This is a genomic window from Vibrio sp. 1562 (genome assembly GCF_033340155.1).
Lineage (GTDB): Bacteria > Pseudomonadota > Gammaproteobacteria > Enterobacterales > Vibrionaceae > Vibrio > Vibrio alginolyticus.
The window spans coordinates 1-93545 of record NZ_JAWOVY010000020.1; the positions used below are offsets into that span (position 1 = coordinate 1).

Genomic DNA, 93545 nt, shown 5'->3' on the forward strand with positions numbered 1-93545 from the left:
TGGCGCTGGACTAAACAAAGGCCCCCTTTTAGGGGGCTCACACAAAGCCACCTTCTTTAGAAGGTGGTAATTTACTGGGGATCACACTCTAATATAAGCGTACTCCAAACAAAATAATAAAGGACATGTTATGGACCTCTTTGCCTTACTCGATATTAATAATACTCTCGTTAACATTCCGATCGGCGACGGCTACGCAATGAGTTGGGTCGAAGCTTTCGGTACCGTTTTTGGACTGCTTTGCATTTGGTTTGCCAGCCAAGAAAAAACCATCAACTACTTATTCGGTTTGCTGAATGTCACGCTTTTTGCCGTTATCTTTTTTCAAATTCAGTTATACGGATTATTGCTTCTTCAATTGTTTTTCTTCTGTGCGAACATTTACGGCTGGTATGCGTGGACCCGTCCAAACGCACAAGGTGAAACGCTGGAAGTTCGCTGGTTAAATAAACAGAAACTTATTACTACTGCCTCTATTAGCGTTGCATGTATCGCATTATTAACGATCTATATCGACCCATTTTTCTTTGCGCTAGCAAACATTGCTGTTGATAGCTTGAATCTCTTTGGTGCTGGCTTGGCTGAACCGGTGCTTGAACCTGACGCGTTTCCGTTCTGGGATGCGACCATGACAGTACTTTCTGTTGTTGCACAAATTCTGATGACACGTAAATACGTCGAAAACTGGATTCTATGGGTCGTGATTAATATTATCAGTGTGGGTATCTACGCGACGCAAGGTGTTTACGCAATGTCTGTTCAGTACGCGATTCTTATGTTCATCGCTGCCAATGGCACGCGTGAGTGGGCTCGTAGCGCTAAGCGCAATGGCGATAAAACCTTAGCGCACGCTGCTGCGTAAGGAACGAAAAATGGCCAAACAACCTCATATCGGAGTGGATGAAACACAAATCGCTCCCCTCGTTATTGTATGCGGCGAGCCAGATCGAGCGAATCGTATCGCGGCATTATTTGATGATGCAGAAATGGTGTCGGAAAACCGCGAGTACCGTGTGTTTACCGGCAACTACAAAGGCAAGCCTGTTTCAGTGTGTAGTACAGGTATAGGTGCGCCATCGATGATCATCGCAGTGGAAGAGCTAAAACAGTGCGGTGTGACTCATGTGGTACGCGTTGGATCGGCGGGGGCAATGCAATCAGGCATTCATCTTGGCGAGTTGATCATTGCCGAAGGCGCGGTAAGAGATGAGGGCGGCTCTAAAGCGTATGTCGATTCGTCTTATCCAGCCTACGCAAGCTTTTCACTGTTAAAGGAAGTTGAGCGTTACTTGTCGATGCAAAAAGTGCATTATCATTTTGGTGTGGTGCGTTCTCACGACAGTTTCTATACCGATGACGAGGATGCAATATGCCAACATTGGAACAAGAAAGGCATCTTAGGTGCAGATATGGAAACCTCTGCGCTGTTTACGGTCGGTCGACTACGAGGCCTTCATGTGGCTTCGATATTAAACAACGTGGTGCTGTATCAACAAGATGTGAAAGAAGGTGTTGGTCAGTACGTTGATGAGGCCAAAGTAATGATGCAAGGTGAGAAGAGTGCCGCGATTACGGCATTAGAAGCCTTGGTTGCTCAGCGTTAGCCAGTCTCTATCTCAGTAAGTCACATAAACAGAATAGATGTAAAGCGACAGGTCACTGTCGCTTTTTTATTTGGAGTTACGGGGTACAATCCACCTTAAATAGTTGTCCGTAACTTTTTCTGAGAGAGCAGAAAATGAAAATCAGCCCTTATCCGACTGGTCGCTTCAAAACATACCTTGAAGAAAAGAGTGCCACCTTTCGCGATTTGATTTATCAATGCCAAATAAATTCGCGTTACTTTGATGCTGGGGAAGCAATTCTCCGCCAAGGTGAGCAACTTCAGTACTTGTATGTTGTGCCAGTAGGTCGAGTCTCGATGAACATATTGGCCGCAAATGGACGACGTTTTCAATTAGGGGAAGCTAACTGCGACTATCATATTTATGGTGAAATGGAGTTCTTCACTCAGACTCCTTGTCAATGGAATGTGATAGCAGATGAACATATGCAGGTTGATGTTATCTGTATCCAAAAACTAACCGAAGCACTGCAAAATCATCCCCAAATGATGGTGTTCTTCGCTTCAGCATTGGCTGAGGATTATCAAGACTCCATGGATATCTACACTAATCGTTTGTTGCATCCCATTACTTACAACATTGCCTATGATCTTCTCGTCCGTAATCAGACGGATAAGTTGCTTGGTGGTTTTGATAAAGTGAACCAAGAGGCTGAGCGGTTTGGCACCTCAGGCCGAGTCTATCGACGTGCAGTTAAGGACTTGATTGAAAAGGGATTGATTACCAAAACAGACAACGGTTTGGAGATTATTGATGAGCTGGCACTCAAAGCGTTTATTGATGCGCATGAATGATACGCCCAGGTATTGAAATTGATGAGTTTTATAAGTCTTTGATATATCTAAGTCTTGAGTAAACGTAACTAATGTAAAGTACCTTAAATTTTGTTGAATGCATTAAAGAGTAGCGTTATATTGCGAACGCGTATGATAATAGATCTCATTAAGGCTTAACAAAATGAAAAAATTCGTCGGTGCGGCTATGCTGTCGTTATTTACTGTTTCTCCTTCTTTTGCTGCTAAAGTTGTGATTGACCACTACATGGGTCAAACAGAGCTAGAACAATCCCCAGAGCGTGTGGTTGTGATTGGCTTTGGCCCGCTAGATGCGCTGGACAACTTTGGTATCGATCCTGTTGCAGTATCTAACTCTTCTAATCTTCCTAGTTACCTTTCAAAATACAGCAAAGATAACTACACCTCTGCGGGTAGTTTGTTTGAACCTGATTTTGAAACCATCTACATGCAAAAACCGGATTTGATTTTGGTTGGTCCGCGAGCGTCTGCGAAATATGAAGAGCTGAGTGAAATTGCCCCTACAGTTGTTTTTGCGGCGAAAGAGAACCAAGGCTATTGGGAAGGCACGCAAGCGCAATGGCGCAATATTGGTAAGATCTTCAATATCGAAGAAAAAGTAGAGCAGAAAATTGAAGCGCTAGATGCTCAATTTAAAGCAATCCGTGACTACAACCAATCGAACAAAAATGATGCATTAACGATTTTGAGCATGGGTGACAACATCAGCGCGTTTGGTGCCCAGTCGCGATTTGGCGTCATTTATAACGACTTTGGCTTCTTGGAAACGGTTGAGCACGTGAAAACGGGCACTCACGGAGATGTCATTTCTTATGAGTTTATTCGTGAAGCTAACCCGAAAAATATTCTCGTGGTTGACCGAAATTCTCTGACAGGTACGCCGGATAACGATATTCGTAAATCCATGGATAACGACTTAGTCAAAGCGACTGCGGCATATAAAAATCATAAAATCACTTATTTAGATGTGGACGCGTGGTACTTGTCGATGTCTGGTGTGACAGCAACAGAAAAAATGGTCAGTGAGATAAAGCAAACCGTTGAACTGTAATCCAAGATAGCAGAGGTTAACTTTGAAGAAGTTATTGCTAACCCTTGTGGTTTTAAGCACGGTTTCGTTATTTGTTGGGGTGGCAAACATGACGCCCCAACAACTCTTTTCAGGTGATGAGAAAGCATTAGAACTTTTCTTTACCAGCCGTATACCACGTTTATTTGCCATATTGCTTGCTGGTGCTGGCTTGAGTATTGCGGGTCTTGTCATGCAGCAAATCAGCCAGAACCGATTTGCGGCACCTTCTACAACTGGTACGATCGAATGTGCCATGCTGGGCTATGTACTGAGCGTGGTTTTCTTTGGTAATGATAATCACCTTTGGCTCGTGTTCGGCATCTCGGTATTTGGGACGCTGGCGTTTGTTTTCTTTATTCAGCGCATTCAATTTAAGAGCGTGGTTTTTGTGCCACTTGTCGGGATTATTTTCGGCAATGTCATCCAATCCATGACTACGTTTATCGCTTACAAATATGATGCACTTCAAAGTCTGAATGCTTGGACAGTCGCAAACTTCGCCAACATCTTGCGTGGTGATTTTGAACTGCTGTACATCGCGGTACCAATGGTTATCCTCAGCTATCTTTTTGCCGCAAGGATCTCTGCCGTAGGTATCGGAAAAGATTTCGCGATTAACTTGGGTTTGAATTATCAGCAGGTTGTGACGATTGGCGTGCTATTGGTGTCCATCATGTCAGCAAGTGTCGTGATGATTGTTGGCCAGTTGCCATTCTTAGGGCTGATTGTACCGAATCTCGTGAGTCACTTTTATGGCGATAACCTCAAAAAGAACATTCCGCTTACGGCCATGTATGGGGCCATTTTAGTGTTGTGTTGCGATTTGGTGAGTCGTTTAATTATTTTCCCTCATGAAATGCCAATCTCTATCGTGATTAGCATATTGGGTGGCGTGGTATTCATCGCAATGTTGTTGCGAGGTAAGCAACATGCGTGATTCAACGAAAATCCTGCTGCTAGGTGGCATTGCGATTCTTTTCGCGTGTCTGTTTATTGGTATTGGGCTAACGGCTGACAACTACCAATATTTTTTGTCTCGTAGAGTTCCTAAAGTATTGGCGATAGTGCTAGCGGGTGTGGCCATTGCTCAGTCTTCACTTGTATTTCAAACCATTACGCACAACCGAATTTTAACGCCAAGTATCATGGGTTTTGATGCGCTGTATGTGTTAACCCAAATTTTGATCGTGTTGATTTTTGGTGGGTTGAGTACCTTAGTTCTTAACTTGTACGTCAATTTCGCGATTGCAGTAATTGTAATGGTGTCGTTTTCGCTACTGCTGTTTGGGTTTTACTTTTCAAAAGGCAGCAAGAACTTGATTACGTTGCTATTGGTCGGCTTGATCTTTGGTCAGCTATTTTCCAATGCGGCGTCATTCTTTTCTTTGCTGATGGACCCAAACACATATGCAATTGTTCAGTCGAAACTGTACGCCAGTTTCAATAATGTCAAAGTGAACTTGGTTTACTTTAGTGCTCCGGCTTTGATGTTTGCATGTTGGTTGTTGTTTAGGATGCATCGCACTTTAGATGTGTTTTGGCTCGACCAAGACAATGCGAAAAGTTTGGGTGTTGATGTACCTAAAGTGACGAGAAATGTGTTTATTATCTCGGCGGTTTTGATTGCTATTTCTACGGCTTTGGTAGGGCCAATCATGTTCTTTGGTTTACTAGTGACCAACTTAAGCCGAGAAATGTTCCGAAGTTACCAACATAAAACGCTATTGGTCGGATGTTCGTTTCTATCCATCAGTTCATTACTTGCTGGGCAATGGATAATCGAAAACGTGTTCAGTTTTGAGACGACGTTGAGTGTCGTAATTAACTTTATCGGCGGTGCGTATTTCTTATACCTGCTGCTGAAAAACAAAGTTGTATAAATATGATAGTAATAGACAAATTAACGAAGGCTTTCGGTTCAAACAAAGTCGTAGACGAGGCCAATACTCAGTTTGAAAAGGGCAAGGTAACATCGATTATCGGTCCAAATGGCGCGGGAAAGAGCACGCTGTTATCTATGGCCTCGCGCTTAACGGAGCGAGATGGCGGTAGTGTTATCATTGATTGCAAGGAAATCGCGGAATGGGACACAAAAGAGCTAGCGAAAAAACTGGCAGTACTTCGCCAAGCTAACTCGATTACAATGCGGTTTACCGTAAAAGAGTTAGTCTCTTTTGGTCGTTTCCCATACTCTAAAGGAAATCTGACTAAAGAAGATCATGAGGTCATAGAACAAGCGATCGACTACTTAGATTTGCAAGATATTCAAGACAAATACTTGGATGAATTAAGTGGTGGTCAGCGACAGCTTGCATTTATTGCTATGGTGATTGCACAAGATACAGATTATGTCTTTCTTGATGAACCTCTTAATAACTTAGATATCAAACACTCTCTTCAGATCATGAAAGTTGTGCAGCAGTTAGCCCATGACATGAATAAAGCCATGGTGGTCGTGATTCATGATATTAATTTCGCGGCGTGTTACTCAGATGTCATATTGGCGCTTAAGAAAGGTAAAGTTGTGGCGAGTGGTGCGGTTGAAGATGTTATTCAAGCGTCTACGCTAGAGGACATCTATGAAACGCCATTTAACATCATAGAGTTAAACGGTAAGCGCATGTGTACTTATCATTAAGCGAGCTAGTTCGTTTTTAACGAGATCAATAGATAGGCGGGCTTACTTGGTGAGCTCGTCTATGATTGGGCATCGGCTCTCTGCATCTCCAGGACAAGAAGAAACCCAACCTTCAAGTTGCGTTTTGATCTCCATGAGGTGTGCAATTTTTTCTTCAACCTCTCTCAGTTTGTCCATGGTTCTTGCTTTTACTTCGCTACTTTTGCGATTGGGGTTATGAGCAAGTTGTACGAACTCTTTGCATTCTTGCAACGAAAAGCCTGCGCTTTTTGCGCGTGATACCAAGTTAAGCTCTTGAATATGATTATCTGAATATTCGCGATAGCCAGAGTCGCTACGCGCTGGTGGAGATATGATCCCTTTGTCTTCATATAATCGAATCGACTTAGATGAAAGCCCAGTGAGCTTCGCGACGGCACCAATATTCATGTTTAACCTCCATAACGTTTAAGGCGAGTATATACCGATGTTGTGGATAAGACACTCCTAAATAACAGTCAGTTACCTAGAGTCCCCTTACTCTTTAATCACTTCATGTGGTGGCACACCAAATGCCTTTTTAAAGGCATAAGTGAAGTTAGAAGGGTGGTGGTATCCGGCTTCATAGGCGGCTTCTGTTATCGTCACTAGGCCACGTTCCAAATGTTGCCTAGCAATCTCAAGACGTCGAAAACGAATGTAGCCGTTTATGGTCATATTAAGTGATTGTTTAAATCGACGCTGCAGGTTTGAAACACTCATTGAGAATTGGCTCGCCAACTTTTCCAAGCGTAGTTCTTGATCAAGGTGAGTTTCAATATAGCTGACAATATCCTCAATTCGACCATCAATGTGTCGTTCAATACTGCTGTTTTTAGCACTGAAATTCTTAGGAATTTGCTTGGTGGCTTGATGTAATATTTGATAGATCAAGCTTTCGACCTCTAGCTTTTCTTGGAACTCTTGCGGTGTTTCTCTATTTGTTAACGTTTCGGCCAACTCGCATAGCGTCTGGTTAGGCTCCAACTGTTGAAACGCCTGATGAGAGTTAAAAAAGGCTCGATGACTACAATTTTGCTCAAGGCGGGCCTCTAGCCATTGGGGCTTAACCAATATGTTGATCTTATTAATGAGGTTATCTTTGAGCAGTGAACGACGAAAATTTGCAGGTTTGAGTAAGTTCACCACTACACCCTTAGGGCCGTCGCTCGCGTCTAAATCAAATTGCAAATCGTCGTAGCCAAACGAGAGTCTACCTTCTAAAAGAATAGTGACCAGCAGTGAGGCGTGTGCAGTAGAAACAATATTCGAATCAATAAGTTCTAGACAACGCCCGCCATGAACAAAAATTTGATCATTATACTGATATGATAGGAACTTACCTTCGGCCAGTTGAGTTTGACAAGGTTGGCCTTGCGTGACAATCCATTGTTTCTCTGTCGCCTTTAGTCTTTGGGTTAAAGCTATCTTGGCAATTTTAGTTCGTTTTGTTGTGACTTCCTGCATTTGACACTTCCTCATAACACTTGTGCGATTTCGCATAACCAAATCGCCTTTGTATTTATAAAACTCATGCTTATTATACCTGAGAATTATTATCATTAATATTTAGGAATGAAGTTATGGAAAGCCCTGCTTGTTCACCTATCAAGCTTTCAAGCCTTTGCCTTGCAGTGGGAATGGCGCTATCAACCCCTGTTTTAGCTCAAGATACTGAGTCACATTTTGAAGAGGTCGTTGTATGGGGAACGAAAGTTTCCAGCAACACTGAGTCGATGTTTGCGGACGACATGTCACTGAAGCAAGCGGATCATATGTCTGATTTACTGCGCGATATTCCCGGTGTAGATGTTGGTGGAACACACTCTGTGAATCAACGTATTACGATTCGTGGTTTGAGCGAAACCGATTTGGACATTCGTCTTGACGGTGCTTCTCAGCATGCGAGCATGTTCCATCATATTGGTAACTTGACGTTGAACCCTGACATTCTCAAATCTGCGGACATTCAGGTAGGTAATAACTCTGTGACTCAAAACGGGTTAGGCGGTTCGGTCTACTTTGAAACGAAAGACGCTCGTGACTTACTTCGTTACGATGAAAAGTTTGGTGCGCGTGTTTATGGCGGCTATGCATCCAACGACAACCAACAAGGTTCGTTGACACTGTACGGACTTTTGTCCGAAAACATTGATGCGATGGTCTATGGCCATTACGTTACGCGTGATGATTTTGAAGATGGTGATGGCAATAAAACCTATGGTGCTGCAGGTGATGTTTACAACATTCTGGCTAAGCTGGGGTATGAACTAAATGACATCCATCGTTTTGAGCTCTCTTATGACATGTACCGAGACAGTGGAGATTACAGTCCGCGTCCTGATATGTCTGGTAGTGCAAATAATAGCCTGTCGAGCAAGTTACTTATCCCTACGGATTATGACCGCGATACCGTTACCTTGAGTTACGAGTTGCGAGGCGAACAACACCAAGGAAACGTCACTCTTTATAATACCGAGACAGAAATTAAACGTGACGAAACGGTGATGGCCCCTCGTTGGCCCTCGAACCGTTTATCAAAGAACACCGCCAAAAACCAAAACTTTGGTTTGAATGGCAAATTCCAGTCAGATGTTATGTTAGGTGAGTTTGATAATCGAGTCACTTATGGCTTCGACTACATGGATAAAACGTCTTCGAGTTACTACGGTAGTCGTAAGTTTATGGACGAATCGGCGATTTCAACCGCACTGTTTGTAGAAGATCAGTTCTTCTTCTCTGATGCCTTCTTTATTACTGCAGGTATGCGCTTTGATGATTACAAACGCAAAGCTGAGACAGGAACCAGTAATTATGATGATGTAACTTGGGCTCTAGCAGCAGAATGGGCGGTGACGCAAGATTGGACGTTGTTTGCGAGTGCACGCTCTCTATTTAAAGGTCCAGAGCTAATGGAAACCTTTATTGCTTACCAAGACGTTGCATTTTTAGAGGATGGGTTAAAGCCAGAAACGGGATTGAACACGCAGGGTGGTGTTCGTTTTGATAAAACCTTTGATAAGCATTTCTTTGGGGCGAATATTACGATATTCCAAACGGAAATTGATGATTACATTGCAGACCAGTACCAAAACGCGACTCAAACTTACCTGATTTACAACTTAGGTGATGTTGAGATTAAAGGCTTTGAGGCAAGTGCTTCTTATGGTTACGACAAGTTTAACAGCAAACTTTCTTACTCTAAGTCGGACACCAAAAACAAGAATACTGGTGGTCCTGTTGCTGGGGGCAATGGGCGTAGCATTGATATGGGTGATAGCATTGCTCTAACTTTGGATTACCAGTCAGACGCTTTAGAAACGATCTTCGGGTGGAACTCAATGTTTGTTCTAGAGGAAGACAACGTCTTTGATGGTCAGCCAAAGAAAGCAAGTTATGATGTGCATAATCTATACGCTCAATGGGTGCCGTCTGATATTGATGGACTGTCGGTGACCTTTGGTATTGATAATGTATTTGACGAGTTGTACAGCTCTCATGCGTCTCGTTCGGGTACTGCACGTGGCTTCACGCTTGATGACTACGAGCCGGGTCGCAACTTCAAACTCTCTGCAGCTTATCAATTCTAACAAGGTTCTTCATAGGACGTTTCAAAGTAACGAGTAAGTTCATGATTAAAGAAAGCACCCGAATAGATAGTGAACACGCTGACAAATACTTAGTGACGCTTTGTCGGCATTTTGGACGAAAGGTTCCTGCTACTTGGAATGAAAATAGCGGTTTGGTGACATTTCCGACGGGAAAAGCGGAGTTTAACCTTTGTGCATCTAGCCTAACTATAACCTGTGAGGCGGATTCAGAAGAGAAACTGAATACGGTTAAGGCGATCATTTCATCGCATGTGGACATGTTTTCTCGTCGAGAAACATTAGCACTTAGCTGGGTTCGTTAGCGCTCGTTTAGGGATGCTGTGATAGAAGTGGAATATTAAAAGCAAAAGCCCGCAATCTTATGATTTGCGGGCTTTTATTGTTTGAATGCTATTGCGCTTTCTCAGGCTCTAGGCTTTTTTTTTCCTGCTGCATTTTTGCTAGGAAGTAGATGTTAACGCAAGCAATAAAACCGTTAGTTAATACTACAGGCCAAGAATCAATCATTAGTCCGTAAGCGGTAAATAGCGCACAACCAATAAAGTTAAGGATACGAAGCTTAACAATATCTTTCATAGTTAGCGAAATAGCGACCATGATTGAAGCTGCATAACCTAAAATCTCAACCATATTCATGTCCATTTTTTGACCCTCTTAAAATCTGCCGAATTTTGTCGGTACCAATTCTTCTCATCTTGAGATTAATGAGGAAGCTCCATGCCTCGAATGGTCTTTTTTTGTTGTATGGACGCACTATATCAATGGAAAAACCGTGATAAAAGCCTCAAATCAAGGTTAAGAGAAGGTTAGCGATTACGCAAACGTTTAGGACTGGAATTACTGATAATTTTACTTATTGTGTTGATTGATAATAACGATGACATTAATAGCTCAAACACCATTGAAAGTAAGGGAATATTTACATATCATTGAAAATGATAATTATTTTCAAGTGCTGTGTTTATGTATTTTATTATTAGCTTGCTCGTGTTTTTTTTGCTGTATATCAGAACAAAACCGAACTCGTGGTGTGCGGGGATTCATATCGTAAGCCACTTTTTTATCGTTGCATTTTGTCCTGCAATTTATGTTGTTCAATATTTAATCGTTACGTTTTTTTCGTCACCGATATTGATTAAGCTGTCATCACGCTCCGGTGTATACAACATTCTCATTGCTTTTCTTCCATTATTGATCGCAACCGGCAGTCTGGCGTTTAGCTGAATGATTTCATCTCTCTTCTTTTCTTAAAACAACTACACTTAATCAGAATAAGGTATCAATTTCATATAATTATTCGATATCTACGCGTCAGCACATGTGTCACATTTCTGTGACTACGAGTAAGTTTTACTTATGTTGCTTGGTAGTAGGGTATTTATCGATTGTTTAATGATTCAATACTTAGTTTAATCGTATAAAGGTGTGCAGTATGCCGCACTAAATTAATAAGAAATTATCTAAAAAGGTTAATGGGAAACGTAAGCCATTAGCGGAGGTCAGATGAGTACGCACACGGTACCGCAGAGCGCGATTGTAAATGCTGTCAAAGGTGAAGTTTTGGTTTTGGGCCTGGATGGAAACGTTAAGGTCATAAAAGCGGGGGATGAGTTAAGACCTGGCGAGATTATTATCACAGAAAATAATGCTTCTCTCGACGTACAGATAAATAATGAGCTTTATCTGGTCGATGCAAATTGTGTTGCTTGTCTTCCTGTGCCTTCTTCTGAACCGTTAGAACCAGTATTGGTACAATCTCCAGTTAATGGCTTGGTGACTTTTGACCCAACGGCTATTGGAAGTGCTGACTTCGACGCCAACGATATTGCCGCTATCCAGCAAGCTATTTTAGACGGAGCTGACCCTACCGCTATCTTAGAAGCAACAGCTGCTGGCGCAGGTGCTGAAGGCTCGGCTAATGCTGGCTACGTGACGGTTGAATATAATAACCCGGAAGTACTCGCTTCTACTTTTTTTGAAACGTCTGCGACTCGCAGCGGAGAAGATGATCGCGACGAAGATGACGGTTTGAATGTCACGATTTTTGCTGATGGTGGGCAGTCACTGCAATCTAGCGTAACAGAAGGCTCAATTTCTCTATCAAGCTACCCGCAAACCATTTCGTCTAGTGTGCTGGTTGAAGCAGGGGATCTCGCACTTGATACTGCTTCATTTGTACCCGAAACGTCTTCTTTAGAGTCTTTGTTGACTGAGCTTAACAGTGATATTACCTCTGGTGGTCAGCCAGTGGCGTTCGTTTATGACGAAGCGCAAAATGCCATTATCGGTACTCAAGAAGGTAACGAAGTGCTTCGTATCGAGATCGAAGCGACATCTGTAGGCCGTGATTTAGAGTTAGAAGTCGTTACCACGATTAGCCAGGGCGTTGACCATGTTGCGTCTGTTGCTGATGGCCAAGTATCGATCGTCGGTGATCAAATCAATATTGCTTTTGATATTACAGGTGCAGATATTGGTGGTAACAGCATTCAAGCGCCTATCGATTTTACGACAACCGTTATTGATGGCGATGATCCTGCGCCGCAAAACGTTACTTTTTAAAACGTTGAATCTTCTTCTACACCAATTACTGGCACCTTTGTTGATATTGGTAGTGATCAATTGGCAACGGTCACGTTTAATCAAGAAGGACTTAGTCAGTTCGATGGCCTACTGAGTGATAATCAGGCGACAGAAGCGGTACTCTCTGAAGACGGCAGTACTATCACCTTGTCCATTGCTGGCTCGAATGAAACCGTCTTAACCATCAGTCTGAATACTGATGGTACCTACCAATTTGAGCAATTTAAGCCGTTAGAACAAACAAACGGTGAAGATACGATTGAGCTCTCTTTACCAACCACAATCGTCGACTATGACCAAGATACGGCAAGCAACACCTTTACGATGACCATCCTCGATGGCGATAACCCAGTGATTGAGAACGTGACGGGCTTGTCTTTAGATGAGGCGGGGGTTGACCAAGGTTCACAGGAAGGCGCGGCAGTAACAAGTGGTACTGGGTCGATCACGACAGCGGTCGGAAGTGACATCATTGATCACTATGAGTTGGAACCTACAGAGTTCAATGTTGGTGGAGAACTCCAATCTCAAGGGCAGGTTGTTCAACTAGAACTAGCGTCCGAGAGTAACGGCGTACGTACTTACGAAGGCTTCATCGAGCTGGATGGTGTGCGTATTACCGTATTTGATGTGGCGATTGATGCACCTGCATTGGGCGAATACCAATTCAACTTGTATGAACAACTTGACCATACGGGTGCTAACGATGACTCGCTCACTTTCTCACTGCCAGTTTACGCGGTAGATGCGGATGGTGACCGCTCCTCTATTACCGAAGGTTCGAACACACCAGAAGCTGCGCAAATTGTCATTCAAGTTCAAGATGACGTTCCTTCGATTGATGGCGTTGATGCGCTAGCCGTCGATGAAGACGATTTATCAAGCATTGGCTCCGATCAAAGCGACTCTGTGTTCGCGCAAGGTAGCTTCACGACGACTCAGGGCTCAGACCGTGTTGTAAGTTATCAATTAGAGAGCGGCACTGATCCACTCAATGGGTTGGAATCGCAGGGGCGATCTATCTCTCTGACGGAAACAACCAATTCAGATGGCAGCTTTACCTATTCTGCAACGGCAGAAGGGGACGCTATCTTCACCTTACAAGTGAACCCTGACGGTTCTTATTCATTTACCCTTGAAGGTCCAATCGATCATGCTGTGGGTAGCGATAGCTTAACTCGAGACTTCACTATTGTCGCAACGGACTTTGACGGTGACACCAGTTCACTTGTTCTACCGGTAACCATTGCCGATGATGTGCCAACCATTAATGACGTTGTCGCTCTTACCGTCGATGAAGATGACTTAAGTTTGGTAGGCTCTGACCAATCACAGTCAACGCTGGTCGAAGGTCAGTTTACGACAACTCAAGGTTCTGATGGCGTCGTACAGTATCAGTTGGATGTAAACGCTGATTCTTTAAATGGCCTGCAATCTCAAGGTCAAACCGTTTCCATTGCCGAAACGCAAAATGCAGATGGCAGTTACACCTACAGCGCAACGGCAAATGGCAGTGCAGTTTTCACATTAATTTTGAATACCGACGGCTCGTACAGTTTTGAGCTGCAAGGTCCAATTGACCATGCGGCAAATAGCGACAGCTTAACCCTTGATTTTAGCGTTATTGCTACAGACTTCGATGGTGACACAAGCCAAATCGTATTGCCTGTTACCATCGTGGATGATAAGCCAACTATTACCGATGTTGATGCGATTACTGTTGATGAAGATGATTTAGGCACGATTGGTTCGGACCAGACTGACCCGATTTCTATTGATGGTAGCTTCACCACCACACAAGGCTCTGACCGAGTGGTAAGTTATCAGCTTGATGCTTCTGCAACACCAGTTGACGGCCTTACATCACAAGGCGTGGCAGTTACGCTGACTGAAACCGCAAACGCTGATGGCAGCTTTACTTACGAGGCGACAGCGGGTAGTGAAGCGGTCTTTACGCTGACGGTGAATACTGATGGTAGCTATAACTTCACGCTTGAAGGTCCAATCGACCACGCGGTAGATAGCGATGAGCTGACACTCAACTTCCCAATCATCGCAACAGACTTTGATGGCGACACCACAAATGCCACTATCCCAGTGACAATCGTGGACGATAAGCCTGTTATTACCGACGTCGACACCATTACGGTTGATGAAGATGATCTAGCGTCAATTGGCTCAGACCAAAGCAATCCAATTTCTATTGATGGCAACTTTACTACCACACAAGGCTCTGACCGAGTGGTGAGCTACCAACTCGATGCTTCAGCAACACCAGTGGACGGTTTAACCTCGCAAGGTTTAGCGGTCACGCTAACAGAAACCGCAAATGGTGATGGTAGTTTCACTTATGAAGCGACTGCGGGTGGCAACCCAGTATTTACTCTGACAGTAGATACTGATGGCTCTTACAACTTCACGCTAGAAGGGCCAATTGATCACGCGGTGGATAGTGATGAGCTGACACTCAACTTCCCAATTATCGCAACCGACTTCGATGGCGACACCGTTACTGAAACCATTCCAGTCACGATTGTTGATGATGTACCGACCATCACAGCGGTGGATGCGTTGAGTGTCGATGAAGATGACCTTAGCGGCGTGGGCTCAGACCAAACTGACGCTGTGTTCGTTGAAGGCGCGTTTACCACTATTCAAGGCTCTGACCGAGTGGTGAGCTATCAACTGGATTCAACGGCTGATCCTGTTGCGGGGCTAACGTCTCAAGGTGAGGCGATTACCTTGGTGGAAACCGCCAACGGTGATGGCAGCTTTACTTATGTGGCGACCGCAGACGGCAATCCGGTATTCACGTTAAACGTAGCAACAGATGGCACTTACGATTTTACGCTGCAAGGCCCGATTGACCATGCAGCTAACAGTGACAGCCTGACGATTGATTTCCCAATTATTGCCACCGATTTTGATGGTGATACGACTTCGGCAACCATTCCAGTCACGATTACGGATGATGCACCAATCATCGATAATGTTTTGCCTCTGGCTGTAGACGAAGATGATTTGTCAGGTATTGGCTCAGACCAAACTGACGCTGTGTTTGTTGAAGGCGCGTTCACCACTACCCAAGGTTCAGACCGTGTGGTGAGCTACCAACTTGATTCAACTTCTGATCCTGTTTCGGGGCTAACCTCCCAAGGTGAGCCAGTTACTCTGGTAGAGACTGCGAATGCTGATGGCAGCTTTACTTACGTGGCTACCGCGGATGGCAATCCGGTTTTCACCATGAACGTGAATGCTGATGGCACATACAATTTCCGTCTGGAAGGGCCGGTCGATCACGCGTTAAACAGCGATGAATTAGTACTGAACTTCCCAATCATTGCAACAGACTTTGACGGCGATACGACGACCGCGACCATTCCCGTCACGATTACTGATGACGTTCCAACTATCGACAACGTTGTTCCACTCACGGTGGACGAAGATGATCTCGCCTCAATTGGCTCAGACCAAAACGATGATGCGTTTATGTCGGGTTCTTTCACCACAACTGAAGGCTCAGACAGCGTTGTTAAATACCAGCTTGATGCAACAGCAGATCCAGTATCTGGGTTGACCTCTCATGGTGAGCCTGTCGTGCTTGCTGAAACTGCTAACGGCGACGGTAGTTTTACTTACACAGCCACGGCAGATGGCAATGCCGTATTTGAATTGATTGTGAAGCCAGATGGCAGCTACAACTTTACACTGCAAGGTCCACTAGACCATGCGGTGAATAGCGACAGTCTGCAAATCGACTTCCCGATTATCGCAACAGACTTTGATGGCGACACCTCATCGGAGACGTTACCTGTCACTATCGTTGATGATAAACCAACCATCACTGACGTAGACGCAATCCGTGTGGATGAAGATGACCTAGCGACGATTGGCTCTGACGGCTCAGATCCAATTTCAATCGATGGCAACTTCACTACAACGCAAGGTTCTGATGGGGTAGTAAGCTACCAATTAGATACTGCTGCAACGCCAGTTGATGGCCTAACATCGCAAGGTGTGGCAGTGACGCTGACGGAAACTGCAAACGGCGACGGTAGCTACACTTATGAAGCGACAGCAGGAACTGAAGCCGTATTTACGCTGACCGTGAATACGGATGGTTCATACAACTTCACGCTTCAGGGGCCAATTGACCATGCGACAGACAGTGATGAGCTGACACTGAACTTCCCAATCATCGCGACGGATTTTGATGGTGATACCACCACAGAAACGATCCCAGTCACCATCGTGGATGATAAGCCGACCATTACCGATGTCGATGCGATTACCGTTGATGAAGATGATTTAGGCACGATTGGCTCAGATCAAACTGACCCGATTTCAATCGATGGCAACTTCACCACCACACAAGGCTCGGACCGAGTGGTGAGCTATCAGCTTGATGCTTCTGCAACACCAGTTGACGGCCTTACATCACAAGGCGTGGCCGTCACGCTGACTGAAACCGCAAACGGTGATGGCAGCTTTACTTACGAGGCGACAGCGGGTACTGAAGCGGTCTTTACGCTGACAGTGAATACTGATGGTAGCTATAACTTCACGCTTGAAGGTCCAATCGACCACGCAGTAGATAGTGATGAGTTGATACTGAACTTCCCAATCATCGCGACCGACTTTGATGGCGACACCACAAATGCCACTATCCCAGTGACGATCGTAGACGATAAGCCAGTTATTACTGACGTGGATTCCATTACGGTTGATGAAGATGATCTAGCGTCAATTGGCTCAGACCAAAGCAACCCGATTTCTATTGATGGTAACTTCACCACCACGCAAGGTTCAGACCGAGTGGTGAGCTACCAACTCGATGGCACATCAACACCAGTTGACGGTTTAACCTCGCAAGGTGTGGCTGTCACGCTAACAGAAACTGCAAATGGTGATGGCAGTTTTACCTACGAAGCAACAGCGGGCTCTGAAGCGGTCTTTACGCTGACTGTGAATACTGATGGCTCTTATAACTTCACGCTAGAAGGGCCGATTGATCACGCGGTTGATAGTGACGAGTTGACACTAAACTTCCCAATTATCGCAACCGACTTTGATGGCGACACTGTCACTGAAACCATTCCAGTCACGATTGTTGATGATGTACCGACCATCACAGCGGTGGATGCGTTAAGTGTCGATGAAGACGACCTTAGCGGTGTGGGTTCCGACCCTGGCGGCGATCTGTTCGTTGAAGGCGCGTTTACGACCACTCAAGGCTCTGACCGAGTGGTGAGCTATCAACTGGATTCAACGGCTGATCCTGTTGCGGGGCTAACGTCTCAAGGTGAGGCGATTACCTTGGTGGAAACCGCCAACGGTGATGGCAGCTTTACTTATGTGGCGACCGCAGACGGCAATCCGGTATTCACGTTAAACGTAGCAACAGATGGCACTTACGATTTTACGCTGCAAGGCCCGATTGACCATGCAGCTAACAGTGACAGCCTGACGATTGATTTCCCAATTATTGCCACCGATTTTGATGGTGATACGACTTCGGCAACCATTCCAGTCACGATCACGGATGATGCACCAATCATAGATAATGTTGTGCCTCTTGCAGTAGACGAAGATGATTTATCAGGTATTGGCTCAGACCAAACTGACGCTGTTTATGTTGAAGGCGCGTTCACGACCACTCAAGGTTCAGACCGTGTGGTGAGCTACCAACTTGATTCAACGGCTGATCCTGTTTCAGGTTTAACTTCTCAAGGTGAGCCTGTTACTTTGGTAGAGACTGCGAATGCCGATGGCAGCTTCACTTACGTGGCTACCGCGGATGGCAATCCGGTTTTCACCATGAATGTGAATGCAGACGGCACATACAACTTCCGTCTAGAAGGGCCAATCGATCACGCGTTAAACAACGATGAGCTAGTACTGAACTTCCTAATCATTGCAACAGACTTTGATGGCGATACGACGACCGCGACCATTCCAGTTACGATTACTGATGACGTTCCAACCATTGACAACGTTGTTCCACTCACGGTGGACGAAGATGATCTCGCTTCAATTGGCTCAGACCAAAACGATGATGCGTTTATGTCGGGGTCTTTCAGCACAACTGAAGGCTCGGACAGCGTTGTTAAATACCAGCTTGATGCAACAGCAGATCCAGTAGCAGGGTTAACCTCTCATGGTGAGCCTGTCGTACTTGCTGAGACAACAAATGGTGATGGCAGCTTTACTTACACTGCCACAGCAGATGGCAATGCCGTATTTGAACTGGTGGTGAAGCCAGATGGCAGCTACACCTTTACTCTGCAGGGCCCACTAGACCATGCGGTGAATAGCGACAGTCTGCAAATCGACTTCCCGATTATCGCAACAGACTTTGATGGCGACACCTCATCGAAGACGTTACCTGTCACCATCGTTGATGATAAACCAACCATCACTGACGTAGACGCAATCCGCGTGGATGAAGATGACTTAGCGACGATTGGCTCCGACGGCTCAGATCCAATTTCAATCGATGGCAACTTCACTACAACGCAAGGCTCTGATGGGGTAGTAAGCTACCAATTGGATGCTGCTGCAACGCCTGTTGACGGTCTAACATCACAAGGTGTGGCCGTCACGCTGACTGAAACCGCAAACGGCGACGGTAGCTACACTTATGAAGCGACAGCAGGAACTGAAGCCGTATTTACGCTAACAGTAAACACGGATGGCTCATACAACTTCACGCTGCAAGGGCCAATCGACCATGCGGTAGACAGTGATGAGCTGACGCTGAACTTCCCAATCATCGCAACGGATTTTGATGGTGATACCACCACAGAAACGATCCCAGTCACCATCGTGGATGATAAACCGACCATTACTGATGTCGATGCAATTACCGTTGATGAAGATGACTTAAGTACGATTGGCTCAGACCAAACTGACCCGATTTCAATCGATGGTAACTTTACCACCACACAAGGCTCGGACCGAGTGGTGAGCTATCAGCTCGATGCTTCTGCAACACCTGTAGCTGGACTCACATCACAAGGCGTGGCAGTCACACTGACGGAAACCGCAAACGGCGATGGTAGCTTTACTTACCAAGCGGCAGCGGGGACTGAAGCGGTCTTTACGCTGACAGTGAATACCGATGGCTCTTATAACTTCACGCTAGAAGGTCCAATCGACCACGCGGTAGATAGTGACGAGCTGACACTGAACTTCCCAATCATCGCAACCGACTTTGATGGCGACACGTCTGCTGAGACAATTCCTGTCAAGATCGTTGATGACAAACCGACACTTGGTGGCATCGAAGCAACAAGTGTGCAAACGGTTGACGAGGACGATATCCCAACAGTCGGATCTGATGGTACGCAGTCGAACAGCATTGCAGGTAACTTCATCGCGACTGATGGCTCTGATGGCATTGTGGAGTACAGCGTTTCTGACCTAACCACGCCAGTACAAGGCCTGACCTCTGGTGGTCAATCTCTGGTTATGGTTGAAGTATCAAACGCAGGTGGCGTTTCAGTTTACGAAGCTCGTATTGATGGCACGACGACACCAGTATTCCGTGTGACTCTCGATGCTTCTGATGATAGCTACACGTTCGATTTGCTTGCTCCTCTCGATCATCCAAATGCTGATGGCCAAAATGAACTGGTCATCAATTTACCGATAAACGCGACTGACTTTGATGGAGACGTGTCGAACAACATCACCTTACCAATTACGGTTGTGGATGATGTTCCGACCATTGACGGTTTACTAGCAGGCAGCGAACAAACCGTTGATGAAGATGACCTACCAGCAGGTACGGATGCTGCAAGTGCAGAAGATACTGTTATTTCAGGTACTTTTGATATCACCGAAGGTGCTGACCAAGTTGCTTCTATTCAGCTGAGTGACCTGACCACGCCTGTTGCGTCACTGACTTCAGATGGTGAAGCTATCACCTTAGTTCTGTCTTCTAGCGCAAACGGCGTGAACGTATACCAAGGTGTCGCAGGCAATCCTGCTGAAGTGGTGTTCGAACTGACGTTGGATGCAACGAACAACACCTACGAGTTCGATTTACAGAAGCCGCTTGATCATCCCGATGGTAATCAGCAAAACGAGATTGTTATTAACCTCCCTGTGACGGCGACAGATAATGATGGTGATACTTCACCAGCCTTCACATTGCCAATTACCGTTGTGGACGATGTTCCAGTTGTTACCAATATTGAAAGTCTACGTGTCGACGAAGATGACTTACCTCTTGGTTCTGATGGAACGAAAGAGCCATTAACGGTATCAGGTGAGTTCGAAGTCACTAGCGCAGATGGTATTGATGCTTTCGAATTGGATCTAAGCTCAAATCCTATCCCGAATCTGAAATCGGGTGGAGAAGAGGTAACACTTTCTCAAGACGTTGGCGCTTCAACTGCTGACGCGCTTGTTTACGTGGGACAAACACCGGGTGGAGTGACGGTCTTCACGTTGACACTTCATCAAGATGGTAAATACGACTTTGAGTTATCTGGTCAGTTAGATCACGCGGTTAACTCTGATGAGATTTTGTTGAATCTACCTGTGAAGATCACGGATGGCGACAACGATACCATCACTGCGACCTTGCCAGTTACGATCGTAGATGACAAACCAACCATTGATGCTATTAGCTCTGGTAGTACCTTGTCTGTGGATGAGGATGATATTCCAAGCCAAGGTTCGGACGACACGCCAGAATCCAATATCATTGGTGGCAACTTTGACGTTACTGATGGTGCCGACTCTATCGTTAGCTTCCAGTTGGATAGTTTAACATCGCCTGTTTCTGGCCTTACCTCAGGTGGTCAACCGCTTGAGTTGGTTGAGTTTTCAAATTCAAACGGTGTGATTGAGTACCGAGCTTATGTACAAGGTACGACGGACACCGTCTTTAAACTGACGCTAAATGGTTCAGCAGACAGTTATGAATTTGAACTGTTGGGTGCACTTGATCATCCTGCGGGTAACGATGAAAACTCGTTGGTCATTAACTTCCCAGTCAACGCGACTGATTTTGATGGCGATGTGTCCAATAACATCACCTTGCCGATCACCGTGGTGGACGATGTCCCAGCTATTGTGAAAGTGACAGACTCTAGCCAACAAACCGTTGATGAAGATGATCTTTCCGGTGGCTCTGACACGACAAGTAGTGATTCAACGGTATTGAACGGCGGATTTGAGGTCGTTGCTGGTGCAGACAAGATTGTCAGCTACCAAGTTTCAGACCTCGATGCAGTCGTGTCTGGTTTAACGTCGAACGGCAGCAGCATCGAGTTGAATCTAGTAAGCACGAATGGTGGAGTAACCAGTTACGAAGCGGTTATTACTGGCACATCAACTAAGATCTTCACGCTGTCTCTTGATGCGAATAATGACAGCTACCAATTTGAGCTGTTGGGACCAATCGACCATGACGCTGTTCAAGGTGAAAACAACCTTGTCATTGATATTCCAATTACAGTAACAGACTTTGATGGTGACACGTCATCATCACTGAATCTTCCAATTACCGTAGTTGATGACATTCCCGAAATTAAATCAGCAGATGCTTTGGCTGTTGATGAGGATGACCTTGCCAACGGCTCTCAGGCAACCAACAAAGACAGCCTAGAAGCAACGGGCAATTTCGATACGGTGGAAGGGGCAGATACCGTTGTCTCTTATCAGCTGGATCTTACTTCTAACCCGATACCAGGAGTAACTTCAGGTGGTTTTGCGGTGACGTTAGTTCAAACCGCGGTAAGCAACAACAACTTTACTTATCAAGGTCAAACACCTGATGGTAACTCAGTGTTCACACTAGTTTTGAACGCTGACGGCTCTTACAAGTTTACGCTTGAGGGTGCGCTAGATCACTCAACTCAAGGCGAAGATACACTCATACTTGATCTCCCAGTCTTTGCGACCGATGTCGATGGTGATACGGCAGGTATTAACTTACCAGTGACGATTACCGATGATGTTCCAACCTTGCACGATGCATCTATTTCGCGTGTTGAGGGGCAAGGCAGCCGCACGGTTCGTTTATTCCGAGACCCTGTAGAGGGGGATGATGACCTTGGTGCTGACGGCGCACAAGTGACTTCATTCTCGGCTGATGATTCAGGCATTTACTTTAAGCAAAATGGTGTTGATTCTGATTCTGTCGATTTGAACGGCAGCGACCAAGTCGTATTTGTTCACAAGGTTCTTGACGGAGTGGATACTGAAATCGGTCGTTTGGTTGTTCGAACCGATGGCAGTGTGTCATTCCGTCCGAATGACGACCTTGACCATACCGAAACCGACTCGATTGATTTCACCATCAACGTTGTTGCAACCGATGGTGATGGCGATATCGCAGATGCCGATGTGGATATCTCGATAAGAGACCGCAATGCGCAAATTGACACGTCTACCGTTACTGCGTTCGAAGACCAAGGGCGTGATGGTGTCGTTGTGGGCGTTGACTCTGCAAATACTCAGGACAACTTGTCGACGCTGGATGTTAGCCCTGCGAAAGTCGACTTGGTTATCAATTTACACGATATCGACCGTAACGAGAGCTTAGGTGACATCACTATTCGAGATGCTGATACTCACAACGGTACGTTCTACTACAGAGACGGCAGTGGCAACTACATTGAATTAACATCTGTAGGCAATACGGTTGTTCTCGACGCATCAAATGTTGAGCAGTCATTCAATGGTGAGCTTGTCTCGTTAGATAACTTGTACTTCGTACCAGATCGTCATACATCAACCGATGCTTCTGGTATCGATCCTCGTATCCGCGTGGAAATTCTTAACAATGGTACGCCAGATCATACGATTAATGGTCGTTTAGACATTGAAGTTGCTGCCGTCGCAGATATTGCAACGTGGACGGCAAGCAGCGAATTTAACTACTCGGTTGATGAAGATGGAAACAATGTCGCACTTAACATCACGGCTGAAACCCAAGACACTAGTAACCCAGAAGGCATTGTGTACGAGCTTGTCTTTACACAAGGAGAAGGTAACGCAGAGTTAGTCTATTCAGATGGTAGTGCGATACCAAAATCCGGTGGTGTTTATCTGGTGGATGCAAGCCGAATTGATGAAGTTCAAGTTGATCCGATAGATAACTTCTCGGGCGAAATCAGAATTGATGTCACCGCTATTACGACGGAAAACAACAATCCACTGCTTGGGAAAGATACCGCTCGCTCAGAAACCGAAACCATCATTATTGATGTAAACCCAGTTGCGGATAAAGGTAGTTTTACTGTAAACCGAATTAATGTGTTTGAGGATAATGCTCGAACTCAAAATACGGTAGACCCTGTCACTGATCACGACCCACTCCAATTAAGTGAAGTGATCACCATGAAACCATCAGCGGACTTAGATGGTTCTGAAGCGTTATTTGTGCGCATTTCTAACTTCTCAATTGATGGGGTTACTTTGGTGTGGCTGGACTCAGCAAACCCAAGTCAGATAGTAGAAGTGACCGATTCAGGCGGCAATGTACTTTATTACGAAGTGCCAGAGTCTGAATTAGCGAACGTCGAAGTTCTTCCTCCTTTGCACAGCAATGATGACTTTACTTTCAATGTCGAAGGAATTGTGAAAGACACAGCATCATTGTCTACCGGTACGACAGAAGATGTGTTGTCACTGGGCAGTAAGACCGTCATCGTTGGTGTAAAAGGTGTTGCTGACATACCAGACACGGTATTAATTGACGCGGGGAACGTTTGGAACCGATTCGTAGACGGAGATGTGGCCGGGATAGAGACGACTATTGAAGAGAATGGTGTTGTAAACCTCAACTTCTCGGTTGTATCAGGTGAAGTTGCCGATAGACCACAGGATGATTCAGAAGCCATTACTGTTATCCTGTCCAACATCCCCGACGGTGTTCGTGTCGTAGATTCAGACGGTTCAAGCGTTGACCTCACCTTTGTTGGCTATGATGGTAACGGTCAACCGATTTACGAAGCAAACATCACTGGGCTGAATTTTAATTCCGGTATTCAAATTATTCCGGAAGCCTCTTCAACTGAAAACATTGCGATTACAGGGACGATCATTGTTACCGAGAATGATGGTCATAGTCGTGTGATTGAAAGAGAGGTAAGGATCAAGGTCGAACCCGTTATTGACGCTCAAGATAACTACGTTGTCCGATCGGAGGGAGATGAAGATACGCGCTTTGACATCGATTGGAAACCGACGCTCGTACAAAGCCCTGATACCGATGAATTCTTTAGTGATGTAACCATCTCTGGATTTCCTCCAGGCAGCACGGTCTATGTAGATGGTGTGGCACAAACGCTTGTTTCTGGAACACTAACGCTTTCACCGCAAGCCGGTGAATCAGAACAAGATTTTTCCGCTAAAATCTCTCAAAGTGGCTATGTTCAAGTTCAGTTGGAGCAGGATTCAAGTACTGACTTTGACTTGACCACAACCGTCACTGTGAAAGAGATTGACCATGAATATGTTGACGCTTCGAATCCCGGTGAAGGTATCGCTGAGAAAACCATCAATGGTACGGTGAATGTCCAAGTTAATCCAATCGTTGAGCCAGAGGATAAGACGGGGGCAATAGACGACCAAACCCGTCTGCTTGTCACTGAAAGTGGTGGTGGTGCTACCGATATCGTGAAGTCAGACGATCAAGGTAACATTGACTTTACGATCAACACTTCTATGGGGGGCGAATCTGGCGCTCATATCATTAAATACCAAGAGTTTGATGCGTCTTCAGATGAAGTGGTGACTCAACTTGTTGTTCAATTTCACAATGTGGACCCTGAGATCCTCAACCAATTGGTTATCGTCGGTGCACTAAATGAAGGTGGAGGTCGTTGGACAGTAACTAATGAAGACAACTTCTCAATTAAAGCGCCGTCTGGACTTGATTTAACACCAAACGATGACAGCGACGATGGCGATAACGGTGGTCTCTCTCAAATTGGCTTAACCATTTACGCAGAAGTGAATGATTTGGGCGAAGATTTGGGCAACGAAAAAGATGCGACGGTCGTGCGTCAAACGGATGTGACACTAGAGTTTCCAACCGTCCTCACACCGAAAATGAGTGTAGCGGCAGAGATTCAGGTGGCTGATGATGTTCAAATTCAAGCGTTGGAAGACAATTCTATTAACCTTGGTGCTCAGTTGACGTCGAAAGTCGATGCGATTAATGCAGATGGTGTGGAGGATGTCTTGACTATTATCGTCGACCCGACAGCTCCTGGCATTCCTCCTGGTTTGGTGATCACGGGGACGGATGTTGATTTTGTCAATGGTAAATACGTGTTCCAAGCCCATATCGATGCGAGTGGAAATATTACTGGCCTTGATGGTTTGACGATGCACTTGGCAGAAGATTACGCAGGTGATTTCGAATTGCCAATTCGGTTTGTCACTAAAGACACTGAGTCCGGTGATGAAAAAGAAAATAATGTCCAGTTTCCAGTTCAGGTTTTACCGGTTGCAGACGTTCCGAGTTCAGCCGGGGATCAGCCGTTGGATAGCGATGTCACACCAAATGTAAGAGTAGATATCGTCGGTACTTTCGGCTTGGATGCAAACAAACAACCTGTGACTGATCTAAATAACGACGTTCCCACGGCGGATGGTGTTGGTTACGAAGATGGCTTAATCCAACTTAACTTGAGTGTTGATTTTGCCGATCAATTTAACAACACTCAAGGTGGTCGAGAAACACTAACGAACATCAAGTTAGAGCTTGATGACACAACATTAGGTGAGTTTGTTGATGCCAATGGTAACAGCTTAGGAACCAGTATTGAGTTTAATGAAGCTGAGATTTTAGCTGGTGCGCTTGACAATGTTCTGTTTAAGCCAAAAGAAAATTACCCCGTAGGTGGTGGCCAAAATACCGTCAAGATTAATATCGAGGGAGAAATTACTGATGAAGCTGTGTTTGATCAGTCTATCTTGAATAACTCTGGCGATAATATAGATGTAAGAACCTTCACTGACGATGTCACATTTGAAGTTACGCCAGTCGTTGATGACATTACCATTACAGGTGCCGATCCGACGCAGCCAATCACGGTGATTGGTGACGAAGATACTTTAATTTCGCTGAATCAATCGGGCTCTGGTGTTTCGATCAGCCTGAACGATAATGACGGTTCTGAGAGTTTCGTTTCACTCAAGTTAACGGGGCTTCCTGATGACTTTATCGTTAAATCCAATTCCTCTGATTATGTTGTTAAGAATAACGGTGGGGGCGAATGGAGTATTCAACTAAAAGATCTCACTCAGACGTCCATTGACCTGAGTGACATCCAAATTAAACCGCCAAAACACTTTAGTGGCGAGGCTGAGATAGGTATTACGGTCTTCATTCAAGAGGAGTTGCTACAAGTACCAACGGAACGAAACAATAACTTTACGCTTATTGTCAATCCTATTGGTGATGATGTTGATGTGAACCCCGACACTTCGGCTGCAGGTAATGAGGGCGAAGACATTGTTATTAATGTAAATGCGTTAGTGGTTGATAACAAAGAGTCCATCGGAGATGGTGCAAACTACCAGGAAAATGATCCAGAGACGCTGAGAGTTGAGGTCTCAAATGTCCCTGATGGGGCGAGCGTTTCATTACCTGATGGGACAGTATTTACTGACCAAGGCGGCGGCGTTTTTGTCTTAGAAATCAATGCTCAAGACTTGGATCAAGTGGTGTTTAATTCTGGTGATCGCAACGATAACTCATGGGATGGTTCGCTGCATTTCAAAGTGCAAGCCGTTGATACTGGGCTCGATGGCAGTCAAAGCTTGGGCTCCGCAGAGGAGTTTGATGTCACTGTTGATGTTGAAGCAGTGAACGATCGTCCAGAGTTCGTCAATACCGTGGATGTGGAAACACCAGAAGATACGCCAATGCTGCTTGATGGTTTCAGCATTACCGATATTGATGCCGTACTCGATGATCCGAATGCTGAATATGTACTCAATGTGAACGTCGACAGCGGTATCTTGGAGCTTAATCCAACGCTCATCGCTACTTACAACCTAACAGTGAGCGGTGATGGTACGGACTCCGTTGAACTGAAAGGTACAGTGGCCGATCTAAACAATGCCATTGCAGACGGTCTGATTGAGTTTAATCCAGAGCTGAACTTCTTTGGTGACGTTCAGGTGGACGTGACAGTCGATGACCAAGGTAATGAAGGTATCGTAATTGGTGGGGTAGATGACACCCTAAATACCAACAGCAGCAGCTTCAATATTGAAGTGACAGCGGTGAATGATACCCCAGAAACTACGCCAGTGACGCTACCGGATATTGAAGAAGATAGTGGTGTGTTCTCCATCTCTGAAGCGGATCTTATTGCGAATGCGACAGACGTAGAGAACGATAATCTCACGGTTAGCAATGTTCAGTTAACGGATCCGAATTCGGGCAGCATTATTTTCAACAGTGGCACGGGAGAGTGGGAATTTACCCCAGCACCAGATTACAACGGTCCAGTTGAAATCACGTACACCATTACAGATGATGGCACGACAAATGGTGCATCCGATCCTAAATCGGTTAACGGCAGCGCATCGTTCAACGTAACGGAAGTCAATGATGCTCCAACGACGTCTGAAGTGACACTTTCTGATATCGCAGAAGACAGTACGGCGGTTGATATTACCCAAGCTGATTTGTTGGCGAATGCGTCTGATATTGAAAACGACACCTTGATGGTGAGCAATGTCCAGTTGGTTGATCCAAGCAGCGGCACATTGGATTTCGACAACGTAACAGGTACATGGTCATTTACTCCTGCGCCTGGCTACAACGGCAAGGTCGATCTGACCTACAACATTACCGACAACGGTACAACGAACGGTGTTTCAGATCCTCAAACGGTGTCAGGAACGGCGACCTTCGAAGTCACTGAGGTGAACGATGCACCGGTAACATCAGAGGTAACGTTGAGTAGTACCGAAGAAGATGGTGGTTCGGTAACTATTACGGCTACTGAGTTGCTGAGCAACGCAAGTGATCCTGAGTCAGACAACTTGACCGTCGATAATGTTGCGTTAGTGGACCCAGCTTCCGGCACGTTGACTCAAGTGAGTGCGACAGAGTGGACGTTTGAACCCGCAGCAGATTTCTTTGGTGACGTTAATTTCACTTATGAAATCACAGATGACGGAACCACTAACGGCGCTCCAGACCCAATTACAATCGCGGGCACAGCAGTGTTGAATGTTGAAGCGACCAATGACGCACCTGAAATCACTGCAGCATCGGTAACGGATACGATCAACGAAGCCGATGGCCAGAAAATAACGGGTATTAGTGTAAGTGACATCGACTTCACTGGTGCGCAGGCGAATGAAATCATGACGGTGACTCTTACAGTTACCGAGGGCGACCTTCGTGTCGAGCCGCCAGCAGGTAGTGGTGTGACTGTTGGGGCGGGGATGGCTGGTGAAATAACCCTAATGGGCACACCAGATAATATTAACTCCGTTCTTGGAGCAACAGACGCTTCTGAGGGTGTATTTGTGGATGCAGGAGATGTCAACGCAGCTTCAATCACTTTATCGGTGAAAGTCGAAGACAACGGCGTGTACTTCGAAAATGCGGGTACCGCATTGGAAGCGAATCAAGATTTCACTATCAATGTGACACCTGTAGCTGATGCACCTACATTGAGTATAAATCCTCAGTTTAATTACATTCGTCAAATTGCGGCTAGCCAAACCGCGAGCAGTCAAGGTTTAGCGATTGTCGGAATCATGGCGGCGCTTACTGATATTGACGAGGTGCTGTCTTTGGAGCTAACGGGCGTACCAGCTAGTGCTGAGGTAACAAGTGGCGTTTCTCCATCAGGCATTAGCTTCGATGGTACCACTTGGACAGTACCAAGCGATGAAATTGATACGCTAGAAATTGTCGCAACAGATACTAACAGTGGTATTGATGTCGGTTCTTACGATATTTCGCTTACGGCGATATCAACGGAATCTAATGGCGATGAAGCGCAGTCTTCACCTGTCCAAATTAGTTTGGATGTGAGTAGTGATAGCGACGATATTGACCAGTCAACCGCAGTGGACGACAGCTATTTAGTCGGTGGAGACACAGGTATCAACTTGATTGGTGGCGACGGTGACGACGTTATTCTGGGTGGCGATGGCGATGACGTGCTTATCGGTGGCTTAGGTTCAGATATCTTAACGGGTGGAGACGGCAGCGATATCTTCAAGTGGACGGTAGATTCCGTTGATGAAGGGGCAGTGGATACCATTACTGACTTCACTGTTAACGAAGACAGTATCGATTTACGTGAAGTTATCTCTGATCTCAATAACTCAATGATCGACATGGATGATCTGCTTGGTCACATTTCGGCAGACTACGATGCATCGACGGAAAGTGTTTCTCTGAACATTACGACGGATGCAAATGTTCAACAGACTATTGTCGTGGAAAACTTAGGTACTTCAATCGACTTCAACGGTCTCAGCTCCAACGAGATTGTAGAGTCATTGCTCAACAACGGTGTTATTGATAACGGATAAACCTGTATGCAACATAAAAATGGGCGGTTCTGATAAGCCGCCCATTTTTTTCGGGAAAGCTTGATTTTAAACAGGAGATATTTGAATCGAAATAGAAAGCAAGAACGAAGCAAAGGGGTTATCTTGTTACGACGTTATAGTGATAGTTGGAAATTAAAATAGCGATAATTTGACGTTAAATCGCCTAAACGTGGATGTCTAGCAAGCTGCCAATGATTTCATTGTTTTTCTCTATGACAGACGCGCCAACTCGGTTATAACCAGCGGCTTGTGCTAGGTTGATGAGAGATTCAACTTTTTGAGAGGGAAGGCTAGGTGTTGAGGCTGTTATTGCGACATCCGCAACCGCAGCTAAATCGATGTTGTGATCAGAAAGCTCTTCTTTAACCTTACTTACATTATTGCTAATGCCATGTGCAGCTTTCTCGGCTATTTGTTGTGACATCTGAACGATGTGGTGTCCAGATTGAATTCCCGATACAGGCATATCACTACTCCCAACATTATGATAGTGAGAGCATAGGTGGACTTTATAAAACGTTCAAGTGTTTTATATCAATGACTTGATTAGGCAAACAGTTTGGCAAGCATTTCTCTTTCTTCACCAGATAGAACCGGTTTTTGCGCTTTATTTAGTTTCACGCTGATCTCACCTTGTAATGACTTTAACTGACTTGCCGTTAAATCACTGAGCTTTTGTTTAAGTTCATTAAATTGTTGTGCGTTCATCTCAATACCTTCGTCGTGATTCGGTTTATCCGTCGTTGCCCGAAATTCTTCATCCTTTGGATACAACATATTTATTCAACCAAAATAGATTAGAATTTGATCGATTGCTTTTTGTCCGAATATTGTCAAGGTGTGTTAAGTGATACGTCAGATTTTTCCTAAGAAGGTACATAATTACCCACTTTGGGGTAGGTGGAAACGTAAAAATAAAAAGGGAAGCGATATAGCGCTTCCCTCTTACATATGGTTTGAATGTTACTAACTTACTCTGACGGCAAACTTGCTAGCAAGTGAATGAAGCTCTGGGAGCATGCGATAGATAAGATGGAGTTGTTGCAATACCATGCGGGCAGAGCTGTCGTCTTCATCGCGCCATTCATTTAAGCGTTGCTCGAGTCCAGCATCATCAATATTAGATAGGTCACACTCCTCACAATGCTGGTGAAGCTGTTTATGAAGTACATCCAGATGTTGATGAATACAACGGTGAGCATCTAAAACGAGTTTATGAATTGACTCATCTTCGATGCGAGTTCTGTGCGCGCCTAATGCAGAAATATAGTTCAACATTGCGTGATTTAACGTTAGGAAGCGAAAACTTTCATCAACAGCTGCGCGATATTTGCCAGGCTCCGCCAGCATCGTACTAATCGCAGAAGAGAGTGAGGCATCATTATTGTGGGCCTGGCGGCGAGCGATACGGTAGCTCAAATTGTCTTTCTTGCCGATTCTATACTGACCAATGATCTGATCGAGATACTGCTTGTTCGCCTCTATCGCATCCGACATAACTTTGTGAAGCCTTCTCGACTGCCAGTCGGGCAAAATAACTAATACAGCTCCTACTGCAAGCACACACCCGATGAGGGTATCTGCTAGTCGAGGAAGGACAACTGCGTAACCTTCACCTAGTTGATTAAATAAGAAGAGGACGAGCAGTGTAATAAAACCAGTCGCGTACCCATAGTTGTTCATCCGGAAGGCGAAAAACATCACTCCAGAGATAACGATAAATACTAACTGGCTTTCTTGAGAAGGGAAAAAAGTCAGCAATGGTACACCAATCAACAAACCAGCTAATGTACCTATTACTCGCGCCGTCAATTTTTGGCGAGTGGCACTGTAGTTCGGTTGGCATACGAATAAAGTGGTTAAGAGTATCCAGTAACCTCGGTCGATGTTGAATATTTGAATGATTCCATAGCCAATCGTTAAGGCAATTGACATACGTAATGCATGCCGAAACAGCATCGAATCTTTGTGTAAATTTGCTGATATACGCTGCCACATCGCCTTTAGCGTGTGTGGGTTGGTATCGGCGAGGGTATCTTCTTCGAGGCCTTCAACATCTGGGTTGTTAATGTTATTAAGTTGTTTTTCTACCGTCGCTAAGTTATTGAATAAATATGTTAACTGCATCAGCAGACGTTTCCAGTGCCCTTGCTTTTGTTCTTCTAGATAAGCAAGAGAGTTTTGTACTTCAGCTAATGCCAGAATAGATTGATCGGTATGGGAGTATTCATTTCCTAGCTGAATGGCTAGTGCAATATCACGACACGCTTGGGCTTGAGACTCCAAAAGATATTTAAAACGAAACAGCACATCAGAACGTTCAAATTCGGTCGCTAAATCCTGATAGCGATAATGGCTAGAACTGACGCGTTCGTGAATGTCTTGAGCGATGAAATAAATATTTAAAAATCGGTCACTAGGCCCATCAATGTGACCCCGTTTCGATCGGTTAAGTAATGTGGTTTTACAAGCGTTTAGTGCCGTAACCGTGGCAGCATTGCATTTTGCAGCTTCAATCCGTAGCGGTTGTGGCGTCAAGTTGGTCACAGGGTGAAAAAGCTTGGCTTTCGCATCAAGATAATTCGCCATTTGGAAGAACACATTGGCTAAGCTTTGTTGCACCGGTTGAAGAGGCCAAAATATCTGCCAAATCATGGACATGAAGTAATACCATGCGGCACCAGTCAAAAGCAGTAGTGGCTGAAACCAAATGTTGGTGCTTTCATGTGCGCCAAGCATAGTATAAATAGCGATCAGCAACGAACCAAAAGCAATACTCGCGTACTTAGGACCTATCGCTCCAAGAATGATGAAGCCGAAGGTTGAGATAAATAATCCCAACGCAAAAGCCCAAGGGGTATCGAACAAGATTTCAATTGAAAAAGCAGCAAGCGCAAAACAGAGAAAGGTGAGAATCAGAGCCTTGATGCGTCCAGTGAAACTGTCATCACTTTCAGCCAAAGCAGCAGCAATAACGCCTAATATTAATGGCGTTATCAGCGTGTTTTGCTCGAAGTACCAAGTTGGGATAACCACACCCAGTAAGGTAATAAGGATAAGAACGCTGTAATTTATCGTCTTGTTTGCCCAATAGAGCCGAAATTTAGAAGTTGCTTGCACAATGCGCCTTATGTTTCCGATGAAGAACAGGGGGAATACTACCAGACCCACTATAGCGCGTTTATGATTTACTTTAAGAAAAATTCGTGGTTGCTGATAAAATCAGCAGGGATGTCATTGACTTATATTAAAACTGCCAGGTCATGTATTGAGGATTGTAAAGCCAGCTTCAAATAACCTCAGCTTTAGGTTATTAAATCGACAGTAATGTGAATTTTATTAAAGAATAGAAGAAGAAGCTTACTTAGGTGCTCGCCGTTGCTACAATTTAGCGCCTTAAAATGATATAAATCGACAACTTCTAAACTAAAAGGCGCACGTTTCATGCAGCTTACTGCCACTAGCAAAGCACAGTTTTTTATTCAAAATGAGTACCATCACGTCGAAATAAAAGAGAACAGTGTTTTATTAAGCTCGATAGGCAGTGAAGAACATATTCCTTTTACGATCTGGAATGGCAAAGTTAGCGTAAAGCGTGGGTTATTATGGAGCTCTTTACAGTTTTTTGCTCATGAACACGAAGGCAAACAACAAAGCTGGCTAGTCCAAGGTTTACCGTGGCCGCAATGCCGAAAGTTTGCGCTTGAGGCCGTTCGTCAATATCAAGAGTGGCACAACACTCAGTGCCGAAAACTGGCTGAGTATCTACCTAAGTGGGAAGAAGAGCTTTACAAACTAAAGCACTTGCCTGCTTACTTATCGCATTCTCAAGTGGTCTCCTGGGTTGAAAGCCTTAACCAAGAGTTAAGCGAGATGAAAACCACCCTAGAAGAAGCCAAAATGCGAATGCCGAATCGTATGTCGCAAATAGAGCCTTGGCTCATTGATACCTCTGAGGCGCTTGGTGAGCGTAATCGCGATTGGCTAGAAGCAGAACGTCCAAATTGGGAAGTGCTGTTTAATCAAATTGAATCCTCTCCTTTGAATTTATCCCAGCAATATGCGGTATTGCTCAACGACGACCACAACTTAGTTCTTGCTGGGGCCGGCTCGGGCAAAACCAGCGTTTTAACCGCACGAGTTGCCTATTTGTTGCAAAGCCATCAAGCTCAAGCAGAAGAGCTTCTCATGTTAGCGTTCGGTCGTGATGCGGCGACTGAAATGAAAGAACGCTTAGTAGATAAAGTGGGCATGGCGGCAGACGGTGTGCGCGTCAACACATTCCATCAGTTGGGCTTGTATATTCTTAAACAAGTCGAACAGCAACCTGTCGAAATTAGTCCTTTAGCGTTGGACGAAAATCAACGAACAGCATGGTGTGTAGACTGGTTGAAAAAACATTGGATGACACCCACCAACTTTAAACGTTGGCAAAAACATTTAGACAAATGGCCGATTGCGTACCTAAAAGGGGATGATGAGTTAGGAAGCCATTCAGAAAATCCAAAACTGATCGCTTGGCTAGATTCGCAGCTGTCTCATTTAGCGGCGGTGGGCTTGACCAAAAAGCAAGTACAAGAAAAGCTCGTAAACCACCAAGACTATACGCGTTTAAATAGTGAACTCGCCTTATGCTGGCCATGTTTTACAGCGTGGCAGAAAATGCTTAAAGAAAGCAACCAAGTGGATTTCCCAACCATGATCAGTCGTGCGACAGATTATGTGAATAAAGGGAAGTTTGTCTCGCCATGGCACTTTATTATGGTCGATGAGTATCAAGATATCTCTCCAGATCGTCTGGCATTGATTGAAGCACTGTGTGAATCCACTCAGAAACAAGCAGGTGCCACGTTATTTGCTGTTGGCGACGATTGGCAAGCGATCTATCAGTTTGCAGGAGCGGATGTCGATCTTATCACTGGTTTTAAAGAACGCTTTGCTCACTCAACCGTTCATCACTTAGATACAACTTATCGTTTCAACAATCAGATTGGTGATGTAGCGAATACATTCGTGCAGCAAAACCCATCGCAGTTGCCGAAAACACTAAACAGCCACAAACAACGCAAGCAGAAGAGCGTACATACCGCGCCGAGCAATCAAGTGGAAAAGATCTTGGACCACTTGAATCAACAAGCCAAGCAAACCAAGTCAGTTTTATTGCTAGGACGTAACCATTATCATAAGCCCGATTTGTTCGACGATTGGTTGCGACGTTTCCCTAATCTCGATATTCGCTTTATGACTTGCCATGCGAGTAAAGGACGCGAAGCTGACTTTGTGATTATTCTTTCTGTGGATGAGGGGCAATTCCCCGCTAAGAAGAAGCAAATTCACATTGATGGTGCGTTGACGGAGTCCAAAGACAAATTCCCTTACGCAGAAGAGCGCAGGCTATTTTACGTGGCGATTACACGTGCGAAAGAGAAGGTTTGGATTACGCATACTGGTGCGGGATCTGCATTCGTTCAAGAGCTCGTTAATGGTGACTATCCCATCGTGACTTCTCGTTAAATGCAACGTTTAGAATGTTAAAAACAGTAAAGGCGATACTTGGTATCGCCTTTGCTTTATTTGGTTAGCATCAAAGCTTACATGCGCTCAGCAAGATAGGCTTCGTAATCCGGCACTTCGATGTCTACTTCTTGCTCAAGAAGAGGGGAGTTAAACAGGAACTTAGCGGTGGCTCGGTTCGTTGCTACAGGAATATTCCAAACACTAGCAATACGAAGAAGCGCTTTAACGTCTGGGTCGTGAGGTACGGCATTCAGTGGATCCCAAAAGAAAACGAGAACGTCGATTTTGCCTTCTGAAATAAGAGCGCCTAGTTGTTGATCACCGCCCATCGGACCACTGATCATGCTCTTGATCGCAAGTCCAGTTTCTTTACTTAGCATGTGTCCTGTCGTGCCAGTTGCGTAAAGGAAGTGACTCTGTAGCTTTTCTTTGTTTTCTTTTACCCAGCGAAGTAGCTCAGGTTTGCAGTTGTCGTGAGCAACCAAAGCCACATGTTTATGGGTTGGCATGGTACGAATGGTTTTTTGCATCAAGATGTTTCCGTTTGTATGATTTTAAAATTGTTGTGACTCAATAGAACACGTTTTTGGTCTTTCAATCAACAGCCTTAACACGGAATGTCGGCCTATATTCTGACGGAGATAACGATTCTTCGATCGTGTCGTCATGAAGCGTCTTCGGAGTCAGTGGTTTGATGGTTGGTGAGGCATGTTTGTCATAAGCTTCACCCCTTAAGTAATGCGTTGCTTGCATCACGGAAAGCCGACCTTGCTGCACCATTTTATCTGTTGGTGCGAAGAGCACTTTGTTACGTAACAGGCCTCGATATACACCATGACTTAAGTACACAGAAACTAAACCGATCTCCTCAGCTTTGCCGGCACTGCGCAGCTCACTGATGGCCGCTTCAATCGCCACTGCACTGCCAACAATGTAATCTATATTTCCCATATCGATCACACGTTGAACTAGGTTACGTTGTAACTCCTTGTCGTTGTCTGCCCAAAATGAGTCAACAATGTTGATATCACTTCCTTGTATCGGTTCATAAAATCCGGCAGTAACGGGTTTCGTACCACCACGAGTTCGCGGCCCCAAAAGTAAGGCAATGTTGGTCTTTCCTGACCCCTTTGGATGACGAGCTGCCAAATATTGACCCGCTTCGTATCCCATCCAATGCCAGTCAACACCGACAGTCCCTTTTAGCAACTCACTTTGTTCTTCATCCAAGTCGAGTTGGTTCACAGTAGCAAAAACGGGAGTATTCCCTACCCAATTTTTAAGTGAATGCTCGTAAGCCTGTGGGTCCACGGTCCCAAGGATAACTGCATCTGCTCCCCATTGGTTACACAGTGCGAGTTGTTGTTCTTGACGGGTTTTGTTTGGGTAGCCGCCCGCTTCAAGAACTCGTAGCTCGACACCTTCTCTTTTCGCTTCGGACACCATTCCATAGTTTACTGACAACCAGTATGAATCCTTTAGGTGAGGGTATATTGCACATATTTTCTCTGCGGCAACCGCTGGCAAAGAAGCAACGAGGGTTAAAGTGGCTGCAGAATGTTTGAAAAATGTGCGAAATGCGTGTTGATTTTTAACCATGAAATGAAGTTCGTTGGCATAGATTAAGTAAACACTGCAAAATATAACGTAATATGTCGCTGAACACGAACATTAAGGTCATGAAAATATGCTGCTAGCAACTGCAAGCATCGGTCGTAAACTTTTGTTGTCTTTCATTGCGATGGCAATACTGGTCATGTTATCGGCACTTATTGGTGTGTCTGGATTTTCTTTGGTTGCCAAAACCGAAAGAAATGTCGTGGATTCTGCGATTCCCGCCATGATTGAGGCGAGGCAAGTCTCTGAGTTGAGTACTCGTATTATTTCGTCTGTACAAATGTTGTCGAACGCAAGAAACGAGCAGGAAAGAAAGGAGTCAGGGCGAGTGCTGTTCGAACAGCTCGAGTCTTTACTCACTCACATCAAGGAGCTCGGGAGTGAGTCGTTCGATTCTCAATTGTTAGAAGCTTTAGAGAATAACGTCCAGAACGTTATCGACAATTTGGCAGAACTCGGTGTTTCGGTTGAAAAAAAGCTGTGGCTTGCAAAAGAGATAGATACTCGTGTTGAAGAAATGCGTCTGCTCAGTGAAGAGCTAGAACAACTAACTCGTACGCAAGTTCAGAATACAAGCACCATTGCTGTTGCTAACGTCACGCATATTTATGACTTATTAGAATCGAATAAAAAATCGCAAGTTTATCAGGCGCTAGATGCACTGGTGGAGGTCGATCTTGATCTGACTGAGCGATTACATGAACTGCACTTGTTGGCCTTTAAAATGTTGAATCAGATTGAAGAGGCTCGGACATTAACGAATATTGAGCGAATTCAACAGGTTCAAAGTGATTTCGATAGCAACCTCAAAATCATGCAACGCCGTGTACTCGCTGTGGAAGATCCTACGCGCTCTAAGCAAATGAGCCAACTGCTCATAGAGCTTGGTAAGCGTCAGGTCGTATTTTCTATACTGATGCAGCAATACGAGAATAACGAACAGTCACAACAACTGATGCAAAAGACATTAGAGTTGTTCTCAGAGCTTAATGGCACGGTCAACAAATTGGTTGATGATTCAAACAAAACCACTACCGTCGCTGTAGACCAATTGACCAGCACACTGAAATTCGCTCAGTGGTCTTTAACCGTTATTTCAATTGTTGGTTTGATTGTATTGGTGCTGATTTTATGGCGTGTGGTGTACCTTTCTGTTGTGAAGCGGTTAGCTGAATATTCCGCTGCGTTGCTGTCTGTGGCGCAGGGTAACTTAGCGGTTGAGTTGGAAGTGAAAGGCAAAGATGAGTTGGCGCATATGGGGCAGGCCATCATCACGGCTCGTAATACCGCGCAAGCACTAAAAGTGGTAGCAGAGGGTGAAGCTCAAGCCAAGCGAGAGCTTGAGGAGCATAAAGAGCATTTAGAAGAGCTCGTTGAGCAGCGCACTTCGCAGTTAAAACAAGCAAACCGCCGTTTGAATGAAGAGGTTTTGAATCACGCTAAAGCTCGCAAGCAAGCAGAGCAAGCGAGCCGAGCAAAATCGGCATTCTTGGCGACGATGAGCCATGAGATAAGAACGCCAATGAACGGAGTGTTGGGGACAGCACGCTTGTTGATTGACTCAGGCCTCAACCCAATTCAAAAGCGTTATGCGGAAATCATTAATCGTAGTGGTAAAACGTTGCTCGCGATCCTTAATGATGTACTGGATTACTCCAAGATTGAAGCGGGGCATTTAGAAATTCGTCACATGGGCTTTGATTTACACCAAATGGTGGAGGACACTTTCCAGTTAATGAACAGTCGAGCACAAGAGAAGAAGCTGCTGTTCTCCTACCATATTGAAAGTGATGTTAGTCGCTACTGGAAAGGGGATGTCACCAGAATCAGTCAGGTGCTGAACAATCTCGTTGGTAACGCGATTAAGTTCACTGACGAAGGAGAAATTGATATCTACGTTAGCCTGAACCCTGAGGACGAGTCGCAAGTCCTGTTTGAAGTATCAGACACTGGAATAGGAATTGCCAAAAAATACCAGAGAACGTTGTTTGATGCCTTCACGCAAGCTGAAGGTGGGATGAGCCAAACTGGAGGCACGGGGCTTGGACTTGCCATCAGTAAGCGAATCATTGAAGCGATGGGCGGTGTTTTAGAAGTCGATTCCGAAGAGGGAAATGGTAGCCGATTCTGGTTCTCTATTCCGTTAGAGGAAAGCGAACCTATTGAAACAGGAACCGTGGCAACCGCACGTTGCAAAGTGAAAGCAAAGGTCTTGCTAGTAGAAGATAATGAAGTCAACCGAGTGGTCGCGGAAGGCTTTCTAGAAAGCATGGGGCACCAAGTCGTGATGGCAGAAAACGGCTCACAAGCAGAGCAACTGATCAGCACACAAGATTTTGATATCGCTTTGGTCGACATCAACCTCCCTGATTGTGATGGAACTGAGTTGATCCAACGCTTAAAGCGGATTGAGTGTGATAAGCCGGCCAATAAAGCGCTTGCCGTCACGCCAATGATTGCAGTGTCTGCGCACGTTTTTGCGGAAGAAGTTGAGCGCTATCTAGCCGCTGGTTTTGACGGATACTTGCCTAAGCCATTGGCAAAAGAGGCACTCGCGGCATTGATTCAGGATGCGCTAGACGGAAAGCCGTTGTTGTTGCCACAAAATGCCGACTGTACCCCGTTTGATCAAATTTCGCCTCAAGAACAAGAGCTACAATTAAAGGTCGTTCAAGCACCTAAAACAAAGGAACCCGATGTGGTTATCATTAATCCGAGCGTGATTGAGTCCGATATGAAAATCTTGGGCAGAGATAAGATGTTGCACATTATTAATCTGTTTAGATCCACCAGCACTGATGTATTAAGCAAACTGCAAGCGTCTGCTGAGGACAATGATAGTAAAGAAGTAAAGAACCTTGCCCATAAATTAAAGGGCAGCGCGGGAAGTTTAGGACTAACTGCATTAATGAACGCTTGCCAAGCAATTGAAGCCGCGGCTCAACCTTTAGATACCTATAATGCGACTAAAGATGATTTAGTTTCTCAAGTGTCTGCATCAATTCAAGCTCTGGATGAGTTAATGGCGAAGTAATCCATCGAGCATTGAAAATAAAAAAACCTCCGGCTTTCCGGAGGTTTTTTCTATTCGGTCATGTCATCTTCCCACTCGAATCGAGTGTCTAGGGCATAAGGGTCATCATCAAAAGGATGTTCCACTTTGCCACGCAAGTATTCGAGTTGATGCTCAAGCATATTGACCGTTTCGTAGTCTCCCTCAGAACAAGCAACGTAAATCTGTTGTTCAAGAGCGGCAATGTTATCTCGGATACCCATGAGAACCCCCTTAAATCATCATCGATTCTCAAAACGATTATAGTCAAGTAATCCAAATTCGATCGGTTGTTTTGTACGGTACCAATTGTGTAAACGATCGCTAAATGACCAGAATTTTTCTGAGCTTCTACGAATCGCAAAATTATCCAATAACTTAACGTAATCGGACTCGTTTTGGATGGCACTAAATTGATCGACAAAATCTTTTACTTGGTTTTCGTTGATCGAGAAAAATGCCGCAGGGTAGCTTCCCACAACGCCGCGTACAATGGTCATGTCATCGTTAGCAAAGTCACGGTTACTTTCTTCATCAAACAAGCTAGAGATGTTTGTGTGTGCATTGTTGTGAAGTAAGGTGAACAGTTCATCTTCCCCTGATTGACTTCTCACCATAAGCATAGTGATTTGCGGAACGGTTTTCAGGCCTTCACCACGAACGTGGTCAATGCGTTTTAGTTGTTTTTCATTACTCGCAGAAAGAGCCGTATCTTGAATTTCGTAGCGAGGCAGAAGCACACCTGAGACATGTTCTCTCAACAACTCCACCAACTCCGTTTTTGGATCGTCACTCTTATACTGAACGCTGGTTGGTTGGTTAAACGGCTTCACATTTCGTTGTAAAAAGTCACTCAACTGCGGGCTTTGATCTTTATACCAGCTAGATTGAAGTTCATGGCGCATATCGGCGGGTAACAAAGAGATAAAGTTACTTTCGCCTTCTAGACGCAAGAAGTCCATAAACATTCGTGTCATGAGCTGATGGCCGAAGTTACCGTAAACGTCAAACCCAGCAACAAGCAAATAGTGGATACGCTCTAGTAGCGCGTAGTCAAGAATCCACACTGTTTTAGGCTGCTCACCAACTAACCCTTGAACAACAGAAGCACTATCAAAATGGCGGAATATCGTTAATGCCGCATTATGGTTGGTGCCATTACCATCCCAAATTACATCGGTGGATAGGTTTTCACCTTCTTTAAACCAGTTATTAGTGAACTCAGATTTAGCCTCTAGGTAGCGAGCTTGTTGACGCGCGTACTTGACCCAGTTGGTAACAGGTAGCGTGTTACTTTCTTGCTCTGCCGGCAGTTTTAGATTATCAGCCTGAGATCGGTAAAACTCATTTACTTCTGGGATGTCTGCTTTATCTGGATCAAGGAAAAACACCCAAAAGCGATCATTGATAACATTCAATGCCAGTTGGCCACGACAAACTGGGCCTTTGATGTATGCCATTATTGTATTTTGTGCATTATCTAGCATGAACTTAAAGCGCGACTTCACTGGAAGGTCGATGAATGATGTCATCGGGTTTGCAGCAACTTCTGGTTCATAACTCGGTAGCTGACTAACCATGTAATCAGCATCAATAAACCAAGTTTTCCAGTTCTCTATGCGTTGCTTGTTTAACGCGAATGGCATGTGAGTTTTATCTACTATGGTCCCTTGCTCTGGAATAATTCGATAAAACACACGTTCAACCCCTGGATCATCGTACGGGCGACGCGTTGAAATACGTTTGACGGGCTGTCCTGGTGGTGTAGCAGAGCGGACGAGCGTGAAGAATCGGGGATCTTCATCGAGTTCCGAAAAGTAGAGATGAGATAAAAATAAATGCTCATATATATACCTAGCCATCAGCTGATTTTTCAAATCAGAGTGGTTAAGTAATGCTTCGTACTTATCTATTTGCGCTTGCTCTTTCTCACTAACAGGTCGGTGAACGTTCATTATTGCGCCGTTTTCCAACCAAGTCATGAGTGTGTGGTATTCACTGTTTGATAGGTTTGGCATACCAAAAGGCATTCCCCAGGTCGGGTTATCCTTTTCGTATTGCTCGTATTCTTCAATCGTCGGACAGGTTTGCTCTCGGTCTATCGAAAAGTCAAAGCCTTCTAACTGGACTTGGTCAGGCAATGGGTGGCGCTCTTTTTGTTGTAGCAAACGTGCGATAAGGCCTGCATCAATGTTGGCTGCCATGCTTTGATCACGTTCGTTGAGAACCGGATGAAAACCCGCATCGCGCCACTCTTGGGTTGTTTCTGCATCTTCGAATAAGCGTGTTGGTGCTGCGGCTGTGAGTCTTGTTCCTTCATATACCAGTGCTTTACTCGCACCACGGTCAATGCCCTCAACAGAAGAGAGCTTAAGTTGACATGGTGCATCGTAGCACGCGTGGCAGACGACACAGCGGTTATCCATAATGGGTTTAACTTCGCTTTGGAAGAAGTTTGCTTGAGGGGTTTCCACGTCAACTGTGCGTTCACGCACGAGCTGTGGACCAAACAGTTGGTCATAGTTAAGACCAGCATAGGTTGCACAGCCGGCAAACAAAGTAGCAATGCAAAGTGTAAAAATTAAGCGCAAATTCATTGAGTTATTTTACGTGATTAGAATTTGCATTAATTAAAGCAAAATAAGCGGTCAATTACCAAAAGTTGGGTCAATTAGCGTTAATTTTTCTGTTGATTGTCTGAGCGCTTGAAAATGTAACCCTGGCGGTGGACTGTCTGAATTCTGTCTGTTGGAACGCCTTCGTGAACTAGACGCTTTCTCATTCTGCTCATGTGCATATCGAGTGCTCGATCATGTTCAGTAAATTCACGTTTTAGTACTGTTTCGTAAAGAAAATGCTTACTAAGTACTTGATCTTGATGGTGAGTGAGAGTTTGCAGCAGCTTAAATTGAATGCTTGTTAACTGAACAGATTTCTTGTTTGGCAGGTAATTGAGTACCACAGAGTGAGTGCGCTTATCTAGTAATAGCTCCTCATCATTATGGTGAACGCCGTTGTGTTGGCATTGGGAAGTTTTTCCATTTGAAACCTTGGAGTCAAGCACACGGGTACCTTAATTATTAATAGTAGTAAAACGTATTATCATTAATATTTATATAAAAGCAATCAGGTACTTTATGAGCACTGTGATATGCGTAGACAATCTTAATATTTGAGATTAATAGTAGTGATGAATGGTGCGATGGCGCTCTGAACTAAAGTGCTATTGGAGTGCGTATTAGCTACAAATAACGGTGTAATGTTAGGCGAAGATAGAAAGAATTCTCATTTAGTAAATTCGCTTATCCGCTATTTGTGAACTATACATTCTGTTGCAGGAAGCACTTTTCTAATACACACAGAGGTTTATATGACAGCGAAATATGGCGTTAAACGCCGATTAGCGATTCTTGCCGCCGCTTTAATCGGTGCGACAAGTAGCAGTATCGCAGCAGAGAAACCAAATATTCTCGTCATTTGGGGTGATGATATTGGCCAGTCCAATCTCAGTGCTTACACGTTTGGCTTGATGGGGTACAAAACACCAAATATAGACAGTATCGCCAAAGAAGGCATGATGTTCACTGACTATTACGGTGAGCAATCTTGTACAGCGGGCCGTTCTACTTTCATTACGGGCCAAACCGTTCTTAGAACAGGTTTGAGTAAAGTGGGGCTTCCAGGTGCTGATCTTGGCTTGAAGGAAGAGGACGCAACCATTGCCGAAATGCTGAAGCCGATGGGCTATATGACAGGGCAATTTGGTAAAAACCACTTAGGTGATAAAGATGAGCACCTTCCTACTAATCACGGCTTCGATGAATTTTTTGGCAACCTTTATCACTTGAACGCCGAGGAGGAGCCAGAAAACGTCGATTATCCTAAAGATCCTGAGTTTCGTAAAAAGTTCGGTCCGCGCGGCGTTATCCGTTCGTACGCTGATGGCAAAATTGAAGATACAGGGCCTCTAACTCGCAAGCGCATGGAAACCGTGGATGAAGAGACGTTAGATGCGGCACTCGACTTTATGGATCGTGCCGTCAAGGCTGAAAAACCTTTCTTTGTCTGGTGGAACGCAACTCGTATGCACTTCCGTACTCATGTGAAAGAAGAGAACTCTGGAAAAACAGGTATCAGCGAGTATGCAGATGGTATGGTCGAGCATGATAACCATGTAGGTCAGCTACTGAAAAAAGTGGATGATTTGGGTATTAAAGACAACACAATCGTCTTTTACTCCACCGATAATGGCCCACACATGAACTCGTGGCCAGATGCAGGTACAACGCCATTCCGTGGAGAGAAAAATACCAACTGGGAAGGTGCGTACCGAGTTCCTGCGATGGTACGTTGGCCGGGTAAAATTAAAGCTGGCTCTGTTTCGAATGATATCATGCATCACATGGACTGGATGCCAACGTTCGTTGCTGCCGCGGGTGATGACAATATCAAAGAGAAATTGCTCAAAGGTTATAGTGCGAATGGTAAGAAATTCAAAGTTCACCTAGACGGCTATAACTTCCTACCATATTTGACTGGTAAAGAGGATAAGGCCCCACGAGAAGAAATTTTTTACTTCTCAGATGATGGAGACTTAACTGCACTTCGCTATAACAAATGGAAGCTGGTCTTTATGGAGCAACGAGCAAAAGGTACGTTGCGTATTTGGGCTGAACCATTCACCACACTTCGTGTTCCTAAGATCTTCAACTTGCGTATGGATCCTTACGAAGTGGCTGATATCACTTCTAACACTTACTACGATTGGATGCTAGACCGTGCTTACATGCTTGTTCCTGCGCAAGCTTACGTAGGCAGATTCCTTGAAACGTTTAAAGAGTTCCCACCAAGGCAAAAAGCAGCAAGCTTCTCGCTCGATCAAGTGATGGAGAAACTAAAAGAGAACCCAAATAAGTAGGAAAAGCTAAGTGAAGTATCACATATAGAAAGAGGCTCATTAAAATGAGCCTCTTTTTTATCTGTAAAACTCTATCTATTCAGGTTTGTAGAAAGCTTGATGACGAAAACGCCTAACGCTTCAATTGACAAGAGTTATAAACAAATTGGTTCGTAGCGGGCTGCCGTTAAGTTGGCTTTGATTTTTTCACGTAGAGCGATGTGGGCTGGGTTGTTTACCTCTCGCTTATGGTAGACGAACTTGTAAGGGATAGAGCGTATCGAAATGGGGCAGGGCAAAATTTGAAGTTTGAGCGCTTTGCTCCACTTGTTTGCAAAAGATTGAGACACGATCCCTAAACTGTCTCTTTGGGCGACATACAGCGCCATGCCCGCTAGCGAAGATGTGATCAAGTCGACTTTTCTTTCTTGAATTGTTTCCTTTGCTAGTTGCTCGAACCCCGACATGTTGTTCCATTTTCCTGAAAATAAACAGTGAGTTTCCTCATAAAATTGCTCTTTTGTGAGCGTGCCGTGTACACGGGGATGGTTCTCACGACAGATAACCACGGCTTCTTCCTCATAGGCATCTTCAATAATAAACGCTGCATCTTTTGTGATCACCGTATCGATTACTAGATCGACTTTTTGTTGTCTTAACAGCTCAAATAATAGGAATTTTTCGGGTGGTGATTCATAAAAAATAGTGTTCTTTATCGGGTCCATAATGTGCAACAAAATTTCCGAACAACACACTTCAAAATGATTTTTATCAGATATCGCATTGTCAATAATATTAACCGCTTGCTGGAATTGCGGCAGTAATTGATAAGCGGTGGAGGTTAGTGCGATCCCTCGTCCTTTTTTAACGAATAATTGCTTATCTACGACTTGCTCTAAACGCTTTATTGCAGCGCTCACAGCAGGTTGTGTAAGCCCTAATTGTTCCGCGGCTTTTGTATAAGATTGAAACTCCGCAACAACAAGAAAAGTTTGGATCAAATTCAAGTCCATAACGTCACTCATAAATTTAATTTATAGGTTAACTAATTTTGACTGCATTTATCGCCTGAAATTAGTGCTTTATCTTATATCAACAATGGTATTGAAAAGCGAATACCATTTTTACGCACTAGCGAACTCTTGGAGATAATATGAAAAATGCGACCAAAACGAGCAGTAAAAAACTCGTACTTAACGCATGTACGTTAGCTTTGGGCGCTGCATCTGCAGTTGCACATGCAGCGGACAAACCCAACATTCTTGTCATCTTTGGTGATGATGTTGGTTACTGGAACCTTAGTACCTACAACCAAGGCATGATGGCGTACAACACGCCAAACATCGATAGCATTGCTAAAGAGGGTGCGAAGTTCACTAACTTCTACGCACAGCAAAGCTCGACAGCAGGCCGTTCTGCATTCATCACTGGTCAAATGCCAAAACGTACAGGTCTATCAAAAGTGGGCTTACCAGGCGCTCCGGAAGGTATCTCGGAAAAAGATCCGACGATTGCAACCGTGCTTAAGCAAATGGGTTACGCAACCGGACAATTTGGTAAGAACCATTTAGGTGACCGAGACGAGCATCTTCCTACCAACCACGGTTTTGATGAATTCTTCGGCAACCTATACCACTTGAACGCAGAAGAAGAGCCAGAGAACGTGGATTACCCTAAAGATCCGGAGTTCAAGAAGAAATTTGGCCCTCGTGGCGTTATCCATTCTTACGCTGACGGCAAAATCGAAGATACCGGTCCACTTACGCGTAAGCGTATGGAAAATGTTGATGGTGAGTTTCTTGATGCCGCAAAAAGCTTCATAGAAAAACAAGTAAAAGCGGACAAGCCGTTCTTTACTTGGTTTAACACCACTCGCATGCACAACTTCACGCATGTTCCTGAAGAATACCAAGGTAAAACAGGTGCCGGTTTCTACGCGGATGGTGTTAAGCAGCACGATGACCAAATCGGTCAGCTACTTAACAAGATCAAAGAGTTAGGTGTGGATGACAATACAATCATTGTTTACACCACTGACAACGGCCCTATGGTTGATTTGTGGCCGGATGCAGGGATGACACCGTTCCGCTCAGAGAAAAACACTGGTTGGGAAGGGAGTTTCCGTGTGCCAATGTTAATTAAATGGCCTGGAAAAATTGAGGCAGGTAAAACATTCAACGGCATGATGTCATTAGAGGACTTTTTCCCGACACTAGTTGCTGCGGCAGGTGATACCAAAGTTAAAGACGAATTACTAAAAGGCAAAAAAGTTGGCGATATGGACTACAAAGTTCACCTAGACGGTTACAACCAACTGCCATATTTAACGGGTAAGTCAGACAAATCCGCACGAAATGAGTTCGTTTACTGGAGCGACGACGGCGATCTTGTGGCATTGCGCCAAGGAAAGTACAAGTTCCACTTTATGATTCAAGAGAATGAAACGGGTATGGATGTATGGCGTAAGCCGTTCACTAAACTTCGTGTGCCACTGATCTTTGACTTGAGCATTGATCCATTTGAACGAGGCGATCAAGGCATGGGTTATTCTCGTTGGATGTACGAGCGTTCATTCTTAATGATGCCAGCAATGGATACAGTGAAAGAGGTGATGGGTACATTCAAAGAATTCCCGCCTCGTATGGAAGCAGGTTCGTTCGTACCTAAGTCTTCTAAGTAAATTAAGATTATATAGCGCTTTTTGGAGCGCTATATACCCAAATAGCTTCACTTTTGCTGTACAGCGCTCACGAGGTTATTTGGGTATATGTAATAGTGAGAAACGTATGAGTAAGATTTCCCCTCGCCATTCTACTACTATGCCTATTGTTCCTCTTAAAACGGCGTCTAAAGCGCCTGTTCTGGGCGCGTATGACCGTCGATTCCATGTGATGGCAAAGCCAGGCGGAGCAAAGTGCAACATCGATTGTCAGTACTGCTTTTATCTGCATAAAGAAAATCTACTGCACCAAGAAAAGCAGCCAAAAATGGACGACGCAACACTGGAAGCGTTCGTGAAAAGCTATATCGAAAGTCAGGATGGCGAAGAAATTGTATTCTCATGGCAGGGCGGGGAGCCGACGCTGCTTGGGTTGGACTATTTCCGCAATGTCGTAGCTTTGCAAAAGAAATATCAGCCGAAAGGCGTTCGCATTGAAAACGACCTTCAGACCAACGGCATTTTGCTAAACGATGAGTGGTGTGCGTTTTTAAAAGAGCACAACTTCCTAGTTGGCTTGTCGATTGATGGACCACGAGAACTGCACGACAAATATCGCAAAACCCGCAGCGGTAAGCCAACGTTTGATCTCGTGATGAAAGCGGTAGATAAGCTCAAAGCGCATGGCGTGAAATTCAACGCGTTGGTCACGGTGAATCGTCACAATGCGAAATACCCGCTCGAAGTATATCGATTTTTAACCCAAGAATTGGGTGTGACTTATATTCAGTTTGCGCCGGTGGTAGAAGCCAACAACTTCCAAACAACCGCGCCGCAGTTTTGGAACGAACAGATGATCCCAACCAAAGGCAGTGATCTGGCTAAACCGGGGCATCCAATGTCGATTGTAACGGATTGGTCAGTCGATCCTGAAGACTGGGGACGCTTTTTAATGGCGACCTTTGAAGAGTGGGTGAATAACGATCTTGGCCGTGTGCTGGTTAATCTGTTTGAAACCGCGGTGGCGCAAGTAATGGGGAAACCGTCTCAGCTTTGCGTGACGGCGGAGTTTTGTGGCAAAGGGTTGGCGATTGAGCACAATGGCGACGTGTTCAGTTGCGACCACTATGTGTATCCAGAATACAAACTCGCCAACATTCATGAACACTCACTGAATGAAATGGCCTTCTCTACAAGACAATATACTTTTGGCATGGCAAAACGCGATTCATTGCCGACGTATTGTAAGCAATGCCCTTACTTGCCTTATTGTTGGGGTGAGTGCCCAAAAAACCGTTTGATCAAAACGCCGAATGGTGAGAGTGGTCTAAACTATTTGTGTTCGGGAATCAAAATGTTCTTTGATTATGCGTTACCGATGTTGGTTGGTCTTGCACAACTTCTCCAATCTCAAGAACCGCAAAGATAACATAGTGAATATAACCTTAAGTTATTTCATTTGTTCTTATACTTAACTATCGAAAAGACGGCTTAAACCATTGAAAAGGTATCCTATGAACCACGCACAACAAGCGATAAAAGAACTCATCGAACAAACAGAAAAAAGCGTCATTGGACAAAGCCACGTGGTTCGAGCTTTAGTCATCGGGTTATTAACAAATGGGCATATTCTGCTAGAAGGTTTACCGGGAACGGCAAAAACACGTTCCGTAAAATCTTTGGCGAACTTGTTAAACACCAGTTTTGGTCGAATCCAGTTTACGCCGGATCTTTTACCATCTGACGTGACGGGTACTGAGGTTTATCAAGAGCTGGATGGTAAGCCGCAACTCCATTTTCAGCCAGGGCCAATTTTTAACAGCATTGTACTTGCTGATGAGGTCAACCGTGCACCAGCCAAAGTACAAGCGGCACTGCTTGAAGCCATGGCCGAAGGCACAATAACGGTAGGCGATAAAACTCACGTATTGCCAGACTTATTTATGGTGCTTGCAACGCAAAACCCTGTAGAGCAAGAGGGCACGTACCCGCTGCCAGAAGCGCAAATGGACCGCTTTATCATGAAGGTTACCGTCGATTATCCAGAAGATGACGCCGAACGTGACATCATTCGTTTGGTGCGCAGTGAAGAATTGGGTGCGGAAACCAGCAGCGAAATTATTACGCCAAAACACATCGAGCCAGACGTGGTGCTAGAAGCGCGCCGTCAGTTACCAAACATCGTGGTATCGGACCTAGTGGAAAACTACATCGTTGCGTTAGTGATGGCGACTCGTAAGCCAGAGCGTTATGCCGATTCAAACTTAGCAAAATGGATTGAGATTGGCTCTAGTCCTCGTGCTTCCATCGCACTCGACAAATGCGCTCGTGCGTATGCGTGGATGCAAGGACGTGACCATGTGACTCCTGACGATGTGCGTGCCATGGTTCCGTCTGTATTGGGCCACCGTTTTTCTTTGACCTACGATGCACTGGCAGATGGGGTCGATCATCAACGAGTCGTACAAGAGCTGCTAGATTGTGTAGAAATTGGGTAAGTGGGAGGCATTATGGCTAAGCCAACTCTTGCGCCAAAATCACAGGGGATGGATCCCCGTTTGTACTGCGATTACGCTCGTTTAGTACGTCTGCAAGCACAAGCAGAATCATTCAGTTTACTTCCTCACCTAAAGGCGGGTAGCGTACTCTCTGGCCGACACAATTCGTTGTTTCGCGGTCGTGGATTGAACTTCGAAGAGCTGCGCCATTACCAATTGGGTGACGATATTCGTAACCTTGATTGGAAAGTTACGATGCGTACGGGTAAGCCGCATGTACGCAGTTATACAGAAGAAAAAGATCGCAACGTAATCGTGTGTGTCGACCAGAGAAGCACAATGTTTTTTGCTTCGACGCAAGTAATGAAATCAGTTGTCGCGGCAGAGATCGCAGCGATGTGTGGGTGGCGAGTATTAAAAGATGGCGACCGAGTCGGTTTTGTCATCGCATCCCAGCAGGCGTTGTTTCACAGCAAGGCACAGCGTTCGCAAAACGATCTTCTGGCGCAACTTAAACGTCTCGCTAAAGCCAATCAATCGCTCAATGTGGACTCCCGCAATTCCGAAAAAGTAACGTTCAGTCAATGGATTGAGCTTATTAAACGCATGAAGCTCAAGCAATCCACTTTGATTTTTATCAGCGACTGGAGCGACTGCGAGGAGCACCACCTTGATCACCTTAAACAGCTACAACAGCACAACGATGTTCTTGCAGTGATGGTCAGTGACCCATTAGAACAAGCGCTACCAGACGATTTGGCAAAATCGAAATGGGTGGTTGGTGATGGGCAGTATCAACTCAATTTAGATAGCAAAGCAAAGGTAGAAGCTGCGAGCGCAAAGCTTGAGGCTCGAACTAGCTTACAGCGTCAATCACTCTCTCAACTTATGGCGATGAAACACCTTCCGCACATCGAACTCGATACGACAGGTGAGCACATTAAACAATTCCAAAAACTGGTAGGAGGGCGTTAAATGAGTGATCTTCCTACGCCTCCGAGTACCTACATACTCAGAGAGCTGCATGATGTGGCTGTACCACCCAGCGTGAGTTGGTACCCGCAAACTATTGGCTGGAAAATTTTAGCGGCGGTTGTGCTCATTGCATTGGTGTATGTCGTATATCGATTGGCTCGGCAATGGTGGCATAATCGTTACCGAAAAGAAGCTCTACTGGCGATTTCGCAAATCAAATCGAGCGACAAAGACATGCCAAAAGTATTGTTCTCTGTGCTTAAAGTAGTGCTGATTCATATTGATAGCCGCAACGCGAAATTGTTTGATACCGCCTTTCTGCGCAAGCTCGATGCGCTGTATCCGCAAACCGAAGATTCTCAAGCAAACTCGCTTGTGGTCTTTAACGATGAGCTTTCAAAGCGCTGGCTACAAAGTATTGTCGACCCAAGCGTTACGCTAACCAACGAAGATCGTGTAACGCTAATTGCTCGTGCGAAAAACTGGGTGAGTGAACACCGTGGTGATGCTCAAAAAAGCGCGGCAAAGAAATCACCACGATTGAAACGCAAATCACATCAGGGAGGTCAACATGAATGATCTTCTTGCATCGATAACTGGTTTGTCTGGTTTTGAATTTGCTCACCCAATGTGGTTTCTGGTTTTGCCCTTGCCGTTGGTGGTGTACTACTTGGTGCCTGCATATCGCACTAAGCAAATGGCGATCAAAGTGCCGTTTTTTAGTCAGCTGGTGGAAGCGATTGGTGAGACGCCATCAGAAGGTGCAAGCCAGTTGACCCCGAGTTGGTGGCAACGAGCAACGTTAATTCTCTCATGGCTTTTGGTGGTGTGTGCGATGGCAAAACCCACCGTGTTAGGCGAGCCTCAAGTTCGCGAGAGTTTAGGTCGCGATGTGATGGTGGTGGTGGATCTTTCGGGCTCCATGGCCGAGCCAGATTTCACCTCACGTACAGGCGAAAAAATTTCTCGTCTTGATGCGGCAAAAGAAGTGCTGTCGGAGTTTGTTCAGTCTCGTAAAGGTGACCGATTAGGCTTGGTGCTTTTTGGTGATGCTGCTTTCGTGCAAACGCCATTTACCGCAGACCAAAAAGTGTGGCTCGAACTGCTTAACCAAACCGATGTGGCAATGGCAGGGCAGAGTACCCATCTTGGTGATGCGATTGGCTTAGCGATTAAAGTTTTTGAGCAAAGCGATAAGTCGCGTGGTGCTTTAGAACAAGACCAAAACCGTGAAAAAGTCGCGATTGTATTAACCGATGGTAACGACACGGGCAGTTTTGTTGAACCGATTGATGCGGCGAAAGTTGCGAAAGCCAAAGGCGTGAGAGTGCACGTGATTGCGATGGGTGATCCGGAAACGATAGGTGAAACCGCGTTGGATATGGACACAATTCATCGCATTGCGAAAGAATCCGGCGGTGAAGCGTTTGAAGCACTCAACCGTGATGAACTATCGGCTGCCTACGACGAAATTGGCAAACTGGAACCTCAACTTTACGAAAGCACCACATACCGCCCAAAACAAAGCCTTCATCATTACTTGATGGCGTTAGTGGTCATCATGCATTTGCTCGCGTTCAGCGTCGCAACACTCAAAAGAAGGGCTGTTACACGATCATCATTAGGAGATAGCGATGTTTGATTCTCTTAGTTGGACGCAATTCTTTACGCAGTTTCATTTTATTCGACCACTGTGGTTACTGGCTTTGATCCCCATGTTTTTCTTGGTGTGGTTACGCTGGCGAGAAGAAAGCAAGCCAAGCTGGAAGGATATTCTGCCCGAACATTTACGCAATGCTTTGACGATAGGTGAGCGAGGCTGGCGTAAGCAACTGCCGCTTAAGCTCTTGATGCTGATTGTGTTCATCGCCATTGTGGTTTGTGCAGGCCCAACGTGGCAACGAGAATCTTCTCCCTTTGGCGAAGATAAAGCCTCTATGCTTGTGGTGCTTGATAACAGCGACTCGATGCTGCAAAAAGATCTCCCACCAAGCCGCCTTGAGCGTTCCAAACAGAAAATACGCGATTTATTAGCCGCGCGAAAAGGCGGAAAAACGGGTTTAGTCGTGTTCGCGGGCAGTGCTCATGTGGCGATGCCTATAACTCAAGACAGCAAAGTATTTGACCCATTTTTGGCGGCCATTACGCCAGAAATTATGCCCGTGCAAGGTAAGCTTGCCGAAAAAGCCTTGCCGTTAATTGATCTGCAATTGCAAGGTCAACCAGGCTCCACCGTTCTGTTGGTGAGCGACGGCGTGAACCCGGCCACGATTGAGCAATACCAAGCGTATTTCTCGGGCAAACCTTATCAACTGTTAATTCTTGCGGCAGGGAACGCTGACATTGTGAGTAACAACCCAATGGATTTGGATTCTCTACAAAAACTGGCCAGCCAGACCAACGGTCGATTGGTGGAAGTGACCGTCGATAACAGTGATATCGAGCAACTGAACCGATACGTTGAGCGCAATATGCAGCTTAATGGCGAATCTTCAATGCCTTGGAAAGACATGGGTTATCAACTTCTGTTTCCAATCGCGTTGATCATGATGCTGTGGTTTAGAAAAGGGTGGTTAGTGCAGTGGTGCGTGATTGTAATGATGAGCGGTACACTGTTGATGCCGACCAGTGCAATGGCGGAGAACATTTCTGTTAAAGCCGAGCAGCCACAAGTTGTGCAAAAAGTGACGGCTTTCGACAAGGTGGCGCAATGGTGGTGGGATTTGTGGCTGACGCCAGACCAACAAGGACAGCGTTTGTTCAACCAACAAGCGTATTTAGAAGCTGCAAAACACTTTGTCGATCCATTACGCAAAGGCACGGCGTACTACTACGCAAGCGAGTTTGAGCTCGCGCACAGCGCGTTTTTGGAAATGCAAAACGACCCGTCCGAAGAGGTTCGAGATTACGGTCTTTATAATGCGGCGAGTGCATTGGCGCGTCAGCGTGAATATTTGGCTGCACGTGACTTGTTAAAATCCCTAGCCAACAAGCCAACGTTGAGCGAGAGGCTAAGACCGGATGTTGAGCATAACTTGAAAGTGATTGGTGGTATTGTAGAGGACATCAACCGGATGAGTGAGAGTCAGGTAGGAACGGAGCAAGAAGCATCAACCGAGCTAGGCGATAACCCTCAAACCGCAGAAGGGGCGGATGAAAAAACGTCAGCGGAGTTGATGATTAAAGAGACGTTAAGTGCAGACGACATCTTAGGTAGCCAAGAATTAGCCGACAAATGGTTAAAGCGAGTCGAAGCGGATCCTAAATACTTCTTAAATGCGAAGTTTCAGATTCAATTGCGTTCAATAGAAACCGGAGAATCAACCTCTACTGCGAACGAAAATACAGAGGAGGCGGTGCAATGATGAAAAGCCACCGTTTTACGCACTTTGCTTTACCCTTGTGGTTAGTTATCTGTTTCGGTTTCCTCCTGAGCAGTAGTGTGTTGGCTCAAGATATTCGTGACGTTCAACGAAAGCATGGTGTTGAGTTACAAGCGTGGGTTGGTAAACAACCAACGGCTGGAGAGAAGCGTAAAACACCAAGTTTTAGCGTCAATGAGCAAGTTATTTTAACCATCGAAGTGGCAACGCCGCGTTGGTTTACGGGTGGTACGAGAATTGGCAATATTGAAATACCCAATGTTATCGCCAAACAACGTAATCAACTAGCAACCAACTTTACTGAGCAAAAAGAGGGACAAACTTGGTCGCGTCAACGCTGGGAAGTGACTTTGTATCCACAAGCATCTGGTGATTTTGTGATTCCACCTGTCGCTGTGGGCGTTCAGGTGTCGGCGCCGGATGGCGAGAAGGTGTCAGGCACACTTTATACGCAGCCGATTAAGTTCAAAACTGTCTTGCCATCGGGATTGTTGAGCGGTGATACGCCTTGGTTTTCTGCAACGCACGTAGACGTAAAACAAGAGTGGGAAACCTCCACTGAGTCACTCAAAGTTGGGGATGCAATCACGCGTAAAATCACCATTTTGGCTCAAGATTCACTATCTGTATTGCTACCAGACTTGTTGAAAGGAGAATCAACAACCCGTTATCAAGCATATCCTCAACCCCACCGTTTGACAGATACGCAAACACGTGGTGATTACCAGTCAACACGCACAGAAGAGAGCGTGTACGTGATTCAACAAGGTGGTGAATTAACCCTGCCGGATTATGAGTTCCGTTGGTGGAACAGTAAGACTCAGCAAGTGGAAACGGTGATGTTAGAGGGCAAAACTTTTGCCGCGAAGCACACGTTGAAGTCCTTCATCAGAACGTACTTTGAATGGATTGTTTCCACGCTTGTGTTGCTGGGTTTTGTGATTATTTCATTGGTAGCCATTAAACGTTACTACCGCAACAGACCGACACCAGCATGGCTGACGTTTCACCGTTTGTTAAAGGCTAAACGTTGGTCTGAAGCAAGGACCATATTGTACAAACAATTGCGTTTAAATACGGCCGAGCTAGAAATGACCAAAGCCGATACGAGTGAATCGTGGCAAAAAAGTGCGTCGCGAATGCAAAATGGTGAAAATAGCGCTCATTTACTGAAGTCGATGTGGCGCAAAATCCAGACCAAACAAAAACGCTTTAAATTCCGTATTCCGCGAGCGTTACCAGAACTGGACAAAGTCATTGGAAGAGATGGCAATGAATAAAACGGGGCGCTAATATAGCGCCTCGTTTTTATTAGAGAATAGAGTTCAAATGAGCCAAGAGTTTATGCGCCGCGCATTGGAAGTGTCCAAAAATGCGCTTCCTGAATGTCAACCCAACCCGCCGGTTGGCTGCGTGTTAGTGAAAGACAATCAAATCGTTTCTGAAGGTCATACTCAAGCGATTGGTGGCAATCACGCGGAAGTGGAAGCGCTGAATGCGTATCAAGGCTCGTTAGAATCGGTGACGGCATACGTTACGCTGGAACCGTGTTCGTTTGTTGGTCGCACGCCAGCTTGCGCGGTGACATTAGTCAAATCCGGCATAAGCAAAGTCGTCGTAGCCATATTGGACCCCGACCCACGCAACAGTGGTCGAGGTATCGAGATTCTAAAACAAGCAGGTATAGAGGTAGAAACTGGTTTATGCGGCGAGGAAGTCAGCGAGTTTCTTACCCCTTACCTAGGCAAAGCCTAATCCAAGCTTTACGTTGCACTATGGTGCCAGTTTATGTGGTGAATGAAGTGCGTCAAAATTGAGTTAAAACTCATTAAAACAAGCGATACCGCCCATTTATTGCACTTGGCTACGTGAAGGATCATGCTGTTAGATTAAAATAGAGAAAGTGACTTTTGAAAAATTTAATAGCATGAAACCGACCGACCTTAATCTTATTCCCATTTTCACTGCCATCTATGAAGAGCGTAACTTGTCTCGGGCGGCGGCGCGTTTAAACATCACCCAGCCTGCGGTGAGTAAAGCGCTAGCAAGGCTACGTGATATCTACGATGATCCATTGTTTCATCGTTGCGTTAAAGGTGTCGAGCCTACCTCGTTTGCGATGGATATTTATCCTGCTCTTCTAGCTTCAGTACAAAATTTCACTTCGACATTATCGGCCTCTAGTGAGTTTGACCCTAAAGTGTCGAATAGAGTGTTTTCTATTGCCTGTGTGTCCGTTGCAAGTTTTGAGTTGCTACCTCAAGTCATGAAACAAATCCGTGTGTCGGCGCCAAATGTTGCATTAGAAGTACATCCGCTTTTTACGGAAGATTTTGAAAGTGATCTGCGGTTACAACGATACGATTTGATCATTGATATCACACCAAGAGCAAGAACGGTGCTAAAACTGGAAACTGTACTTACGGAGCGTTTGGTGGTGGTATGTAGCGAAGCGCATCCACGCCTGAATGACGAGATTACGGCTGAACAATTTTTTGAAGAAGAACACGTAGTGGTTTCGCAGTGGCAGAGTCGTAAGAGCTTGTTAAACGCCGATGACATTGTCGACTTGGATAAGAGAAAGATTAAGTATCGAGCCTCAGGCGTACTAGAAATGCTCCCAATTATTTGTGGTAGTGAATACATTGGTTTAATGCCAGAGTCGATGATCAACTTGTTCAATAACACCTATCATGTTAAATCTTTATCAATGCCATTTGATGAACAAATGTATGAGCTTTGCACAATCTGGCATCCTAGTCGCACAAACGACAGCGCCCATCAGTGGTTGCGTTCACAGATTAAGCAAGCAGGAAAAGTCATCAACCAATAGGAAGTGCAATGAAAAAGACAATACGTGCCATCCTTAACGGAAAAAAAGCTGGGAATTCAGAGTTAAGAGATGCAATCATGAAAATGAGAGAAAAAGGCATCGACGTACAGGTGCGTGTGACGTGGGAATCTCAAGACATGCCGCGGCTAGTGAAAGAAGCGGTTGCTGAAGGCATTGAACGTATTGTTGTCGCTGGTGGCGATGGGACTGTCAATGAGGCGGCTTCTGCGATTATTCAAATTGACGAAGTAAAACGCCCTGAGTTAGCCATTATTCCCCTTGGTACTGCCAATGACTTTGCTACCGCTATTCAAGTACCTAATTCCATTAAGGCGTCTTTATCTCTTGCTGTTGAGGGGCAGTCCGCTTTGGTCGATTGCGTCAAAGCGAACGATCGCTGCTTTATTAACGTGGCAACAGCAGGGTTTGGCGCAGAAGTTACAGCAGAAACGCCTGTTGAACTCAAAAACTTTCTTGGCGGTGGAGCTTACACGCTAACTGGTGTTGTAAAAGCACTTGGCTTTAAACCATATGACGGAACAATAACGATTGAAGGTGGTGCGTATCAGGGAGAAATGTTGCTCGGTGCGTTTTGTAATGGGCGCCTTGCTGGAGGTGGGCAAGAGTTAGCTCCAAAAGCGATGATTAATGATGGGCTGATGGATCTAACATTGGTGCGCCCATTTTTACCTCATGAGCTGCCTAAAGTAATCGACGAGATCAATAACCCGAGTGAGAAAGGAGAGTTTGTGAAGTACACAAGAGCAAGCTGGTTGGAGATAGACTTCCCGAATCCATTACCTCTTAATTTAGATGGAGAACCCTATCATTCGAGAACCATTAGATTTGATGTTCAGCCTAAGAGTATACGATTAGTCGTACCGCAAGATTGTCCTTGCTTGACTAGCTAAACGAGCGTTCTCCATGATTATTGCTTAACACAGCCACTAAAATGTGGCTGTGTTGCTTGTGTTGAGGTATCGTCAACTTCTTAACGTTTTTGAATGGTCTCAACGTCTATCTGCGTAGTTGTCCAATCTGAGTCAACCTCTCCTCGAATCATTACGGTATCTTTTGGTGTCACTTCTTGACCCATCCAATCTTCGTTGTCGATCTCTACTTCGATCTCACCAGTGTTGTCTCTGAACAAGTAAGTCTCGTTACCAAATGATTGAACAATATGCCCGGTTAGCACTACAGCGCTGTCGTCGGTTGCGTTGCGCGCCTCTTTCACCGTATTGATTGCACTGACTTCTGGACCATTAAACGCTGCGAAAGCCGAGCTTGAAAGTAGGGCAAGCATGGATGTTAACAATACTCTTTTCATTATCATCTCCTTATATTAGAAGTAATAAGTTGTGCCTACGTTAAAGGATGCAGTGTTTGCGTAGCTGTCTAGTTGGTATTTAGCGTTTGCGCCAATGGTGAGCTTTGGCAACACTTGGTATTCCGCGCCCACAGAGAACATTGCGCCTAACTCGTTGTTTTTCTCCGCGCTATGGAAAAGCGTGTTGGTCATTTCCACATCGTCGTTCGTGACAAGTTCGTATTCTTGATGTTTAGAAACCTTGGCATCGTATTGCGTGTAAGTTAAACCCGCTTTGAATTTTGTTGTCCATTTATCATTTAATGCATAGTTAAACACAGGAGCCAACGACACTTGCTTGGCTTTGATTGACGCATCCCAATCCATTTCATGATGGTAATCTTTGCCATCGATTGACTTGATACCTAGGTTTTTTGAACGACTATCATCAAGGTCAAACTGGCTGTAACCCAGTTCCAATGCCCAGTTGTCATTAAATGCGTAACCGACAAAGCCTGAGAAAATACCGTCTTCAAGCTCAGGGTTGAGTGTTACGTTGTCAGTTGAAAAGTGAGGTTCCAAATCATGGTCAGTGGTGCCTAGTCCATATTCCAGACCTACATAAGGAGCCGCAGATACCGAAACTGAGCAGGTAACAAGTAACGCAAGAAGTGTTTTGTTCATTTTATTTTGCCTCTTCAAATCAACTTAGTGAGTAGAAGCGCATTTTGTGTGAAGAAGCGTGAAGCGATCGTGAAGAAACGAAAAAATGTTTAGAAAAAAGAGCAAGGGGCGATAACCGAGGGGCGGTTTGAGTGAACAAACACCAAGCTCTTTATATAGAGTAAGTTAAGTTGCTGCGACGTAACACACCGCAAACGGGACATTAAGGCGAGTAAACTCTTTAATCCAACGCCATTGGTTGTCTTGGAGTTTATCGCCCGGCCCTTTTACTTCAATCCATTCGAACTCGTTTCCTTTAAAAGCAATCAGATCCGGCATCCCATTGCGGTAAAGCTTTAGGTCACTCAATTGTATTTTAAATAGCGCCATCAACATGTTAGTTGGGATAGTGTTGAGTGCTGTTTCGAGTAGCTCTTTACTTATTAAGTTCCAATGTACAAATGGATTACTGATGCCAAACTTCTCATCGTATTTTGTCAATAACATCTGGGTGTTGCCCGCTTCTAGTTCGGCAAAAGCGGTGTCTATCAAAGCTTGGCGCTTGGTAACAAAATCCGAGTGATATAAATCTAAAGGACGGTGTTGATAAGCGTTAATGAATGCCCCTTCAATAGGAGCAAAAATCGCATCCCAAAAAGTGAGACCAAGTAATGCATTAAGCAGTGCATTTTCGGCGTAAAATACAGTCCAGCCTAAGGACTCAAAATACGCTTTGCTGGCGAGTTCTACTCTCTGTTGAGATAAATCCAGTTCAAGGCGGTATTCCGTACAGGTTGGCTTCGTCACTCTTGGCACTTTCTCGCCTTGTTTTCGTTTTAACCGTTGCTCAAGTTTTTGTGCAACTTCGAGCTCAGACACATCGATCGGTGAGTTAAGCATATCTGTGACAATGTCACAAAATAAATCATCATGGTTTAATTTGTCATAGATACGTGCGCGTCGTTCTCGGCTCGGTGTGAGTTGAGTTTGGCCAAATAGAGATAGGGTGGTCTCTAGATCATTAAGCCGTTCGTAATCACGTGCTATGTCATTCAACATGTGCTCGCGTTTACGATCTACGTAACGGTGTTTAACGGGCTGAGGCATTGCCTCAATTAATAAGTCGAGATTGGCTTTGTCTTTTCGGTCAAATTGCCAGTACAGGTTGGCCAACTGGCTCAGTTCAATTAAGCGGTCTATTTGCTCACGTGAATCAAAGAAACGGCGCACTTTACTCAATTGATATTGCTCGAACTGATGCAAACCTAAGTCATCAAGCACAAACTGACTTAAGTCTTGATGGGTGTTGGCAAAAAACAGAGTGAGTAACACGTCAATCATATGAGCAGAATTGAGTTTGACGATCGTAAACTCAAGCCGCTCTATACGATCAAATTCCGCATTACTCAAACGTTCGACAAGGGCGTCTTTCTTGAGTGATTTCGGCAGTTCGGGATAAAGCGTGGAGATTTCTGGCTTGGTCAGTAAATTAGCCGCTAACCCTTGATGAGAAAGGGGTGGGGAAAGGGCTACAAACTCATGTTGACTCAATTCTGCCAGTGCTTCATTGATAGAAGGTATTTCTGGATAACTCAGCTTATCACTTCGAAACCAACATCCCTTTCGGCTGTATAAACGTACCAAAAGGCACTGGGCGTGTTTGCTCAAAGAATCAAACGAGCAAAGCCATGCGTGTTCTTCCTTGGTCAGTAAATTGCTGTACCAAGTTACTGCGTGATGAGTCAGCTTAAAGAAGTTCTCTAGATAGTAGTCTGGTGCAAGTTCGATAGGGCTTTCCATAAACGACCGATAACAAAAAAGGCTTAACCCATAGGTTAAGCCTTTTTGCTATCAAATCAATTCGCAATTATGCGTTTTTTAGCTGTGCTACTTTCGCATCAGACAATGGCTTAGTGATGAACGCAAGTACGATACATACTGCCATCATTGCTGAAGAAATTGTGTAAGCCAAGGTGTAGCCGTCGCCATTTGTCATCGAGAAACCAACAACCGCTGCGCCGATTGCACCACCGATACCCCATGCTGTGTAAAGCACGCCGTAGTTAGTGCCGTAGTTTTTCAGACCGTAGAACTCAGCCGTTAGAGTAGGGAATACCGCTAGAAGTGTGCCGTAACCTACCGCTGCGATTGCTGTACCGATGATCAGTGTAAACTCAGAGTCGAACGTCGCGAACAGCACCATGTTTACGCCTTGTAGAACGAACGCAAGTAGAAGCGTACGAACACCGCCGATTTTATCTGCAAGCATACCCGCGGCAACACGACCGCCAGAGTTAAATACAGCAAGAATAGACGCTAGGTAAACCGCGTTTGGCAAGTTTGCTTGAACGCTTGCGATTGTCGTGATGTTACCAATGATCATTAGACCAACAGAAGCTGCAAACGCGTACATGATCCATAGAGAGTAGAACTGTGGCGTTTTCAACATTGCTTTCCAAGTTAAGTCATCTGACTTTTTCACCGCTTTAGGTGCTTGGCCTTCTTTTACTTTAGGCTCCGCAGGTGTGTAGTCTGCTGGTGGGTTGTTGATGGTTGCTGCAAGAGGAACCGCAATCGCTAGGATACCAACACCAAGAACCATAAAGCTAGTTTGAATGCCCATGCTGTCTATTAGCGCAGAAGTTACTGGCGCAAGGTAAATAGCCGCTAGACCAAAACCTGCCGCAATAATGCCGTTAACCATACCTTTCTTCGAAGCGTGGAACCACTTCATCGCAGAAGGTGATAGGCATGCGTAACCAAAACCGATACCTGCACCTGTGATCACGCCGAATGTAATGTTCAACATTAGTGGAGAGTTCACAAAGCCAGAAGCGATCATGCCCAGACCTGTAAGAACAGTACCTAGGATAAGGATCATTCGAGGGCCCATGCGGTCTTGAAGAATACCTGCAATAAGAAGACAGATAGAGAAAGTGATGGTTGCAGTTGCGTAAGGTGCAGAAGCTTCTGCAGCACTCCAGCCTGATTCAGTTACCAGTGCCTTGTTGAATACACTCCAAGCATACAGGATGCCAAGACAAAGGTTGATACAGAACCCTGCTAACAGGATGCGCATAGCTTTATCAATCTTGCTCATTTTTATTCTCAGTTTTTCCTCTTATTGGCAATGCCGCAAAGAAGGTTGGTTTAAAGATGTTTTTTCTCAAAATTAGTTTGCGTTTTTCAACGTTTAACGCAATGAGCGCGGATTATAACCAATAAATATGTGATTGGAATCTCTTTTTACGGTTACTGATAAAATAATTTGCAACATTAAAAGTGGATGTGAATTCATGGTTTTGTATGTAGTAAGAACGTTGTAAAAAAGTGATATTTTTTGTTCGCTAATAACGAATGATGAGTCAAGACAGAGAGGTTTTACGCTGTTGAGTGCACAGTTCACATTTCAAGTAAAAAATTTCAAAATGTTTCTATGTTAACCATCTGTAACAAAAATGGCGAATTTATCATCTAACTGTCGTAAGTATCAGATGCAAAGGGTTTCTTAATTTTTAATTGTTAACCTTTTGTAATAATTGAAGCTGATTAGCTTTTATGTTCATTAAGTGAGCAAAAAAGTAACTTGTAATTGCTGATTTTAGGCGCAAAATATAGTGAAAAATGAGTTTTCATTTATGAAGGGATGCTTTTTAGATTTGTTGTGAGGTGACTTATGAAACTGTTCCTATTACTCATGGCTTCGGTATCCGCTGGTATCGCATCAGCAGACCACATCCATTCATTTATGTTGGGCTTATCTATTGCTTCTTTAGCGGTAGGTAGCTGTTATTTCTTCGCATTTCGCAGCTCGCGCTTTCCACAGCTTGCTTTATTCCTACTCATTTGCGGTATGCTTTCTAAGTTGACGATAACCGTAGTCGGTGTGATGTGGGGAATGTCCGCGGAATTAATCACGTCTCCAATCGTATTCGCACTTTCATATTTATTCTTTTCGCTTGCCGTTACCTACTTATGGTTTAGCTACAGAGAGAGCATCACTAAGATTCCTGACCGATTTAAGTCAGCGTAAATCAACACATTAGAATAAAAAAAACGCCAGCACATTTGCTGGCGTTTTTAATTAAACGTAATTTTGTTCGGATATTGCTTTTAGTTTGATCGTGGCAATACCGTTAGGCACTCATTGGAACAAGCACCATAGTACCAATAATCACCGTGATAAGGCCTGCTAGAACTGGAACGGATGTGCGTTTTACAACCTCAAACGGGCTGATGTTTGCCATACCTGATGTCGCAACGATTACGCCAGATACTGGTGAGATAGTACGGCCTAGGTTTGATGCTTGAAGCATCGGGATAATTAGGAAAGCAGGGTTTAATCCCATTTTCGCAGCCAAAGATGGTGCTAACTCCACGAACGCATAAAAAGGCGCGTTACCCGAACCCGTTGCAATTGCTGCTGCAACTGTCAATGCAGTTAGAATAAGCATTAAAGCAACGCCGCCTGCACCAGCATTATCTGCTAGATGAAGTAGGTTATCGATAGCTCCGATAGACATCAGACCTTGTGCAAAAACCCCTGCGGCAACCAAAAGCATCACAACGCCTTTGAACGCGTCAGCCATGCCTGCGTAACAAGAATCTAAATCTTCTAGTGATTTCTTACCATCGAACTTATTTACAACATAATGGATCAGAGCTCCAAGGAAAATCGAACCAACCACAATAGTGTAGATGTCTAGACTAAGTCCTGGAATGGTACGACCGTTGAATAGGAAAACGCCGATGATAGGTAGAAAAGGAAGAGCTGCATAAAACGCTGGTGCGTCAGCTTTGATCTCTGATACATCAATTTTTTCCATTGGTGTATTTTCTTTCTTATCTAAGTATTTGTTCCAGAAGAACGCTGCCGCTGCCATGACGATGATTGCGCAAATAGAAACAGGCAACACAGTTTGTACCGCAAACACATCAAGCTCTAAACCAGACTTTTCTGCTGCGATAACAACATCACCAGAAGTAGGAGAAAGGATGATTGCCGCTGGAGAGGCACACACTGCAACGGCTGCTGGACGAGAAATGCCCATCGCGACCATCATTGGGAATAATGTCGCCATTAATAGTACGCCAAGGCCTGTTGCAGAACTTACCGCAAGAGACATTAAACACGCCACAATGTAAGCCGCTACCAAAAGGACGTAAGGAGACTTGATGACAGAAAGCGGTTTAGAGAACTGTTTCACTACCACGTTGTTCGCGCCGATATGAGTCATGTATGACGCAAAACCACAAAGCAGCATGATTTGCATACCAAGACCGCCACCGCGGTATTGAAGCATGTATTTCACGTATTCAAGCGCATCTGTCACCATGTTACCAGTTGAGGTGATTTTTGACGGCAGCACGTCGTGCCCCAAAACGCCAGTCATAAGAAGTAAAGCAATACCAGCTGTCAGTAACACGCCTGCAGCTTTATAGCCTTTGACAATAAAGTAACCCACCGCAATGGTAACCACTAAGCCAATTAAGAGCTCTAACATAGGGATCTCCGAATGTTATGTAAAAAAGAAAGAAACTGTTTCAGTTTATGACAAGGAATTTACAGAATTCTTAGCTGTGGCACGAGACAAATATGGGGCTTGCATGATCTGAGACAAATAATAATTTAATAAATAATTTCGTTAGATTGTATTGTTGGAATTTGGTTTTCTAAGTGTTATGTGCTGGTTTGAAGCTATTTATAGGAAGGAAAATATGACTAGGAAAGTGAATGAATAATGAGTGAATTGATTCACAATAGGAAAAAGACTTTACTCAATAAGCAATTATTGGAAAACACTCTTCACAACAAAAAAGCTTCGCCGAAGCGAAGCTAAGTAATCGTAAGAATGAGGATAAACTATGCGTATCGACGAACCATAAGGTTCCAACTACGCTGCTGCCGTTCGAACTCTGCTTTAATTTGCTGATACTTCATTTTTGTTACAGAACATTCGTATTTTTTTACCACACTGGCAGTTTTGGCACCGAGTACTTCTTTGCGCATCTCGTAGTATTCCTGCATGTGATGAACTAAAGTATCAAACTCTTGCTGTAGCTGATCGAGGATCGTTTGCGTGTTCGGTTTAGATTCTAGCTTTTCTCTTGCTTTCTTCAAAAGTTGACTCGCACGGGCTTTTTCAATTCTAAATGTAGGCGTTGTGCGCAACTTAGATGTGAGTCCTAGCCAAGAACATGACTTTATCAACCACTTCGTTGGGTCGTAATGCCACCAATACACGCCATTGCGATAGTCATTCTCGAAAATATGATGGAAATTATGGTAACCCTCTCCAAATGTGAAAAAGGCGAGTACACCATTATCGCGAGCAGTGTTTTTGTCTGTGAAAGTTTGCTTACCCCAAATATGTGCGAGGGAGTTAATGAAAAAAGTTGTATGGTGACTCATAAAGAGTCGAGCTGCACCAACGACCAATAACATCCCCCAGATATCACCGTAGATCAGTCCTAGTATGACTGGGAAACCAATATTAGTCAGTAGGGCAAGTGGAACATAATACTTATGCTGCCACATGACGATTTTATCGCGCTTTAGGTCACGGCAGTTTGTATATTCGTTTTCCTTTGATTTATTGTAATCACGTAACATCCACCCAATGTGAGAATACCAAAAACCCCGCTTGGCTGAGTACGGATCTTTATCGTTATTGTCGACATGTTTGTGATGCACACGATGATCAGAAGACCAATGTAATGCACTATTTTGCAAAGAAAATGCTCCTCCAATCGCAAAAATGGCGCGCAAAATAGGATGAGCTTCGTATGTTTTGTGGCTCCAGAGACGATGATAGCCTGCTGTAATAGAAAGGTTAGTAAAACTAAATGCAATCACTCCCCAAATTAGATGTTCCCAACCCAGCCCAAAATGATATGCATACCAAGGCATTACAATAAAAGTTAGAACAAAACTGGCAGAAAATATTAATGTATTCAACCAGATAACAGGTGGTTTGTTTTGAGTCACAGGTGTATCCCTAACTTTGAGCTAACAACTGTTCGCCAGAATATCAGCGTACACATGTAAGTCAAATTAAAGTTAGACAAATGTGACTATTCCTTTGGGTGTAGATTAAGGAACTTGATGGGATATTTTGCTTTTAATTGAATAATGAGTAGTATTAAAAAATGAGCTCTGGCTTAAGGTGTATAAAATCTGCCAAGAAACAAGAGTTATAAAGGTGGAATATACCGAGACTCTATAAAGAAGCAAAAATGTAAGAAAATAGGAATACGTAATGGATTTACGATTAGCGGAATATAAGGACTACGAGCGCATTGCGCATCTTCATGCGGATAGCTGGAAGCGTCATTACCGTGGCATTCTTAGTGATAACTATCTTGAGAAAGAAGCGATTGACGACAAACTACTGATTTGGCAAACCCGTTTGACCAACCCACCATTCAATCAGCACATTGTCTTGGCGGAGGAGGGAGGTTTGCTACTTGGCTTTGTTTGTGTGTTCGGCAACCATGATTTCGAGCGTGGAACCTTTATTGACGCATTGCATGTTGATGACAGTTACCGTGGTCGTGGGATTGGTAAGCAGCTATTACTTGCTGTCGCAGAATGGCAACAGCAGTACTTTAAAGACACAGGTCTTTATTTAGAAGTTGTGTCGCAAAACATTTCTGCGATTGAATTCTATCGCCACATTGGTGGTCAAGAGGATCAAGAGCGAACTTGGCGCGCACCTGATGGCAAAGAGGTGTTAGAAAAAGTATTCCGTTGGAAGAACGCCCAGTCATTAGTTAGTGGGATTGAGGAAAACGTGATTTACTCCTAACCTAGCGTTCTAAAACATTAGATAAGAGCAGTCTCAACACTGCTCTTTTTTGTTTATGCACCCTAACGTTATGTTTTATTGAAAGCTTTCGAGAAGTTAACCCCCATGGCTTTTAGTTCGAGCTCACATTGCTGAGCATTTTCAAACTGAATAGCAGCCATGCCAACTGCTTGGGCACCTTCAACATTGTAAGGCATGTCATCAAGAAATACTGTCTCTTCGGGGTTAAGCTGATACTTTGAAAGTAGAGTTTGGTAGATCTCCGCTTGTGGTTTTAGTAATTGAACTTCAGAAGAGATGATTGCTCCATCAAACAGTGGCCAAAACTCATAGGTAGTACGAAGATGTTCCACAATTTCGTTGATGTTGTCTGTGAGCGCATATACGCCATATCCGGCTCTTTTTACTCGTTTTAACAGCTCTATACTGCCGTAAAGTAATATTTGAGTGTGTTTTACATAATAAAAGAAGCGGTCCATTTCTTCCGTCGTTACTTGGTGTTCACGTTGATAACGCTGTTTTGCTTCCCTTTCGGAGATCGTCCCTTTATTTAAATCTTTCCAGATTTGTGATGAAAATAGCATCTGAGCCATTTTCTCTGATTCTACGGAACCACCAAATGTTAAGCGAACGATTTCTACTGGAGACCAGCGTACCAACACATTACCTACATCAAAAATGACATTTTTTATCTGGACAGAATTCATAACACACCCCAAGCCAATTGTTCTTCACCACGCTATATGCGGTGAGTGCTGTTTTTGAATCGTTGGAAAGTCGTGCCAAAGGCGCGACTTAAGTTTCTTACACAAAATGAGATTAACATCCAATTGGATACAGAGCGATTATCGCAAAATTGCACTAAACTATATGCAACTTTGTTTATTTGGTTGTAAATCAAGTGTAGCTGTCTTAAAAGATTGAAACTAAAGATAAGTATTGCGAGCTGTTTACGTCATTTCGCGCTGCTTATAAATGATGATTAATATATAATTAGTTAATAATAAAACGATAAAAGTGAATCAAAATCACACTATTGTGCGTCAGGCGGAGTAAGCAAAACAGATTATATGGACTCGATACGTAAGGTTTATCAATATGCAGAACCAAACCTAACTCTCGTTGGCTGGATGGGGTTTCTTGGCTTTCCGCTGTACTACTTTGTCTGGGAGTTTGCCTTTCCACAGGCTTATGAAAATTTACCTCTTAGATTGTTTTGCTCGTTATTGTTTTTCGGCATCATTTTTAGAAACCGCTTATCATCGACTTGGAGAGATTATGTTCCTATTTACTACCAAGTGACGATAACGCTGTGCTTACCGTTTTTCTTTTTTTATATGTTACTGATGAATGACTGGTCCAATGTATGGGTTATGTCGTTTATGTCTGCAATTTTCTTACACATTTTACTGGTTCATGTTACTAGGGCCATGTTTGCTCAAACCTTTGCTGGGATAGGTTTAGCAACATTCTTCGCTTGGGTTGCAAAAGGGTTCCATCTTGACTTGACCATGGATTGGACTCATGTGCCAATCTTTCTGTTTATTTATGTCTTCGGTAATTTGTTCTATTTTCGTAACCAAGTTGAACATGAAGCGAAAGTCTCGCTGGCAAAATCATTCGGGGCAGGGATCGCACATGAAATGCGTAACCCGTTGAGTGGGCTTTGCACTTCAATAGATGTTATCCAGTCGATCTTGCCCAACATGAAAGAGGCAGGAAAAGAGCAGTACGTCATGAGTGTAGAGGATGTCACCTTATTACGTGAAGTGAGTCAGGATGCAATGAACATTATCCAATCGGGTAATGAAACCATCGATTTATTGCTAACTTCGATTGATGAAAATCGAGTTTCTCGTTCTAGCTTCAAAAAATATTCAGTTCACTCGGTCGTTGAACAGGCAATTGAAAGCTTCAGTTATAAACGTGCCACTGATCGATTTGCCATATCGCTGGATGCGAGAAGTGAGTTTGAGTTTCTAGGTAGTGATACATTACTTAAATACGTTATGTATAACCTCTTCAAGAATGCCTTCCATCACCGTAAATCTGAAGATTTTCACATACATGTATCCATGGTAAGTTCAGAACGCTTTAATCAAATTGTTGTAACCGATAATGGTGCTGGCATTGCTCCTGATGTTCTACGCAATATCTTTCAAGACTTTTACACCACTGGCAAATCAGGAAGTTATGGTTTGGGTCTACCGTTTTGTAAAAAAGTCATGCGTTCATTTGGGGGGAACATTGAGTGTCAATCTCAGTTAGGGGAGTGGTCTCAATTTACGTTAACTTTCCCACTAACGACATCTGATACCGTTACTGAAATCAAAAACGATCTGACTAAACTCAAAACCATTCTAACGGTGACTAGCCAAGATATCTTGGTGTCTAAAGTAACAGATATTAGCCGTTTTATGGGCTTTGACTCGACGATTTTAGATGCCAACCAAGTACTCAAAAAGAAAGAGTACGAGTTCGAATTCGATCTGATTTTTATCGATCTTGAGAGCTTAGATCCAAGAGCAAACCAATTGGATAGATTAGAATCTCTCTTGTCTTTCACTGAAGCACGCATAGTTTATCTTTTTGAGCATCATCCGACTCAGAGAGCACGTAAGGCTGCATATGAACCTATTTGGATCGAAACGCAAGCCTGGTTATTGAATACTAAACCAACTATTGAGCGTCTCTTATATGATTCAAGCTATGTATCGACACCAACGGCCTCGGTGACGTTAGATAATTCAAATAAGCGCACAATTATGGTCGTGGATGATAATGAATCTTTGCGTAAATTCACGGCAATGTTACTTGAAAAGCAAGGCTTTGAAGTGATTCAGAAAGAAGACGGGCAGCAGGCTCTGGATACACTAGAGCAAGAAGATGTTGATCTCATTCTGATGGATATCGAAATGCCAATTATGGATGGTGTAGAAGCGTCTAGGCGAATTCGAAGCTCGGATAAAAACTATGCGTCGGTACCTATTATTGCACATACAGGGGATAGTTCACCTGTCACGTTGGACAAAATTGGGTCTTCGGGTATGTCTGACTTCATCGTAAAACCGGCGGATAAAAATCGTTTGTTCGATAAAATCGCAAACTGGATCTAATCATTCGCGACTTGTTTTCTTGAGGCGAGTTGCTCACAACGAATAACACGAATAAAGAGCTCAGCAAAACTGTTGAGCTCTTTAGTTTTATCTACACACTAACTTACACAAACTCTAAGTCAGGGTGTGCAAATGCTTGTTGGCAGACAGTGAGTACATGATCAACTTCAGCAGCTGTCATGTCTGCATTGACTGAAAAACGGATGATGTTTTTGTTCCTTCCAGTTGCAGGGCGGCAAAACACTGCGCCGTAAACATTTCGCTCTTCGAGAAAGTCGCGGACTCGCTCAGTGTTTCTCTCGTTACCACATTCTAATGCGATAATTTGTGATTCACTGCGAATAGTAAATCCAATGCGTTTTAAACCAACGGCTAAAGACTTGGCTCTTTCAAACAGAATATCTCGCTTATCATCTGATTTTCTTATGACGTCCAGTGTTTTCTCTAGCCGAATGATCTCTTGCGGTAATACGGTAGAACTAAATATTGCAGGGTACGCCACAAATGGAAGCGTCTTCGCCAGTTTTTCTGGGCCTAAAATCGCGCCAGCACGATAAGCAAATGTCTTGGCAAGACTAACGGTAATAAAATCTACCTTATGAGTTAAGCCAAGACCCTGCAGTATCCCCGCACCTTGTGGACCGTGTGTACCTAAAGAGTGTGATTCATCTACAACCAGGCCGCAGTCAAACTCCTGTGCTATTTCGTAGATATCACGTAGAGGAGCGATGGTTCCGATAGTGCTGTAAACCGAATCCACAACAATGATCCCTGAACCGTGACGTGAAATCTGTTTTCTTAGGTGACTGGTGTTGTTATGCATGAACGGATGAATTTGTGCTCCGGCAATACGTGCGCCTTCCCACAAAGACATATGTGCAAAGAAATCAATGTACACAGGTATGTTCGGTGCACAAATAGTCTGCAATAAACCGACATTCGCAGCCCAACCAGATTGAGAAAGTAGACAACTAGGCATACCAACGAAACTGGCTAGTTGCGTTTCAAATACAGGTTTCGATTCATCGTCTTGTAAGAAAATCGCGGACATCACGGCGTTGTCATCGTGTTGGGAAATCGCATCACGATGCGCGTTTTGAATCTCCTTATTATGAGACAGTGCAAGGTAATCATTGCTTTGCAGGACAACGGCATTACACGGTGGGCGTTTACCAAGAACAAGGTGTTTTTTGTTCTCATTCGGTTCGATTAGATCTTGAATATAAAAATCTAGGCGTTCCTCGATAAAGGAGGGAAGTGGTTTGCTTTGTATAGTTTCACTCATAATAAATCTCTTCTTCATATGGAAAAACGCCAGCGCTGACACTTATTCATATTGAGGATTTTGGGGAGAGTGTCACTAACCAGGTTGCATAAGTTTGCAGACCCTTGCAAACTCGACATTTGAGGGTTGGATGGTGGCTGTAACTCTATAGGGGCCCGGGGTCTAAACTAGTTTGTGCTTAAAGTTTATACGGCGATTTTGCGGTGTTTTTTCGTGCTTCATATCTGGGATTTTGGATGAGGAATATAAAGTTTGAAAAGTGAAAAAAATGGGCGCATTAGATAACAAAAAAGGCGCGAAAATCGCGCCTTGAAACATGAGTAGATAAGAGACAAGCTTATCGCTTATTACGTAAATAGCGCTTACGACGCTCTTCTTTACGCTTCGCTTTTTCTTCTTCTTTACGGGCGGTCTCAATCTCGACTTCAATCAGCTCTTGAGTGATCATTTCTGGGCGTTCTAATGTAATTTGGCCCAAAGTGCCTTGACGAAGTTCGTGCAATAAGATCTCTGATACTTTGTGCAAGTCAACACGTCCACCTGCACGTAGTGCACCGCGGCGACGACCAATTTCTTCCATGATCTCGATATCTGATTCTGGAAGCTCTTCAATTTGATAACGCTCTTTAAGCTTGTCTGCATAATGAGCTGCTAGGTATTCAATGGTATAGAATGCGACTTCGTCATATTCCATCGCTGTATCTTTTACCGCGCCGGTAGCCGCAAGGCGGAAGCCACTGTGTGGATTTTCCACTTTTGGCCATAAAATTCCTGGAGTATCAGATAATACGATGCCATTTTGCAGGTTGATACGTTGTTGACGACGTGTAACCGCGGGTTGGTTACCTGTTACAGCGATTGTTCTACCTGCGAGGGTGTTAATGATCGTCGACTTTCCAACGTTTGGGATGCCCATGATCATGGTGCGAATGTTTTTACCAATTTCTTCTCGGTGTGGGGCAAGTTTGCGGCAAAGCTCCATGATTCGGTGCACTTCTTGTGGTTCAGAAGTCGTGATCGCCATTGCTTTTACATGTTGCTCTTGCTCCAAGTGCTCAATCCACAGTTGAGTTAATTCTGGATCGGCCAAATCACGTTTGTTCAAAACTTTAACGACAGGTTTGTCACCACGGATTTGAGAAATCAAAGGGTTTTCACTACTGAAAGGAATACGAGCATCCAGTACTTCGATGATCACATCCACTTGAGGGATTGCTTCTTCGATCTCTTTACGTGCTTTGTGCATGTGGCCAGGAAACCACTGGATTGAGTTATTAACCATTTGAATTTAATACCTTAATTTTTCTAATGCTCCAGCGGTTGTAAAAGTAGCAATGTGAATCTTGAGTGACACAATACTAGAACGCATTTTCTAAAACTGTGTTTACTTCAAGCTGCTCGAAACCGCGGAGTTGAGCTTTCTTTCATGTTAATACGCCAGTTTATCATGGAATGATGATGAATCATTCAAGATGAAAGTAAAAAGCTATGGCGTGCAAACCTAAAAGCACACATCCCTTATGTATACCGACTCGCAGTGAATATCCGTCTGGGTGAGAGACCGAACGCAAACACTGTGTAGTCAAAGGTGGATTGTGTTGTCAGATTGTTCTGACGAATTTTGGTTTTTTGGTTTTATATCAAAGCTTTATTTTTATTTCGCTATTGAGCGAAGTTTGACTTTTATCTGACAAAAACTAGTCTGAGCTTCCATTCAGAGGAAGCAGTCATGCTCAGTATTCTTAGAAGTATTACGGTATCGTCCGTCGCCTTAATTTTTTTAGCGAGTTCTTTTTGCTCAACTGCCAAACAGAGTCCTAAACCGAAGGTCATCGTTGGTGTTATTGCGCAAGACGAAGCTAAAGACTCGTTTGACGGTAGCGTTGGTCCTTCGTACGGAATTAGTCTTGAGTATTTGTCTAACATTACTAAAGCTTTGGATTATGAGTTAGAACTTCGGACTTACAAGCATATTCCGTCTTTACTTGCGGATGTCGAAAGCAAGAGGATTGATGGTGCGGTTGGATTTAGTAAAACAGCAGCAAGAGAAAAGCGTTTCTTGTTTTCGATGCCTTTTTTTCGAGCACTATCGCTGTTTGGTATCGGAATGCCACTTACCGAGATAGTGATGCGCGTGATCTTAAATGGGTGTGTGTTGAGGGCAGTGTATATTGTGACAACCTCACTGAACGCGGTATCGATAAGATACATTACGTTAAAACACGTTTAGAGGCGTTTAATGAAGTTAAGCGAGGTAAAGCGAACGCGCTGATTTACACTTATGTTGGTATTACCCAATATTTGGATTTGAATGACATTGTAAAAGGGGTTGTCGATATTCCCAGTTGGTTGAAAAACGAAGAGGTGAGTTTTATCGCTTCGTTGGACAAACAACGTCTGATCGATGACATCAACAAAATCCTTCAGTGGGAGCAAAATGGAAAAAACATTCGCTCCGTCGCCTCGAAAAATCCTTACCATATCAGTGATAAGTTATTGGTAGATTACCGACGTAATCATCAAAACAAACTAGTGATAACTTACAGCAGCAGTGACGAAGCTTATCCGTTTCTCTACCGAGATTCGCAAACGGGTGAGTTAGACGGTTTCTTTCCAGACTTCATCGACTTATTGCAGTCTCGTACTGGCTTGAGCTTTAAGTATGTGAAACCGACGTCGAGCCTTTCCAATGGATTAACGGCATTTGATGCCGATATAGTCCCCATCTCTTATGTGGGTGATCTACCTAAGTCAGACTGGTTGTTCACTAAACCATTCATGCACAGTAATTACGTGGCTATCCAAGCGGAGCAGAGCAAGCGCGATAAATCTGCACTGAAAGAAGCGGGTATTCTGCTCACTTTGAAAAAGCAAGGGTTAGTTCATTTGGGCACTTGGCAGCAAGGCCAAGTTGATCATTATGATGATTTGAAAAAGCTGCTTACCGATTTGAAATCGGGCGTTTTGGATGTGGCTTACATTCCTGACGACATCGTTCACAACATGATTGCACAAGATCAAGTCGATGGCTTGGTGATCAATGCGGAGGACGTTTTGACGTTCTCTAATGCATTTGCGGTTGCAAACCACAATACACAACTTCAACACATGTTGAACAGCATCATCGAAACCATTGATTCTAACGAGATCGAAAAACTGCTGCGTTCTCACCGAAGCTTCAAACTGACTTATGGCTATGACGCGGAGCAGATCGCTACATTTGTTGTTGCTGGTTCATTCATATTCTGTCTCATGTTAATTGCGGCGTATTTCATCTTATCTCACATGCGACTTAAAGTGAGGTTAGCCGAATTTAATGCTGACAATGAGGAAGCGGAAAAGCAATGGCTGATGGACATAATCAAAGAGATCAATAGCTTGGTTTTTATCCATAGTGAAAATAACCATATGGAGATGAGTAATTGTGCCAACTACAACAGTAAACAGTGCCAACAATGTAAGTTGAAAAGTGATTCTACGCACGCTCCTCTGGTGAATAATTTTGATGAACTGACCACTGTTATTGCTGGAAAGCGTGTTTCAGAAGAGGTTGCCTCATCGGGCTGTGAACTTGATATTAAACATGTATATCGAGAACGCAAAGTCATCGCTTCTCCTAGCGGTAAGAACAAGTTTGTACTGACTGTTATTCAAGATATTACCCAGCAAAAAGAACGTGAGCAGGCGTTAATCGATGCGCAAAAAGAAGCGCAAACCGCGGTACGTGCGCGCGAAAACTTTTTGGCAACCATGAGTCACGAATTAAGAACGCCATTGTCGGCAGCACACGGCATCCTCGATTTGCTAAATCGCCAAGTGATGGCAGATTCAAATCGCGAGTTAATTGCCCAAGCCATACGCTCGCTCAATCATTTGAATACGCTAGTAGACGAAGTACTGGATTATTCAAAGTTAGAGGCAGGGCACTTAACCGTCGCCCCAGTTAAGACCGACTTGCTTAAAACCTTGTGCGATGTGTTTCGAAGCTTTGAACCACGAGCGCTTGCGAAAGGTTTGGATTACAAAGTGACAATCAAACCATTTTCGAATGCTTTCATTGAAATCGACGCGCTGCGATTGGTGCAAATTACCACCAATCTGCTCTCCAATGCGGTGAAATTCACTGCCGAAGGAGAGGTTGGAATCAGTGTCATTCTTCATGAAAAGCAGCTTATTTTGAAAGTGGCGGATTCAGGTATCGGCATGACGGATGACCAACTCGAAGGCATTCTCAATCCTTTTGTTCAAGCGGATGACACTATTACGCGTAAATATGGCGGTACTGGATTGGGGCTAAGCATTGTTGACCGATTGATCGACAGCATGGGCGGCGTGCTCTGCATCGATTCACAATTTGGCTTGGGCACGACGATTACCGTCAGACTGCCAATTGAGCATTGCGACTCTGAGCCAGACGTTTGTTTGAACTGGACGTATAGCGAGAGCTTACCACTTAATGTTCGCCAGTGGTGTGACGCGTGGAAAATGCGTCCAGCGACGTTAAAAACAATGGTGGCGAACCTTCACCCTATACACGACAGCGATGCCAGTTTTAATGGCCTAATGCTGCGTGACGAACAAAGGGTACTTGGCAGTCTTACGCTAAGAGAGCTTCAATATCCAGATACATTGTTCAATTTGCTCAGCCAAACGCAGCAAGAAACCAAGCTTAGTGACGCAAATCAAGAAGTGGTTTCTTGGGTTCTCGGCACGGTACTGGTCGCAGAAGATAATCCCATTAACCAAAGTGTGATAGCAATGCAGCTTCATGAACTTGGAATCGAACCTGTCATTGTGAATAACGGCCGCGAAGCATGGGAATACATCAACCAAGATGAAAACGTTGTGTTGCTGCTGACCGATTTTCATATGCCAGAAATGGATGGCTATGAGCTTGTTAGGCACGTGAAAAACTCCGAATTTAAAGCAATTCCAATCATCGGTGTGACAGCAGAAGATGCTCGTCTTGCCATTGAACGTACACAGGATATCGGCATTGATGATGTGCTCTACAAGCCCTATGACCTTAATCAATTAAAAACCGTTTTGATTCCATTTATTGGCGAAAAAGAGAGGGGTAGGCTGCCCGGCTGGATTAAACGGTTCAAAGCACAGGACGCAAAAGAGATTGCGCGCGTGTTTAGTCAATCAATGTCTACAGATATAAAAAACTTAAACGCCGCATCGACTGAGCGAGACAAAAAACGGGTCATTCATGGCATCAAAGGAGCGGTTGGGGCGATAGGGGTAAGCATGCTGACTGAGCTTTGTATTGAGGCAGAACGAGTTAGTGCTGCGGAGTTTGACAGGCGAACAGCGGAGCTAATTTTACGAATCGAGCAGGAGATCGAAAACATAAACTATTGGGTAGAGACAAATGAATACACAACTTAATGTGATGGTGATTGATGACCATCCGCTACAAACCACAATACTTTCGCAAATATTGGATCGCTATTGCGCGCAAGTCATCCCCTTTAACTGTGTGGATGCTGCTATTCAGAGTGTGCAGGAACAACATTTTGACGTAATTTTTTGTGATATCCAAATGCCCGGAAAAGACGGCATCGATATGATGGAAATGCTCGATAAAGTCCAGTACCAGGGGCAAGTTGTACTGGTCAGTGCAATGGAATTGACCATTATTTCTGCGGTAAGAGCCATGTGCGAGGGATTTAGTTTTGAAGTATTAGGGAAGCTGCCTAAGCCATACGATGAAAATGAAGTCGTTGATTTGTTAGGTAAAATAAAAGATGAAAAAGCGAAACAAGTCAGCTTTGCGCAACCTATTGAAGTGGAAGATCAAGAATTCCTGTTTGCTCTGGCTGAAGGGCGCGTGAAAAATTATTACCAGCCTTTAGTCGATGTGCAAAGTGGGAAAGTGCTTGGGTATGAAGCGCTCGCGCGTTGGAATCACCCCATTTATGGTGTGTTAGCACCTCATTATTTTTTGCCAATTGTAGAGCGTTGCCGCCTTTCAGGAGAGTTGTTTCAAGCTGTATTGAGTAATGTTATCTATGACATGAAACACCGCGGATTGACGCAAAACGTATCCATCAATGTAGACCATGAAAATTTAGAAGATACGGCGTTCTCTCACTACTTTTTACAGCAATGTTCAGAGAGCGAGATTGACCCATCACAAATCACCATTGAAATTACAGAGCGAGATACATTTCAGACTAGCGCGTCCCTGTACAAGAATTTACTCAAGTTGAGGATGAACGGTGTCACTGTCTCAATAGATGATTTTGGCACGGGTTCATCGACGTTTGAAAAACTGGCTCAACTGCCATTCAACGAGTTAAAAATCGATCGTTCGTTTGTACAAGGTGTCGAATGCGACATCAAAAAACGCAACATCGTTGTTGCTATTTGCGCGTTAGCGAAAAGTTTGAATATACGACTGGTCGCGGAAGGTATTGAAGACGAAGTCACACTGCAAGCGATACGTGAGTATGGGATTGATCTTTGCCAAGGCTTTTACATTGATAAACCCATGCCACTAGAAGCCATAACCATACTAAATGAAAGATATGAATAAATTGAATTACTTGATCTTTGACGATCATCCTCTCGTTTGTGTTGCAATCAAGTCGTTGTTGGAAGAGTTAGGTAAAACAAATGGGGTATTTACTGCAACATCAGCGAAGATGGCATTACAAATATTGAAAAAGGAAGAAATTCAACTGTTGATCTTAGATGTGAACTTGGCAGATTGCGATGGGTTTGATTTCTACAAACGTATCAAATCCCATGGTTATGAAGGCAAAGTCATTTTCTTCTCCGCTGAAACTAGCCAAATGTACAGCCAAATGGCTTTTCGTTCTGGCGCTGATGGCTATGTGTGTAAATCGGAAAATCACGACATTCTTAAAGACGCGATAGAAGCGGTAGAGAAGGGGTATACCTTCTTCAAATTTAAGCAAGTTGTTAACAGCGTTCGAGAAATGTCACAACTTTCAAGCAGAGAAAGTGCAGTAATGAAGTATTTACTACAAGGAAAGTCCAATAGAGAAATCGCTTCAGTGCTATCAATAAGTGATAAAACAGTCAGCACATACAAACGCCGTCTATTGGATAAATTTAACGTAAAGAACATTGTTGAGCTAACAAGAGTGGCGGGGGCGTAAGACCGCATCATGACACTTAAAAGTATCGCGTTGTCTCTTTTCATCGCAACATTACTATTCGTCACTTCTGTCACAATGATTGGTGCGGTGTTAATTTCTTATGAAGTAAAGCAGTTCAACACTTACGCGAATAATTTAGCCAAAATAAAACAAAAAGTAATTCTCATGGGGCTATTGACGGAAGCGCAGCTCGAGCAATACAAAGGCATGAGCGTGAGTGAAGTAGAAGCGCAAACAAAGCTGAGCTTTCAAGATGCGATTTACTCCCTGTCACCTTATGAAAAACTTAATTACGTTGAAGCTGTTGCACGGAAATCGCTTCATCAGGCTGAAGCGTATTTATCAAATGCGTTCAATCGACAAAATGCCGTTATGTATTTTCGTTCTTATACTGGAAACAAACTCATCTTAGAGAGACCGATTGAAGCGTTAGAGGGAGTGAAAGCCACATTTGATGTTGATTGGTGTAAAAGTAATTATTCTTGTGTGTTAGCTGCGTGGAAAGAGCAACTGACGGACCGGGTATTGTTTTCCCTACCATTTAAAACGACATACTCCGATGACATGGCGATAAGCATCATGAGTCCGGTTTACTTTCAAGGTGAGTTAGTGGGGGAGTTCTCGGAACAATTGTACCTCTCGCCGCTTTATAATGATGGGAAAGCGGTGGATGTTCAAATAGCGAATGGGAACAAGCAAATGGTGATTTATTTCGCTGGCTACCCCTTTCCATCATTCGCGTACACCCAATCATATGTCGCAGACAACAACAATCTTATCGTTTACATGTACCCATTCAGTAAAATTGTATTGGATTACGTGTTCTTGTTTATCATCTTCTTTTTCGTAACCTTAGCGTATTACAACAAAGCTTATGAATCTAAAGAGAGCAAACTTCGCCTCGCGAAAGCACTGACGAACGTGACGAAAGATGATTTAACGGGATTGTTTAACCGCAGAGTTTTTCAAGATAGCGAATTCAAACGTCGTTTGGAAACCGCGCCATATTCCGTCATTGCAATAGATGGCGATAGGATCAAGCGAATCAATGACCATTACGGTCATCATGTAGGGGACGAAGTTATTGGGATTATTGCTGATGCTATGTCTAAAGTGTTTCGAAATAGTGATTATCTAGTTCGAACTGGTGGTGATGAGTTTGTTGCGATTCTTCCGGGTTGCAGTATCAGTCAATCTTCAACATTGGCGAAGAAGCTTCGTAGTGTCGTTAAAGATAACCGACTAAAGACCTTGGATATCGAAGTTAGTGTGAGTACTGGTATCGCGGCGAATGAATTACACGAAACGCTTCAGGACGTTATTGTACGTGCAGATGAAGATCTCTATGAGATGAAAAAACACAGACAAAAGTCCCATTAAGCAGCGCTAGTATTGACTCAATGTTAAGTTACGGAACATAACCATGACATAACTGTTTGATTAATTTGACCAAACAGAATGAGTGGTCTTTTATATTAGAGCAGTCAACAAATAGTGATTGCTCTATTTATTCTCGACCTTACATTTGGTGTCGCACGTGAACAAAGATCTCGACTTAAACTTACTTAAAATACTTGTCTTACTGGATAAGCACCGTCAGCTCAAGCCCGTTGCGAAAGCGATGGGGAAGAGCGAAGCGTCAATTAGCAAATACCTTGCCCGATTGCGACTCCAGCTAAACGATGAATTGTTTATTCGGCATCCTCACCACATGGAACCGACGGACTATTTAAAACGTCAATTACCTAAAATTTCCGATGCACTCGAGAAGCTTGAAACTTGTCTAATTAGAGATGAGTTTGAACCGGAAAATTACGAAAAAGACATCACCATTTGTTTACCGCAAACCGCTCAATACTCATTTGGGCATTTACTTGCAATGGATTTAATGGCGCTGTTTCCCAAGGCGCACATTTCGATAGCAACGATTACAGAGTATACGATAGAAGAGATAATCCTAGGCAAAGTGGATGCGCAATTACATTACTTCAACGAGGATGTTCCGAAATCTGTTTATCAGAAGTTCATCGGCTATGCGCCTGCTGTGTTAGTTGTCCCTGAAGAGCTGGGAATTACCACCCTAGAAGAAGCAGCCAAACTTCCCTTTATCATGTTAGAGATTATCGGTTGGAAAGAGAAAGAGCAGCTCGTTAAGCGTGCGATGGAAAGCCACGGTATGGTCATCAACCGTATTGCGGCTCTAGACAACGTAAGCAGCGTATTGAAGCTAATTAAGCAAAAAAGCGCCGCAACCGTGCTACTTGAATATCAGGCGCCAATTGATGGATATAAATTTATAAGAGTGCCAGAGCATTTTTACCCAGATGGCTGGCCAAAAGTGGTTGTACAGGTGAAGCAAAGCTTAAGACATGATGCAATGCACCAGCTGTTAATCGGTGCTATTGCAAAATACATGAGCGCTTAGCGGCAAAACTCAATGTTTTCTGACTGAGGAATAGTATGCAGAAGTTCAATCAACGTGTCCGCATGGTACTTTTTCAGAATACGCGTTTTGTAGGTGCTGATTGTTTTAGCGCTGAGTGAAAGTTGTTCAGAAATCTTCTTATTAGAGTAGCCTTGTACAAGATAATGGAACACCATGGCTTCGCGATTTGAAAGTGTTACGTTACCCGACGATGGTGTGTGAGTCGACTTAAACATTGAGTAACCGCGTGAAACACTCACAATTGCGTCAATAATGGTCTCTCTTGTTTCATGTTTGCTTAAGAAGCCGTTTGCGCCCATTTCGTACGCGGCTTTAGAAAGACTCGAGTAGTCACGTGAAGAAACAAATAACAGTCGGCCACGATATCCCGTCGCTAAAATGTTTTTGGCTAAACGCATACCATCGCGGTCGCCAAGCACTACGTCTAAAATAATCAAATCAATCTTTTGGCCTCGAACAAGATCCATCACTTCCGCACTGTCAGTGGTTTGAATCACTTCAGCTGCGTTGATTACAGATTCAACTAGAGAAGCAAGTGCTTCGCTATACAATGGTTGAGCGTCGATAATAAGAACATTATTCAAAGTGAACCTCACCTAATACATCAACTAGTGTGCTGTCAGGCGACAGCGCAATTGGATGAATAGGATTGTAGGAAAAACCTTGCTAAGAGGAAGGAAAATGACTCTTTCCAAAAGTGAAAATCAGTGTCTTGATTATGGGAATAGCGATGTCAGGTATTGAAATACCTAGTGATAGGATGATTGCTTGAAACTTACGTTGACAGAAAACTAACAAACTGAAAGTGTTCTTTCAGTGTTCTATGCCTTCAGATTTTCTTGTGATGTTTCTAGCGCTTCGATTTAAACCCGTGTGTTAGCAAGCGCAGTTTTATACCAAGCCACTTGAAGAGAGCTTGTTCTACACTAGGCATGAGCACGCTAGCCAACTTTGTACTGATATCTGTTGGATAGGTTTGGCTATTGACGCTGAACATCACTTCAAATTATTTCTAAACTTTTCATTGACTCTGCCGCTAAAAGTGGAGGTGTTAATTCGCACTTTGGCCACTCATAATGTCGTGTTCAAAAATGAGACAATTTTACATGGTTTGGTATGGAAATGTGCGTTAGCCGTCCTTTTAATGGTTTACAAATTTTGTTGTAACGACTAAAAAGGACTTTTGGATTTTTAGCCAGAGAATGGCTTCTCATGGCGTTTGCATCAAACTTTTTCTGATGCGTATTTTTGGTTGGATAATTGGCTTTATGAGTAACGTAACCAGCACCATTTTGACAGAAAGTGGTACCAATGAGCTTGAAATCATCGAGTTTCATTTAGAAAAAACATTGCCAGATGGCAGCACAAAAACTTGTTATTACGGCATTAACGTTGCGAAAGTACGAGAAGTGATTCGCGTGCCAGAAACAACCGATTATCCAAACGCACAACCTCATATGATTGGTGTGTTCTCATCCAGAGATGTACTGACGCCTTTAGTGGATTTAGCTGGTTGGTTAGGTGTGCCAACACGACAAGATCTGGAGCGCAAGTTTGTAATCGTTACGGATTTCAACAAAATGACCAATGGCTTCTTAATTGACAGCATTTCGCGTATTCATCGTATCTCTTGGAATGATGTGGAATCACCAAGTCAGTTTTTGGAAGCGGGCGAACAAGATTGTGTAGTAGCCGTTGTCCGTAAAGAAGGCAACCTGATCATGATTCTCGACTTTGAAAAAATCATCGCAGACATCAACCCAGAACTGAGTATGGAAAAATACGATGTGAAAGGGGACAAGTCGGTGGATCTCAACCAGAGAATGGTTGGTAAGCGTAATGCGAAAACGATCATGGTGGTGGATGACTCAGCCTTTATTCGCTCTTTGATCCAAGATACATTAGCTTCTTCAGGTTACAATGTGATCACATGTAAAGACGGTGGTGAGGCGCATGAGAAGTTGATGAGCTTGATCGAGGTCGCGAAAGAAGAAAACTTGCCAGTTAAAGAGCTATTAGATGCGGTGGTTACGGACGTAGAAATGCCTCGAATGGATGGTATGCACTTAGTGAAGAGACTACGCGATACCGAAGCGTTTCATGAAATGCCGATCATTATGTTCTCGTCATTGATGAGTGAGGATAACCGAGCGAAAGCACTATCTCTTGGCGCAAATGATACGATTACCAAGCCAGAGATTGGCCGCATGGTGAATATGATGGATAAATACGTGTTTAACTTTGCGTAAAAAACCGATCAGATGAAACAAATAAGGCTGCCGATTGGCAGCCTTATTTTTATTGAGGGCAGGGAAGAATCTCTAAGGTGTAACTCTCGTTTGGAGTCTGCGGCGGCCCATATAAAATTCCGCATTGAGTTAGGCTACTATTTTTATCATCTCTTGCTGAAATGACGACTTTAATGTTGTTAGTCTGAACAATTTTCCAGTCACTATCACCGTGCTGATTCTCAAGTTCCGAGACTAATAGAGCTAAGCTTGTTTCATCTGCATCTGGGTAACCGTACCTAAATGTACAGCTAAGAGAGCCATTTAACTCACAGCTTGAGAAAGGCAGACTTTCTGGGCCCTTACCTGAACCTGCGTCAGTGTGTTTATTTGATATATATGGATAATGTTCCAACCCTGCAATCGCCATTTTCCCATAACCTACGCCTAATGCTGATGCAATAGCGCCTTTCATTCCTTCCAAACGAGCTTCACGTGCATCGCTTTGAAGGTTTAAAAAGCGTGGCGCGGCAGTGACAGCAAGAATACCGAGCACGACAATAACTACGACTAACTCTATTAGAGTAAATCCCGTTTGTTTTTTCATATTATTTTCACAGCAAGTTAAAGGTAGAAAAACACTGACCGTACACTTGTTTATTGTGTAAATAAGTACGGTAATGATAAATCGATCAGTAGTATAAAGAGGTGAGTTGTAAAGTGCTATACCGACGCCGCACTAATTGACTGAATCCATTAAATGCAATGGAGAATTCACGGGTCTAATTCTGCTAGATTTTAAGAGGTCATTAATTCCGCTGAAGAAATGCTGCGTGAACAGGCGAGCATGAATCCTCTTCGATGTAAGCAAACATGTACATCAGCGGAATGAAATACAAAATGCAAATGAGGGCGAACCGCACAAATGGATTGTCTTTTTATTCACTTTGATGAATGCTACGCGGAATTCATATCGCAGTATGCCTGAGGTATTCATCATGCGAATGTGCTTTGGTTTTGTGTTTATTTTTCAAATATAAGAATAATCTAAATGGAATTCGATTCGATAAACTTCCTTGCAATAGGTTTGATATTTCTTGGCTCTTATGTCCAGACCGCAATCGGTTTTGGCTTGGCTATTGTTGCCGCACCTTTACTGATTCTTTGGGCGCCAGAATATGTTCCTGCGCCAATCTGTTTAGTCGCGTTATTTATTTCGTTGATGAATGCGATGAAGCACCGCAGTAGTGTTGAAATCGGCGGCTTAAAGATGGCGTTGATTGGGCGAGTGCCGGGATCAATTGCTGGTGGCTTGCTACTCTTTTTTGTATCTACACAAACTCTCACGCTTTGGATTGGTTTGTTGGTGCTGTTTGCAGTCTTGGTGAGTGTTTTACCGTTTCGGGTTGAGCCTACGCCTTCGCGTATGACATGTGCTGGTTTCTTTTCTGGGTTGTTTGGTACCAGTTCTGCGATTGGAGGCCCTCCGATGGCGTTATTGTTGCAGCATCAAGAAGCAAATCAGTTACGCGGCAACTTATCGGCTTTTTTTGTTTTCAGTTCGATTATTTCACTAATAGTACAAATCCCAGTGGGCTTCTTCACATTGCATCATTTGGTCATTACTATTCCTCTATTACCTGCTGCGGCGCTTGGTTACTGGCTAGCAATGAAAACTACCCAGTCGTTACCAAAAGAAAAGATTCGGTTTGGGGCACTTGTGTTGTGTTTTGTGAGTGGCTTTACCGCCGTCGTACAAGCGTTGAGCCAATAATGCCATCTGCATCATAAAGTCACTGCGGGATTGCATTCCTTTTTATGTATGGCGGACTTGTTTACTTACGCCAAATTTGGTCGTTTAGATGGGCGATAGTTTTATGAATAACACTCGTTATGGCACTTTTATGGCAGCATTCTCCTTTGTGATCTGGGGATTGCTACCAATTTATTATCGTTATTTACCAAATGCTTCTATGGATGAGTTGCTAGCATGGCGAATCATTGGGTCTGTACCTGTCGGGTTTCTAATTGTACTTGGGATAACCCGTCGAGGGTTGAATTGGAAAGAAATCTGGCTTGATAAAAAATCCTTGTGGTACACGTTTGTGGCGAGCAGTTTGATGTGTATTTCTTGGAGTGCGTTCACTTGGGCTTTGACCCATCATCGGGTCATTGATGCCAGCTTAGGCTTCTTTATTGGGCCATTAGTATCTGTTGCACTAGGCGTATTTATTCTTGGGGATAAGCTCTCAAAAGGCAAACTTATTGCAATCGTGCTGGCAACAATTGGTGTTATGTATCAAGTGATTCACTATGGTCAGCTGCCCGTTATCGCACTAACGATGGGGTTGTTCTTTGCTTTGTATGGGCTTTACAAGAAGAAGATAAATTATGACTGGAGTACAACCTTGTTTGTTGAGGCGTTGTTACTGACTCCAGTTGCACTCGCATATTTGCTCTATAAACAATGGGCAACTGGTGAACTGGCTTCGGGCACAGATACCAAAACATTGCTTTTGTATTTTGGCAGTGCACCTATCACACTTTTACCACTTGTATTTTATTCTATCGCAATACGTATAACTAATTTATCAACCGTCGGTCTAATGCAATACATCGAGCCAAGCTTGCAGTTTGTGTTGGCAGTTATGTTTTTTGGCGAGTTGTTTGACGAAGTGAAAGCGGTGACCTTTGCATTTATTTGGGCAGGGCTGTTGTTCACAATTTTTGAAAGTATTATCAAAGGGCATCGGCGCAAAAAGCTGGTCAAACACCCCTTATAGTGGTTTCAATATTCTCACATATTAGCTTCTTTATTCTTATGCCCTCCATTCGAGGGCATTTTTAATGTCATGAAGCATTGGCTTTCGTTTTTTTCCGAGTAGAAATCATAACTTGAGATTATTTGACGCATTATCATAATGATACCGCTATAGTTATAGCCAAGTGACACGCTTATATAAGTGAAAACCAGATCAAGAAGGACGACATATGATCACAGCTCTGTATGCCAACATTCTCGCAATACTCATTATTTGGTTGGCTGTTCAAGTAATTAAGCAACGTCGCTTAAATCAAATTGCTTATGCCGATGGTGGGGTAGAGGCTCTACAAATTGCTCGTAGTGCCCAGAGCAATGCGACAGAATATATCCCCATCACCCTGATTTTAATGGCACTTTTAGAATTCAATAGTGCTTACCCAACATGGATACATCTCACCGGTATTATTTTTGTAATTGGTCGAGTTATTCATGCTAAAGGCATATTGAAAAAAGACTTGAAAAAGCGCATTAGAGGGATGCAGGTGACATTTCTGGTGATACTTTCATTGGTTGTGTTAAATATGATTTACCTGCCATACGATAAGTTATGGTAAGTCTGCGACGTTACATTCCACCACCTTGGGTACTCGTTCTGATTGGATTAGTACTGAATATTGGCGCGATCATCGTTACTAGCTTAGTCCTTGATAAGTTGGGTAAACAGCACTCGCAGCTCGCAGAGCAAACAGCAGAAAACTTGTATTCCATCCAACTCGCATGGAACAGTGTGGAAACCCTAGAAAGGAAAAGAGAAGCTTTACTGCTGCATGTGCACATAAGTCAGAGCGTAGCGATACCTTTAGAGCTAGAAGAGGTATTAGCAGGGCATTTATCTTCTTGGGTTCTCAACGAGTCGGATGAAATAAAAATTGATCAACTTCCTCAACTAATGTCAAAGATAAATCAGGCACAAGCTTCGTATAGAGACCGCATCGATAATTACTACATTGAGAATGTAGAGCTCAATGAGGTAATGGCAAAGCAGGATGAAAAGATCGCTTGGTACAAGAATATCGGACTCTTCTTGCAAGTATTCGGACTTGCGTTAATCCTTGCACGCGACTTAGCTAGGAAGCAATAAAAGCAAGAGCTAAAGATCAGGTTTATTGCGAAATGCCAATGGTAGTTTGCAAATTGCAATTTATTCTGTGAGCAAACAGTAGCTATTGGTTAAGTTTTAATGAAAGTGATTAAATAACAACCTGTTTTTGTGCGCTTAAAAGTTGGCACGCCTCATGCTTTAGTATGAGTGACCCTTTCTAAGCCGAGGGTCACCTAGCCAACTGACGTTGTTAGTGAACCATCTTGTTCACAAATATATACAGCCAATCACGACTCCTTGTGGTTGGCTTTTTTTTATGCAGTCTAGAACTGTGCTTTAATCCAGATCATGCGATGGTCGGAAGATACATCCTTACCATCACCATACTTACCGATACGTGCATCGTTAAATAGTTTACGGCCTTCTTCATAAGACGCTGACCAGTACACACCAGAGTCTATTACATTCAAATTTGCTGAAGGCAAGGCATAGTCTACCCCTAAGCCAAACGTTGAAGTGATGCGATTCGGATATGGGTGAGTTGAACTGCGGTCAACAGCGTGTTCAGCTGCACCAAAGCTTGTTGGGTAAAGCTCACCATTCATCACGGTTTGGTTAACCAATGGATCGTTGTGCAGCTCTTGCATTACAGAGCTAATACCGTCACCAGCCACTGGATCAAGGTTTTGATCACCCATCATTACGAATTTAGCGCCGTTCGTTAAGCCACCTGTTTTACCCGCATCGTCGTAAAAATAGTCTTTGCCTTGAATGTAATGATGCCAAAACTCCACTTCTGCTGCGTTTTGCGCTTTGTTTTTACCGGTGTCGAATACTGGTGGAGTAGGATGAGACATCAACAAGTGTACAACTTCCTCGCCATTGCGAGTTGGAATGATGATTGGCGCGTCGACGTGATTTTTCGAAGATAGACGCACTTGATCCCATTCTTCCGCTGAGTACCATTCATCACCACACTTCATGCCGTCTGGAATCTTTTGCGAACCGTCACAGATAGTAATGGTTGGAATTTTCGCACCTTCCATATCTTTCCATTTAAATGCTTGGAATGTACGTGTGTTTGCCGTGTCAATTTTATACTTAGACATAAGGGCAAATGCATATTGACCATGGTACATGCCAAAGCCCCATGCATCACCTGGCATTTGACCTGCGGTTCCGTTGTTGTCGAGATCAAACTCACTCAACAACCCTGTATTGGTTGAATAAGATTCAGCATAAGGGTATTCAATAGGCTCAAGGTTTGCTTCACCGCCCGCGCCATCGATACTTTGCGCGACAGACAAGTAGTTCTTCTGGAATCCTTCAATGGCTGCTTTGTTTTCACCTGTTCCATCGTTGTTGTATTCCGCCATCATGAGAACATCAGGACGATTCTTTTGAATGGTTGCTGCAACGTTACGAATTTGAATGACTTTTTCCGCAGTGGTTTTGTCTTCGGCTGCGATTGAACCGTCTAAATAAGAGGTGACCAACGCAGCTTGCTGCGTTGGTTCAATTTGCATTTCATCTACCAAAGTTTCGAAGGTAGCGCGGTCAAAAGAGAGGTTGTAAGTCGCTATTTTTACTTCTTTAGGCTGAACATTGACGTATTCAGTATCGTCATTACATCCAGATAGTAGAGCGGCGCCAACAAGGACAGCGATAGAGGTTTTGATTGCTTTCATGGGTACGTCATACCTTATAATTAATTCGGCTGAATATTAAAGTCATCAGTCATTGTTTTAAGCGATATAAGTCACACAAACGTTTTCATATTTACATGTTCAATTAGTTTTTGTGTGATTTGTGCAATAAATGCAACACTTTCAACACCAGAAGGTTATATGTAAATTGTTAAAAAACGGTGTCGTTATTGATGCGAAATAGAGAGTCCGCCACCGTTAAAAAGAAAAGCGTAGAATTTAAGCGTGCATGAGATGTTTGAGTTGTATGCTTATCGCCGTGTTTTATTTTTTATGTTTAAATTTCTGTATATAATAAGCAGTCAATCAGAAGTGAGGACGACCTCACCGCTCTATCTTTTCTCGGGGACGACCCCATCTCGTTGGGAAATGTGACATGGCTTGGGGAATTCTCTTCATTGCGGGCTTGTGTGAAATCGCATGGGCTGTCGGTCTTAAATATTCACAAGGGTTTACCAAATTCGGTGCTTCGGCATTCACTATTGTCTTTATGTTATTGAGCTTTTGGTTGCTTGGCATTGCGTTAAGAACCTTGCCTTTAGGCATTGCTTATGGAGTATGGGTAGGGATTGGCGCAATAGGCACGGCAGTCGTGAGTATTTATCTGTTCAATGAGCCAGCAACACTTATCAAAGCCTTAAGCTTGCTAATGATTGTCGCTGGTATCGCAGGGTTAAAAATATCAGCTTAACGTTAGGCTAAACACAAAACAGCCAGAGTCACTCTGGCTGTTTTTCTAAATGTCGTGTTTACGGTTCTGGCGAGGTATATCAAGCGTTGCGCTTAATAAAAGGTAACCGTAAGTGATGACCAAACGCATTAATTAATGCGCCTGTAACAATCAGACCGCCACCGACGTACGTCCAAATGATCGGAACCTCGCCAAAGAAAATGATGCCCAACAACACAGAAAATACGATCTGGATATACGAATAAGCGGAGGCTTTACCCGCTTGTTGAGTTTGCATCGCTTTGGTTAACCCCAATTGTCCAATTTGGGTAAAGACACCAACTAGAACCAACATGAAAGTCAGATATAAATCGGGCATTACAAAATCGTCGCCAATCAGTAAGAGTGAAGCGGGGAGAGCAACCAACGGGAAATAGAAAATGATCACTGAGCTGTCTTCTGTCTGACTCAGTTTTCTGACAATGACGTAGGCAATTGAGCTACCAAATGCGCCTAAGATCGCAATCATGACGCTAAACATTGGTAAAGCGCTATCTGAGCCTTGCCCAGTTTCTGGGCTTACCATGATATAGATGCCGAGTAAGCACAACGCAATACAAAGGAAAGTTGACGGCTGGATGCGCTCTTTCAAGAAAAATACGGCGAGTAGTGCAGTAAATACCGGATGAATATATTGGAATATCGTCGCTTCTGCCAAAGGTAAGGTGGTCACTGAATAATATACACACATCAGAGCCATCGTACCCACAGCACCGCGTGCAAATAGTAATGGCTTATTATTGCCCCATACAGAAATTCGTTTTCGCTTTACATCGAAATAACTAATGATAAGTGAAACGAGCGCTCTTGCTGCAACGATTTCAAAAACGGGGATACCGTAGTTGCCGACGTGCTTTACTGTAGCCGACATCAGAGCAAAGCCGAACGCGGAAAGCACCATAAAGCGCACACCGATGGGAATCATAGTGTTGAATGAATTGGACATTTTACTGCTCATTTGTTGCGACAGATCTCACTTTAGCATACTTAGTTAGCGATTAAATCCTCTAAACTCAAACACTTCTGTCGGCAAGATGAATAAACAGTAGAATACGTAGCAATTAATCTGCCTCTCTCAGCGTAACAATAAAAACTCGATATTTAAGGAGCTTACATGATCCCGATAAAAGCAACGCATGTTTCAGGCGTTGTCATTTCAAAAATTGATGGCATAGAAAAAATGTTGTTACTCAAACGCGTAAAAGGTGGCTATTGGTGCCATGTTGCAGGTGGTATCGAAGCGGGTGAAGCCGGGTGGCAAACCATTTTAAGAGAGTTAAAAGAAGAGACACTAATTGACCAAGTTGAGTTACATACAGCAGACTTTCTAGAGCAGTTCTACGAAGCAAAAAATAACCGTATCATGGTTATCCCATGTTTTGTGCTACTTTGTCCGCCTAACCAATCAGTTGTTCTTAACGAAGAGCATACAGAGTATCGCTGGTGTACGCTTGAAGAAGCTAAGCAGCTGGCTCCGTTTGCCAATCAGCATCACCTATATGAACATGTATGGAAACATTATGTAGATGTGGCATCACTAACGCCATTTACGCTGATCGATCAAAAGGGCTAAATGAACGGCAACGGCTTTGATTAGTTTTTATAGAGAGGTTTGTTCTCATAAAATGAAGCGTTAGGATTTGCGCTGAGCGTTCACAATAAAAAGGAATAACATCTATGGATGAAGTCACATGCCAAGAGACGTATCAAGGAAATCACTTACAGAAGCGTTTTTCCGTCTCGCAAAGGGTCTCAATTGAGCCCCTCAACACGAAACACGCGTCCGCTTTACTAGAGGTTGTGAACACTCACCGAGAGAGCCTTGAGGGCTATCTACCTTGGACGGATTCTGTCACGAATCATAGAGAGGCCGTTAACTACATTTCCCAGCGAGTGAACAGTAACGCGCTGGATTCCCACTGGTGTGCAATTTATTTTGATGAGCAGCTTACGGGTGTTATTGGCATTAAAGGTGTGGATTCACATACGCGTGTTACTGAAATTGGCTACTGGCTTGCCAACAATGGGCGAGGCCATCGTGTGATTGATCAAGTGCTCGCAGTATTGATCCCTTTTTTGAAGCAGAAAGGGCACGCACAATTCATTCAGTTCCATTGTATGGAAGATAACATCGCTAGCATCAATATTGCTGAGCGTGCAGGCGCCACATTAAAAGAATACGTTGATCATGAGTTCGATATGCTTGACCGCTCTCAACGACTAGGCATTTATGAACTACGTTTGATGTAGTATCCACCCCAGAAATATTTTAATCAGAGTTCGAACTCTAACTTCACGAGCGCTACAATAGTAACATTGTTGCGCTCGTGTTAACTTGGGGCGTCATTGGCAGAAACTAGGCTAGGAGAAGCATCATGAACGCAATCACAGAGGTTGAAGTAGATAACTTGTTACAGCAAAGCCTCGAACGCTTAAAAGCGGCATATGCAGCCGAGCCTTATCCTAGTTTGGATGAACGTAAACAGCGCCTCGTTTTGTTAAAAAAATCGCTGCTTGAGAACAAACAAGCTTTGGTTGAAGCGTTAAGTGACGATTTTGGCTATCGCTCAGAATTTGATACCGCCATGACCGACGTTTTGCCAACGGTCTCGCATATTAATTATACCCTCAAACGACTAAAAAAATGGTGCAAACCCAGCAAGCGCGAATCCGGCTTATTGCTCGCACCTTCTAAAGTCACCGTTCAGTATCAACCGTTAGGTGTCGTCGGGATCATTTCACCGTGGAACTTTCCTGTGATTTTGAGCCTTGCGCCTTTAGTGACAGCATTGGCTGCTGGTAACCGCGTGATGATGAAGCTCAGCGAATTTACGCCAAAAACCAATAAAGTCATCGTCGATATTTGCCGTGGGTTGTCTGAGTATGTCGAAGTTTTTGAGGGTGAAGCAGACGTCGCACAAGCATTCAGCCAACTGCCATTCGATCACCTTTTGTTCACGGGTTCTACGAGTGTTGGCCGCGCAGTGGCAAAAGCGGCAGCGGAAAACCTTACCCCGGTGACGTTAGAGTTGGGTGGAAAGTCCCCGGTGATCATTGCAAAAGATGCAGACATGAAGAAAGCCGTTGATGCTATCTTGTTTGGTAAATGCATTAATGCAGGCCAGATTTGTGTCGCGCCTGACTACGCATTTGTACCGCAAGAACGTGTCGAAGAATTCATTTCGCTATTCTTAAAACGTTTTGAAAAGCTCTATTTAAAATCCAACAAGAATCAAAAGCTGACCCATATTGTCAACCAACGACAATATGATCGTTTGACTGCGCTACTTGAGGATGCAAAAGCGCAAGGTGCTAACCTTCACACTGTTGAAGCGTCGCCCCAAGAGGAACGACTTCTGTATCCTCATTTGGTCACGGATGTGTCGCCGAATATGCGAATCATGCAAGAGGAGATCTTCGGGCCATTTCTACCTGTTAAGCCCTACAATGCCGTTGATGAAGCGATTGACTACATTAATCAGCACCAAAGACCACTTGCGCTGTATGTTATGTCGGACGACAAATCGACCATCAAACATATTGTACGCAACACCCACAGTGGTGGCGTCGGCGTTAATGATACGGTTTTACATGTTGGCGCTGAAGATGCGCCTTTTGGTGGCGTTGGTGAATCGGGTATTGGGCATTATCACGGAGAGGAAGGATTCAGAACTTTTAGTCATGCGAAAACCATTCTTCACACACCGAAATGGTTGCCAAGAACGAGCGTATTAATGCGCCGTAGGGCTATGGCGATAAAAGCGATCCAAAAGATCTTTGTTCGATAATAATTATGATTTGATTGATAAAAAACCGCCCGAATAGGCGGTTTTTTGTTTTCAGCCCTAAACCACCTACTTCAGTAGGTGGTTATCATCCGTTTCGGCTTTGCCTGTAAAACTACTC

The 93545-nt window shown here is 44.0% G+C and carries 66 protein-coding genes and 1 pseudogene; 42 read left to right on the forward strand and 25 right to left on the reverse strand.

All coding sequences use genetic code 11. The annotated features are described in order from the left end of the window. Positions 1–130 precede the first annotated feature (130 nt). The 7 genes from pnuC (at position 131) to vctC (ending at position 6150) form a co-directional block, all read left to right on the forward strand. Entirely contained in the window at positions 131–862 is a 732-nt protein-coding gene (gene pnuC / locus R7Z49_RS18105) for a nicotinamide riboside transporter PnuC (protein WP_213986367.1), read from the forward strand. A 10-nt stretch (positions 863–872) separates the two neighbouring features. Next, positions 873–1604, forward strand: coding sequence for a nucleoside phosphorylase (locus R7Z49_RS18110; RefSeq protein ID WP_017635382.1), 732 nt, complete (start codon positions 873–875; stop codon positions 1602–1604). 134 nt (positions 1605–1738) lie between these two features. Beyond that, complete coding sequence (locus tag R7Z49_RS18115; RefSeq protein ID WP_186585383.1) at positions 1739–2419, forward strand: Crp/Fnr family transcriptional regulator; 681 nt, start codon at positions 1739–1741, stop codon at positions 2417–2419. A 163-nt stretch (positions 2420–2582) separates the two neighbouring features. Further along, positions 2583–3491, forward strand: a complete 909-nt coding sequence (locus tag R7Z49_RS18120) for a siderophore ABC transporter substrate-binding protein (protein ID WP_005376635.1) — start codon at positions 2583–2585, stop codon at positions 3489–3491. A gap of 22 nt (positions 3492–3513) precedes the next feature. Continuing rightward, positions 3514–4449, forward strand: coding sequence for an iron chelate uptake ABC transporter permease subunit VctD (gene vctD / locus R7Z49_RS18125; protein WP_017820306.1), 936 nt, complete (start codon positions 3514–3516; stop codon positions 4447–4449). After that, entirely contained in the window at positions 4442–5392 is a 951-nt protein-coding gene (gene vctG, locus R7Z49_RS18130) for an iron chelate uptake ABC transporter permease subunit VctG (protein ID WP_005376631.1), read from the forward strand. The genes vctD and vctG overlap by 8 nt, the downstream gene beginning before the upstream one ends. A 2-nt stretch (positions 5393–5394) precedes the next feature. Further along, a complete protein-coding gene (vctC, locus tag R7Z49_RS18135) occupies positions 5395–6150 on the forward strand; it encodes an iron chelate ABC transporter ATP-binding protein VctC (protein ID WP_025767868.1) in 756 nt (251 codons plus the stop codon). Positions 6151–6192: 42 nt separating this feature from the next. On the opposite strand, the gene cueR is transcribed toward vctC, so the two are convergent. Both cueR and R7Z49_RS18145 read right to left on the reverse strand, forming a co-directional pair. Further along, complete coding sequence (cueR, locus tag R7Z49_RS18140) at positions 6193–6579, reverse strand: Cu(I)-responsive transcriptional regulator (protein WP_005376627.1); 387 nt, start codon at positions 6577–6579, stop codon at positions 6193–6195. Between the two features lie 87 nt (positions 6580–6666). Beyond that, positions 6667–7635: a helix-turn-helix domain-containing protein gene (locus R7Z49_RS18145; protein ID WP_053349178.1), complete on the reverse strand. Its 969-nt coding sequence runs from the start codon at positions 7633–7635 to the stop codon at positions 6667–6669. Between the two features lie 116 nt (positions 7636–7751). Between R7Z49_RS18145 and R7Z49_RS18150 the strand changes: the two genes are divergently transcribed. Next, positions 7752–9758, forward strand: coding sequence for a TonB-dependent siderophore receptor (locus R7Z49_RS18150; protein ID WP_065275235.1), 2007 nt, complete (start codon positions 7752–7754; stop codon positions 9756–9758). 41 nt (positions 9759–9799) lie between these two features. Continuing rightward, positions 9800–10081 carry a DUF2218 domain-containing protein gene (locus tag R7Z49_RS18155; protein ID WP_005376622.1) on the forward strand — a complete coding sequence of 94 codons (282 nt, stop codon included), beginning with the start codon at positions 9800–9802 and terminating at the stop codon, positions 10079–10081. An 88-nt stretch (positions 10082–10169) separates the two neighbouring features. Here the strand turns inward: R7Z49_RS18155 and R7Z49_RS18160 are convergent, their stop codons facing one another. Continuing rightward, a complete protein-coding gene (locus tag R7Z49_RS18160) occupies positions 10170–10421 on the reverse strand; it encodes a YgjV family protein (RefSeq protein ID WP_005376619.1) in 252 nt (83 codons plus the stop codon). A gap of 861 nt (positions 10422–11282) precedes the next feature. Here R7Z49_RS18160 and R7Z49_RS18165 point away from each other — a divergent pair. Beyond that, the gene (locus R7Z49_RS18165) at positions 11283–12341 is read left to right on the forward strand and encodes a retention module-containing protein (RefSeq protein ID WP_318111891.1); all 1059 of its coding nucleotides are present in this window, start codon (positions 11283–11285) and stop codon (positions 12339–12341) included. Positions 12342–12686: 345 nt separating this feature from the next. Continuing rightward, the gene (locus R7Z49_RS18170) at positions 12687–29900 is read left to right on the forward strand and encodes a DUF5801 repeats-in-toxin domain-containing protein (protein WP_411913024.1); all 17214 of its coding nucleotides are present in this window, start codon (positions 12687–12689) and stop codon (positions 29898–29900) included. Between the two features lie 184 nt (positions 29901–30084). Here R7Z49_RS18170 and R7Z49_RS18175 read toward each other — a convergent pair whose 3' ends face one another. The 3 genes from R7Z49_RS18175 to yccS form a co-directional block, all read right to left on the reverse strand. Next, positions 30085–30387: a hypothetical protein gene (locus tag R7Z49_RS18175; RefSeq protein WP_171342898.1), complete on the reverse strand. Its 303-nt coding sequence runs from the start codon at positions 30385–30387 to the stop codon at positions 30085–30087. Positions 30388–30467: 80 nt separating this feature from the next. After that, positions 30468–30698, reverse strand: a complete 231-nt coding sequence (locus R7Z49_RS18180) for a hypothetical protein (protein WP_005376575.1) — start codon at positions 30696–30698, stop codon at positions 30468–30470. Positions 30699–30887: 189 nt separating this feature from the next. Next, positions 30888–33041: a YccS family putative transporter gene (gene yccS, locus R7Z49_RS18185; protein ID WP_005376573.1), complete on the reverse strand. Its 2154-nt coding sequence runs from the start codon at positions 33039–33041 to the stop codon at positions 30888–30890. A 324-nt stretch (positions 33042–33365) separates the two neighbouring features. On the opposite strand from yccS, the gene helD reads away from it, so the two are divergent. After that, entirely contained in the window at positions 33366–35435 is a 2070-nt protein-coding gene (helD, locus tag R7Z49_RS18190; protein ID WP_318111894.1) for a DNA helicase IV, read from the forward strand. A gap of 77 nt (positions 35436–35512) precedes the next feature. On the opposite strand, the gene R7Z49_RS18195 is transcribed toward helD, so the two are convergent. Next, positions 35513–35968, reverse strand: a complete 456-nt coding sequence (locus tag R7Z49_RS18195) for a methylglyoxal synthase (protein WP_005376571.1) — start codon at positions 35966–35968, stop codon at positions 35513–35515. 64 nt (positions 35969–36032) lie between these two features. Then, on the reverse strand, positions 36033–37082 hold the full coding sequence (gene torT, locus R7Z49_RS18200) for a TMAO reductase system periplasmic protein TorT (protein ID WP_318111909.1): 1050 nt from the start codon (positions 37080–37082) through the stop codon (positions 36033–36035). Between the two features lie 43 nt (positions 37083–37125). On the opposite strand from torT, the gene torS reads away from it, so the two are divergent. Next, the gene (gene torS, locus R7Z49_RS18205) at positions 37126–40089 is read left to right on the forward strand and encodes a TMAO reductase system sensor histidine kinase/response regulator TorS (RefSeq protein WP_186585381.1); all 2964 of its coding nucleotides are present in this window, start codon (positions 37126–37128) and stop codon (positions 40087–40089) included. 50 nt (positions 40090–40139) lie between these two features. On the opposite strand, the gene R7Z49_RS18210 is transcribed toward torS, so the two are convergent. The 3 genes from R7Z49_RS18210 to R7Z49_RS18220 all read right to left on the reverse strand — a co-directional run bounded on the left by R7Z49_RS18210 (position 40140) and on the right by R7Z49_RS18220 (position 43171). Further along, on the reverse strand, positions 40140–40331 hold the full coding sequence (locus tag R7Z49_RS18210; protein WP_005376565.1) for a hypothetical protein: 192 nt from the start codon (positions 40329–40331) through the stop codon (positions 40140–40142). A gap of 18 nt (positions 40332–40349) precedes the next feature. Next, positions 40350–42704 (reverse strand): fatty acid cis/trans isomerase, encoded by a 2355-nt coding sequence (locus tag R7Z49_RS18215; protein WP_042520719.1) that lies wholly within the window; start codon positions 42702–42704, stop codon positions 40350–40352. Between the two features lie 80 nt (positions 42705–42784). Then, positions 42785–43171 carry a winged helix-turn-helix domain-containing protein gene (locus R7Z49_RS18220; protein WP_005376561.1) on the reverse strand — a complete coding sequence of 129 codons (387 nt, stop codon included), beginning with the start codon at positions 43169–43171 and terminating at the stop codon, positions 42785–42787. Positions 43172–43477: 306 nt separating this feature from the next. Between R7Z49_RS18220 and R7Z49_RS18225 the strand changes: the two genes are divergently transcribed. Then, positions 43478–45025 carry an arylsulfatase gene (locus R7Z49_RS18225; RefSeq protein ID WP_005376560.1) on the forward strand — a complete coding sequence of 516 codons (1548 nt, stop codon included), beginning with the start codon at positions 43478–43480 and terminating at the stop codon, positions 45023–45025. A gap of 134 nt (positions 45026–45159) precedes the next feature. Here the strand turns inward: R7Z49_RS18225 and R7Z49_RS18230 are convergent, their stop codons facing one another. Continuing rightward, positions 45160–46017 (reverse strand): LysR family transcriptional regulator, encoded by an 858-nt coding sequence (locus R7Z49_RS18230; RefSeq protein ID WP_186585379.1) that lies wholly within the window; start codon positions 46015–46017, stop codon positions 45160–45162. A gap of 140 nt (positions 46018–46157) precedes the next feature. Between R7Z49_RS18230 and R7Z49_RS18235 the strand changes: the two genes are divergently transcribed. The 11 genes from R7Z49_RS18235 (at position 46158) to yegS (ending at position 58263) form a co-directional block, all read left to right on the forward strand. Further along, positions 46158–47684: an arylsulfatase gene (locus R7Z49_RS18235; protein ID WP_186585377.1), complete on the forward strand. Its 1527-nt coding sequence runs from the start codon at positions 46158–46160 to the stop codon at positions 47682–47684. A 106-nt stretch (positions 47685–47790) separates the two neighbouring features. Then, positions 47791–49092 (forward strand): anaerobic sulfatase maturase, encoded by a 1302-nt coding sequence (locus R7Z49_RS18240; protein ID WP_033906479.1) that lies wholly within the window; start codon positions 47791–47793, stop codon positions 49090–49092. An 85-nt stretch (positions 49093–49177) separates the two neighbouring features. Beyond that, positions 49178–50161, forward strand: a complete 984-nt coding sequence (locus tag R7Z49_RS18245) for an AAA family ATPase (RefSeq protein ID WP_005376549.1) — start codon at positions 49178–49180, stop codon at positions 50159–50161. 12 nt (positions 50162–50173) lie between these two features. Continuing rightward, positions 50174–51136, forward strand: a complete 963-nt coding sequence (locus tag R7Z49_RS18250; protein WP_046875998.1) for a DUF58 domain-containing protein — start codon at positions 50174–50176, stop codon at positions 51134–51136. Continuing rightward, positions 51137–51715, forward strand: a complete 579-nt coding sequence (locus R7Z49_RS18255; RefSeq protein WP_186585375.1) for a DUF4381 domain-containing protein — start codon at positions 51137–51139, stop codon at positions 51713–51715. Then, positions 51708–52778: a vWA domain-containing protein gene (locus R7Z49_RS18260; RefSeq protein ID WP_104976150.1), complete on the forward strand. Its 1071-nt coding sequence runs from the start codon at positions 51708–51710 to the stop codon at positions 52776–52778. Before R7Z49_RS18255 ends, R7Z49_RS18260 begins: the two co-directional genes overlap by 8 nt. Further along, positions 52771–54501: a VWA domain-containing protein gene (locus tag R7Z49_RS18265; protein ID WP_186585373.1), complete on the forward strand. Its 1731-nt coding sequence runs from the start codon at positions 52771–52773 to the stop codon at positions 54499–54501. The genes R7Z49_RS18260 and R7Z49_RS18265 overlap by 8 nt, the downstream gene beginning before the upstream one ends. Further along, a complete protein-coding gene (locus tag R7Z49_RS18270; protein ID WP_033906485.1) occupies positions 54498–55799 on the forward strand; it encodes a BatD family protein in 1302 nt (433 codons plus the stop codon). The genes R7Z49_RS18265 and R7Z49_RS18270 overlap by 4 nt, the downstream gene beginning before the upstream one ends. Before the next feature lie 49 nt (positions 55800–55848). Then, positions 55849–56274: a bifunctional diaminohydroxyphosphoribosylaminopyrimidine deaminase/5-amino-6-(5-phosphoribosylamino)uracil reductase RibD gene (locus R7Z49_RS18275; RefSeq protein WP_005376542.1), complete on the forward strand. Its 426-nt coding sequence runs from the start codon at positions 55849–55851 to the stop codon at positions 56272–56274. A 172-nt stretch (positions 56275–56446) separates the two neighbouring features. Beyond that, positions 56447–57352 carry a LysR family transcriptional regulator gene (locus tag R7Z49_RS18280; RefSeq protein WP_005376541.1) on the forward strand — a complete coding sequence of 302 codons (906 nt, stop codon included), beginning with the start codon at positions 56447–56449 and terminating at the stop codon, positions 57350–57352. Positions 57353–57360: 8 nt separating this feature from the next. Further along, positions 57361–58263, forward strand: a complete 903-nt coding sequence (yegS, locus tag R7Z49_RS18285; protein WP_186585371.1) for a lipid kinase YegS — start codon at positions 57361–57363, stop codon at positions 58261–58263. 80 nt (positions 58264–58343) lie between these two features. Here the strand turns inward: yegS and R7Z49_RS18290 are convergent, their stop codons facing one another. The 4 genes from R7Z49_RS18290 to R7Z49_RS18305 all read right to left on the reverse strand — a co-directional run bounded on the left by R7Z49_RS18290 (position 58344) and on the right by R7Z49_RS18305 (position 62421). Beyond that, positions 58344–58679: a YgiW/YdeI family stress tolerance OB fold protein gene (locus R7Z49_RS18290; RefSeq protein ID WP_186585370.1), complete on the reverse strand. Its 336-nt coding sequence runs from the start codon at positions 58677–58679 to the stop codon at positions 58344–58346. Between the two features lie 15 nt (positions 58680–58694). Then, positions 58695–59342: an AcfA family outer membrane beta-barrel protein gene (locus R7Z49_RS18295; RefSeq protein WP_186585368.1), complete on the reverse strand. Its 648-nt coding sequence runs from the start codon at positions 59340–59342 to the stop codon at positions 58695–58697. A gap of 165 nt (positions 59343–59507) precedes the next feature. Beyond that, positions 59508–61121, reverse strand: coding sequence for a VRR-NUC domain-containing protein (locus R7Z49_RS18300; RefSeq protein ID WP_318111899.1), 1614 nt, complete (start codon positions 61119–61121; stop codon positions 59508–59510). Between the two features lie 67 nt (positions 61122–61188). Then, on the reverse strand, positions 61189–62421 hold the full coding sequence (locus R7Z49_RS18305) for an OFA family MFS transporter (protein WP_053349165.1): 1233 nt from the start codon (positions 62419–62421) through the stop codon (positions 61189–61191). A gap of 576 nt (positions 62422–62997) precedes the next feature. Here R7Z49_RS18305 and R7Z49_RS18310 point away from each other — a divergent pair. Then, on the forward strand, positions 62998–63354 hold the full coding sequence (locus R7Z49_RS18310) for a hypothetical protein (RefSeq protein WP_005376535.1): 357 nt from the start codon (positions 62998–63000) through the stop codon (positions 63352–63354). A gap of 103 nt (positions 63355–63457) precedes the next feature. Here the strand turns inward: R7Z49_RS18310 and dcuC are convergent, their stop codons facing one another. Continuing rightward, complete coding sequence (gene dcuC / locus R7Z49_RS18315; protein ID WP_005376528.1) at positions 63458–64825, reverse strand: anaerobic C4-dicarboxylate transporter DcuC; 1368 nt, start codon at positions 64823–64825, stop codon at positions 63458–63460. A 359-nt stretch (positions 64826–65184) separates the two neighbouring features. Further along, on the reverse strand, positions 65185–66309 hold the full coding sequence (locus tag R7Z49_RS18320; protein ID WP_104976143.1) for an acyl-CoA desaturase: 1125 nt from the start codon (positions 66307–66309) through the stop codon (positions 65185–65187). A 271-nt stretch (positions 66310–66580) separates the two neighbouring features. On the opposite strand from R7Z49_RS18320, the gene R7Z49_RS18325 reads away from it, so the two are divergent. Next, positions 66581–67129, forward strand: coding sequence for a GNAT family N-acetyltransferase (locus tag R7Z49_RS18325; protein ID WP_005376525.1), 549 nt, complete (start codon positions 66581–66583; stop codon positions 67127–67129). A 68-nt stretch (positions 67130–67197) separates the two neighbouring features. Here the strand turns inward: R7Z49_RS18325 and R7Z49_RS18330 are convergent, their stop codons facing one another. Further along, positions 67198–67836 carry an HAD family phosphatase gene (locus tag R7Z49_RS18330; RefSeq protein WP_318111901.1) on the reverse strand — a complete coding sequence of 213 codons (639 nt, stop codon included), beginning with the start codon at positions 67834–67836 and terminating at the stop codon, positions 67198–67200. Positions 67837–68199: 363 nt separating this feature from the next. Here R7Z49_RS18330 and R7Z49_RS18335 point away from each other — a divergent pair, with 363 nt between their 5' ends. Then, the gene (locus R7Z49_RS18335; RefSeq protein ID WP_318111902.1) at positions 68200–70245 is read left to right on the forward strand and encodes a hybrid sensor histidine kinase/response regulator; all 2046 of its coding nucleotides are present in this window, start codon (positions 68200–68202) and stop codon (positions 70243–70245) included. 103 nt (positions 70246–70348) lie between these two features. On the opposite strand, the gene cqsA is transcribed toward R7Z49_RS18335, so the two are convergent. Beyond that, positions 70349–71530 carry an alpha-hydroxyketone-type quorum-sensing autoinducer synthase gene (gene cqsA, locus R7Z49_RS18340; protein ID WP_318111904.1) on the reverse strand — a complete coding sequence of 394 codons (1182 nt, stop codon included), beginning with the start codon at positions 71528–71530 and terminating at the stop codon, positions 70349–70351. Positions 71531–71867: 337 nt separating this feature from the next. After that, complete coding sequence (ylqF, locus tag R7Z49_RS18345; RefSeq protein WP_005376521.1) at positions 71868–72812, reverse strand: ribosome biogenesis GTPase YlqF; 945 nt, start codon at positions 72810–72812, stop codon at positions 71868–71870. Positions 72813–73259: 447 nt separating this feature from the next. Between ylqF and R7Z49_RS18350 the strand changes: the two are divergent. The 5 genes and pseudogenes from R7Z49_RS18350 to R7Z49_RS18370 all read left to right on the forward strand — a co-directional run bounded on the left by R7Z49_RS18350 (position 73260) and on the right by R7Z49_RS18370 (position 81088). Continuing rightward, positions 73260–76924: pseudogene (locus tag R7Z49_RS18350) on the forward strand (ATP-binding protein). Continuing rightward, positions 76908–78074 carry an EAL domain-containing protein gene (locus R7Z49_RS18355; protein ID WP_025767844.1) on the forward strand — a complete coding sequence of 389 codons (1167 nt, stop codon included), beginning with the start codon at positions 76908–76910 and terminating at the stop codon, positions 78072–78074. The pseudogene R7Z49_RS18350 and the gene R7Z49_RS18355 overlap by 17 nt, the downstream one beginning before the upstream one ends. Beyond that, on the forward strand, positions 78067–78663 hold the full coding sequence (locus R7Z49_RS18360; RefSeq protein WP_025767843.1) for a response regulator transcription factor: 597 nt from the start codon (positions 78067–78069) through the stop codon (positions 78661–78663). Before R7Z49_RS18355 ends, R7Z49_RS18360 begins: the two co-directional genes overlap by 8 nt. 9 nt (positions 78664–78672) lie before the next feature. After that, the gene (locus R7Z49_RS18365; protein ID WP_318111905.1) at positions 78673–80043 is read left to right on the forward strand and encodes a GGDEF domain-containing protein; all 1371 of its coding nucleotides are present in this window, start codon (positions 78673–78675) and stop codon (positions 80041–80043) included. A 157-nt stretch (positions 80044–80200) separates the two neighbouring features. Next, positions 80201–81088, forward strand: coding sequence for a LysR family transcriptional regulator (locus R7Z49_RS18370; protein WP_025767842.1), 888 nt, complete (start codon positions 80201–80203; stop codon positions 81086–81088). On the opposite strand, the gene R7Z49_RS18375 is transcribed toward R7Z49_RS18370, so the two are convergent. Beyond that, a complete protein-coding gene (locus R7Z49_RS18375; RefSeq protein WP_017821556.1) occupies positions 81085–81693 on the reverse strand; it encodes a response regulator transcription factor in 609 nt (202 codons plus the stop codon). The genes R7Z49_RS18370 and R7Z49_RS18375 overlap by 4 nt on opposite strands. Positions 81694–82377: 684 nt before the next feature. Between R7Z49_RS18375 and R7Z49_RS18380 the strand changes: the two genes are divergently transcribed. Then, positions 82378–83358: a chemotaxis protein gene (locus R7Z49_RS18380; RefSeq protein WP_025998672.1), complete on the forward strand. Its 981-nt coding sequence runs from the start codon at positions 82378–82380 to the stop codon at positions 83356–83358. A 49-nt stretch (positions 83359–83407) separates the two neighbouring features. Here R7Z49_RS18380 and R7Z49_RS18385 read toward each other — a convergent pair whose 3' ends face one another. Then, positions 83408–83944: a prepilin-type N-terminal cleavage/methylation domain-containing protein gene (locus tag R7Z49_RS18385; protein WP_053307631.1), complete on the reverse strand. Its 537-nt coding sequence runs from the start codon at positions 83942–83944 to the stop codon at positions 83408–83410. Positions 83945–84388: 444 nt separating this feature from the next. On the opposite strand from R7Z49_RS18385, the gene R7Z49_RS18390 reads away from it, so the two are divergent. The 4 genes from R7Z49_RS18390 (at position 84389) to R7Z49_RS18405 (ending at position 87242) form a co-directional block, all read left to right on the forward strand. Further along, on the forward strand, positions 84389–85111 hold the full coding sequence (locus tag R7Z49_RS18390; RefSeq protein ID WP_047101431.1) for a sulfite exporter TauE/SafE family protein: 723 nt from the start codon (positions 84389–84391) through the stop codon (positions 85109–85111). A gap of 103 nt (positions 85112–85214) precedes the next feature. Beyond that, positions 85215–86120, forward strand: a complete 906-nt coding sequence (rarD, locus tag R7Z49_RS18395) for an EamA family transporter RarD (RefSeq protein ID WP_170890129.1) — start codon at positions 85215–85217, stop codon at positions 86118–86120. 208 nt (positions 86121–86328) lie between these two features. After that, positions 86329–86715: an MAPEG family protein gene (locus R7Z49_RS18400; RefSeq protein WP_005376510.1), complete on the forward strand. Its 387-nt coding sequence runs from the start codon at positions 86329–86331 to the stop codon at positions 86713–86715. Continuing rightward, a complete protein-coding gene (locus R7Z49_RS18405) occupies positions 86709–87242 on the forward strand; it encodes a hypothetical protein (protein WP_033906497.1) in 534 nt (177 codons plus the stop codon). The genes R7Z49_RS18400 and R7Z49_RS18405 overlap by 7 nt, the downstream gene beginning before the upstream one ends. Positions 87243–87526: 284 nt before the next feature. Here the strand turns inward: R7Z49_RS18405 and R7Z49_RS18410 are convergent, their stop codons facing one another. Continuing rightward, complete coding sequence (locus R7Z49_RS18410) at positions 87527–88891, reverse strand: endonuclease/exonuclease/phosphatase family protein (protein ID WP_318111907.1); 1365 nt, start codon at positions 88889–88891, stop codon at positions 87527–87529. A gap of 394 nt (positions 88892–89285) precedes the next feature. Here R7Z49_RS18410 and R7Z49_RS18415 point away from each other — a divergent pair, with 394 nt between their 5' ends. After that, complete coding sequence (locus R7Z49_RS18415; protein ID WP_005376506.1) at positions 89286–89600, forward strand: DMT family transporter; 315 nt, start codon at positions 89286–89288, stop codon at positions 89598–89600. Between the two features lie 79 nt (positions 89601–89679). Here R7Z49_RS18415 and R7Z49_RS18420 read toward each other — a convergent pair whose 3' ends face one another. Next, positions 89680–90585, reverse strand: coding sequence for a DMT family transporter (locus R7Z49_RS18420; protein WP_005376505.1), 906 nt, complete (start codon positions 90583–90585; stop codon positions 89680–89682). 168 nt (positions 90586–90753) lie between these two features. Here R7Z49_RS18420 and R7Z49_RS18425 point away from each other — a divergent pair, with 168 nt between their 5' ends. From R7Z49_RS18425 to R7Z49_RS18435, 3 genes are all read left to right on the forward strand, one after another. After that, entirely contained in the window at positions 90754–91212 is a 459-nt protein-coding gene (locus tag R7Z49_RS18425) for an NUDIX hydrolase (RefSeq protein WP_047101439.1), read from the forward strand. A 104-nt stretch (positions 91213–91316) separates the two neighbouring features. After that, on the forward strand, positions 91317–91889 hold the full coding sequence (locus tag R7Z49_RS18430; protein WP_047101443.1) for a GNAT family N-acetyltransferase: 573 nt from the start codon (positions 91317–91319) through the stop codon (positions 91887–91889). Between the two features lie 125 nt (positions 91890–92014). Further along, positions 92015–93427 carry a coniferyl aldehyde dehydrogenase gene (locus R7Z49_RS18435; RefSeq protein ID WP_017820990.1) on the forward strand — a complete coding sequence of 471 codons (1413 nt, stop codon included), beginning with the start codon at positions 92015–92017 and terminating at the stop codon, positions 93425–93427. Positions 93428–93545 lie beyond the last annotated feature (118 nt).

What these genes read in the sequence shown, in the direction of transcription:
- R7Z49_RS18270 (WP_033906485.1), top strand. Translation starts at nt 54,498, where the DNA reads ATGATGAAAAGCCACCGTTTTACGCACTTTGCTTTACCCTTGTGGTTA.
- yegS (WP_186585371.1), top strand. Translation starts at nt 57,361, where the DNA reads ATGAAAAAGACAATACGTGCCATCCTTAACGGAAAAAAAGCTGGGAAT.
- ylqF (WP_005376521.1), bottom strand. Translation starts at nt 72,812, where the DNA reads ATGGTTAATAACTCAATCCAGTGGTTTCCTGGCCACATGCACAAAGCA.
- R7Z49_RS18230 (WP_186585379.1), bottom strand. Translation starts at nt 46,017, where the DNA reads ATGGACTTGAATTTGATCCAAACTTTTCTTGTTGTTGCGGAGTTTCAA.
- R7Z49_RS18170 (WP_411913024.1), top strand. Translation starts at nt 12,687, where the DNA reads ATGACCATCCTCGATGGCGATAACCCAGTGATTGAGAACGTGACGGGC.
- R7Z49_RS18240 (WP_033906479.1), top strand. Translation starts at nt 47,791, where the DNA reads ATGAGTAAGATTTCCCCTCGCCATTCTACTACTATGCCTATTGTTCCT.
- R7Z49_RS18280 (WP_005376541.1), top strand. Translation starts at nt 56,447, where the DNA reads ATGAAACCGACCGACCTTAATCTTATTCCCATTTTCACTGCCATCTAT.
- R7Z49_RS18400 (WP_005376510.1), top strand. Translation starts at nt 86,329, where the DNA reads ATGATCACAGCTCTGTATGCCAACATTCTCGCAATACTCATTATTTGG.
- R7Z49_RS18390 (WP_047101431.1), top strand. Translation starts at nt 84,389, where the DNA reads ATGGAATTCGATTCGATAAACTTCCTTGCAATAGGTTTGATATTTCTT.
- R7Z49_RS18325 (WP_005376525.1), top strand. Translation starts at nt 66,581, where the DNA reads ATGGATTTACGATTAGCGGAATATAAGGACTACGAGCGCATTGCGCAT.
- R7Z49_RS18195 (WP_005376571.1), bottom strand. Translation starts at nt 35,968, where the DNA reads ATGCAAAAAACCATTCGTACCATGCCAACCCATAAACATGTGGCTTTG.
- cqsA (WP_318111904.1), bottom strand. Translation starts at nt 71,530, where the DNA reads ATGAGTGAAACTATACAAAGCAAACCACTTCCCTCCTTTATCGAGGAA.
- R7Z49_RS18295 (WP_186585368.1), bottom strand. Translation starts at nt 59,342, where the DNA reads ATGAACAAAACACTTCTTGCGTTACTTGTTACCTGCTCAGTTTCGGTA.
- R7Z49_RS18120 (WP_005376635.1), top strand. Translation starts at nt 2,583, where the DNA reads ATGAAAAAATTCGTCGGTGCGGCTATGCTGTCGTTATTTACTGTTTCT.
- R7Z49_RS18435 (WP_017820990.1), top strand. Translation starts at nt 92,015, where the DNA reads ATGAACGCAATCACAGAGGTTGAAGTAGATAACTTGTTACAGCAAAGC.
- R7Z49_RS18410 (WP_318111907.1), bottom strand. Translation starts at nt 88,891, where the DNA reads ATGAAAGCAATCAAAACCTCTATCGCTGTCCTTGTTGGCGCCGCTCTA.
- R7Z49_RS18385 (WP_053307631.1), bottom strand. Translation starts at nt 83,944, where the DNA reads ATGAAAAAACAAACGGGATTTACTCTAATAGAGTTAGTCGTAGTTATT.
- R7Z49_RS18255 (WP_186585375.1), top strand. Translation starts at nt 51,137, where the DNA reads ATGAGTGATCTTCCTACGCCTCCGAGTACCTACATACTCAGAGAGCTG.
- R7Z49_RS18160 (WP_005376619.1), bottom strand. Translation starts at nt 10,421, where the DNA reads ATGGACATGAATATGGTTGAGATTTTAGGTTATGCAGCTTCAATCATG.
- R7Z49_RS18250 (WP_046875998.1), top strand. Translation starts at nt 50,174, where the DNA reads ATGGCTAAGCCAACTCTTGCGCCAAAATCACAGGGGATGGATCCCCGT.
- R7Z49_RS18430 (WP_047101443.1), top strand. Translation starts at nt 91,317, where the DNA reads ATGGATGAAGTCACATGCCAAGAGACGTATCAAGGAAATCACTTACAG.
- helD (WP_318111894.1), top strand. Translation starts at nt 33,366, where the DNA reads ATGCAGCTTACTGCCACTAGCAAAGCACAGTTTTTTATTCAAAATGAG.
- R7Z49_RS18290 (WP_186585370.1), bottom strand. Translation starts at nt 58,679, where the DNA reads ATGAAAAGAGTATTGTTAACATCCATGCTTGCCCTACTTTCAAGCTCG.
- R7Z49_RS18150 (WP_065275235.1), top strand. Translation starts at nt 7,752, where the DNA reads ATGGAAAGCCCTGCTTGTTCACCTATCAAGCTTTCAAGCCTTTGCCTT.
- pnuC (WP_213986367.1), top strand. Translation starts at nt 131, where the DNA reads ATGGACCTCTTTGCCTTACTCGATATTAATAATACTCTCGTTAACATT.
- R7Z49_RS18145 (WP_053349178.1), bottom strand. Translation starts at nt 7,635, where the DNA reads ATGCAGGAAGTCACAACAAAACGAACTAAAATTGCCAAGATAGCTTTA.
- R7Z49_RS18405 (WP_033906497.1), top strand. Translation starts at nt 86,709, where the DNA reads ATGGTAAGTCTGCGACGTTACATTCCACCACCTTGGGTACTCGTTCTG.
- cueR (WP_005376627.1), bottom strand. Translation starts at nt 6,579, where the DNA reads ATGAATATTGGTGCCGTCGCGAAGCTCACTGGGCTTTCATCTAAGTCG.
- R7Z49_RS18110 (WP_017635382.1), top strand. Translation starts at nt 873, where the DNA reads ATGGCCAAACAACCTCATATCGGAGTGGATGAAACACAAATCGCTCCC.
- R7Z49_RS18260 (WP_104976150.1), top strand. Translation starts at nt 51,708, where the DNA reads ATGAATGATCTTCTTGCATCGATAACTGGTTTGTCTGGTTTTGAATTT.
- R7Z49_RS18265 (WP_186585373.1), top strand. Translation starts at nt 52,771, where the DNA reads ATGTTTGATTCTCTTAGTTGGACGCAATTCTTTACGCAGTTTCATTTT.
- rarD (WP_170890129.1), top strand. Translation starts at nt 85,215, where the DNA reads ATGAATAACACTCGTTATGGCACTTTTATGGCAGCATTCTCCTTTGTG.
- R7Z49_RS18365 (WP_318111905.1), top strand. Translation starts at nt 78,673, where the DNA reads ATGACACTTAAAAGTATCGCGTTGTCTCTTTTCATCGCAACATTACTA.
- R7Z49_RS18275 (WP_005376542.1), top strand. Translation starts at nt 55,849, where the DNA reads ATGAGCCAAGAGTTTATGCGCCGCGCATTGGAAGTGTCCAAAAATGCG.
- dcuC (WP_005376528.1), bottom strand. Translation starts at nt 64,825, where the DNA reads ATGTTAGAGCTCTTAATTGGCTTAGTGGTTACCATTGCGGTGGGTTAC.
- R7Z49_RS18175 (WP_171342898.1), bottom strand. Translation starts at nt 30,387, where the DNA reads ATGCCTGTATCGGGAATTCAATCTGGACACCACATCGTTCAGATGTCA.
- R7Z49_RS18360 (WP_025767843.1), top strand. Translation starts at nt 78,067, where the DNA reads ATGAATAAATTGAATTACTTGATCTTTGACGATCATCCTCTCGTTTGT.
- R7Z49_RS18215 (WP_042520719.1), bottom strand. Translation starts at nt 42,704, where the DNA reads ATGAATTTGCGCTTAATTTTTACACTTTGCATTGCTACTTTGTTTGCC.
- R7Z49_RS18165 (WP_318111891.1), top strand. Translation starts at nt 11,283, where the DNA reads ATGAGTACGCACACGGTACCGCAGAGCGCGATTGTAAATGCTGTCAAA.
- R7Z49_RS18425 (WP_047101439.1), top strand. Translation starts at nt 90,754, where the DNA reads ATGATCCCGATAAAAGCAACGCATGTTTCAGGCGTTGTCATTTCAAAA.
- R7Z49_RS18235 (WP_186585377.1), top strand. Translation starts at nt 46,158, where the DNA reads ATGAAAAATGCGACCAAAACGAGCAGTAAAAAACTCGTACTTAACGCA.
- R7Z49_RS18300 (WP_318111899.1), bottom strand. Translation starts at nt 61,121, where the DNA reads ATGGAAAGCCCTATCGAACTTGCACCAGACTACTATCTAGAGAACTTC.
- R7Z49_RS18245 (WP_005376549.1), top strand. Translation starts at nt 49,178, where the DNA reads ATGAACCACGCACAACAAGCGATAAAAGAACTCATCGAACAAACAGAA.
- R7Z49_RS18380 (WP_025998672.1), top strand. Translation starts at nt 82,378, where the DNA reads ATGAGTAACGTAACCAGCACCATTTTGACAGAAAGTGGTACCAATGAG.
- R7Z49_RS18420 (WP_005376505.1), bottom strand. Translation starts at nt 90,585, where the DNA reads ATGTCCAATTCATTCAACACTATGATTCCCATCGGTGTGCGCTTTATG.
- R7Z49_RS18225 (WP_005376560.1), top strand. Translation starts at nt 43,478, where the DNA reads ATGACAGCGAAATATGGCGTTAAACGCCGATTAGCGATTCTTGCCGCC.
- R7Z49_RS18415 (WP_005376506.1), top strand. Translation starts at nt 89,286, where the DNA reads ATGGCTTGGGGAATTCTCTTCATTGCGGGCTTGTGTGAAATCGCATGG.
- R7Z49_RS18330 (WP_318111901.1), bottom strand. Translation starts at nt 67,836, where the DNA reads ATGAATTCTGTCCAGATAAAAAATGTCATTTTTGATGTAGGTAATGTG.
- R7Z49_RS18210 (WP_005376565.1), bottom strand. Translation starts at nt 40,331, where the DNA reads ATGGGTATCCGAGATAACATTGCCGCTCTTGAACAACAGATTTACGTT.
- vctG (WP_005376631.1), top strand. Translation starts at nt 4,442, where the DNA reads ATGCGTGATTCAACGAAAATCCTGCTGCTAGGTGGCATTGCGATTCTT.
- torS (WP_186585381.1), top strand. Translation starts at nt 37,126, where the DNA reads ATGCTGCTAGCAACTGCAAGCATCGGTCGTAAACTTTTGTTGTCTTTC.
- R7Z49_RS18115 (WP_186585383.1), top strand. Translation starts at nt 1,739, where the DNA reads ATGAAAATCAGCCCTTATCCGACTGGTCGCTTCAAAACATACCTTGAA.
- R7Z49_RS18335 (WP_318111902.1), top strand. Translation starts at nt 68,200, where the DNA reads ATGGACTCGATACGTAAGGTTTATCAATATGCAGAACCAAACCTAACT.
- R7Z49_RS18180 (WP_005376575.1), bottom strand. Translation starts at nt 30,698, where the DNA reads ATGTTGTATCCAAAGGATGAAGAATTTCGGGCAACGACGGATAAACCG.
- R7Z49_RS18310 (WP_005376535.1), top strand. Translation starts at nt 62,998, where the DNA reads ATGAAACTGTTCCTATTACTCATGGCTTCGGTATCCGCTGGTATCGCA.
- vctC (WP_025767868.1), top strand. Translation starts at nt 5,395, where the DNA reads ATGATAGTAATAGACAAATTAACGAAGGCTTTCGGTTCAAACAAAGTC.
- R7Z49_RS18155 (WP_005376622.1), top strand. Translation starts at nt 9,800, where the DNA reads ATGATTAAAGAAAGCACCCGAATAGATAGTGAACACGCTGACAAATAC.
- R7Z49_RS18305 (WP_053349165.1), bottom strand. Translation starts at nt 62,421, where the DNA reads ATGAGCAAGATTGATAAAGCTATGCGCATCCTGTTAGCAGGGTTCTGT.
- R7Z49_RS18355 (WP_025767844.1), top strand. Translation starts at nt 76,908, where the DNA reads ATGAATACACAACTTAATGTGATGGTGATTGATGACCATCCGCTACAA.